94 protein-coding genes and 2 tRNA genes (1 of these 96 only partly in view) are annotated in these 91,124 nt (G+C 72.0%); 40 read left to right on the forward strand and 56 right to left on the reverse strand.

Annotated elements, in window-relative coordinates; translation table 11 throughout:
* The 3 genes from QEZ54_RS03270 to QEZ54_RS03280 all read left to right on the forward strand — a co-directional run.
* On the forward strand, nucleotides 1-363 hold the 3' portion of the coding sequence (locus QEZ54_RS03270) for a glycoside hydrolase family 13 protein (RefSeq protein ID WP_281302910.1). It extends 1,236 nt beyond the left edge of the window; only the last 363 of its 1,599 coding nucleotides appear in the window; its start codon lies beyond the left edge, outside the window; it ends in the stop codon at nucleotides 361-363.
* A 192-nt stretch (nucleotides 364-555) separates the two neighbouring features.
* Complete coding sequence (locus tag QEZ54_RS03275; protein WP_281302911.1) at nucleotides 556-1,530, forward strand: YhjD/YihY/BrkB family envelope integrity protein; 975 nt, start codon at nucleotides 556-558, stop codon at nucleotides 1,528-1,530.
* 7 nt (nucleotides 1,531-1,537) lie between these two features.
* On the forward strand, nucleotides 1,538-1,963 hold the full coding sequence (locus QEZ54_RS03280) for a hypothetical protein (protein ID WP_281302912.1): 426 nt from the start codon (nucleotides 1,538-1,540) through the stop codon (nucleotides 1,961-1,963).
* A 143-nt stretch (nucleotides 1,964-2,106) separates the two neighbouring features.
* On the opposite strand, the gene QEZ54_RS03285 is transcribed toward QEZ54_RS03280, so the two are convergent.
* Nucleotides 2,107-2,664 carry a 2'-5' RNA ligase family protein gene (locus tag QEZ54_RS03285; RefSeq protein ID WP_281302913.1) on the reverse strand — a complete coding sequence of 186 codons (558 nt, stop codon included), beginning with the start codon at nucleotides 2,662-2,664 and terminating at the stop codon, nucleotides 2,107-2,109.
* 52 nt (nucleotides 2,665-2,716) lie between these two features.
* Entirely contained in the window at nucleotides 2,717-3,745 is a 1,029-nt protein-coding gene (gene trpS, locus QEZ54_RS03290; RefSeq protein WP_281302914.1) for a tryptophan--tRNA ligase, read from the reverse strand.
* A 110-nt stretch (nucleotides 3,746-3,855) separates the two neighbouring features.
* Here trpS and QEZ54_RS03295 point away from each other — a divergent pair, with 110 nt between their 5' ends.
* A complete protein-coding gene (locus QEZ54_RS03295) occupies nucleotides 3,856-5,283 on the forward strand; it encodes an RNA polymerase sigma factor (RefSeq protein ID WP_281302915.1) in 1,428 nt (475 codons plus the stop codon).
* Nucleotides 5,284-5,302: 19 nt separating this feature from the next.
* Here QEZ54_RS03295 and QEZ54_RS03300 read toward each other — a convergent pair whose 3' ends face one another.
* Nucleotides 5,303-6,334 (reverse strand): transporter associated domain-containing protein, encoded by a 1,032-nt coding sequence (locus tag QEZ54_RS03300; RefSeq protein WP_281302916.1) that lies wholly within the window; start codon nucleotides 6,332-6,334, stop codon nucleotides 5,303-5,305.
* Between the two features lie 153 nt (nucleotides 6,335-6,487).
* Between QEZ54_RS03300 and galE (QEZ54_RS03305) the strand changes: the two genes are divergently transcribed.
* The 4 genes from galE (QEZ54_RS03305) to QEZ54_RS03320 all read left to right on the forward strand — a co-directional run bounded on the left by galE (QEZ54_RS03305) (nucleotide 6,488) and on the right by QEZ54_RS03320 (nucleotide 10,560).
* On the forward strand, nucleotides 6,488-7,462 hold the full coding sequence (gene galE, locus QEZ54_RS03305) for a UDP-glucose 4-epimerase GalE (protein ID WP_281302917.1): 975 nt from the start codon (nucleotides 6,488-6,490) through the stop codon (nucleotides 7,460-7,462).
* Nucleotides 7,459-8,544 carry a galactokinase gene (galK, locus tag QEZ54_RS03310; protein ID WP_281302918.1) on the forward strand — a complete coding sequence of 362 codons (1,086 nt, stop codon included), beginning with the start codon at nucleotides 7,459-7,461 and terminating at the stop codon, nucleotides 8,542-8,544. The genes galE (QEZ54_RS03305) and galK overlap by 4 nt, the downstream gene beginning before the upstream one ends.
* 205 nt (nucleotides 8,545-8,749) lie before the next feature.
* Nucleotides 8,750-10,123, forward strand: coding sequence for an SPFH domain-containing protein (locus tag QEZ54_RS03315; RefSeq protein ID WP_281302919.1), 1,374 nt, complete (start codon nucleotides 8,750-8,752; stop codon nucleotides 10,121-10,123).
* The gene (locus QEZ54_RS03320) at nucleotides 10,120-10,560 is read left to right on the forward strand and encodes a GNAT family N-acetyltransferase (RefSeq protein ID WP_281302920.1); all 441 of its coding nucleotides are present in this window, start codon (nucleotides 10,120-10,122) and stop codon (nucleotides 10,558-10,560) included. The genes QEZ54_RS03315 and QEZ54_RS03320 overlap by 4 nt, the downstream gene beginning before the upstream one ends.
* A 245-nt stretch (nucleotides 10,561-10,805) precedes the next feature.
* Here the strand turns inward: QEZ54_RS03320 and QEZ54_RS03325 are convergent, their stop codons facing one another.
* The 7 genes from QEZ54_RS03325 to QEZ54_RS03355 all read right to left on the reverse strand — a co-directional run bounded on the left by QEZ54_RS03325 (nucleotide 10,806) and on the right by QEZ54_RS03355 (nucleotide 18,350).
* Nucleotides 10,806-12,095, reverse strand: a complete 1,290-nt coding sequence (locus QEZ54_RS03325) for a GTP-binding protein (RefSeq protein ID WP_281302921.1) — start codon at nucleotides 12,093-12,095, stop codon at nucleotides 10,806-10,808.
* Complete coding sequence (cysD, locus tag QEZ54_RS03330) at nucleotides 12,095-13,051, reverse strand: sulfate adenylyltransferase subunit CysD (protein ID WP_281302922.1); 957 nt, start codon at nucleotides 13,049-13,051, stop codon at nucleotides 12,095-12,097. The genes QEZ54_RS03325 and cysD overlap by 1 nt, the downstream gene beginning before the upstream one ends.
* Nucleotides 13,052-13,114: 63 nt before the next feature.
* Nucleotides 13,115-13,900, reverse strand: coding sequence for a 3'(2'),5'-bisphosphate nucleotidase CysQ (locus QEZ54_RS03335; protein ID WP_281303044.1), 786 nt, complete (start codon nucleotides 13,898-13,900; stop codon nucleotides 13,115-13,117).
* Nucleotides 13,897-15,555 carry a sugar transferase gene (locus QEZ54_RS03340; protein ID WP_281302923.1) on the reverse strand — a complete coding sequence of 553 codons (1,659 nt, stop codon included), beginning with the start codon at nucleotides 15,553-15,555 and terminating at the stop codon, nucleotides 13,897-13,899. Before QEZ54_RS03340 ends, QEZ54_RS03335 begins: the two co-directional genes overlap by 4 nt.
* Nucleotides 15,556-15,708: 153 nt before the next feature.
* On the reverse strand, nucleotides 15,709-16,305 hold the full coding sequence (pth, locus tag QEZ54_RS03345; RefSeq protein WP_281302924.1) for an aminoacyl-tRNA hydrolase: 597 nt from the start codon (nucleotides 16,303-16,305) through the stop codon (nucleotides 15,709-15,711).
* Between the two features lie 77 nt (nucleotides 16,306-16,382).
* Entirely contained in the window at nucleotides 16,383-17,015 is a 633-nt protein-coding gene (locus tag QEZ54_RS03350; RefSeq protein WP_281302925.1) for a 50S ribosomal protein L25/general stress protein Ctc, read from the reverse strand.
* Between the two features lie 354 nt (nucleotides 17,016-17,369).
* Nucleotides 17,370-18,350 (reverse strand): ribose-phosphate diphosphokinase, encoded by a 981-nt coding sequence (locus QEZ54_RS03355; protein ID WP_281302926.1) that lies wholly within the window; start codon nucleotides 18,348-18,350, stop codon nucleotides 17,370-17,372.
* Nucleotides 18,351-18,574: 224 nt separating this feature from the next.
* Between QEZ54_RS03355 and QEZ54_RS03360 the strand changes: the two genes are divergently transcribed.
* A complete protein-coding gene (locus tag QEZ54_RS03360; protein WP_281302927.1) occupies nucleotides 18,575-18,808 on the forward strand; it encodes a hypothetical protein in 234 nt (77 codons plus the stop codon).
* 109 nt (nucleotides 18,809-18,917) lie between these two features.
* On the opposite strand, the gene glmU is transcribed toward QEZ54_RS03360, so the two are convergent.
* Together glmU and QEZ54_RS03370 are read right to left on the reverse strand one after the other, a co-directional pair.
* Nucleotides 18,918-20,357: a bifunctional UDP-N-acetylglucosamine diphosphorylase/glucosamine-1-phosphate N-acetyltransferase GlmU gene (glmU, locus tag QEZ54_RS03365; protein ID WP_348650503.1), complete on the reverse strand. Its 1,440-nt coding sequence runs from the start codon at nucleotides 20,355-20,357 to the stop codon at nucleotides 18,918-18,920.
* Between the two features lie 35 nt (nucleotides 20,358-20,392).
* Nucleotides 20,393-20,464, reverse strand: a tRNA-Gln gene (locus QEZ54_RS03370).
* Nucleotides 20,465-20,770: 306 nt separating this feature from the next.
* On the opposite strand from QEZ54_RS03370, the gene QEZ54_RS03375 reads away from it, so the two are divergent.
* Nucleotides 20,771-21,760, forward strand: a complete 990-nt coding sequence (locus tag QEZ54_RS03375) for an acyl-CoA desaturase (RefSeq protein WP_281302928.1) — start codon at nucleotides 20,771-20,773, stop codon at nucleotides 21,758-21,760.
* Between the two features lie 137 nt (nucleotides 21,761-21,897).
* Nucleotides 21,898-22,509: a TetR/AcrR family transcriptional regulator gene (locus QEZ54_RS03380; protein ID WP_281303046.1), complete on the forward strand. Its 612-nt coding sequence runs from the start codon at nucleotides 21,898-21,900 to the stop codon at nucleotides 22,507-22,509.
* Here the strand turns inward: QEZ54_RS03380 and QEZ54_RS03385 are convergent.
* The 6 genes from QEZ54_RS03385 to QEZ54_RS03410 form a co-directional block, all read right to left on the reverse strand.
* Complete coding sequence (locus QEZ54_RS03385) at nucleotides 22,506-23,006, reverse strand: DUF4383 domain-containing protein (RefSeq protein WP_281302929.1); 501 nt, start codon at nucleotides 23,004-23,006, stop codon at nucleotides 22,506-22,508. The genes QEZ54_RS03380 and QEZ54_RS03385 overlap by 4 nt on opposite strands.
* 161 nt (nucleotides 23,007-23,167) lie before the next feature.
* Complete coding sequence (locus QEZ54_RS03390) at nucleotides 23,168-23,590, reverse strand: DUF4383 domain-containing protein (protein ID WP_281302930.1); 423 nt, start codon at nucleotides 23,588-23,590, stop codon at nucleotides 23,168-23,170.
* Between the two features lie 62 nt (nucleotides 23,591-23,652).
* Nucleotides 23,653-25,455: an ABC-F family ATP-binding cassette domain-containing protein gene (locus tag QEZ54_RS03395; RefSeq protein WP_281302931.1), complete on the reverse strand. Its 1,803-nt coding sequence runs from the start codon at nucleotides 25,453-25,455 to the stop codon at nucleotides 23,653-23,655.
* An 8-nt stretch (nucleotides 25,456-25,463) separates the two neighbouring features.
* Entirely contained in the window at nucleotides 25,464-26,405 is a 942-nt protein-coding gene (locus QEZ54_RS03400) for a 4-(cytidine 5'-diphospho)-2-C-methyl-D-erythritol kinase (RefSeq protein WP_281303047.1), read from the reverse strand.
* 42 nt (nucleotides 26,406-26,447) lie between these two features.
* Complete coding sequence (gene rsmA, locus QEZ54_RS03405; RefSeq protein ID WP_281302932.1) at nucleotides 26,448-27,305, reverse strand: 16S rRNA (adenine(1518)-N(6)/adenine(1519)-N(6))-dimethyltransferase RsmA; 858 nt, start codon at nucleotides 27,303-27,305, stop codon at nucleotides 26,448-26,450.
* A 9-nt stretch (nucleotides 27,306-27,314) separates the two neighbouring features.
* Nucleotides 27,315-28,637, reverse strand: a complete 1,323-nt coding sequence (locus QEZ54_RS03410; RefSeq protein WP_281302933.1) for a cytochrome P450 — start codon at nucleotides 28,635-28,637, stop codon at nucleotides 27,315-27,317.
* Between the two features lie 184 nt (nucleotides 28,638-28,821).
* On the opposite strand from QEZ54_RS03410, the gene QEZ54_RS03415 reads away from it, so the two are divergent.
* Nucleotides 28,822-29,178, forward strand: a complete 357-nt coding sequence (locus tag QEZ54_RS03415) for a DUF805 domain-containing protein (protein ID WP_281302934.1) — start codon at nucleotides 28,822-28,824, stop codon at nucleotides 29,176-29,178.
* Nucleotides 29,179-29,220: 42 nt separating this feature from the next.
* On the opposite strand, the gene QEZ54_RS03420 is transcribed toward QEZ54_RS03415, so the two are convergent.
* Nucleotides 29,221-30,093, reverse strand: a complete 873-nt coding sequence (locus tag QEZ54_RS03420) for a TatD family hydrolase (protein WP_281302935.1) — start codon at nucleotides 30,091-30,093, stop codon at nucleotides 29,221-29,223.
* Between the two features lie 107 nt (nucleotides 30,094-30,200).
* On the opposite strand from QEZ54_RS03420, the gene QEZ54_RS03425 reads away from it, so the two are divergent.
* Nucleotides 30,201-31,403: a hypothetical protein gene (locus tag QEZ54_RS03425; RefSeq protein WP_281302936.1), complete on the forward strand. Its 1,203-nt coding sequence runs from the start codon at nucleotides 30,201-30,203 to the stop codon at nucleotides 31,401-31,403.
* Here the strand turns inward: QEZ54_RS03425 and metG are convergent.
* The gene (gene metG / locus QEZ54_RS03430) at nucleotides 31,400-33,175 is read right to left on the reverse strand and encodes a methionine--tRNA ligase (protein WP_281302937.1); all 1,776 of its coding nucleotides are present in this window, start codon (nucleotides 33,173-33,175) and stop codon (nucleotides 31,400-31,402) included. The two genes, QEZ54_RS03425 and metG, sit on opposite strands and share 4 nt — an antisense overlap.
* A gap of 112 nt (nucleotides 33,176-33,287) precedes the next feature.
* Here metG and QEZ54_RS03435 point away from each other — a divergent pair, with 112 nt between their 5' ends.
* On the forward strand, nucleotides 33,288-34,307 hold the full coding sequence (locus QEZ54_RS03435) for a hypothetical protein (protein ID WP_281302938.1): 1,020 nt from the start codon (nucleotides 33,288-33,290) through the stop codon (nucleotides 34,305-34,307).
* Between the two features lie 131 nt (nucleotides 34,308-34,438).
* On the opposite strand, the gene rsmI is transcribed toward QEZ54_RS03435, so the two are convergent.
* Nucleotides 34,439-35,263 carry a 16S rRNA (cytidine(1402)-2'-O)-methyltransferase gene (gene rsmI / locus QEZ54_RS03440; protein WP_281302939.1) on the reverse strand — a complete coding sequence of 275 codons (825 nt, stop codon included), beginning with the start codon at nucleotides 35,261-35,263 and terminating at the stop codon, nucleotides 34,439-34,441.
* 144 nt (nucleotides 35,264-35,407) lie between these two features.
* On the opposite strand from rsmI, the gene QEZ54_RS03445 reads away from it, so the two are divergent.
* Nucleotides 35,408-36,916 (forward strand): phospholipid carrier-dependent glycosyltransferase, encoded by a 1,509-nt coding sequence (locus QEZ54_RS03445; RefSeq protein WP_281303048.1) that lies wholly within the window; start codon nucleotides 35,408-35,410, stop codon nucleotides 36,914-36,916.
* Between the two features lie 166 nt (nucleotides 36,917-37,082).
* Nucleotides 37,083-37,544, forward strand: coding sequence for a hypothetical protein (locus tag QEZ54_RS03450; RefSeq protein WP_281302940.1), 462 nt, complete (start codon nucleotides 37,083-37,085; stop codon nucleotides 37,542-37,544).
* On the opposite strand, the gene QEZ54_RS03455 is transcribed toward QEZ54_RS03450, so the two are convergent.
* The 7 genes from QEZ54_RS03455 to QEZ54_RS03485 all read right to left on the reverse strand — a co-directional run bounded on the left by QEZ54_RS03455 (nucleotide 37,534) and on the right by QEZ54_RS03485 (nucleotide 45,171).
* Nucleotides 37,534-38,001: an Imm26 family immunity protein gene (locus QEZ54_RS03455; RefSeq protein ID WP_281302941.1), complete on the reverse strand. Its 468-nt coding sequence runs from the start codon at nucleotides 37,999-38,001 to the stop codon at nucleotides 37,534-37,536. The genes QEZ54_RS03450 and QEZ54_RS03455 overlap by 11 nt on opposite strands.
* A 378-nt stretch (nucleotides 38,002-38,379) precedes the next feature.
* Nucleotides 38,380-38,453: transfer RNA gene (locus tag QEZ54_RS03460), tRNA-Ala, on the reverse strand.
* 397 nt (nucleotides 38,454-38,850) lie between these two features.
* Nucleotides 38,851-39,639 (reverse strand): hypothetical protein, encoded by a 789-nt coding sequence (locus QEZ54_RS03465; protein WP_281302942.1) that lies wholly within the window; start codon nucleotides 39,637-39,639, stop codon nucleotides 38,851-38,853.
* Between the two features lie 120 nt (nucleotides 39,640-39,759).
* The gene (locus QEZ54_RS03470) at nucleotides 39,760-40,380 is read right to left on the reverse strand and encodes a GNAT family protein (protein WP_281302943.1); all 621 of its coding nucleotides are present in this window, start codon (nucleotides 40,378-40,380) and stop codon (nucleotides 39,760-39,762) included.
* Nucleotides 40,377-41,672, reverse strand: a complete 1,296-nt coding sequence (gene glp / locus QEZ54_RS03475; RefSeq protein WP_281302944.1) for a gephyrin-like molybdotransferase Glp — start codon at nucleotides 41,670-41,672, stop codon at nucleotides 40,377-40,379. Before glp ends, QEZ54_RS03470 begins: the two co-directional genes overlap by 4 nt.
* 1 nt (nucleotide 41,673) lies before the next feature.
* Nucleotides 41,674-42,627 (reverse strand): UTP--glucose-1-phosphate uridylyltransferase, encoded by a 954-nt coding sequence (locus QEZ54_RS03480; RefSeq protein WP_281302945.1) that lies wholly within the window; start codon nucleotides 42,625-42,627, stop codon nucleotides 41,674-41,676.
* Nucleotides 42,628-42,636: 9 nt separating this feature from the next.
* Nucleotides 42,637-45,171: a diguanylate cyclase gene (locus QEZ54_RS03485; protein WP_281302946.1), complete on the reverse strand. Its 2,535-nt coding sequence runs from the start codon at nucleotides 45,169-45,171 to the stop codon at nucleotides 42,637-42,639.
* 78 nt (nucleotides 45,172-45,249) lie between these two features.
* On the opposite strand from QEZ54_RS03485, the gene QEZ54_RS03490 reads away from it, so the two are divergent.
* Entirely contained in the window at nucleotides 45,250-45,900 is a 651-nt protein-coding gene (locus QEZ54_RS03490) for a 5-formyltetrahydrofolate cyclo-ligase (RefSeq protein ID WP_281302947.1), read from the forward strand.
* Nucleotides 45,901-45,990: 90 nt separating this feature from the next.
* Complete coding sequence (locus QEZ54_RS03495) at nucleotides 45,991-46,308, forward strand: FmdB family zinc ribbon protein (protein ID WP_348650508.1); 318 nt, start codon at nucleotides 45,991-45,993, stop codon at nucleotides 46,306-46,308.
* A 94-nt stretch (nucleotides 46,309-46,402) separates the two neighbouring features.
* Here the strand turns inward: QEZ54_RS03495 and QEZ54_RS03500 are convergent, their stop codons facing one another.
* Nucleotides 46,403-46,576 carry a hypothetical protein gene (locus tag QEZ54_RS03500; protein ID WP_281302949.1) on the reverse strand — a complete coding sequence of 58 codons (174 nt, stop codon included), beginning with the start codon at nucleotides 46,574-46,576 and terminating at the stop codon, nucleotides 46,403-46,405.
* A 59-nt stretch (nucleotides 46,577-46,635) separates the two neighbouring features.
* Here QEZ54_RS03500 and QEZ54_RS03505 point away from each other — a divergent pair, with 59 nt between their 5' ends.
* Nucleotides 46,636-46,917 (forward strand): translation initiation factor 2, encoded by a 282-nt coding sequence (locus tag QEZ54_RS03505; RefSeq protein WP_281302950.1) that lies wholly within the window; start codon nucleotides 46,636-46,638, stop codon nucleotides 46,915-46,917.
* Between the two features lie 4 nt (nucleotides 46,918-46,921).
* Here QEZ54_RS03505 and QEZ54_RS03510 read toward each other — a convergent pair whose 3' ends face one another.
* Nucleotides 46,922-47,407 carry a hypothetical protein gene (locus QEZ54_RS03510; RefSeq protein ID WP_281302951.1) on the reverse strand — a complete coding sequence of 162 codons (486 nt, stop codon included), beginning with the start codon at nucleotides 47,405-47,407 and terminating at the stop codon, nucleotides 46,922-46,924.
* 147 nt (nucleotides 47,408-47,554) lie between these two features.
* On the opposite strand from QEZ54_RS03510, the gene QEZ54_RS03515 reads away from it, so the two are divergent.
* The gene (locus QEZ54_RS03515) at nucleotides 47,555-47,998 is read left to right on the forward strand and encodes a Fur family transcriptional regulator (protein WP_281302952.1); all 444 of its coding nucleotides are present in this window, start codon (nucleotides 47,555-47,557) and stop codon (nucleotides 47,996-47,998) included.
* Between the two features lie 31 nt (nucleotides 47,999-48,029).
* Here the strand turns inward: QEZ54_RS03515 and QEZ54_RS03520 are convergent, their stop codons facing one another.
* Complete coding sequence (locus QEZ54_RS03520) at nucleotides 48,030-48,845, reverse strand: PD-(D/E)XK nuclease family protein (RefSeq protein ID WP_281303049.1); 816 nt, start codon at nucleotides 48,843-48,845, stop codon at nucleotides 48,030-48,032.
* Between the two features lie 153 nt (nucleotides 48,846-48,998).
* Between QEZ54_RS03520 and QEZ54_RS03525 the strand changes: the two genes are divergently transcribed.
* A complete protein-coding gene (locus QEZ54_RS03525; protein WP_281302953.1) occupies nucleotides 48,999-49,232 on the forward strand; it encodes a DUF6191 domain-containing protein in 234 nt (77 codons plus the stop codon).
* 117 nt (nucleotides 49,233-49,349) lie between these two features.
* Here QEZ54_RS03525 and QEZ54_RS03530 read toward each other — a convergent pair whose 3' ends face one another.
* The 11 genes from QEZ54_RS03530 to QEZ54_RS03580 all read right to left on the reverse strand — a co-directional run bounded on the left by QEZ54_RS03530 (nucleotide 49,350) and on the right by QEZ54_RS03580 (nucleotide 57,594).
* Nucleotides 49,350-49,964, reverse strand: a complete 615-nt coding sequence (locus QEZ54_RS03530) for a MarC family protein (RefSeq protein WP_281302954.1) — start codon at nucleotides 49,962-49,964, stop codon at nucleotides 49,350-49,352.
* Between the two features lie 31 nt (nucleotides 49,965-49,995).
* Complete coding sequence (locus tag QEZ54_RS03535) at nucleotides 49,996-50,850, reverse strand: PHP domain-containing protein (RefSeq protein WP_281302955.1); 855 nt, start codon at nucleotides 50,848-50,850, stop codon at nucleotides 49,996-49,998.
* Nucleotides 50,847-52,043, reverse strand: coding sequence for a hypothetical protein (locus tag QEZ54_RS03540; RefSeq protein ID WP_281302956.1), 1,197 nt, complete (start codon nucleotides 52,041-52,043; stop codon nucleotides 50,847-50,849). Before QEZ54_RS03540 ends, QEZ54_RS03535 begins: the two co-directional genes overlap by 4 nt.
* Nucleotides 52,044-52,048: 5 nt before the next feature.
* Nucleotides 52,049-52,747: a SigE family RNA polymerase sigma factor gene (locus QEZ54_RS03545; protein WP_281303050.1), complete on the reverse strand. Its 699-nt coding sequence runs from the start codon at nucleotides 52,745-52,747 to the stop codon at nucleotides 52,049-52,051.
* Between the two features lie 242 nt (nucleotides 52,748-52,989).
* Nucleotides 52,990-53,844 (reverse strand): PH domain-containing protein, encoded by an 855-nt coding sequence (locus QEZ54_RS03550; protein ID WP_281302957.1) that lies wholly within the window; start codon nucleotides 53,842-53,844, stop codon nucleotides 52,990-52,992.
* 4 nt (nucleotides 53,845-53,848) lie between these two features.
* Nucleotides 53,849-54,007: a hypothetical protein gene (locus tag QEZ54_RS03555; protein ID WP_170213147.1), complete on the reverse strand. Its 159-nt coding sequence runs from the start codon at nucleotides 54,005-54,007 to the stop codon at nucleotides 53,849-53,851.
* 163 nt (nucleotides 54,008-54,170) lie between these two features.
* Entirely contained in the window at nucleotides 54,171-54,830 is a 660-nt protein-coding gene (locus tag QEZ54_RS03560; protein WP_281302958.1) for a DUF6758 family protein, read from the reverse strand.
* A gap of 145 nt (nucleotides 54,831-54,975) precedes the next feature.
* Nucleotides 54,976-55,599, reverse strand: coding sequence for an RNA methyltransferase (locus tag QEZ54_RS03565; RefSeq protein ID WP_281302959.1), 624 nt, complete (start codon nucleotides 55,597-55,599; stop codon nucleotides 54,976-54,978).
* Nucleotides 55,600-55,719: 120 nt separating this feature from the next.
* Complete coding sequence (locus QEZ54_RS03570) at nucleotides 55,720-56,253, reverse strand: hypothetical protein (RefSeq protein WP_281302960.1); 534 nt, start codon at nucleotides 56,251-56,253, stop codon at nucleotides 55,720-55,722.
* 61 nt (nucleotides 56,254-56,314) lie between these two features.
* A complete protein-coding gene (locus QEZ54_RS03575) occupies nucleotides 56,315-57,160 on the reverse strand; it encodes an HTTM domain-containing protein (RefSeq protein WP_281303051.1) in 846 nt (281 codons plus the stop codon).
* Nucleotides 57,160-57,594, reverse strand: coding sequence for a hypothetical protein (locus QEZ54_RS03580; RefSeq protein WP_348650504.1), 435 nt, complete (start codon nucleotides 57,592-57,594; stop codon nucleotides 57,160-57,162). The genes QEZ54_RS03575 and QEZ54_RS03580 overlap by 1 nt, the downstream gene beginning before the upstream one ends.
* A gap of 225 nt (nucleotides 57,595-57,819) precedes the next feature.
* Between QEZ54_RS03580 and QEZ54_RS03585 the strand changes: the two genes are divergently transcribed.
* Nucleotides 57,820-58,272: a MaoC family dehydratase gene (locus QEZ54_RS03585; protein ID WP_217394588.1), complete on the forward strand. Its 453-nt coding sequence runs from the start codon at nucleotides 57,820-57,822 to the stop codon at nucleotides 58,270-58,272.
* Between the two features lie 149 nt (nucleotides 58,273-58,421).
* On the opposite strand, the gene QEZ54_RS03590 is transcribed toward QEZ54_RS03585, so the two are convergent.
* Complete coding sequence (locus QEZ54_RS03590; RefSeq protein ID WP_281302962.1) at nucleotides 58,422-58,808, reverse strand: DCC1-like thiol-disulfide oxidoreductase family protein; 387 nt, start codon at nucleotides 58,806-58,808, stop codon at nucleotides 58,422-58,424.
* 149 nt (nucleotides 58,809-58,957) lie between these two features.
* Between QEZ54_RS03590 and QEZ54_RS03595 the strand changes: the two genes are divergently transcribed.
* Nucleotides 58,958-59,338, forward strand: coding sequence for a thioredoxin domain-containing protein (locus QEZ54_RS03595; protein ID WP_281302963.1), 381 nt, complete (start codon nucleotides 58,958-58,960; stop codon nucleotides 59,336-59,338).
* 27 nt (nucleotides 59,339-59,365) lie between these two features.
* Complete coding sequence (locus QEZ54_RS03600) at nucleotides 59,366-61,471, forward strand: intein-containing Rv2578c family radical SAM protein (protein ID WP_281302964.1); 2,106 nt, start codon at nucleotides 59,366-59,368, stop codon at nucleotides 61,469-61,471.
* Here the strand turns inward: QEZ54_RS03600 and QEZ54_RS03605 are convergent.
* Together QEZ54_RS03605 and QEZ54_RS03610 are read right to left on the reverse strand one after the other, a co-directional pair.
* On the reverse strand, nucleotides 61,458-61,781 hold the full coding sequence (locus QEZ54_RS03605) for a DUF3817 domain-containing protein (RefSeq protein ID WP_281302965.1): 324 nt from the start codon (nucleotides 61,779-61,781) through the stop codon (nucleotides 61,458-61,460). The two genes, QEZ54_RS03600 and QEZ54_RS03605, sit on opposite strands and share 14 nt — an antisense overlap.
* Nucleotides 61,778-62,179, reverse strand: a complete 402-nt coding sequence (locus QEZ54_RS03610; RefSeq protein WP_281302966.1) for a hypothetical protein — start codon at nucleotides 62,177-62,179, stop codon at nucleotides 61,778-61,780. Before QEZ54_RS03610 ends, QEZ54_RS03605 begins: the two co-directional genes overlap by 4 nt.
* Before the next feature lie 80 nt (nucleotides 62,180-62,259).
* Here QEZ54_RS03610 and QEZ54_RS03615 point away from each other — a divergent pair, with 80 nt between their 5' ends.
* Nucleotides 62,260-62,952 carry a hypothetical protein gene (locus QEZ54_RS03615; protein ID WP_281302967.1) on the forward strand — a complete coding sequence of 231 codons (693 nt, stop codon included), beginning with the start codon at nucleotides 62,260-62,262 and terminating at the stop codon, nucleotides 62,950-62,952.
* Here the strand turns inward: QEZ54_RS03615 and QEZ54_RS03620 are convergent.
* Nucleotides 62,930-64,129 carry an acyl-CoA dehydrogenase family protein gene (locus QEZ54_RS03620; protein ID WP_281302968.1) on the reverse strand — a complete coding sequence of 400 codons (1,200 nt, stop codon included), beginning with the start codon at nucleotides 64,127-64,129 and terminating at the stop codon, nucleotides 62,930-62,932. The two genes, QEZ54_RS03615 and QEZ54_RS03620, sit on opposite strands and share 23 nt — an antisense overlap.
* A gap of 155 nt (nucleotides 64,130-64,284) precedes the next feature.
* Here QEZ54_RS03620 and QEZ54_RS03625 point away from each other — a divergent pair, with 155 nt between their 5' ends.
* Complete coding sequence (locus tag QEZ54_RS03625) at nucleotides 64,285-64,785, forward strand: DUF4190 domain-containing protein (RefSeq protein ID WP_281302969.1); 501 nt, start codon at nucleotides 64,285-64,287, stop codon at nucleotides 64,783-64,785.
* A 72-nt stretch (nucleotides 64,786-64,857) separates the two neighbouring features.
* Here QEZ54_RS03625 and QEZ54_RS03630 read toward each other — a convergent pair whose 3' ends face one another.
* Nucleotides 64,858-65,697 (reverse strand): SDR family NAD(P)-dependent oxidoreductase, encoded by an 840-nt coding sequence (locus QEZ54_RS03630; RefSeq protein WP_281302970.1) that lies wholly within the window; start codon nucleotides 65,695-65,697, stop codon nucleotides 64,858-64,860.
* Nucleotides 65,698-65,770: 73 nt separating this feature from the next.
* On the opposite strand from QEZ54_RS03630, the gene QEZ54_RS03635 reads away from it, so the two are divergent.
* Entirely contained in the window at nucleotides 65,771-66,724 is a 954-nt protein-coding gene (locus QEZ54_RS03635; protein ID WP_281302971.1) for a CoA ester lyase, read from the forward strand.
* 88 nt (nucleotides 66,725-66,812) lie between these two features.
* Here QEZ54_RS03635 and ddaH read toward each other — a convergent pair whose 3' ends face one another.
* From ddaH to QEZ54_RS03650, 3 genes are all read right to left on the reverse strand, one after another.
* The gene (ddaH, locus tag QEZ54_RS03640; RefSeq protein ID WP_348650505.1) at nucleotides 66,813-67,664 is read right to left on the reverse strand and encodes a dimethylargininase; all 852 of its coding nucleotides are present in this window, start codon (nucleotides 67,662-67,664) and stop codon (nucleotides 66,813-66,815) included.
* A 151-nt stretch (nucleotides 67,665-67,815) separates the two neighbouring features.
* A complete protein-coding gene (locus tag QEZ54_RS03645; protein ID WP_281302972.1) occupies nucleotides 67,816-68,796 on the reverse strand; it encodes a hypothetical protein in 981 nt (326 codons plus the stop codon).
* The gene (locus QEZ54_RS03650; RefSeq protein ID WP_281302973.1) at nucleotides 68,789-69,007 is read right to left on the reverse strand and encodes a heavy-metal-associated domain-containing protein; all 219 of its coding nucleotides are present in this window, start codon (nucleotides 69,005-69,007) and stop codon (nucleotides 68,789-68,791) included. The genes QEZ54_RS03645 and QEZ54_RS03650 overlap by 8 nt, the downstream gene beginning before the upstream one ends.
* 175 nt (nucleotides 69,008-69,182) lie before the next feature.
* On the opposite strand from QEZ54_RS03650, the gene QEZ54_RS03655 reads away from it, so the two are divergent.
* Nucleotides 69,183-70,151, forward strand: a complete 969-nt coding sequence (locus tag QEZ54_RS03655; protein ID WP_281302974.1) for an NlpC/P60 family protein — start codon at nucleotides 69,183-69,185, stop codon at nucleotides 70,149-70,151.
* 52 nt (nucleotides 70,152-70,203) lie between these two features.
* Here the strand turns inward: QEZ54_RS03655 and QEZ54_RS03660 are convergent, their stop codons facing one another.
* A complete protein-coding gene (locus QEZ54_RS03660) occupies nucleotides 70,204-71,244 on the reverse strand; it encodes a hypothetical protein (RefSeq protein ID WP_281302975.1) in 1,041 nt (346 codons plus the stop codon).
* Between the two features lie 140 nt (nucleotides 71,245-71,384).
* Nucleotides 71,385-72,179 (reverse strand): inositol monophosphatase family protein, encoded by a 795-nt coding sequence (locus tag QEZ54_RS03665; protein WP_281302976.1) that lies wholly within the window; start codon nucleotides 72,177-72,179, stop codon nucleotides 71,385-71,387.
* Nucleotides 72,180-72,216: 37 nt separating this feature from the next.
* Here QEZ54_RS03665 and QEZ54_RS03670 point away from each other — a divergent pair, with 37 nt between their 5' ends.
* Both QEZ54_RS03670 and QEZ54_RS03675 read left to right on the forward strand, forming a co-directional pair.
* The gene (locus QEZ54_RS03670) at nucleotides 72,217-72,564 is read left to right on the forward strand and encodes a hypothetical protein (RefSeq protein ID WP_281302977.1); all 348 of its coding nucleotides are present in this window, start codon (nucleotides 72,217-72,219) and stop codon (nucleotides 72,562-72,564) included.
* Nucleotides 72,564-73,091, forward strand: coding sequence for an acyltransferase (locus QEZ54_RS03675; protein WP_281302978.1), 528 nt, complete (start codon nucleotides 72,564-72,566; stop codon nucleotides 73,089-73,091). Before QEZ54_RS03670 ends, QEZ54_RS03675 begins: the two co-directional genes overlap by 1 nt.
* Here the strand turns inward: QEZ54_RS03675 and QEZ54_RS03680 are convergent.
* Entirely contained in the window at nucleotides 73,081-73,677 is a 597-nt protein-coding gene (locus tag QEZ54_RS03680; RefSeq protein WP_281302979.1) for a TetR/AcrR family transcriptional regulator, read from the reverse strand. The two genes, QEZ54_RS03675 and QEZ54_RS03680, sit on opposite strands and share 11 nt — an antisense overlap.
* Before the next feature lie 155 nt (nucleotides 73,678-73,832).
* Between QEZ54_RS03680 and QEZ54_RS03685 the strand changes: the two genes are divergently transcribed.
* Genes QEZ54_RS03685 through QEZ54_RS03720 form a run of 8 tightly spaced genes read left to right on the forward strand, consistent with a single transcriptional unit; the run spans nucleotide 73,833 to nucleotide 84,206 of the window.
* A complete protein-coding gene (locus tag QEZ54_RS03685; protein ID WP_281302980.1) occupies nucleotides 73,833-74,732 on the forward strand; it encodes an ABC transporter permease in 900 nt (299 codons plus the stop codon).
* Nucleotides 74,725-75,495, forward strand: a complete 771-nt coding sequence (locus QEZ54_RS03690) for an ABC transporter ATP-binding protein (RefSeq protein ID WP_281302981.1) — start codon at nucleotides 74,725-74,727, stop codon at nucleotides 75,493-75,495. The genes QEZ54_RS03685 and QEZ54_RS03690 overlap by 8 nt, the downstream gene beginning before the upstream one ends.
* 58 nt (nucleotides 75,496-75,553) lie before the next feature.
* Nucleotides 75,554-76,660 carry a DegT/DnrJ/EryC1/StrS family aminotransferase gene (locus tag QEZ54_RS03695; protein WP_281302982.1) on the forward strand — a complete coding sequence of 369 codons (1,107 nt, stop codon included), beginning with the start codon at nucleotides 75,554-75,556 and terminating at the stop codon, nucleotides 76,658-76,660.
* Nucleotides 76,657-77,667: a Gfo/Idh/MocA family oxidoreductase gene (locus QEZ54_RS03700; protein ID WP_281302983.1), complete on the forward strand. Its 1,011-nt coding sequence runs from the start codon at nucleotides 76,657-76,659 to the stop codon at nucleotides 77,665-77,667. The genes QEZ54_RS03695 and QEZ54_RS03700 overlap by 4 nt, the downstream gene beginning before the upstream one ends.
* On the forward strand, nucleotides 77,664-78,989 hold the full coding sequence (locus QEZ54_RS03705) for a glycosyltransferase (protein WP_281302984.1): 1,326 nt from the start codon (nucleotides 77,664-77,666) through the stop codon (nucleotides 78,987-78,989). Before QEZ54_RS03700 ends, QEZ54_RS03705 begins: the two co-directional genes overlap by 4 nt.
* Complete coding sequence (locus QEZ54_RS03710) at nucleotides 78,986-81,136, forward strand: glycosyltransferase (RefSeq protein WP_281302985.1); 2,151 nt, start codon at nucleotides 78,986-78,988, stop codon at nucleotides 81,134-81,136. Before QEZ54_RS03705 ends, QEZ54_RS03710 begins: the two co-directional genes overlap by 4 nt.
* Nucleotides 81,133-82,917, forward strand: coding sequence for a glycosyltransferase (locus QEZ54_RS03715; protein ID WP_281302986.1), 1,785 nt, complete (start codon nucleotides 81,133-81,135; stop codon nucleotides 82,915-82,917). The genes QEZ54_RS03710 and QEZ54_RS03715 overlap by 4 nt, the downstream gene beginning before the upstream one ends.
* Nucleotides 82,914-84,206, forward strand: coding sequence for a nucleotide sugar dehydrogenase (locus QEZ54_RS03720; protein WP_281302987.1), 1,293 nt, complete (start codon nucleotides 82,914-82,916; stop codon nucleotides 84,204-84,206). Before QEZ54_RS03715 ends, QEZ54_RS03720 begins: the two co-directional genes overlap by 4 nt.
* Before the next feature lie 80 nt (nucleotides 84,207-84,286).
* On the opposite strand, the gene galE (QEZ54_RS03725) is transcribed toward QEZ54_RS03720, so the two are convergent.
* Nucleotides 84,287-85,285, reverse strand: a complete 999-nt coding sequence (gene galE / locus QEZ54_RS03725) for a UDP-glucose 4-epimerase GalE (protein WP_281302988.1) — start codon at nucleotides 85,283-85,285, stop codon at nucleotides 84,287-84,289.
* Between the two features lie 91 nt (nucleotides 85,286-85,376).
* Nucleotides 85,377-86,474 (reverse strand): glycosyltransferase family 2 protein, encoded by a 1,098-nt coding sequence (locus tag QEZ54_RS03730; RefSeq protein ID WP_281302989.1) that lies wholly within the window; start codon nucleotides 86,472-86,474, stop codon nucleotides 85,377-85,379.
* 153 nt (nucleotides 86,475-86,627) lie between these two features.
* On the opposite strand from QEZ54_RS03730, the gene wecB reads away from it, so the two are divergent.
* A complete protein-coding gene (gene wecB / locus QEZ54_RS03735) occupies nucleotides 86,628-87,713 on the forward strand; it encodes a UDP-N-acetylglucosamine 2-epimerase (non-hydrolyzing) (protein WP_281302990.1) in 1,086 nt (361 codons plus the stop codon).
* A 51-nt stretch (nucleotides 87,714-87,764) separates the two neighbouring features.
* Here wecB and QEZ54_RS03740 read toward each other — a convergent pair whose 3' ends face one another.
* Nucleotides 87,765-90,005 carry a glycosyltransferase gene (locus QEZ54_RS03740; protein WP_281302991.1) on the reverse strand — a complete coding sequence of 747 codons (2,241 nt, stop codon included), beginning with the start codon at nucleotides 90,003-90,005 and terminating at the stop codon, nucleotides 87,765-87,767.
* A 222-nt stretch (nucleotides 90,006-90,227) separates the two neighbouring features.
* Between QEZ54_RS03740 and QEZ54_RS03745 the strand changes: the two genes are divergently transcribed.
* Entirely contained in the window at nucleotides 90,228-90,962 is a 735-nt protein-coding gene (locus QEZ54_RS03745; RefSeq protein WP_281302992.1) for a hypothetical protein, read from the forward strand.
* Nucleotides 90,963-91,124: the final 162 nt, after the last annotated feature.

Raw genomic sequence — 91,124 nt, forward strand, 5'->3', positions numbered from 1 at the left:
GGCTTCCGGTTCAACCCCGACGGTCAGGGCACCCCGTGGCTGCCCCAGCCCGCCAAGTGGGAGAGCCTGACCGCCGAGGCCCAGGAGAGCGACCCCGACTCGACGCTGAACTTCTACCGCGCCGCGCTGCGGCTGCGCCGCGAGCTGCCCGCGCTGGGCGGCGGCACGGTGCAGTGGCTCGACGCCCCAGAGGGCGTGCTGGCGTTCCGCCGCGACCCGGGCGTCGTCGTGATCACCAACATCGCGGACCGGCCGATCGCGCTGGCGGAGCTGGGGCTTTCGGGAACGCCGCTGCTGACGAGCTCGGCGGTGCCTACGCCGGGGACGCTGCCGGCGGACACCACGCTCTGGCTGCTCGCCTGACGGCTTCGCAGTAAGGAAGGGCCCCTTCTTATCGCAATGCGATGTAGAAGGGGCCCTTCCTATCTCCGCGCGAGGGCGGGGGTCTGCCGCACGCGGGTGGCGAAGATCCGGGAGGATGAGGGCGTGGTGGCGTTCTTCGATCGCGTACAGCGGATGGCCGATTCGGTCACGGCCCGGTATGAAGGTTGCGTGATGTGGGCCCGCAAGCGCTCCGCCGCGTTCGACCACCTGTGGCGGATGAAGGAACGCTACGCCGACGTGCTGGCCGGCCGCCTCGCCGCGGCCATCGCCTACTACGCCTTCTTCGCCACCTTCGCCCTGGCCATGGTGGCGTACGCGGTCCTGGTCAAGGTCTTCTCCGGCAACCCGGACCTGGTCGCCGACGTCGACCTCTTCCTGTCGCACTACTTCCCGGCGATGGACACCAGCCAGCTCAAGACCGCCGCCGTGTCCATCGGTTGGGTCGGCCTGGTCAGCCTGGTGCTGGCCGGGATCGGCTGGGTCGACGCCTGGCGCTCCTCGCAGCGCGCCATCTGGGGGCTGGACCAGCACCCGGGCAACTTCCTGGTGCTGCGCCTGACCGACCTGGGCATGCTGATCGTGCTGGGCCTGCTGATGGGCGTCTCCATCACCGCCGTCGACCTGCTCGGGCGGCTGGTGGACCGGCTCTCCGACTGGTGGGTACTGCTGACCGTCGGCTCCTACGTGCTGACCGTCCTGGTCAACTCCATGATCGGGTTCGCGCTGGTGACCACGCTGCCCCGGGTGCACATGACGCCCAAGCGGCTGCTGCCCGCCGTCGGCATCGTCGGCGTCGGCATCACGCTGCTCAACTCCGTCGGCCGCTACTTCGTCTCGCGCACCGAGAACAACGTCGCGTACGTCGCCGTCACCGCCGCCGTCGGCCTGCTGCTGTACCTGTACCTGTTCAACCAGATCGTGCTGTGGGCCGTCGCCTACGCCGCCACCTCCACCCACGGCAAGGTCTTCGACCTGGCCTGGGGCCGCCCCCGCAAGCACCACCTGGACTGGGTGCCGCCCGGCGACGCCGCGTCCGCGACCGCCGCCGAGGCGGCGGCGGACGGGTCCGAGGCGCTGGAGGGGGTGGACGACTCCGACGCGCCGGATCGCCCGAAAGCGCCCCAGAAGCAGGACAAGCCACGATGATGGTCGCGTGGGTGCACTCGTGACACTGGAGCTGCCTGCCGGTTCGCCGCAGCTCGACCTTCCCTGGATCATCACCTTCGGGCCGCTGGACGACGAGGAGGAGTGGGAGCCGGTCGTCTGCGGGCCGTACGAGCGCGCGCACGCCCTCGCCCTCGCCCAGCACGTCGTCGCCGACGAGGACCTGATGGCGGTCGTCGAACCGCTGCTGCCGGCCACCTCGATCGAGCAGATCCGCGGCGAGATCTCGGTCGCCCAGCGGCTGGCCGCCGAGGCGGCCGACGAGATCGACGACGTCCTCGACGACGACGCCGAGGACGAACACGACCACGATCATGACCACGAGGACGAGGACGGCCACGCCGCCCTGGAGCCGCCGACCGAGGCGGAGCTGAAGGCCGCCTTCGCCCGCATCTCCGCCCGCCTGACCGCCTGACCGCCTGACCGCCTGACCGCCTGACCGCCTGACCGCCTGACCCGCCCATCCTTTAATCGACGCTGGCCTATCCAGAGGACGACTTTCGGAGATTCGTCCTCTAGATAGGCCAGCGTCAATGCTAAGCGGGGCGCGGGGACCGGTCAGCGGGGGCGAAGCGGGTAGTCGCGCAGGGGTTCCCAGCGGCCGTTGCCGCTGTGCTCGTACCGGGTGAAGTGGTCGACGACGAAGCGGGCCGAGTAGTCCGCCATCCGCTCGAACACGTCGTCCAGCGCCGGGCCGGGCACGTCGTGCCCCACCGTCACGTGCGGGTGGTACGGATGGGTCAGCTCCCGCGACAGCGGCCCGGTGCGGATCGCGTCGGCCAGGCGCTCGCACTCGGCGATGCCCGCCGCCAGGGCGACGAACACGACCTGGCTGATCGGCCGGAACGTCCCGGTGCCGCGCAACTGGACGGCGAACGGCTCGCTGGCGGCGGCGACCTTGCGCAGCAGGCGGTCGATGCGCCGGTCGAGGTCGGCCGATACCGGCAGCACGGTCGGTCCGAGCAGCGTGACGTGCGCGGGGATCAGCGCCGCCTGCGGGTCGCCGGTCGTGGCACGGGCCGCGTCGAGTTCGGCGCCCCACGGCTGGGGTATGCCGATGGCGATACCGATGGTCCGCTCCACGGCGCACCTCCCTCCCACGTCAGGATCGGGCATGGCACCCGCCGCCGCACCCCGATCGGGGCGACGGCGGCGGTCAGGCGTTCGATCAGCGGGAGGGGGCCAGGAAGCCGATCCGGTCGTACACCGTGGCCAGGGTCTGGGTCGAGACGGCGCGCGCCTTCTCCGCCCCGATGACCAGCAGCTTGTCCAGCTGGGCCGGGTCGTCGAGGAACTCCTGGGTGCGCTGCTGGACCGGGGTGACGAACTCGACGACGACCTCGGCCAGGTCCTTCTTCAGATCGCCGTAGCCCTTGCCGTCGTACGCGGTGACCAGCTCGTCGATGCCGCGGCCGGACAGGGCCGAGTAGATGGTCAGCAGGTTGCTGACGCCCGGCTTGTTCTCGGCGTCGAAGACGATGTCGCGGCCGGTGTCGGTGACCGCCGACTTGATCTTCTTGGCGGACCGGTTCGCGGGCTCCAGCAGCTCGATCAGGCCGTTGGTGGTCGACGCCGACTTCGACATCTTCGCGGTCGGGTCCTGCAGGTCCAGGATCTTCGCCGTCTCCTTGACGATGTGCGGCGCGGGCATCGTGAACGTCTGCCCGAACAGGGTGTTGAACCGCTGTGCCAGGTCGCGGGTCAGCTCCAGGTGCTGGCGCTGGTCCTCGCCCACCGGCACCGCGTCGGCCTGGTAGAGCAGGATGTCCGCGGCCTGCAGGATCGGGTACGTGAACAGGCCGACGCTGGACCGGTCCGCCCCGGACTTGCTCGACTTGTCCTTGAACTGCGTCATCCGGCTGGCCTCGCCGAACCCGGTGATGCAGCCCATAACCCAGCCGAGCTGCGCGTGCTCGGGCACGTGCGACTGCACGAACAGCGTGCACCGGCTCGGGTCCAGGCCGAGCGCGAGCAGCTGCGCCACGCTCACGCGGGTACGCTCGCGCAGCAGCTTCGGGTCGTGCCCGGCCGTGATCGCGTGCAGGTCCACCACGCAGTAGAACGCGTCGTGCGTCTCCTGCAGCCCCACCCAGTTGCGGACCGCACCCAGGTAGTTGCCCAGGTGGTAGGAGTCGGCGGTCGGCTGGATCCCGGACAGCACCCGGGGCTTGCGGCTGGACGGCACATCGGCAGACATGCCGACGATTGTCCCACCCTGATGATCGCTCCGGAACATCGGGAACCGGCGTCCCGGCTGAGGACTCACTAGAGTCGCCGGACACCGACACGGACACCGCGGGGGAGCTGATGGGCGCGCACGAGGAGCTGGGCGAGCTGTACCACGCCGGCTACCGGCGGCTGGTCACGCAGGTGTTCGCCTTCACCACCGACCTGACCGAGGCGCAGGACGCGGTGCAGGAGGCGTTCGCGCGGGCGCTGGCCCGGCGGCGCGGCCTGAGCGACGTGGACGCGCCGGAGGCGTGGCTGCGTACCGTGGCGATCAACGTGGTGCGGCGGCGCTGGCGCCGCCGCCAGCTGCTGGACACCATCCTGCTGCGGGAGCGCCCGCTGGCCCGCCTGGCCGCGCCGCCGCCCGAACCGGACAACACCGATCTGCGCGAGGCGCTGGCGGTCATCCCGCGCCAGTACCGCGAGGTCATCGTCCTGCACTACCTGGCCGACCTGCCCCTGGACGAAGTGGCGCAACTGCTGGAGGTGCCGGTGGGCACGGTCAAGTCCCGGCTGTCGCGGGGGCGCGACGCCCTGCGCGGCCTGCTCGACGACGTCGAGGCGCCCCCGCTGGCCGAGGTGCGCGCGCGGGCCGGGCGGATCCGGCGCCGCCGGCAGGCCGCCCAGGTGGGCAGCCTCGCGGCGGCGGTGCTGACCATCGCGGTGGTGGTGCTGCCCTGGCAGCAGCGGTCGGCGCCCGAGCCGCTCGCCTCGGCGAGGCCGTCCGCCTCGGCCGGGCCGAGCACGTACACCGGCTCCGGGCTGTCGGTCATCGGCGTGGTGGACCCCGGCACCACCCCCGACCTGCCCGGCCAGATCAACGAGCTGGAGCTGGACGGGGCCGCCGGGTGGCTGCGCACCAGCTGCAAGGCCGCCGAGCGCGACTGCCGCCCGGCCTTCGCCCGCACCGACGACGGCGGCCTGACCTGGTACGCCATGGCCGACCCCGGCCTCGCCCCGCCCGCACCGGCGAGCCCGCCCCCGCTCACGGGCGCGTGGACGGCCCGCCGCCCCACCCCGGCGGGGGTGTGGTGGGCGGCGGGGCTGCACGGCTCGCTGCCCGCGCTCGCCGCCAGCACCGACGGCGGCAAGACCTGGCAGCGGTACGACCTGAGCGGCCCCGCCGACTCGGTCACCGCGACCGTACGCGGCGAGCAGGTGCTCGCCGTCGTCGGCCGACGCGGCGCCCTGACCGGCGTGTACACCGCGACCGGCCGCCCGGCGCCCGGCACCGCCATGGCCCGGGTGTCCGATGGCGACGGCCTGGCCGCCCGCGGCGAGCCGGTGCTGCTGCCCGACGGGCGGCTGCTGCTCGCCGGGGTCGACGGCAGGCTGTGGCTCAGCGACGACCTCGGGGCGGTGTTCCGCCGCGCCCAGGGCACGCTGCCGGGCGTGGACGAACTCCGCGCGACCTCATCGGGGTACGCGGCGCTCGGCCTGTTCAACAGCGGCTGGGTCGCCGTCTCCGACGACGGCGTGACCTGGCGCAAGCTGCCGATCCGCTGAACCCGCCGACCGGCCGGGGTCAGGCCGCTTCGGCGACCAGGCCGACCTCGGCCTCCTCGACCCGGCGGTGCGGGACGGGCTCGGCGTCGGCTTCGGCGTCAGCCTCGACCTCCAGCGCCGGCTCGACCACGGTGACGCGCACCCGCGCCACCCGGCGGCCCTCCAGCGCCAGCACGGTGAGTTGGTAGCCGTCCAGGTCGGCGGTGTCGCCGGGCTGCGGCATCCGGCCCAGGTTGCTCATCAGGAAGCCGCCGACCGTCTCGTACGGCCCGGCGGGCAGGCGCACCCCGGTGCGCTCCACGAAGTCGGCGAGGTTGAGCATGCCGTCCAGCTCGGCGGGCAGGCTCGGGCCGGTGGCGGTGGCGACCGGAGTCTCGTCGTACTCGTCGTGGATCTCCCCGACCAGCTCCTCGATCAGGTCCTCCAGGGTGACGATCCCGGCCGTGCCGCCGTACTCGTCGACGACGACCGCGATCGTGTTGCGCTCGCGGCGCATCTCAGACAGCGCCGCCAGCACCGGCTTGCTGCCCGGCAGCCGCTTGATCTCGCGGGACAGCTCCCGCACCGGCCGCTCCGGCCGCTCGTCCCACAGCAGGTCGCGCAGGTGCACGAAGCCGACGACGTCGTCGTGGCTGCCGTCGGTCACCGGAAACCGGGTGTGCCCGGCCTCACGCGCCTCCGCGACCGCCTCGGCCACCGTCATCGCCACGTCCAGGAACCACACCTCGGTGCGCGGCACCATCACCTCGCGCAGGCTGGCCGCCGAGCGGGCCAGCGCCTTGCCGATGATGTGCCGCTCCTCCGGGTCCAGCGCCGTGTTGACCGCGACGAGCTGGCGCAGCTCCGCCTCGGTGATCTGCTCCCGGCCGACGGTCGCCTCGGCTCCGAGCACCCGGTTGGTCCAACGGGTCAGCGCGTCTGCGGCGCGGACGATGGCCGGGGCGAGGGCGCGGGCGACGCGACCGGGCGGACGTAACCTGGGCTCCCGTCGTCGCGGTTCGCGACCAGCGCTTTCCCGCGTGACCGGGGTGTTCTGCCGAGGCACAGCCATTTGCGCATCTTAGCTCCCGCCGACTCGCGGTCCCCGGATCGCCGGTGTTTGTGCTTGTTGTGTTCTGTTGGAATGTGGTGAGATAGCTGGCGAATTAGCGGGTTCTCCGCCGGGCACTAGGCTTCGTCGAACGGCATCGGGAAGGGCGGGCGTATGAAATTACTGGTCACCGGGGGCGCGGGGTATGTCGGCAGCGTCGTGGCGCGGCTGCTGCTGGACGCGGGGCACGAGGTGGTGGTGCTGGACGACCTGTCCCGCAACGACGCCTCGCAGATCCCGGCCGAGGCGCGGTTCGTGCAGGCCCGGGTGCAGGAGGCGGCGACCGTGCTCACGCCGGGGTCCGGCTTCGACGCGGTGCTGCACTTCGCCGGCCTGATCGCCGCAGGCGAGTCGATGGCCCGGCCGGAGTGGCACTGGGAGGCCAACACCATCGGCTCGCTGGCGCTGCTGGAGGCGATGCGCGAGGCGGGCGTGCCCAGACTGGTCTTCTCCTCCACCGCCGCCACCTACGGCAACCCGTCCGAGCTGCCGCTGACCGAGAACGCGATCACCAAGCCGGTGAACACGTACGGCGCGACCAAGCTCGCCGTCGACATGGCCATCAGCTCGTACGCGCACGCCTACGACCTGGCCGCGGTCAGCCTGCGCTACTTCAACGTCGCCGGGGCCCTGGTCCGCCCGGACGGATCCATGCTGGGCGAGCGCCACGACCCGGAGACCCACCTCATCCCGATCGCGCTGGAGGTCGCCGCCGGCAGGCGCGAGAAGCTCCAGGTGTTCGGCGACGACTACCCCACCGCGGACGGCACCTGCGTGCGCGACTACATCCACGTCGCCGACCTGGCCGAGGCGCACCTGCTGGCGCTGGCCGCCGCCCGCCCCGGCGAGCACCGGGTGTACAACCTGGGCAACGGCACCGGCTTCTCCAACCGCCAGGTCGTCGACGCCGTACGCGCCGTGACCGGGCATCCGGTGCCGGTGGAGATGGCCGCCCGCCGCCCCGGCGACCCGGCCGAACTGGTCGCCTCGTCCGAGCTGGCCCGCACCGAGCTGGGCTGGGTGCCCGGCCGCCCCGACCTGCACGACATCGTCGCCGACGCCTGGACCTTCTTCCGGAGCCACGAATGAGCACTCTCGACAGCGGTGTGTGGGCCGCGCCCGGCCGGGTCAACCTGATCGGCGAGCACACCGACTACTGCGACGGCTTCGTGCTGCCGTTCGCGCTGCCGTACCGGACCGAGGTCACCGCGGCGCGGCTCGACCGTCCCGAGTGGACCGTGTCCAGCTCGCTGACCGGCGAGACGGTCACGTTCGACCTGAGCGAGCCGGTGACGGGCTGGGCCGCGTACGTGGCGGGGGTGGTGTGGGCGCTGCGCGAGGCCGGGTACGAGGTGCCCGGCGCGCGGCTGGACCTCACCTCCGACGTGCCGGGCGGGGCGGGACTGTCCTCTTCGGCCGCGCTGGAGTGCGCGGTGCTGTCGGCGCTGGTCGACCTCGGCGGCCTCGACCTGCCCGTGCCCCACCGCCCCAAGCTCGCCCAGCGCGCCGAGAACGCGTACGTCGGCGTGCCCTGCGGAGTCATGGACCAGTCCGCCTCGACGCTGTGCCGGGAAGGGCACGCGCTGTTCCTGGACTGCCGCACGATGGCGGTCGAGCACATCCCGCTCGACCTGGCCGGGCAGGGCCTGCAGATCCTGGTCGTCGACTCGCGCGCCCCGCACCAGCTCGTCGACGGCGAGTACGCCGCCCGCCGCGCCGCGTGCGAGAAGGCCGCCGAGATCCTCGGCCTGCCCGCGCTGCGCGACGCGACCCTGGCCGACCTGTCGCGCCTGGACGATCCGCTGCTGCTGCGCCGGGCCCGCCACGTCGTCACCGAGAACGACCGGGTGCTGGCCACCATCGAGCTGCTGCGCGACGGCCGGATCCGCGAGATCGGGCCGCTGCTCACCTCCTCGCACGCCTCGATGCGCGACGACTTCGAGATCACGGTGCCCGAAGTGGACACCGCCGTCGAGGCCGCCCTGGCCGCCGGCGCGTACGGTGCCCGGATGACCGGCGGCGGCTTCGGCGGCTGCGTCCTGGCCCTGGTCGACGCGGACCGCGCGGCAGCCGTCGCCGACGCGGTCGGCCAGGCGTTCGCCGCCAACGGCTTCCGCCCGCCGCACTGCTTCCCGGTCACCCCCGCCCCGGGCGCCACCCGCCTCTCCTGACCCGCCCCGCCCCGCCCCGCCCCGCGGGCGCGAGGCACGTGGATCGGGTGCAGTTTCGGGGAAAGTGCTGGAATCGGCGCCAAGATTCCTGCACTTTCCCCGAAACTGCTCGGCGCGGCGCGGCGCGGCGCGGCGCGGCGCGCGGCGCGTCGGGTTGGTGATACGGGGTGGTCGGGAGTGGACAGGGTGGGGCAGGATGCCCGGCATGACTTCCCCGGAGCGCAACGCCTACCTGGACCAGGTCATCTCCCAGCAGTCGCAGCTGGAGCAGGACCTGCGTGTGAAGAAGGCCGCCGCCCCGGCTCGCGGCGGCGGTGGCGGCGACGACACCAGCGGCCGGGCCAGGCGCGCGGCCGCGGACGCGGCGATGACGCCGCCCACCGCCGTCGACGTACGGGTGACCGGCGTCGGGCCGTGGAAGACGGTGCTGGTGCCGCCGAACGCGTTCGTGGTGCACACCCGGCGCGGCCACGCGCAACCGCTGCACCTGGGGCTGGGCGTCTCGTTCCGCTACCGTTCGCGCACCGACTCGTACCTGGTGGTGCCGGGCACGATGCAGACGATCCTGCTCAACGCGTTCTGCATCTGCCGTGAGCTGCAGGGCGTGCTGGTCCAGGCGTACGTGCAGTGGATCGTGCAGGACATCGCGACCGCGTACCGCAAACTCGACTTCGGTGACGCCTCCGACCCGATGCGGCTGGTGAACCTGCAGCTCAAGGAGCAGGCCGAGGCGGCGATCAAGGACAAGGTCGCCACCATGAGCGTGCACGAGGTGCTCAGCGACAAGCAGCCCATCATCGAGGAGCTGACCGCCCGCCTGCGCGGCGTCGCCGAAGGCGCCGACGACAGCGACCACGGTCTGGGGCTGCGCATCGTCACCGTTCAGATCAAGGAGGCCGTGGTCACCTCCGCGCGGCTGTGGGAGAACCTGCAGAAGCCGTTCCGGTCCGAGCAGAGCCAGCTCGCCCGGCTGGCCGAGCTGGGCGCCCAGGAGATCGTCACCGGCCGCGAGCTGGCTGCCGACCGCCTCGACCAGCTGCAGCGGCTGGAGAACGACCGGGAGCTGACCGACCTGCGGGCCCGCAACGCGGCCGCCGCGTTCGACCGGGACGCCGCCGAGAAGCTGCGGCGGGGCGAGCGCGAGCAGACCGATGCCCGCGCGCTGGCCACCCAGACCACCGAGACCACGCTGCACTCGCTGCGGCTGGAGCAGCAGCGGCACGAGCTGGAGGCGGAGGCGGGTCGGCTGCGGTTGGAGCTGGAGCACGCGCTGCAGCGGCTCAAGCTCGACCACGAGCTGACCGTGGCCCAGGCACGGGCCGACACCGCGCACGCCACCGCGCTGCTGGAGCTGGAGCGCGACCGGGTGTCCCGCGAGATCGCCAACGACCGCTCCCCGGCGGCGATCCAGGCGGAGCTGATCGCGAACCTGCCGCAGATCGTGTCGAAGCTGCCCAAGCCCGACGAGCTGCGTACGGTGAACCTCTCCGGCACCGACAGCACCAGCCTGGCCGGCATCGTCACCGAGCTGACCGCAGCGATCACCGCCATCCGCGCCGCCGTGGCGCCCCGCGAATGATCAGCCGGGTCACCCCGGCCGATCCCGGATTCGGCGCGGTGGCGGAGCTGTTCGACGCCTACCGCGCCCACTACGGTCTGCAGCGGGAGTTCGCGGCGACCCGCCGCTGGCTGCAGGACCGCGCCGAGACCGGCTTCCGGGTGTACGCGGCCCGCCCGCACCGGCTGCCCGTCGGATTCGCCACGGTGGCCGTCGTACCCGCGTCGCTGACCCTTGGCACGGTGTGGCTGCTGCGCGACCTGTGGGTGGACCCCGGGCACCGGGGCGCCGGGCACGGCCGTGCCCTGGTCGGCCACGTCCTGGCCGAGGCCCGCGCGGACGGCGCCCGCCGTGTCTCGCTGACCACCGAGCACGACAACGCCGCAGCCCAGGCCCTCTACCGCTCGCTGGGCTTCGAGCCCGTCGAGGGCTACCTCACCCTCAACGCACCCCTCTGACACACCCCACCCACGCCCCACCCCTCGCGCCACCCCGCCCCGCCCCGCCCCGCCCCGCTTGCCATCGACGCTGGCCTATCTAGAGGACGAATCTCGTCGAGTCGTCCTCTAGATAGGCCAGCGTCAACGTAAGCCGGGGCGGGGGCACTACAAGTTCGGGGAAACTGCTGGAATCCGGCTCCGGATTCCAGCAGTTTCCCCGAAAGTGTTGCAGCGGGCCGCCCGCGAGCGGACGGGCGCGGGCGTCAGGACGCTTCGATGATCATTCCCGCGCCGACCGTGCGGTTGGTCGACTCGTCGATGATGATGAAGCCGCCCGTGGTGCGGTTGCGCCGGTACTCGTCGGCCAGCAGCGGGATCGTGGTGCGCAGCTTCACCCGGCCGATGTCGTTGAGCCCGAGCCTGGGCGCCTCGTCATCGCGGTGCAGCGTGTTCACGTCGAGCCGGTAGTGCAGCTCGCGCACGATCGCCCGCGCCGTCCGGGTGGTGTGCTTGATCGAGTACTTCGCGCCGACGGTCAGCGGCTTGGACTCGTCCATCCAGCAGACCAGCGCCTCGATGTCCTGGGCGACGGCCGGGGTGTTGTTCGGGCGGCAGATCATGTCGCCGCGCGAGATGTCCAGCTCGTCTTCCAGCCGCACCGTGACCGACATGGGCGGGAACGCCTCGGACACCGGCCCGTCGGCGGTCTCCACCGAAGCGACCTTGGTGGTCATGCCGCTGGGCAGCACCATCACCTCGTCGCCTGGCTTGATCACGCCCGAGGCGACCTGTCCGGCGTAGCCGCGGTAGTCGGTGACGACCGTGGACTGCGGGCGGATCACGTACTGCACCGGGAAGCGGACGTCGACCAGGTTGCGGTCCGAGGCGATGTGCACGTGCTCCAGGTGGTGCAGCAGCGACGGGCCCTCGTACCACGGCATGTTGGGCGAGCGGGTGACGATGTTGTCGCCCTGCAGCGCCGAGATCGGGATGATCGCCAGGTCGGTGATGTCGAGCTTGGCCGCGAACGAGGTGAACTCGTCGACGATCTTGTCGTACACCTCCTGGTCCCAGTCCACGAGGTCCATCTTGTTGACGCACAGCACCAGGTGCGGCACCCGCAGCAGCGAGCACAGGAACGCGTGCCGTCGCGACTGCTCGACGATGCCCTTGCGCGCGTCGACCAGCACCAGCGCCAGGTCGGCGGTGGAGGCACCGGTGACCATGTTGCGCGTGTACTGGATGTGCCCCGGGGTGTCGGCGATGATGTACTTGCGCCGCGGGGTGTTGAAGTAGCGGTACGCCACGTCGATGGTGATGCCCTGCTCGCGCTCGGCGCGCAGGCCGTCGGTGAGCAACGCGAGGTTGGTGTACTCGTCACCGCGGGCCGCGGACGCCGCCTCGACGGCCTCCCACTGGTCGGTGAACAGCGACTTGGTGTCGTACAGCAGGCGCCCGATGAGGGTGGACTTGCCGTCGTCGACACTGCCCGCCGTCGCGAAGCGCAGCAGGTCGGCCCGCTGCGCGCTGGTCGGTTCCGCAACTGCGGTCATCAGAAGTACCCCTCACGCTTACGGTCTTCCATCGCGGCCTCGCTGACCTTGTCGTCGCCTCGGGTGGCGCCGCGCTCGGTCACCCGGGTCGCCCCCACCTCCGCGATGACCTTCTCCACCGTGTCGGCGTCGGAGGCCACCGCCGCCGTCAGGGTCGCGTCGCCGACGGTGCGGTAGCGCACCCGCTCGGTGAACACGCGCTCGCCGTCGCGGGCGGCCAGGAACTCGTTGACCGCGAACAGCATGCCGTCGCGCTCGACGACCTCGCGGTCGTGGGCGTAGTAGATCGAGGGCAGCGGGATGCCCTCGCGGCCGATGTAGTGCCAGATGTCCAGCTCGGTCCAGTTGGACAGCGGGAACACCCGGATCGACTCGCCGGGGTGGTGCCGCCCGTTGTACAGCGACCACAGCTCGGGGCGCTGGTTCTTCGGATCCCACTGGCCGAACTCGTCGCGGAACGAGAACACCCGCTCCTTGGCGCGGGCCTTCTCCTCGTCGCGGCGGGCGCCGCCGAACAGGGCGTCGAAGCGGTACTTGTCGACCGCGTCGAGCAGCACCGGCGTCTGGATCCGGTTGCGCGAGCCGTTGGCGGCCTCGGTGACCAGGCCCCGGGCCAGCGCCTCGGGCACGCTGGCGATGACCAGCTGCAGGCCCAGCTCGGCCACGCGGCGGTCGCGGTACTCGATGACCTCGTGGAAGTTGTGGCCGGTGTCGACGTGCATCACCGGGAACGGGATCCGCCCGGGCGCGAACGCCTTCTGCGCCAGCCGCAGCATCACGATCGAGTCCTTGCCGCCGGAGAACAGCAGCACGGGACGCTCGAACTCGGCGACGACCTCCCGCATCACGAAGATGCTCTCGGCTTCGAGAGCGTCCAGGTGCGAGAACCGGTACGCAGCCGGCGTCGGGTCACCGCTCGCGGATCGGATCTCGCCGCGGCTTTCCGCTGGCTGCATCATTTCCGACCTTTCCTAGTCCTTTACTCGGGAATCAACCCTACCGGTGTTAACAGGCGCCGATCAACGATGCTGTGAGATCGCCGACAGCAGCTCAGCGCCCAGGTCCCTACGGCATACCAGCAGATCCGGCAGGCTCGCGGTGCCCTGGTTGTAAACAAGAGGTGAACCATCCACCCGGGAGGTGTGCAGCCCAGCCGCCGCGGCGACCGCGACCGGCGCCGCCGAGTCCCACTCGTACTGGCCGCCGTCGTGGATGTAGGCGTCGACGTCCCCGGTCACCACGGCGGCGATCTTCGCGCCGGCGGAGCCCATCGGCACCAGCTGGGCGCCGGTCGACTCGGCCAGGGCGGTCAGGAACGCCGGCGGGCGGGTGCGGCTGGTCGCGATGCGGATCGGTCCGCCCGCGGCGGCCGAGGGCGACAGCGGGGGGTACGCCGGCGGCGGCTCGCTGCCGAGCACCCGCTGCTGCGCGGGCAGCGCCACGGCGCCGGTGGCCAGCACGCCCTCGTCGGCACCGGTGCGCCGCCACAGGGCCACGTGCACGGCCCAGTCGTCGCGCCCGGCCTCGCCGAACTCGCGGGTGCCGTCCAGCGGGTCGATGATCCACAGCCGGGAGGCGGCCAGGCGGGCGGGGTCGTCCACGCCCTCCTCGCTGAGCACCGCGTCGGCGGGCCGCCAGCGGGCCAGCTCCGTCATGATCATGTCGTGCGAGCGCTTGTCACCCGCCTTGCGCAGCGCGGCAGGGTCGTCGAACCCCAGTTCGTCGCGCAGGGACAGCAGGAGGTCGCCGGCCTGGCGGGCCAGCCATACGGCGAAAGCGCCGTCCTCGACGGGTGGCATCTTCAGTACGCTCCAGAGCTTCGGACAACGGCGGTCAGTGTACGCAGGAGAATGAGCAGGTCCATGGACATTGACCAGTTTTCGACGTAACGGAGGTCCAACCGAACCGCCTCTTCCCATGGCAGGTCCGCCCGACCGGACACCTGCCATAGGCCGGTCATCCCCGGCTTGACGGCCAATCGGCGCCGTACGTCGTCCGCATAGGCGGCCACCTCGACCGGCAGCGGCGGCCGCGGGCCCACCAGCGACATCTGCCCCAGCAGCACGTTGATCAGCTGCGGCAGCTCGTCCAGGGAGTAGCGGCGCATCCACTTGCCCATCGCGGTCACCCGCGGGTCGTCACGGATCTTGAAGAGCACTCCGTCGTGCTCGTTCAGATGCCGCAGCTCGGCAAGCCGCGCCTCGGCATCGGTGTACATGGTACGGAACTTGAAGATGACGAACTCACGGCCGTCGCGCCCCACCCGGACCTGCCGGAACAGCGCCGGGCCGGGCGAGTCCAGCCGCAGCGCCAGCGCGGTCACCAGCAGCAGCGGCGCGAACGCCACCAGCAGCAGCGCCGCCCCGATCCGGTCCATCAGCTCCTTGACCACCCGGCTGCCGCCCGACAGCCGCGGGTGCTCCACGTGCAGCATCGGCAGGCCGTCCACCGGGCGGATGGTGGTCCGGTCGCCGGCGACGTCCACCAGCGCGCTGGCCACGATCAGATCGATCTCGTCGCGCTCCAGCTGCCACGCCGTCCGGCGCAGCGCGTGCCCGTCCAGCTCCGGGCAGCTCAGCACGATCACCGTGTCGGCCCCGGCCGCGCGCACCGCCGCGGCGACGTCGTCGAACGTGCCGTACACGGGCAGGCCGATGCGGCCGTCGCTGCCCCGCGGCACGCACGCCCCGACCACCTCCAGGCCGTGGAACCGCTCGCGGCCCAGCTGCCGCGACAGCCCGATGATGGCCAGTTCGTGGCCGACCACCACCACCCGGCGCAGGCACTCCCCGCGCTCGCGGCGCCGGTGCAGCCGCTTGCGGATCAGGAACCGGGTCACCACCAGCGTCCCCGTCGCGGCGGGCAGCGCGATCAGCACGTATGAGCGGGCCGTGGGCAGCTCGAACGCGTACGACCCGACCGCCACCGTCGCGATCACCCACAGGCCGCCGCGCAGCACCCGGTCGTACTCCTGCGTGCCGACGTAGAGGAAGCGGCGGTCGTAGGCCCGGGTCAGCGCCAGCGACGCCATCAGCGCCAGCGGCAGCAGCGACGACAGCAGCACGTACGTGCGCGTGAACGGGGTGACCGTGGGGCCGAAGCGCAGGATGAACGCGAGCAGGCCCGCCGCCGCGCCGACCACGAGGTCCGTGGCGAGCAGCGTGTGCAGGTAGCGGTGCTCCCAGCCCTTGCGGCGGTCCAGCACGCGCACCGGCGTACCGATGTGGGTGCTGCCGCCCACGGGACGGCGGCCGGTGCCGGGGCGGTGCTGCGGCGGCTCCACCGCCGGCAGCGACGGCTGCTGCGGCCGGACCGCGACCAGCCCCACCGGAGCCGGGCTGAACGGGGCCGGACCGGCCGGGGTCGGCCCGGTGGCGTAGTCGAGCGGCGAATCGGCGGAGCGGTGCCGTTGGCGGTAGGGCCGCGGCCCGCGTCGGTCGTCGTCACGCCGCTGCACCATAGGAACGCCCCCCGTCAGCGACGGCGCACCACGAAACCACGGCACAGCCTGGCCGTTCCCGCGCACGACGCTCTCTCGGCGCCGCCGCGGGCCTTCCCGTATCGCCGCGGGCGCGCCTGCCCGTACAACGCGGCACCAGCGCAAATGTGACGGTCAGGCGGTGTGGTACGTCTGCTGCGCCGCGCCCAGCCCCTGCCGGATGACGGCCTCCACCGCGTCGGCGGCCCGGTCGACCAGGAACTCCAGCTCCTTGCGCTCGGCGCCGGAGAAGTCCGACAGCACGAAGTCGGCCGGATCCTGGCGGCCCGGCGGCCGTCCGATGCCGAACCGCACCCGCAGGTAGTCCTTTGTGGCCAGCGACTTCGTCATCGACCGCAGCCCGTTGTGGCCGCCCTCGCCGCCGCCGATCTTCAACCGCAGCTGCCCGAACGGGATGTCCAGCTCGTCGTGGACCGCGATGACCTGCGCCGCCGGGATCTTGTAGAACTGGCACAGCGCCGCCACCGGCGCCCCGGACAGGTTCATATATGTCAGCGGCTTGGCAAGCACCAGCCGCGGCGCGTCCACCCCGAAACCCAGGCGGCCCTCCGCCACGTCGGCCACCGCCTTGCGGTGCCGCCCGAACGAGCCGCCGGCCCGCTTGCCCAGCAGCTCGGCGACCATGAAGCCGACATTGTGCCGGTTGCCCGCGTACTGCGGCCCCGGGTTGCCCAACCCCACGATCAGCCAGGGTGCGGCGGCCTGCTCCATGACACTCCCTCAGATACGGACGTGGCGCCCTGCCAAGCTACTACGGCTCGGCGGGGCGCCACGGTCTGCTGCGAAACTCAGGCCTCGACAGCCACGGGCTCCTCGGCGGCGGCCTCCTCGGCCTCCTCCGCGGCCTCGGCGGTCTCGCCCTCGAGCTGCTCGGCGGTCGGGGCCAGGCTCACCACGGCGACGATGGTCTCGGCGTCGGCGACCAGCGAAGCACCGCGCGGCAGCTTGACGTCACCGGCGGTGACGTGCGAACCGGCCTCCAGGCCCTCGATCGAGACCTCGAGGAACTCCGGCAGGTGCAGCGCCTCGGCGGCGATGGCGATCTTGTCGTGCTCGGTCATCACCAGGGTGCCCTTGGCGGCCTCGCCGACCAGGTGCACCGGCACCTCGACGGTGACCTGCTCGCCGCGCTTCACGATCACCAGGTCGATGTGCTCGAAGGTGTCCTTCAGCGGGTCGCGCTGGATCGCCTTCGGCAGCGCCAGGGTCTTGGTGCCGTCCGGGCTGACCAGCTCGAAGACGGTGTTGATGCCGCCGTGGCGGATGGCCGCGGCGAACTCGCGGGCCGGGACGGCGATGTGGCGCGGGGCCTCGCCGTGGCCGTAGACGACGGCGGGCACGAGGCCGGCGCGACGGGTGCGGCGAGCGCCGCCCTTGCCGAACACGGTACGCGGCTCGGCGCTGATCTTTACCTCAGACACGTTTGATTCTCCTGCTCAACGGGTAGCTGCTTGTCGTCAGGCCGAGCGGACGAGGGCGCGCGGGGTGACGTAACCCGGAGCACCGCGTCGATCACGGCGCCGTCAACAGGCATCTCTACCCGCAGGGCACCCTCGCCGTGGCAACCCGACCAGCTTACCCGACCAATCCGGGCGCTTTCGCCGGGGTCCCCGTGTCGCCCCTCACGGCCCCACCACGCCCCGCACCTGTACCCCCACCCGCCTTGAAATTGACGCTGGCCTATCCAGAAGACGGAAATCCGAAATCCGTGCTCTAGATAGGCCAGCGTCGATAAAAGGCGGGTGGGTCGGCGGGTCGCGGTTCCGCCGCCAAGATCAGCTGAGGCCGCCGAACAGCGTCGTCACGGAGCCGTCGTCGAAGACCTCGCGGATGGCGCGGGCCACCAGCGGCGCGATCGACAGGACGGTCAGCTTGTCGAACTGCTTCTCCGGACCCAGCGGCAGCGTGTTGGTCACGATGACCTCGCTGATCCGGCTGTTCTTCAGCCGCTCCGTCGCCGGGTCCGAGTGCACCGGGTGCGTCGTCGCCACGATCACGTCCGCGGCGCCGTTGTCGAACAGGATGTCGGCGGCCTTGCAGATCGTCCCCGCCGTGTCGATCATGTCGTCGACCAGGATGCAGGTACGCCCGGCCACCTCGCCGATGACCCGGTTCGCCACCACCTGGTTCGGCTTGAGCGGGTCGCGCGTCTTGTGGATGAACGCCAGCGGGCAGCCGCCCAGGCGGTCGGTCCAGCGCTCGCCGACCCGGACCCGGCCCGAGTCCGGCGACACCACGGTCAGCTCGCGGTGGCCGTAGTTGGTCTGCACGTACTCGGCGAGGATGTCCATGGCGAACAGGTGGTCCACCGGGCCGTCGAAGAAGCCCTGGATCTGCGCGGTGTGCAGGTCGACGGTCAGGATGCGGTTCGCGCCGGCGGTCTTGAGCAGGTCCGCGATCAGGCGGGCCGAGATCGGCTCGCGGCCGCGGTGCTTCTTGTCCTGGCGGGCGTACGGGTAGAACGGCAGCACCACCGTGATCCGCTTGGCCGAGCCGCGCTTGGCGGCGTCCACCATCAGCAGCGTCTCCATGATCCACTTATTCACGGGTGCTGACATGGACTGCACGATGAAGGCGTCGGAACCACGTACCGACTCCTTGTAACGGACGAACGTCTCACCACTGGCGAAGTCGTACGCGGTAGTCGGCGTCACACCGACCCCGAGCACCTCCCCGATCTCCTCCGCCAGCTCGGGATAAGCCCGGCCGGAGAAGAGCATCAGATTCTTACGGTTCTCCGTGACGATGCTGCCCATCGGCTCCGCCCTTCACGATGGCCTACGGCCAGTATCCCCATTTTCGCCTCATCCTCTCCCGCCACCCGGCGAAGCGGCGAAGAAGGCCACCCGCTGGTGCGGCAGATCACCGCCGGAAAGACTTGCTCCGTTCATCCGCAGGTCAGCAAGGCCCGCCTTGCCCGTGTCGAACAGCGGGCGCTACCTTCGTATGGCACTAGCAGGTTTGTGGGGAGAGAGCCGGGATGGGGCGCGAACGGGCCGAGGAGCCGACTGTCATACAGCGGCGCATCCTGCTGCTGCTGGCAGCCGGGTTCACCGTGCAGACCATCACCAAACTGGTCTTCCTCAGCGAACGCGCCGTGCACGACCACATCGCCGTGCTCAAGCAGACCACCGGCGCGAAGAACCAGTTCTCCCTCGGCGCCGAGGCCGCCAAGCGCGGCTGGCTGGACGAGGAAGAAGAGAAGAAGCGCTGAGCCATCCGGCGTCCGCTCTGTGTCATACGCCGTCCGCTCTGCGGCCTTAATCGGTGTCATCCTCCGGCTTCGCTTCGGATGACACCGAGCGGCCGGCAACCGCGGCCGCCTAGCCTTCCGTCGTGGGCAGCTCTCGCTGCTGCGCGAGCGCCTGCTCGGCCGCCTCGGCGCCGGCGCTGCCCGGCCGGGCCCGCCTGACCCAGCCCTCGATGTTGCGCTGGTGCGCCCGCGCGACCGCCAGCGCGCCCGGGGGCACGTCCTTGTCGACCACCGAACCGGCCGCCGTGTACGCCCCGTCGCCGACGCGCACCGGCGCCACGAACGTCGTGTCGCAGGCCGTCTTCACGTGCGAGCCGATCACCGTGTGGCTCTTGGTGGTGCCGCTGTAGTTCGCGAACAGGTTCCCGGCGCCGATGTTGGTCTGCTCGCCGATCGTCGCGTCCCCCACGTACGACAGGTGCGGCACCTTGGTGCCCTCGCCCAGCGACGCGTTCTTGATCTCGACGAACGTGCCCACCTTGCCCTTGCGGCCGATCACCGCACCCGGCCGCAGGTACGCGTACGGACCGACGCTCACGTTCGGGCCGATCTGCGCCTGCACCGCGTGCGCGCGCACCACCTGGGCCTGCTCGCCGACCGAGGTGTCGATCAGCGTCACGTCCGGGCCGACCACCGCGCCGGTCGCGACCGAGGTCGCCCCGCGCAGCTGCGTGTTCGGCTCCAGCACCGCGTCGCGCTCCACCGTCACCGTGGCGTCGACCCAGGTCGTGGCCGGGTCCATGATCGTCACGCCGGACCTCATCAGCGCCGTGTTGATCCGGTCGCGCATCAGCGCCCGCAGCGCCGCCAGCTCCGCCCGGTCGTTGCAGCCCAGCGTCTCGGTGTGGTCGGCGGCCAGGTGCACCCGCACCGGCGCGCCCTCGGCGACCAGCAGCCCGAACACGTCGGTGAGGTACTCCTCGCCCTGGTCGTTCTGGGTGGTCAGCTTCGTCAGCGCCAGCCGCAGCGCGGCCGCGTCGAAGGCGTAGATGCCCGCGTTGATCTCGCGGACCGCGCGCTCGTCGGCGCTCGCGTCGCGCTCCTCGACGATGCGCACCAGCGCCCCGTCGGTGTCACGGATGAGGCGGCCCAGGCCGACCGGGTCCGGCACGGTCGCGCCCAGCACGGTCGCGGCGGCGCCCGCCGACTCGTGCGCCTCGACCAGGTCGGTGAGGGTCTGCTCGCGCAGCAGCGGCACGTCGCCGTTGAGCACGATCACCGTGCCGCTGACGTCGTCCAGCGCCTCCAGCGCGATGCGCACCGCGTGGCCGGTGCCGTTCTGCTGCGCCTGCAGCGCGGTCCGCGCCGCGGGCGCGGTCTCGGCCAGGTGCGCGGCGACCTGCTCGGCGCGGTGGCCGACGACGACCAGGGTCTGCGCGTCCAGCGGGGCGGCGGCGGCCAGCACGTGGCCGACCAGCGAGCGGCCCAGCAGCGGGTGGAGCACCTTCGGCAGGTCCGACTTCATCCGCTTGCCCTCGCCAGCCGCGAGAACGATCACCGTACGAGTCACGAGCCGCCCACCATCGATCCATGTCTGTGCAAAAGCTCGGCTGCCAGGGCTCGAACCTGGAAAGCGCGCTCCAAAGGCGCGAGTGTTGCCAATTACACCACAGCCGAACGGGGTCGGAGCCAGCTTAGCGTCTCACGGACGAGCCTGCTCGACCGCTTACGCCCGGTCCCGGCGAAGAGGCCTTCGATCGCCCGGCATACCTCGGTGCCCTCGGGACCGAGGTATGCCGGGCAGTCCCGGTGCCCGGCGCCGAGGCAGTGCCGGCCGGGCGGCGGCTGACGCCTCTCCAGGACCGCTGTACGGCACAGGTTCGTAGCAAATTCACAGTCCGCCCTCTGTCAAACTACGGACCCGTAGGTTACGGTAACGTAGGTATAGCTCGGCCCGTCCGCCCCCTGCTCCAGTGAGGTGCCATGACCACCGTGACCGTCGAGACGCCCACCGGAGCAGCGACCCCCGCCCGGGGCCAGAAGGCGCTGACCGAGGGCTCCCAGTCGAAGGGCACTCTGATCGGCCTGTGGGCCTTCGTGGTGCTGCCCTTCCTGGCCCTGTTCGCGGCGGTCCCGGTCGCCTGGGGCGGCTTCCTGGGCTGGACCGACGTCGCGATCTTCGCGGTGATGTACGTGGTCACCGGCCTCGGCATCACCGTCGGCTACCACCGCTACCTCACGCACAGCTCCTTCAAGGCGACCCGCTGGCTGCGGGTGACGCTGGCGGTCTCCGGCGCGATGGCGGTGCAGGGCTCGCCCACCCAGTGGGTCGCCGACCACCGCCGCCACCACCAGTACTCCGACCTGGAGGACGACCCGCACTCGCCGTGGCGCTTCGGCAACTCGGTGAAGGGCCTGGCCAAGGGCCTGTTCCACGCGCACGTCGGCTGGCTGTTCGCCCGCGAGCTGTCCAACCGCACCCGCTTCGCCCCGGACCTGCTCGCCGACAAGGACATCCAGAAGGTCGACAAGCTGTTCGGCCTGCTGTCGCTGACCACCGCGATCGCGCCCGGCATCGTCGGCGGCCTGGTCACCTGGTCGTGGCAGGGCGCGCTGACCGCGTTCTTCTGGGCCGGCCTGATCCGCATCGGCCTGCTGCACCACGTCACCTGGTCGATCAACTCGATCTGCCACGTGTACGGCGAGCGCCCGTTCGAGATGCGCGAGGGCGACAAGGCCTCGAACTTCTGGCCGCTGGCGATCCTGTCGTTCGGTGAGAGCTGGCACAACCTGCACCACTCGGACCCGACCAGTGCCCGGCACGGCGTGCTGCGCGGCCAGATCGACATCTCGGCCCGGGTGATCTGGTTCTTCGAGAAGTTCGGCTGGGCCACGAACGTGAAGTGGGCCAAGGAGGACCGGCTCCGGTCGAAGATGGTCGACCGCGACGCCCAGCCCAAGCTGGCCCGGTGACGGCGCAGCTCGACGGCCCCCCACTGCCGCCCCCGTCCTCCTGGCAGGATGGGGGCGTGGTCGACGACGCGCGTGAGGTCCGGCAGGCGGCTGGCCGCCAGCCCGCCGCGCCCCCGAAGAGCGGTTCCCGGGTGCGGATGAGCTTTTCCCAGCGCCGCGAGCAGCTGATCGCGGTGGGGCGGCAGTTGTTCGCCGAGCGCGGCTTCGACGCGACCTCGATCGAGGAGATCGCCTCGCGCGCGAAGGTGTCCAAGCCGGTGGTCTACGAGCACTTCGGCGGGAAAGAGGGCCTGTACGCGGTGGTCGTCGACCGCGAGGTGACGGCGCTGCTGACCCGGGTGACCGGGGCGCTGACCGCGGGGCACCCGCGCGAGCTGCTGGAGCAGGCGGCGCTGGCGCTGCTTGATTACATCGAGGAGGAGACGAACGGCTTCCGGGTGCTCGTGCGCGAGTCGCCGGTGATGTCGTCGTCGGGCAACTTCTCGTCGGTGCTGAACGATGTCGCGCACCAGGTGGAGCACATCCTGGGCGCGGAGTTCAAGGGCCGGGGCTACGACCCGAAGCTGGCCGAGCTGTACTCCCAGGCCCTGGTGGGCATGGTGGCGCTGACGGGCCGCTGGTGGCTGGAGGTGCGCAAGCCGCGCAAGGAGACGGTGGCCGCGCACCTGGTCAACCTGGCCTGGCACGGCCTGTCGCACCTGGAGTCCAAGCCGACCCTGCTGATGAGCCGCAAGGCCGCGAAGGGCTAGCCGCGGGTCGCCGAGTGCGGCCGGACGGCGAACTTGTCGCCGGGGCGGGTGCTGTGCCGCAGCACCTCTTCCGCTTCGGACTCCGACGGGGTGCCGGTCTTGCCGTACAGTCCGGCGATCATCAGCACGATGCCGATGATGAACGAGACTATGCAGGTGGCGACCTCGAAGTTCAGTTTGTTCTCCGGGGTCTGCATCACCAGCAGCATGATCAACCCGGACAGCATGAACACCACGCCGCCCCACAGGTTGATGAAGTGGTCGATGTTGCGGCCGATGATGGCGCCGCCGAGCACGATCGCGCCCACGATGATGGACAGCCAGGAGAACGCCGGGTTGGTCTTGAGCCCGAGCGCGTGGATGTCCGCGCGGCTGAAGAACGGCTCGCCCGCGGTCTGGATGGCACCGACGATCCCGAACGTCAGCAGGTAGGCGCCGCTCACCCCGGCGAGGAACCGGTACTGCGGCCGGAAACGGTGGTTGATCGGTAGGTGCATATCCGCATTGTGCCCCGATCCGACCCCGCTCGAACCTCAAAGCGGCAACTGACCGGCGATCGACCTTGGCGCCCGTTCACCTCGGCCACTTAGCATCGACGGTGGCCTATCCAGGAGACGGAATCCGCCGATTCGTCTTCCAGATAGGCCACCGTCAATGTTTAGCGCCGCTTGGCGACGCGGGCGTACATGCCCGCGGTGAGCAGGATCGAACCGATCGCGTACGACGCGATGCAGGTCGCCAGCGTGAAGTTGAGGACGTTGTGCTCGGTGCCCATCAGCGCCAGCATGGCGGTCCCGACGATCAGGAACGCGGCGCCGATCCAGGTGTTCACGAGCCGGTCCAGGTTGTGGCCGACCAGGGTGGCCAGCAGCACGAGCACTCCGGCGGCCAGCGAGGCGTACGCGAAGGCGGGGTTGGTGCGCAGGCCCAGCGCTCGCGCGTCGCCCGCCGCGAACAGCGGGTCGCCCTGGCTCTCCAGGTAGCCGAGCACGCCGAACGCGAGCACGAACAGCCCGGTGAGCAGTGCGAGTCCCCGGTACAGGGGGCGCAGGGAGTGGTTGACGGGCATGTGCGAAGCCATGTCACTGCTCCGAGTGGTGCGAGGGGGGATGACCGGGGCACCCTACCAACCCCCCTCGGCGCCTACTCCTGCCCGATCAGCTCCGCCAGCTCCAGCCACTCGTCCTCGAGCAGCCCGCGCTCGTCCTGCAGCGCCTTGAGGCTCGCGTCCAACTCCGCGATCTTGGCGAAGTCGGTGGCGTGCTCGGCCATCTGCGTGTGCAGCTTCTCCTCGCGCTGGTTGAGCTTCTCGATCTGCCGCTCGATGCGGCTGGTCTCCTTCTTCGCCGCCCGGACCTCGGCCGCGCTGGGACCGCCGCCGGCCGGCTTGACCGGTGCCGCGCCGGCCTGCGCGCGGGTGGTCGTGGCGGCCGAGGCCGGTTCGACCAGTCGCAGGTACTCGTCGACGCCGCCGGGCAGGTGGCGCACGGTGCCGTCGCCGGGCAGGGCGTAGACGGCGTCGCAGACCCGCTCGACCAGGTACCGGTCGTGCGAGGCGACGATCATCGTGCCGGGCCAGGTGTCGAGCAGGTCCTCCAGCGACGCCAGGGTGTCGGTGTCGAGGTCGTTGGTGGGCTCGTCGAGGATGAGCACGTTCGGCTCCCCCGCGAGCAGGCGCAGCAGCTGCAGGCGGCGGCGCTCACCACCGGACAGGTCGGCCACGGGCGTCCAGACGCGGCGGTCGGTGAAGCCGAACACCTCGGCCAGCTGCGCGGCCGACAGCTCGCGGTCGCCGAGCTTGACCCGCCGGGCGACCTGCTCGACGGCCTCCAGCAGGCGCAGCTCGCCGGGCAGTTCGGTCAGCTCCTGGGACAGGAACGCGGGGCGTACGGTCTTGCCCGCGCTGAACCCGTTCGCCTCGCTGACCCCGGCGAGCAGCCGCAGCAGCGTCGACTTGCCCGCGCCGTTGGCGCCGAGCAGGGCGATGCGGTCGCCGGGGCCGACGTGCCAGGTGACCTTGTTCAGGATCAGCTTCGGACCGGCGTGCAGGGTGACGTCCTCCAGGTCGTACACCTGGCGGCCGAGGCGGGCGGTGGCGAGCTTGGCCAGGGTGACCTCGTCGCGCGGGGCGGGCACGTCCGCGATCAGCGCGTTGGCGGCGTCGATGCGGAACTTGGGCTTGGAGGTGCGGGCCGGCGGGCCCCGGCGCAGCCAGGCGATCTCCTTGCGGAGCAGGTTCTGCCGCCGCGACTCGGTGACGGCGGCGACCCGCTCGCGCTCGGCGCGGGCCAGGATCCAGGCCGCGAAGCCGCCGTCGTACGCCCGGACCTGCTGGTCGGCGACCTCCCAGATGCGGTTGCAGACCGCGTCGAGGAACCACCGGTCGTGGGTGACCACGACCAGCGCGCCCTTGAGGCTCTTGTTCAGGTACGTGGCGAGCCAGTTGACGCCCGCGATGTCGAGGTGGTTGGTCGGCTCGTCGAGGATGACCAGGTCGGCGGGGCGCACCAGCAGCGCGGCCAGGGCGATGCGGCGGCGCTCGCCACCCGACATCGGGCCGACCGGGGTGTCCAGGCCCAGGCCGGGCATGCCGAGCCCGTCGAGGATGGCCCGCACCCCGGAGTCGCCGGCCCACTCGTGCTCGGCCTCGAACGCGGCGGGCAGCCAGGCGTCGCCGAGCACCACGTCGCGTACGGTCGCCTCGGCGGTCAGCGTCAGCGCCTGCGGCAGGGCCGACACGCGCAGGTCGCGCCGGTGGGTGACCCGGCCGCTGTCGGGGTCCTCGGCCTTGGTGAGCATTCGCAGCAGGGTGGACTTGCCGGAGCCGTTGAGGCCGACGACGCCGATGCGGTCGGCGTCGTCGAGGCCGAGGGAGACGTCGGTGAGCAGCGGGCCGGTCGGACCGTAGCCCTTGCTGACCCGGTCCAGATTGATGATGTTGGCCATGGTGCCGCCTAGCCTATCCGGGCGCCGTGGACGGGGCCGTGCGCGAGCTGCACCCCGCGGCACAGGCCCGACTCGGTCAGCGCGGCGGCCACGTCGGCGCCGTGCGCGTCGTCACGGGCCAGGAACACGCAGGTGGGGCCGCTGCCGGAGACCAGGCTGGCCAGGGCGCCGGCCTTGTCGCCGACCGCGAGGGTCTCGGCCAGCTGCGGGCGCAGCGAGATCGCGGCGGCCTGCAGGTCGTTGCCGAGCGCCTCGGCGAGCACCGCCGGGTCGCGCTGGCGCAGCGCGCTGAGCAGCTCGTCGCTGCTGCCCAGCGGGGCGGGGGCGCGGCCCTCGGCCCGGAGCCGGTCGAGTTCGCCGTACACCTTGGGGGTGGACAGGCCGCCGTCGGCGAAGGCGACGACCCAGCTCCAGCGGTTGGCGCGGGCCAGCACCGGGCTGACGGCCTCGCCGCGGCCGGTGCCCAGGGCGGTGCCGCCGTACAGCAGGAACGGGATGTCGGAGCCGAGCGTGGCGGCGATGCGGGCCAGCTCGTCGCGGCCCAGGTTGGTGCCCCAGAGCGTGTCGAGGGCGACGAGGGTGGCGGCCGCGTCGGCGGAGCCGCCCGCCAGACCGCCCGCGAGCGGGATCTGCTTGCGCAGGTGCAGCCGGGCCTGGGCGGGGACCTTGGCGGTGGCGGCCAGGGCGTTGGCGGCCCTGATGACGAGGTTGGAGTCGTCCAGGGCCAGCTCGCCGACGCCGAGGCCCTGCATGGTGAGGGTGAGGGTGTCGCCGGGGCGGGCGGTGATCTCGTCGTACAGGGAGATGGCGTGGTAGACGGTGTGCAGTTCGTGGTAGCCGTCGGGGCGGGCGGGGCCTACGCCGAGGTGGAGGTTGATCTTCGCCGGGACGCGTACGCGCACCGGACCTGACGGCACCGCGGCCAGGTCATCGTCGTCGCCGTCGCCCAGCGTCCACGCCTCAGTCACGCGCCCAGCCTACTGGCCCCCGGTTCAGCCCTTCGCGGCGGCGAGGGCGGCGAAGGCGTGTACGTCGAGCTGCTCGCCCCGGGTCTGCGGGTCGATCCCGGCCGCCCGCAGCAGCTCCTCGGCCGCCGGGGCGCTGCCGGCCCACCCGGCCAGCGCCGCCCGCAGCGTCTTGCGCCGCTGCGCGAACGCCGCGTCGACCACCGCGAACACCTTCTCCCGGGCCACATCGTCGCGCGGGGGTTCCCGCCGGGTGAACCCGACCAGCCCCGAGTCCACGTTCGGCACCGGCCAGAACACCGCCGGGGGCACCTTCCCCGCCTGCTTGGACGAGGCGTACCAGGCGAGTTTCACCGACGGTACGCCGTAGATCTTGCTGCCGGGGCCGGCGGTGAGCCGGTCGGCGACCTCCTTCTGCACCATCACCAGCCCGTGCCGGACCTCCGGCAGCTCGGCCAGCAGGTGCAGCACCACCGGCACGGCCACGTTGTACGGCAGGTTCGCCACCAGGGCCGTGGGCGCCGGGTCGAACTCGGCGGCGGTGACCCGCATCGCGTCGCCACTGTGGACGGTGAGCCGGCCGACCAGCCCGGGGGCGCGCTCGGCGGCGGTGACCGCCAGGGCGGCCGCCAGCGGCGGGTCGATCTCGACGGCGTGCACGTGCGCGGCGGCGGGCAGCAGGCCCAGCGTCAGCGAGCCGAGCCCCGGCCCGACCTCGACGACCACGTCGGCCGGGTCGAGGTCGGCGGCGGCGACGATGCGCCGGATCGTGTTCGGGTCGTGCAGGAAGTTCTGCCCGAACTTCTTGGTCGGCGCGACTCCGAGCCGCGCCGCCAGCTCCCGGATCTCCGCCGGGCCGAGCAGTCTTGCCTGTTCAACGGTCACGGGTAAAGGCTATCGGCGCACCGTCATGGGCAGTCCCCCGGCCGGGCGGATGGTGGCCTGGCCCTGCAGCCGCAGGGTGTGCCCGGCGGGCAGCTCCAGCCGGACCCGGGGCAGCAGCGTGGCCAGCACCAGCGCGATCTCGGCCTCGGCGAAGCGGTTGCCGACGCACAGGCGCGGCCCGTCCCCGAAGGGCAGGTACGCCTCGCGGCCCGGCTGGGCCCCGTCGGCGAACCGCTCGGGGCGGAACTCGTGCGGCTCGGGCCAGTAGTCGGGGTCCAGGTGCACCACGTACGGGCTGAAGAACAGGATGTCGCCGGGCTTGACCGGGTAGCCGCCGAGCTCGGTCGGCGCGACCGGGCTGCGGTCCAGCAGGAACACCGGCGCCCAGCGCCGCAGCACCTCCTTGACCACCTGGTCGAGGTACGGCAGCCGCCCCAGGTCGGCCATGGTCGGTTCGCGGCCGCCGAGCACCTCGGCCAGCTCGGCGCGCAGCCGGTCGGCGATCTCCGGGTGCCGGGCCAGCTCGTAGCAGGCCCAGGTGAGCGCGGTGGCGCTGGTCTCGTGCCCGGCGAAGAACATGGTCAGCAGCTCGTCGCGGATCTCGGCGTCGGTGAGCTGCGGGCCTCCTTCGGCGTCCTTGGCGTTGATCAGCATGGAGAGCAGGTCGGCGCCGTCGGCGCCGGACTCGCGGCGGCGCCGGATCAGGTCGTACGCGATGGCGTCCACACGGGCGACGCTGGCCCTGCGCCAGCGGTGGACCCTCGTCGGCAGCCAGGTCGGCAGGATGCCGAAGGACAGCAGGTACGCGTTGAGCGAGTCGACGAAGTCGTGCACGGCCGCGAAGACCTGGTCGCCGTCGTCGTCCACGGTGAACAGCGACGCCCCGACGATGCGCAGGGTCAGCTGCGTCATCTCCTCGACCACGTCGACGCGGGCACCCTCGCGCCAGCCGTCGACCAGCCGCCGGGTCTCGGCCGTCATGATCTCGCCGTAGCGGGCGATGCGCCGGGTGTGCAGGGTCGGCAGCATGATGCGGCGATGGCGGCGGTGCTCGGCGCCCTCGCGGGTGAGCAGCCCGTCGCCGACGTGCCCCTGCAGCAGCCGGGTGGTGCGCCACGACTTGGCGAAGTCCTGCGGGCGCTCGACCAGCATCTCGTGCACCAGCCGCGGATCGGCGACCAGGATCATCGACATCGGACCCATGCGCAGGCGGCTGAGGCCGCCGAGCTGGCGGGCGGTGCGGTCGAGGAAGCCGGGCATGTCCCGGTTCATCTCCAGCAGGTGGCCCAGCAGCGGCAGCCCCGGCGGCGACGGGATCGTGGCGGCGGTCACCTCCGCAGGTTAGACGACATCGATCTCCAGGCACCAGCACCGGGCACGATGATCGATACCACGATGCCCCGCCCGCCGTTCGGGCAGCGGGTGACCGCCTACCGGCCCGTTGACCAGCAGTGTCGGACTGCCTACGGTCAGCGCACTTGATTCACGTCTTCATTCATGTATGGAAAGGACAGCCGTGAGCTGGTACCTGAAGGTGCTGCAGAACTACGTGACGTTCTCCGGGCGGGCCCGCCGCAAGGAGTACTGGATGTTCTTCCTGATCAATGTGATCATCGTGGGCGTCCTGTTCGCCCTGGCCGGCTCCACCGAGGTCCAGGCCTTCTACTACCTGTACCTGCTGTACATCCTGGGCACCGCTCTGCCGTCCCTGGCGGTGGTGGTGCGGCGACTGCACGACATCGGCAAGTCGGGCTGGTGGGTCTTCATCACCCTCATCCCGATCATCGGCAGCTTCTGGCTGCTGATCCTCATGGTCACCGAGGGCCAGGGCGACAACCAGTACGGCCCGAGCCCGAAGGCGCTGACCGCCTGATCCGGACCGGCGGGTGCGGCGTCTGGCCGCACCCGCCGGGCTTCACCACGGGCCGAAGGCCCGCTCGCCGTTGGCGGAGATCGCCTCGCACATCTCGAGCAGCGGCACACCCCTGGCCTCGGCCAGCGCCCGCACGGTCAGCGGGATCAAATAGGACGCGTTGGGGCGGCCCCGGTGCGGCATCGGCGTCAGGTAGGGCGCGTCGGTCTCGACCAGGATCTGCCCGATCGGCGCGAGCGCGGCCGCTTCGCGCAGGTGCGGCGCGTTCTTGAAGGTGACCGTACCCGCGAAAGACAGCACATAGCCGCGGCGGCAGCACTCGGCGGCGAACGCGGCGTCGCCGGAGAAGCAGTGCAGCACCACGGTCTCGGGCGCCCCCTCGTCGTCGAGCACCCGCAGGATGTCGGCGTGGGCGTCGCGGTCGTGGATGACCAGCGCCTTGCCGACCCGCTTGGCCAGCGCGATGTGGGCGCGGAAGCTGCGCTCCTGCGCGGCCAGCCCGTTCTCGTCGGTACGGAAGAAGTCCAGCCCCGTCTCGCCGATGCCCCGCACCCGGGGATCCTCGGCCAGCTCCTCGATCGACTTGAGCGCACCGTCCAGATCGGATAGTCTCGGCGCCTCGTTGGGGTGCAGGGCGACCGTGGCCACTACTGCGCGCTGCGTGTTGGCCAGCTCCACGCCCCACCTCGACGAGGCCACATCCACGCCGACCTGCACCAGCCGGTCCACGCCCACGGCGTTGGCGGCGGCGATCTGCCCGACCGGGTCGTCCCCGTCGGCGGAGACGATGTCCAGGTGGGTGTGGCTGTCCAGCACCGGATACGGCAGCGGCTCCGGAGCGGGCGGGCGGGCCTCCTGAGGTGAGCCCTCCCTGGTCCGGGCTCTGGCTCGGGCGGTGCGGTCGGCGGTGGTCATGTTTCCATGATCTCACCGGCTGCGGCGGCGTTCTCCCGACACCTCAACAGCCCGCGTTCAGACCGCGTTCACCTCCCCCTCACCGGTCCGCACTAGCGTCGGGCTTCGTGACGATCCTCAATGACATGGGCCAGCCTGCCGTCATGGTGGACGGACGCGCTTACTCGGCCGAACCGGTCGCCGGAGGCGCCGCCTACGAGCTGTTCAGCGAGCACCCCGAGCCCGGTTTCCTGCGGATCGAGGCACCGGCCAGGTGGCCGTTCCACCGGTTCGTGCCGACCGCGGAGGTCGCCGGCGCCGGTCCCGCGGCGATGCCGGAGAGCCAGCTCTGCGCGCCCCTGTCGCGCAGCCTCAGCTGGGAGCGGGTGCACTGGCTGAGCCAGCGGCCGCCGCGCGACCGGCACTCCGCCGACGTGGTCGCCTCGGTGCGCGCCACCGCGGTCATCCGGCAGGGCACCCGCATGGTCATGCCGCTGACCGCGAGCAGTGTCACCGACCTGCTGCGGGGGCGGCTGCCGCACGGCTTCTGCTACCGCGAGTGGGACGTGGCGCACCTGCGTACGCCCGCCGAGCTGGCAGTGCTGGGCGGGGAGGCCTCCGAGGACGTCACCTACCTGCTGCGCTGGCGGGCGATCGACGCCGCCGACTTCCGGCCCGCCACCGGCGACGCCGTGTCGGGGCTGGTCGCGATGCCGCCGCACGACCGGGTCGGCGCGGCGGTGCTGGGCACCGGCTTCGCCCCGAGCAGCACCGAGCTGATCCCCGAGTGGGTCACCGCCGACTTCGCCGACCTGCCGCTGCCCGCGCACGCGGCGCTGGTCGCGTACGCGCCCGACGGCACCGAGGTGGTGCTCTACACGTTCCAGCCCGAGCAGCGGGGCTGGCTGCGCCTGGTCGGTCCGCAGTGGCGGCGGCTGCTCCAACCGCTGCGCGAGATCAGCGCCGATCAGGAGTACCTGCCGATCCCGCGCGACCAGGCCGTGTTCAGCCGCCTGGTGGGCACGTTCCGGGGGGACGAGTACGAGGCCGTCGCCGACCCGCCGGAGGAGTTCCGGGTGCTGGCGATGAGCCGGGCGGCCCGCTACCCGGTGGAGACGCTGCGCCGCCGTACCCGCTATGCCCGCTGGCGCGGCGCGGCCGTGACCGTGCTGTCGGCCGACGCCAACTGGGTGCGGGTGCGCCTGTGCCAGCCGGACCCGGCGAACGTGACCGTGCTCGGCGCCCAGTGCAACCGCCGGGGGATATACGAGGCGTGGGCGCCGGCGACCGAGGTCACCGACGCCCACGACGCGGAAGTGCGCTACTTCTAGCTCTCCAGCCGGGCCAGCTCCTCGTCCACGATGGACGGGTCCAGCTTGCGGAAGACCGGCGTCGGCGCGCTCAGCGGCGTGCCCGGCGTCAGCGTCCGCGGCTCCCATTTCGTGCCGACGGTGTAGTCGCCGGTCAGGATCGGGTAGTCCGGACCGCCGTCGAGATCGGACACCTCCTCGATGCGCGGCATGGGCGCGTGCACGCCCTCGCCGCCGAGCAGCTCGTGGATCTTCTGCGCCGAGTGCGGCAGGTACGGCGTGAGCAGCGTGTTGCAGTCGACCACGGCCTGCAGCGCGGTGTGCAGGATGGTGGCCAGGCGCGGCCGCTCGTCCTCGCCCTTGAGCTTCCACGGCGACTGGTCGGACAGGTACTTGTTGACCTCGCCGACGATCCGCATCGCCTCGTTGATGGCGGCCTTCTGCTTGTGCTGCTCGATCAGCCCGCCGACGGAGTCGAACCCGGCCCGCACGGCCGCTAGCAGCTCCCGGTCGGCGTCGGTCAGCTCGCCCGGGGTCGGCACGCCGCCGAAGTTCTTGGCCGCCATCGACACGGTGCGGTTGACCAGGTTGCCCCAGCCCGCGACCAGCTCGTCGTTGTTTCGGCGCAGGAACTCCGACCAGGTGAAGTCGGTGTCGGTGGTCTCCGGCCCGGCCACCGCGATGAAGTACCGCAGCGCGTCGGCGTCGTAGCGCGCCAGGAAGTCGCGCACGTAGATGACGATGCGGCGCGAGGAGGAGAACTTCCTGCCCTCCATGGTCAGGTACTCGCTGGAGACGACCTCGGTGGGCAGGTTCAGCTCGCCCAGCTCGCCGGGCTTGCCGCCCTTGTCGCCCCGGCCGCTGTAGCCCAGCAGCATCGACGGCCAGATCAGCGAGTGGAAGACGATGTTGTCCTTGCCCATGAAGTAGTACGCCCGGGACTCCGGCGTCTGCCACCACTGCCGCCACGCCTGCGGGTCGCCGGTCCGGCGGGCCCACTCGATCGAGGCGGACAGGTAGCCGATGACCGCGTCGAACCAGACGTAGAAGCGCTTGGTGTCCCAGCCCTCCTGCGGGATCGGCACACCCCACTCGAGGTCGCGGGTGATCGGCCGGGGCCGCAGGTCGTCGACCAGGTTGCGGGAGAACTTGAGCACGTTCGGCCGCCAGCCCTCGCGGCTGTCGAGCCAGGTGCCCAGCGCCTCGGCGAACGCCGACAGGTCCAGGAAGTAGTGCTCGGTGTCGATGAACTGCGGCGTCTCGCCGTTGATCTTCGACTTGGGGTTGATCAGGTCGATCGGGTCCAGCTGGTGGCCGCAGTTGTCGCACTGGTCGCCGCGGGCGCTGGTGTAGCCGCAGTGCGGGCAGGTGCCCTCGATGTACCGGTCGGGCAGGCCCCGGCCGGTCGACGGCGACACGGCCGCCTGGGTGGTCTTGGCGATGACGTAGCCGTTGGCGTGGAGCGCGGTGAACAGCTCCTGCACCACCGCGTAGTGGTTGCCGGTGGTGGTACGCGTGAACAGGTCGTAGGCCAGGCCCAGCCCGTGCAGATCCTCGACGATCATGCGGTTGTACTTGTCCACCGCCTCGCGCGGCGTGATGCCCTCGGCGTCGGCCTGCACCTGGATCGGCGTGCCGTGCTCGTCGGTGCCGGACACCATGAGCACGTCGTGGCCGGCCATCCGCATGTACCGACTGAAGACGTCGGAGGGCACCCCGAATCCGGAGACATGACCGATGTGGCGCGGGCCGTTGGCATAGGGCCAGGCGACCGCGGCGAGAACGTGACTCATGGGAAAACAGCGTAGTGAAGCCCGTGCCCGGTCTGCGAACCGGTTACGACCTCCGGCGACACGCGCCGCAAATCCCCTCGTCAGCGGGCCGATTAGGGTGAAATCACCATCTATGAGGGATAACGTCGAGAAAGTCGACATCGGCCTTGCCGAACCGGTCCCGTGGGTCGCGCCCGACCCCGACCCGTCCCCGTTCGAGCTGACCCCCTCGTGGCTGGGCGAGCCGTCCCAGCCGCTGCGCCTGACCCCGCAGCCGGCCACCCCGGTCCCGGACCCCGAGCAGGCGTACTGGCAGCGCCCGACCCGGGCCGTCCCGCCCGCCCACGGCGCGCCTGACACCGAACCGCTCCAGGGCCCGGTCGAGCTCGACGGCACCGGCCCGCGGACCCCGGCCGGTCCGCCCATCGGGCCCATCAGGCCCGTCGGGCCGAGCATCGCCGTCGAGCACGTCGGACGCCGCCGCGCGCCCGAAGCAGTCGCCGCGCCGGAGCCGCCGCCACCGCCGCCGGAGGCGCTCGCGCCGACCGAGGCGTTCACCATGCCGATGCAGGAGGTGCCGCGCGACGGGTGGCTCGACCCGCGGCTGCACGGTGCCCGCCCGGGCTGGACCGAGCCGCCGCCCCGGCGCGAGGTGCGGGCGCCGAAGCCGCCGCGCCGGCTGGGGGTGGCCCTGCCGCTGCTGATCCTGCTCGCGCTGCTCGGCGGCTTCTTCAGCTGGGTCAGCGCCGAGCCGATGTGGCTGTCGCTGGGCCACGGCCGGACCGGCACGCTGACCATCACCGCCTGCTCCGGCCAGGGGATGCGGGAGAGCTGCGTGGGCGAGTTCAGCTCGGCCGCCTTCACCGCCGCCGACGTCGACGTGTACGGCCCGCCCGGTCAGGCCGAGGGCCTGAGCGCACCGGCGCGCATGGTCGGACCGCACAGCACCCGCGCGTACGTCGCCAACGGCACCGGCGGCCTGTACCTGCGCTGGGTGGTCGGGCTGGTGGCGGTGCTGCTCTGCTCGGTGGGGATCGTGTTCGCGACCGGGGCGCTGCGCCTGCCCGAGCGCCGGGAGCGACTGGCCGCCGTCGGGCTCAGCTTCGCCGGCCCGCTCCTGGTGACCATCGGCTTCCTCGCCGCCGCCTTCTGACCAACCCCACCCGGCCCCGGCGGCACCACCCGCCGCGCTTGGCATCGACGCTGGCCTATCCAGTGGACACGGATCGGAAATCCGTGCTCTGGATAGGCCAGCGTCAATGCCAGGTGGAGTCGCCCGCCGGTTCAGCGCAGGTTGTAGACCTCGCGCTTGGGCAGGCCGTGGGCGGCGGCCACGGCCGCGGCGGCGTCGCGCCGGGACAGGCCCTCGCCGACCCTGATCGCCACCTCGGCGAGCAGCTCCTCGTCGCTGGGCCGCCGCGCCGGGGCCGGATCCGCCCCGGCCACCACCAGCGTGATCTCGCCGCGCAGCTCGTCGACCTCGGCCAGCTCGGCCAGGGTGGCCCGGCGGACCTCCTCGTACGTCTTGGTCAGCTCCCGGCACAGCGCCGCCCGCCGCCCGCCGCCGAACGCGGCCACCAGATCGGCCAGCGTCTCCGCGATCCGGTGCGTGGACTCGAAGAAGACGAGCGTGCGCGGCTCGGTGGCCAGCTCGGCCAGCCGGGCGCGGCGGTCGCCGCCCTTGCGCGGCAGGAACCCCTCGAAGCAGAACCGGTCGCACGGCAGCCCCGACAGCGCCAGCGCGGTGGTGACCGCGCTCGGCCCCGGCGCGCACGTCACCGGCAGCCCGGCCGCCAGCGCCGCGGCGACCAGGCGGTAGCCCGGGTCGCTGACGCTGGGCATGCCGCCGTCGGTCACCAGCGCCACCCGCTGCCCGTCGACCATCGCCGCGACCAGGTCGGGCGTGCGCCGCTCCTCGTTGCCCTCGAAATACGAGACGATCTTCCCGGGTACGGTCACCTCCAGGTCCCGGGCCAGTCGCAGCAGCCGCCGGGTGTCCTCGGCGGCGACGATGTCGGCCTCAGCCAGCGCCTGGCGCAGCCGCTGCGAGGCGTCGCCCGGGTTGCCCAACGGGGCGCCGCACAGCACCAGACCCGTGACCTGCGTCATCTGTCCCACCTTCGCGAATTCCGCCGATATCAACCCGTGAACGGGGTGAGCCGTTTCCGAGCTTTTCAGCCTACGATCCATGGCGTGACCCAGACGGCGACGGCGCCCCAGCAGGCGTCCACACCATCGGCGCAGCCCCAGCACGTGGTGGCGGCGATCCGGCGTCGGCTCGTGCCCATCGACCAGCGCCTGGATCCATACGCGTGGCTCGCCGCGATCGCGATCACCGTCATCGCGTTCGCCTTGCGGCTGTACCACCTGGCCTCTCCGCCGGGGAAGATCTTCGACGAGACCTACTACGCCACCGACGGCCACTGGCTGTGGGAGAAGGGCTTCGAGTGGGACGCGAACAACAACTCCGCCGGTTACGTGGTGCACCCCCCGCTGGGCAAGTGGATCATCGGGCTGGGTGAGCACCTGCCCGGCTTCGGCTACGACGAGGCGGGCTGGCGCATCAGCGCGGCGATCTTCGGCACCGTCTCGGTGCTCATGGTCATCCGGATCGCGCAGCGGCTGTTCGCCTCGACGGTGCTCGCCTGCGCCGCCGGCATCCTGATGACCTTCGACGGCATGCACTTCGTGCTCTCGCGCACCGCCCTGCTGGACATCTTCCTGATGTTCTTCATCCTGGCCGCGTTCGGCGCGATCGTGCTCGACCGCGACGCCCGGCGCAGGCGCTGGCTGCGGTTCATCGAGGACGGCGGCGACCCGGCCGGGCGCGGCCGCGACAGCCGCCCCGCGTTCACCGTGCCGTGGTGGCGCCTGATCGCCGCGGTGCTGCTGGGCTGCGCGCTGGCGGTCAAGTGGAGCGCGCTCGCGTTCATCCCGGTGTTCGTGCTGCTCATCATGTGGTGGGAGGTCGGCGTACGCCGCACCGCCGGCGTGCGGCACCCGATCCGCGACGCCTTCCTCGACGAGATCCTGTGGATCCCCGCGTGCGCGGCGATCGCGTTCGCCGTATACCTGTCGACGTGGAGCGGCTGGCTGCTCACCGACGGCGGCTACTACCGCCACTGGCTGCGCGACACGGGCCAGAGCGAGCCGGCGTTCATCGGGGCGCTGCAGAACCTGTGGCACTACCACCAGGAGGCGTACGGCTTCCACAAGACCCTCACCGCCGAGCACACGTACCAGTCGGCCAGCCACTGGGCGCCGATCCAGTGGCTGCTGCTGGGCCGCCCGGTCGCGTTCTACTGGTCCGGCGACCCGCTCTGCGGCGCCAGCCAGTGCGCCCGCGAGGTCCTGCTGCTCGGTACGCCGCTGCTGTGGTGGGCGTTCCTGCCCGCCCTGATCGCCGCGGTCTGGTTCGGCTTCGCCCGCCGCGACTGGCGGGCCGGGGCGATCCTGGCCATGTGCGCGGCCGCCCTGGTGCCGTGGTTCTTCTTCCCCGGCCGGACGATGTTCTTCTTCTACGCCGCCCCGGCCGAGCCGTTCCTCATCCTCGCGCTGGTGTTCGTGCTCGGGTGCGCGATCAACTCGCCGCCGGGCGTGCCGCAGAACGAGAACCGGCAGCTGGTCGGGTCGATCTTCGCGGGCATGTTCGTGCTGCTGGTGGTGCTGAACTTCGCGTACTTCTACCCGATCTTCGCGGGCGACTCGATCCCGTACGCCGACTGGAGCAGGCGCATGTTCCTCGGCAACCTCTGGATCTGACCGCAACGGTCGACGGGGCCGGGCGAGCAGGGGCGACCCGCTCGCCCGGCCCCGTCCGCATCCCGGTCCGCCGACGAGTCAGGGTTCGCACCTGGGCAGACGCTCGCGAGGAGGCATCTTCTCGTGCGATCCTGCCGACGTGCACGAACCTGCCACACTCTCCGCCATGACCGAGGAACGACGCCGACCCCCGGCCCTTCGCAGACTCGCCCAGCAGGTGGGGTCGGTCGCGGCCGACCAGCCGGTCGCCTGGCTCCGGGCCTGGCAGGCCGTCGTCTTCGTCACCGCCCTCATGCTGCTGTGGTGGCTGCTGCTGCGCCTGATCGGACTGGGTTCGACCGGCTCCGACTTCTGGCGCGACCTCGGCACCGCCCCGCTGGTCTCCGGCACGATAGTGATGATCATGTGGGCCCGGGGACGGGCCCGCCACCGCGTTCCCGCCGCGATAGCCGGCCTGGGCACCCTGTTCAGTGCGGATATCGTCGCCCATGCGATCGTCGGTCGGGATCACTTCGGCCCCGAATGGCTGGCCATCACCCTCGGCATCGCCCTGGCCGGCTGCTACCTGTTCGCCGCGATCACCCACCTGCCCCCGCGCTCGACACCGGGTGCTCCCGTCACGGACTGACGCCGGACCGCAGCCTCGGACGCAGCGACTCCACCCACCTGCTCGGTCGGCCGTCGAAGTGGTCGCGCAGGCGGTCCTCCACGTGTTCCGGACTCCAGACGGCTGCCCGCTCGAGGTCCCAGCATTCCTCGGCTGTGGCCGACCGCTTGCTGAAGACCGACGGCGCGCAGGACCTGGCGACCACGGTCAGGGGGCCGCCGGTGACGTCCTGCTGAAACTTCACGTCGAACCGCAGCTGCTCGCGCTCCAGCAAGGGCACCGTGTCGAGCAGCGTCCAGCGGCCGTTGCGCTGGAAGCAGCGGTTCGAGACCCACACGGTGAAGGCGACCGGCTTGTCCACCAGCTCCAGGAGGCCGATGGGCTGCTGCGTGGTCTCGACGTGGTCATAGAACTCGGCGTCCACTGACCAGAGCTGCCGACCGTACGCGAAGCGGCCATCGCCCAGCGGAACGCGCACCACCCGTCCAGGCGCCCGATTCGGTCGAGCCTTGCGGATCACTCGCTGATCAGGCGGCGGCTGCTGCACGGCATCGATCGTCCCAGACCTGCTGCCGCGACGGAACCGCGGCCGAGCCCGGACGTGCGCATCCGCCCCGACGAACCGATCAAGCAGGTGCCAGGACTGATGATCGCTGGCTGCTGTCATCACGTCGGCTTGTGTCCAGCCTTCCGACCGGACACCGCGATCTTCGCGGATACGCCAGCCAAGGTCGCTACTTGTGGTCGAAGCGGCGTGTACAGCGTGGAACTCTCGGAGGCACACGTCCAGCGGCGGGCGGAAGGCGGCGAAACGACAACGGCCGCCTTCCGGTGGGAAGGCGGCCGTGCTTTCGGGTGGAGACGAGGGGATTCGAACCCCTGACCCCCTCGATGCGAACGAGGTGCGCTACCGGGCTGCGCCACGTCCCCGAAGGTCGTCCGGTTGAACGGACCGGCCAAGGTTAGCAGGTCTGACGGACGCGCGCTAATCGCACCCCGCCGTGTCGGGCGTCACGCACCGACCCTTCAGCCACCCGAGTGATCACCACCTGCGGTCACAACCCGGTTCGCACCCGGCACCTTCGGACCGAAGACGACGATCTCCCTCGCAGAGATCGCCGTCTTCGGTCGAATACTGCCCCGCGAGGCCACACTTCGACCTCAAGTAGCGATCATGACCGCGCGAGCGCCGCGAGCGCCCCGCAGCGGACGCGGCGCCGCAGAGCGCGTCCGGGCACGAGCGGGTCGGACACAGAGCCGCCCGGGAACGCGGCAGGGCCGAGACGCCGGAGGGTCGAGGCGCGGGAGGGTCGAGGGCGCGGGAGGGTCAGGCGGCGGGGCCGGCGTGGTACGGGCGGCCGCGGACACCCGCGCGGCGGCCGTACGAGATGGTGGCGACCCGGGGTGCCGGGATCGCCGCCGCCTCCTCCGCGGCCAGCGAGTCGGCCCGCGCCTGGAGTTCGGCCAGCGCCTCCTGGGCCCGCAGCAGCTCCTCCTGGAGCAGCCGGGCGGCTTCGCGGCGGGCTTCGGCGCGGCGGTGCTGGGCCAGGCGCACCTGGGCCTGCTGCTCGGCCAGCCAGGCGGCCTGGCGCTCCTCGGCGCGGCGGCGCCGGGCCGAGCGCAGCGCCTGTCCGCGCAGGTGGGCGACGTAGAGCAGCAGCAGCGAACCGGTGACCGCGAGGCTGATCAGGAACCCGGGCCCGACCAGGGCCACCCCGGCGAGCTGCACGAGGTTGAGCAGGACCAGCCCGGCCAGCAGGCGGCGGCGCCGGTACACGGCGGGCCGGTGGCGGCGCCTTGGGGCCCGGCGCTTGGCCCGCTCGCCCGCGCTGACCAGGCGCAGCGGATTGCGCCGCTTACCGGGGGCGGAGGCGGGCGGCGCGGAGGCGGGCGGGGCCGAGACGGGCATGGCGGTCAGCGCGCGCGGCGGGTTGACCGGGCGTCGGCCCGGGACAGTACGACGGCGGCGCCGGCGCGACAGCACCCGCGCGGTCGAGATCGCCCGCTCCGCCACCAGCCGCTCGGTGGCGTCGTACCGGCGCACCAGCGCCGGGGCGAGGGCGAGCAGGCCCGCAGCGGCGAGGACGGCGAGGAGCACCGAGGTCGGCACCCTCACCCCTCCCGTCACCTGGTTACGGCGTCCTCATATCGGCCGCCGTAAGACTTCTAGTGAGGCGAGCGTACGGGTGTGATCACATGATTGCGCAACGCCACACCGGTCGAAGGTGAGGGCAGATCAGCCGTGGCGCCGCCGCCAGCGGGCCAGCAGCCCTCCTTCGGCGACGACGTCCTCCCAGGTCAGCGCGTATCCGATGTGATCGCGCCAGGCGCCGTCGATGTACATGTAGTGCGGGTGGTAGCCCTCTTCGCGGAAGCCGAGCTTCTCGACCACCCGGCGGCTGGGCTTGTTCTCGGGGCGGATGTTGACCTCCACCCGGTGCAGCCGCCCGGGGCCGAACGCGTGGTCGACGACGAGCGCGACGGCGGTCGGCATGATGCCGCGCCCGGCCACCCGCGAGTCGATCCAGTAGCCGCAGTACGCCGAGGAGAAGGCGCGGCGCACGATGCTGCCGAGGTTGATGTGCCCGACCAGGCGCTCGCGGCCCCGGTCGCGCAGGCAGATCGCGAACGGCATCGACTCGCCCTCCTTGGCGGCGCGCCGCATGGCCCGGCGGATCAGCCGGAAGGCCGTCGGGGAGTTCAGCTCGGCCCAGCTCGCCGGCGGGGTCGCCTCCCACTGCCGCAGCCAGGTCTCGTTGTAGGACCGCACCTCGACCCAGTCGCGCAGGTCCGACCGCTTGTACGGGCGCAGCACCACATCGCCCTCCACCAGGACGGCCGGAAAACCGATGTTCATCGGCGTCGGTCCAGCAGCAGCACGTCCACCGTGGACCCCGCCGCCGCTGTCGTCACCCGTTCGCCGAGAACCAGCAGTCCGTTCGCCTCCGCCATACCCGCCAGCGTACGGGGGCCGCCCGGCAGCGGCTGCACCGTGTAGCCGCCGCCGCGGCGCTCGGCCACCAGCGCGGGGCGGAACTCGCGCAGCCCGCCCGGGGAGGAGACGGTCTCCAGCAGGTGGCCGCGCACCGACGGGCGGAAGACGGGTTCGGCCCCGGCGAGCACCTGGATCACGGGCCGGGCCAGCACCTCGAAGCCGATCAGCGCCGCGCCCGGCTCGCCGGGCAGGCACACGATCGGGACCTCCTCGGCGGTGCCGACGGTGCCGAAGCCCAGGGTGCCGCAGGGGTACAGCGAGACGTCGGTGAAGGTGACCATCCCGGCGCGGCTGCCGTCGCGGCGGGACAGGATGCGCCGCACCATGTCGCCGGGGCCGGTGCCCGAGCCGCCGGTGGTGATGATCAGGTCGGCGCGCAGGGTCTGGTCCTCCAGCAGCGCGCGCAGCGCCTCCGGGTCGTCGTCGCAGATCCCGACGCGGTACGCGTGGGCGCCCGCCTCGGCGGTGGCCGCGGTGAGCGCGTGCGAGTTGACGTCGACGACCTGGCCGGGCTGCGACAGCCGCCCCGCCTCGACCAGCTCGTCGCCGGTGGACACGATCACGACCCGCGGGCTGGGCCGCACCACGACGTGGCCGATGCCGCTGGCGGCCAGCGCCCCGACCAGGGCCGGGGTGACGATGGTGCCCGCGCGGGCCAGCACCGCCCCCTCGGCCACGATCTCACCGACCCGCCGTACGCCGAAGCCGCGCTTGACCGCCCGGTGCACCTCGACGGCGGCCATACCCTCGTCGGTCCAGCGCACCGGCACGACCACGTCGGCGGCCTGCGGCAGCGCGGCGCCGGCGGCGACGGAGAAGCACGCCCCCGGCGTGAGCCGGGCCGGGCGCCAGCTGGAGGCGGCCAGGTCGCCGACGACGTTGAGCCGGGCCGGACGGCCGGGCCCGGCCGCCGCGACGTCCTCGGACCGGGCCGCGTAGCCGTCGATCGCGGCGTGGTCGAAGGCCGGGTACGGGTGCGTGGCCACCACGTTGTCGGCCAGCACGTTGCCGTGCGCCTGGGTCAGGTCCAGATCCAGCGCCGGCAACGCCCGCAACCTGCGCAGCACGCTGCCCAGGTAGTCGGCGAGAGGCGTCAGCTCGCCCTCAGGAACCGGGTCGAGGTGGTCCGGACTGGACCTGACCGTGGCGGTCATGTCAGGCAGCCCCCGCGGGACCGTCCAGCTCGGCGACGAAGGCCTTCAGCCACTCCTTGAAGGCCGGGCCGAGGTCGGTCCGCTGGCTGGCCAGCTGTACGACAGCCTGCAGGTACCCCAGCGGCATGCCGGTGTCGTAGCGCACGCCCCGGTAGACGATGCCGTGCACCGGAGTGCCCTCGGTCAGCAGCAGCGCCATCGCGTCGGTCAGCTGGATCTCGCCGCCGCTGCCGGGCTTGGTGCGCTTGATCGCCTCGAAGATGGTGCCGGGCAGCACGTACCGGCCGACCACGGCGAGATTGCTCGGGGCCTGGTCCCGGGCGGGCTTCTCGACCAGCCCGGTCACCCGGACCACGTTGTCGACGTCGGCCAGGTCCGGCTCCGCCGACTCGACCGAGGCGATGCCGTACCGGTTGACCTCGTCGTCGGGCACCTCGATGAAGGCGAGCACGATGCCGCCGGTGCGCGCCTGCAGGTCGAGCATCTGCGGCAGCAGCGGGTCGTCCTCGGCGGTGAACTCGTCGCCGAGCAGCACCGCGAACGGCGCGTCGCCGACGTGAGACTCGGCATAGGACACGGCGTGCCCCAGGCCCAGCGGCTCGCCCTGGCGGCAGGTGTAGATCTCGGCCAGCTCGGAGGTGCCGCGTACGGCGGCCAGGCGCTCCATGTCGCCCTTGGCCTCCAGCCGCGCCTCCAGGTAGGGCTGGCGGTCGAAGTGGTCGACCATGCTCGTCTTGCCCCGGCCGGTGATCAGCAGTACGTCGTTGATCCCCGACCGTGACGCCTCTTCCACGATGTACTGCAGCACGGGCCGGTCCACGACCGGCAGCAGCTCCTTGGGCACCGCCTTGGTGGCGGGCAGGAACCGCGTGGCCAGGCCCGCGGCGGGAATGACCGCCTTGGTGGCCCGCGGTCCGCGGACGTTGGCTTGCGCCTTGGGGGTGTGCTCAGACATGTCGCGAGACTAACGGCCCCGAGCCTGCCTGGGGGCTTGTGGGCTGCTCGACGCGCCGCCGGATGGGCAGAGCACGCTGCCGACCACGGCGACCTGGAACGTGTCGCGCCCGGCCGCCTTGGCCGCGTACAGGGCGTCGTCGGCGGACTGGAGCACCGTGGCGCCGTTCTGGCCGTGGTCGGGCAGCACCGCCAGACCGATGGAGACGGTCACGTTGACGAACAGGTCCTCCACCCCGTCGCGGGAGGGCACCACGATCGGTTCCCGGCGGACGGCCTCGCACAGCCGCTCGGCCACGGCGATGCCGCCGACCTCGTCGGTCTCCGGCAGCAGGATCACGAACTCCTCGCCGCCGTGCCGGAACGCCACGTCGACCTCGCGGATCTCGTACCGGATGCGCTGGGCGAACTCGGCGAGCACCGCGTCCCCGGCGGCGTGGCCGTAGCTGTCGTTGATCTCCTTGAACCGGTCGAGGTCCAGCGCCAGCACGCACAGGCGGCGGCCGAAGCGGGCGGCCCGCTCGGACTCGCGGCGCAGCGAGTCGCGCAGCGAGCGGTAGTTGAACAGGCCGGTCAGCGGGTCGGTGACGGACAGGCGCTGGGCCTCCTCGTGCACCCGTACGTTGTCGACCGCCACCGCGGCCTGCCCGGCGAAGGTGCGCAGGGTGACCAGGTCGGCGTCGTCGAACTCGTCGCGCCCCACCCGGTCGTAGAGCGCCAGCACCCCGCGCGCCCCGGGCATCGTCCCCGGCGGCAGGTAGTTGTCCACCAGGCTCGGCGCCGAGAACGGCACCACCATGTACGTACGGCAGTCCGGCTCGCCGGTGTCCAGGCGCGGGCCGTCGCGCTCCACCCGGCCGATGCGCGGCACCCCCGTGGCGGCCACGGAGCCGGTCAGGCCGGTGCCGTACGGCACCCGCAGCGTCCCGCGCTCGCCGCTGGTCCAGGACTCGTCCAGCCCTTCGCAGCACTGCCCCACCAGCGCCCCGGTGGCCGGGTCGGCCAGCAGCACCACGCCCGCCGAGGCACCGGTGGCGTGCCGGGCCGTCTGCAGGATCACCCGCAGGATCCGGTCGAGGTCGTGCGTGCCGGCCAGCGTGTCGCCGAGCACGCCCAGGTGCCCGCGCAGCTGGTCCCGGCTGGCCGTCAGCGCCGCCACGTAGGTCTGCAGCTCGCGGGTCATGTGGTTGAACGCGATGGCCAGGCGGCCCAGTTCGTCGTCGCCGCGTACCGGCACCCGCGCTTCGAGGTCGCCCCCCGCGACCCGGTCCGCGGCCGCCGCCAGCTCGACCACCGGGCTGGTCGCCGTACGGGCCAGCCACCAGGCGACGGTCACGGCCATCACGGTGGTCAGCAGCACCACGCCGACGAGCAGCACGTACATGCCGGTCGGCGGGCGGGCGGGCAGCGAGACCGCCAGCGGCAGCGGCTCCCCCGCCACCGGCCCGAGCCGGGTCACCAGGTGGCCGTTGGGGGCGGTGCCGACGGCCCCGTCGCCCAGCGCCCGCGCCAGCTCCGTCACGGCGGCCACGTCGGCCCCGCCGACGGTCGTGTGCACGGCGGCGGCGGTGCCGCCGTCGGTCTGCTGCGGCGCCGGGTCCAGCGCGACGTCCAGCCCCTCGTCGGCGGCGTCCGCGTCGTCGGCGGTGGCGGCGTCCGGCGCGTCCGCGGTGCCACCGGCCTGCCCGGCTGTCGCGTCCGCCGCCCCGTCCGGCTGCGGCGTGGTTCCGTCGGGCCCGGTCAGCGGACCGGCGCCGGCCGGCAGCCCGTCGAACGTCTCGCCGCCCGGCTGCGCGGCCACGCCCTGATCGCCTTCGCCCTGTGTCCTGTCGCCCGGGGTCCCGTCGCTCTGGGCGCCGTCAGCCTGGAGAGCGCCGTCGGGGGTGGCATCCTGCGGGTCGGCGCCGGTGGGCGCGTCCGGGGCGGTCTGGGCCTCGGCCTCGGCGGCGACGTCCTCGGCCGCGGGAACGGTGGGGGCGTCGACCGGGACCGTCGTCTCCGTCCGGGTGGCGGCGGGCTGGCCGCCGGTCCCGGGCAGCAGGGTCAGCTGCGCGCCGCTGGCCTGGGCCAGGCGCTGGATCAGGTCGGCGTCGACGGTGACCGCGGCGGCGACGGTGCCGCCGTTCTTGCCGGGCAGCGGCACTCGCGCCGACAGGGCCTCGTAGCCGGCGACGAGGTCGGGGTGGACCTGCGGGTCGGGTCCGGCGCAGTCGGCCCACGGCGGCGGCGGGGCCTGCCGGGTGGTGTCGCCGCTGGTCCCGCCGTCGAGGTGGACGCCCGCGGCCAGCCCGGTGCCGACCAGGTGCTCGGCGACGGCCATGCGCCGGTCGGCCGGGGCGGCGGCGACGGCCTCGGCGACGGCGCGGAGCTGGCCGCACAGGGAGCCCACGGCGGTGCGCACGGCGCCCGAGGCGACCGACAGCCGCTCGTCGGCCCGCTCGTGCGAGACGGTGCTGACGGTCGTGCCGACGAAGAAGGCGCCGAGCAGGACGGGGCTGAGGACCACGGCCAGGAAGGCGGTGGTGAGCCGTGCGCGCAGTGTCACACTTCCCCCTTGAAGTCATCCCAGTCAACGCCGGACGCCGCCAGCGGGATGCGACGCTTGCGGGTATATGAGGGTTTTATGGACATAACAGACGCTGCCCTGACGCCCGAGCCGGACGAGCAGACCACCGCCAAGCAGGCGGTACGCCGCAGCGTCCTGGCGGCCCGGCGGGCGCTGTCACCCGCCGCGGTGGAGACCGCCGCAGCGGGGGTACGGGCACGGCTGGGCGACCTGCTCGCCGGACGCCGAGGGCTCACCGTGTGCGCGTACGTGCCCATCGGTCGCGAACCCGGCGGCCCGGACCTGCCGGAGCGGCTGGCCGCGCCGCCCGGCGTGGCCCGGCTGCTGCTGCCGGTGCTCCTGCCCGACCTGGATCTGGACTGGACGGCGTACACCGGCCCCGCCTCGCTGACGGCGACGCCCCGGGGCCTGCGCGAGCCCACCGGGCCCCTGCTGGGGTGCGCCGCGATCGCGGCGGCGGACCTGGTACTGGTGCCAGCGGTGGCGGTGGACCGCGACGGGGTGCGGCTGGGGCGGGGCGGCGGCAGCTACGACCGGGCGCTGGTCCGAGTGACCCTCGACACACCCGTCGTGGCCCTGCTGTACGACGCCGAACTGCTCGACCGCCTGCCCGCGCAGGAGCACGACCAGCGCGTGCACGCGGCGCTCACGCCGACGCGGACCGCCTGGCTGCGCCCGGTGCCGGGCTGGTCCGGCCGGGACGTGTGATCGGCGACAGATACTTTGCGGCACACGACCGCGTCAGGCACTATTGGCACTCGGTACACCAGAGTGCCAGCAATGATCATGGAGGGGACCGTGCCCACCTACCAGTACGCCTGCACCGCGTGCGGCCACCAGCTGGAGGCCGTGCAGTCGTTCGCGGACGAGCCGCTGACGCAGTGCCCGACCTGCGAGGGCACCCTGCGCAAGCTGTTCTCCTCGGTCGGCGTGGTCTTCAAGGGCTCCGGCTTCTACCGGACCGACTCCCGCGGCGGATCGAGCGGCAGCCCGGCCTCCAGCAGCGGCAGCTCGTCCTCGGCCGGCTCCGCGTCCGGCTCGTCGAGCAGCGGTTCGTCGACCCCGGCCGCCGCGACGTCCTCGTCGAGCAGCGGCTCCACCAGCTCCGCCGCCTGACCGGCCCGCCGGCGGCCCGAGGCGCGAACGCACTTTATGTCCGATTTCGGGCTATAGTACGGCCGTGCCTGAACACCCGTGCCCGGCCCGCTGATCAGTCCCAATGCGGCGGACGATCCTCCCGCAGCCGGTCGTCGTTGCTCCACGACCGCTCACCCCAGCCCCGGTCGGTGTCGTCGCGCGTCTGCTCCGGCAGCACCGCGACCTCGTCGTCGAGCTCCACGATGCGGTCGTCGTCACGGCTGCCGTTGAAGGCGTCAGTGCTCACCTGAGCAGCGTAGAGGCGCCGCGGCGCAGCCGCCTGCCGGGGCACCTCGGCGAGGTGCCGTGAGCGGCGACGACTACTGGCGGCGCCCCGAGCCCGGGGACGCGGCCGCGGGGGCCGAGTCCACGCCGAGCGGCTACCCGGGGCCGCCCCGGACCGGACCGGCCGCGCCGGATCGGCAGCCCGCCTGGACGGCGCCGCACCAGCCGCCGCGCCGCCTGCCCGAACTGGACCACGACGAGCTCGACCGCGCGGAGCAGCGCGCCGACCGCTTCACGTACGCGGTGGCGCTGGCGGCGGGGGTGGTGCTGCTGATCGTGGCGTGCGCGCAGTGGCGCACCTAGCGGGTCAGATGTTCGCCCACACGATGCGGGCGCCGGTGTCGCCGGTCTTGAACACGTAGTAGCCGGTCGCACCCGCCACCAGCAGCGAGATCACGATGATGCCGTAGGTCAGGCTGCGCGAGCCCGGCGTGGCCGGCTTCTTGCCCGCGGCGGTGCAGATCAGCACCAGGAACAGCGACAGCACGCCGAGCGCGGTGCCGGTCCAGGCCGCCACGTCGCCGAACTTCGCGTGCGTGTCCACCTGGGAGATGATCTCCGGCGGGTAGTGCTTCGCGATCAGGGTGCTGAGCAGTTCCTCACCGCTCAGCTTGGCGAACCACAGCGCGACCGGCGCGGCGACCGCCAGCGCCACCACGCTCCAACCCAGGAACCGCCGCACCGACGGCACGAGCGAATAGACCACGACCGACAGCACCAGCAGCGGTCCGAAGACCACCGCCGCGTGCACGAGCAGCGGATGGGCCGGCAGGCCGAGCAGCTCCTTGAACACCGTGCCTCCTGGGTCGTGAAAGCCCTTCGGAATGGTTCCACGGTGAGCGTAGACCGGGTGTTGCCACTGAGGTAGGGGAGAAAATGGAAGTGTCCCCGGCCACCTAATTCCCGCCTTTTCTTGAGCTGGTCCAGGTTGACTGCTGAAATGGTTCTCATGTATGGCGAAAGAGAGCACCAGGCTCTGCTGCGCGCCCGGGGACTGCGGGTCACCCGGCCGCGCCTCGCCGTGCTCGACATCCTCAGCCAGGGCGGCCACCTCGAGGTCGACGAGATCACCCGCCAGGCGCGCGAGCGCCTCGACTCCGTCTCCACCCAGGCCGTGTACGACGTCCTCGGCGCGCTGGCCCGTGCCGGACTGGCCCGCCGGATCGAACCGGCCGGCTCCCCGGCCCGCTACGAGGCGCGCAGCGGGGACAACCACCACCACATCGTCTGCCGCGGCTGCGGGCTGATCGCCGACGTGGACTGCGCCACCGGGGCGGCCCCGTGCCTCGACCCGTCCAGCACACACGGCTTCGCCGTCGACGAGGCCGAGGTCACCTACTGGGGGCTGTGCCCGTCCTGCGCCCGGCTCGCCGCCGACGACTGAGCGGGCCGCGCCGGGTCCGGTCCGACCGCGCTCAGGCCTGCACCACGGGCTCGACCGCCGTCCACGGCTCCCGGGCGGGCACCTCCGCGCCCGCCGGGCACACCCGCCGGAAGTCGCACCAGCCGCACAGCCTGCTCGGCTGCGTCGGGAACGCCTCGTCCGGCGCCGTGCCGCCCGCCATCGCCCGCTCGGCCGCCACGATGTCGCGCGCGGTCGCCTCGGCCCGCGCCACGTGCCGCCCCAGCGACTCATCGGTGTGCTCGTGCGCCACCACCGTGCCGGTCGGCAGATGGTGCAGCTCAACGGTGCGGCACGGCTTGCGGAACACCCGCGCGGCTGCGTACGCGTACAGCGCGAGCGCCAGCGACCCGCGGGCGTCGTCGGCGTCCAGGCCCGTCCGCCCGGTCTTGTAGTCGACGATCACCAGCTCGCCGCCGCGCTGGTCGATGCGGTCGGTGCGCCCGCTCAGCGCCAGCACCGACGTCTTCGCGGCCACGGTGCGCTCCACCGCCAGCGGCTCGAAGTCGGCGGGCAGCTCCGCCACGTACGACTCCAGCCAGCTCAGCGCCCGCTGGAACACCGCCCGCTCCTGCTCCTCATCGCGGTAGCCCTCCCGGACCCAGGTCGCGCGCAGCAACGTCGGCAGGGCGCCCGGCTGGCGGCGCTCCGGCGGCAGGTCCCACCAGTTCTTCAGCGCTGTGTGGACGCTGGCGCCCAGCGAGTTGTGCGCCCAGGCCGGACCCTTCTGCGGCGCGGGCCGGTCCAGGTAGGTGTAGCGGTAGCGGCGCGGGCAGTCCTCGTATGACGCCAGCTTGCTCGGGGTGCACACGAACAGGCGCTCAGGCATCAGGTCGAAGCCGAGCTGTTCGGGGATGTCCTGACCGCGGCGAGGGCTGGGCGTTCGGCTCACCTGGCAGATGTTGCCAAATCAGTGCGACACTGGCCAGGCGACCCGGCGGTCGCCCGTGCGACACCCGCCCGACCTGCAGAGAGGCTCAGCGTGGGATTGATCAAGTGGCTGCGCGGCGGTAGTGACACCGCCTCGACGGCGATGGTGTCGGCCGGCCTGGCCGAGATCGACGGACTGTTCCGCCCCACCAAGCACAAGCAGACTGAGCACGTCGAGGAGATGAAGCAGAAGCGCGTGGACGTCGCCAACGGCGCCGGCATCGACCTCGACCGCGGCATCGCCGTCATCCGCGCCACCACCCCGACCCCCAAACCCGCCACCTGACCCGCCCCCACCGCGCCTTGAATCGACACTGGCCTATCCAGAAGACACTTTTCCAAGATTCGTCCTCTAGATAGGCCACCGTCAATAAAAGGCGGCGGCGTGGAAGCGATCACCGGGTCAGTGGGCGGTGGTGTACATCTCCACGAACGCGCCGATCGAATCCGCCATCAGCTGCACCGCGATCGCCGCCAGCAGCAGACCCGCGATCCGCGTCAGCACCTCGATCCCGCCCGGCCGCAGCACCTTCACGATGAACCCCGAGTACCGCAGCACCAGCCACACCGCCACCATCACCGCCAGGATGCCCAGCGCGATCGCCACATAGTCCCCCGGCGCGTCGGCCCGCCGCACGAACAGCATCGTCGCCACGATCGCACCCGGCCCGGCCAGCAGCGGCGTACCCAGCGGCACCAGCGCGATGTTCGAGGTGGCCTGGTGGTCGGGGTCGTCGGCCTTGCCGGTCAGCAGTTCGAGGGCGACCAGCACCAGCAGCAGACCGCCCGCGCCCTGCAGCGCGGGCAGCTCGATGTGCAGGTAGTCCAGGATGGTCTGCCCCGCGACGGCGAACACCGCGATCACCCCGAGCGCCAGCGCGACGGCCTGCCATGCGGCCCGGTGGCGCTCGCGGGCGGGCAGCGCCCCGGTCAGCGCCAGGAAGATCGGCACCATGCCCGGAGGGTCGGTGATGACGAGCAGGGTCACGAACACTTCGCCGAAGAACTTCCAATCCACACCGGATGCATAGCACGGCGCGGACCCCCGGTCAGGCGACTCCCGTGATCGGGGTGACGCCGGTCGCCGCGGCGAGGAGCCGTTCGAGCGATTCAGGGGCGGTGGTGTACTCGCCGATGCGGACCTTCTTGTGCGTGCCGTGGTAGTCGGAGCTGCCCGTGGTGAACAGGCCCAGCTCGGCGGCGTGGCGGCGCACCTCGTCCCGTTCGGCGGGGCTGTGGTCGTGGTGGTCGGCCTCCAGCCCGTTCAGCCCGGCGGCGGCGAGTTCGGCGAAGAGGCTGCCGGGCACGACCCGACCGCGTACGGAGGCGCGCGGGTGGGCGAAGACGGTGACGCCGCCGGCCGCCCGGACCAGGGCGAGTGCTTCGAACACGTCGAGGTCCGCCTTGGGCAGGCGGTAGCGGCGGCCGAGCCACTGCGGCCCGAACGCCTCCTGGGTGTCGGTGACCAGCCCGGCTCGGATCAGCGCCGCGGCCAGGTGCGGCCGTCCGACGGTGCCCCCGGCGGCGTGGGTGAGCACGTCGGCCCAGTCCACCGCGATGCCGTCGGCGCGCATCAGCTCGACCATGCGCTCGGCCCGGCCCAGCCGCGACTCGCGGACCCGGGCCAGCGCCGCGGCGAGCTCCGGATGCCCGGGATCGAACAGGTACGCCAGCAGGTGCAGCGCGATCGACTCGTCCGGCCCGTGCCACCGGCAGCTCAGCTCCGCGCCCCGGAGAAGGGTGAGCCCGGCCGGCAGCGCGGCCGCGGCGGCCGCCCAGCCGCCGGTGGTGTCGTGGTCGGTCAGCGCGGCGACGGTCAGTCCCGCCGCCGCCGCCTGCCGCATCAGCTCATCCGGCGGGGTGGTGCCGTCGCTGGCGGTGGAGTGCAGATGCAGATCGATCATGAGCCGCTGGGGCCGTACTCGGGCACCAGGCTCCAGTCCGGGGTGACGCCCTCGGGCATCTTCACGCCCAGCTGCGAGCCGTCGTGGCGGCAGGCGATGAGACCGCCCTGCGGCGTCTCGGCGACCGCCTGGACGCTGTCGGAGGTCCACACCGCGGGCGTCTTCTCCCTGGCCGCGCAGACCGCCGTGACGACCAGCGAGTTCGGCTCGCCGAGCCGCACCGCCGCGGCGGCCCGGGTACGTTGCAGGTCGATGATGCGGACCTTCTCGTCGGCGGTGATCGCCAGCCACTGCCCGTCCGGCGACATCGCGGCCGACTGGTCCAGCCCGGTCGCGAGCCAGTCCTCGCAGCCCAGGATCTGGCCGACCTTGAGCCCGGTCTTGGTCGCGGTGACGTCGGTCAGGCAGTACGTCTCGCGGTCGCGCACGACGCCGACCGCGGCGCCGTCGGCGGCGCTGGCGTACACCGCGACGAGCGAGCTCTGCCAGGTCTCGGAGTACTTCTCCGGGCCCGCGCTCCAGTAGTCGAAGCTGCCGTCCTTGCCGACCACGACCCCGTCCCCGACGAACGACACCGGCCGCAGCCCGTCCGGCACGGCGGTCGAGGCGAGCGGCACGCCCTGGCCCGGCTCGTCGACCTTCGTGACGGTGAGCCGGTCCTGGGTGACGGCGGCGAGGCGGGAGCCGTCCGAACTGACCGCCCAGCTGCCCGCGACCGGCAGGGCGACGCTGTTGTAGCCGTTGTCGGTCTGCACCCGCACGGTGCTTCCCTCGGAGTAGACCCAGCCGTCGGGCACCCGCGCGATCTGGCCGATCCGCCCGTCGCCCTCCAGGGTCACCTTGCGGCCGTCCTTGGTCCACACCTGCTCGCCGACGAGGAGGTCCAGCAGCTGCGGGCTCTGCGCTCCGGCCGCGGGGGTCTCGGCGGCGGTGGCGGCGGGGCCGGTGCCGTACAGGTTCTGGAAGGTGAGCCGGTTGGGGTCGGCGGGCTGCGCCGTACCCCCCATGCCCTGCAGGTAGAGCGCGCCGCCGACGACCGCGACGAACGCGCCCAGCGTCGCGCCGGCGGCCGCGCCGCGCCGCCGCCGGCCGCTGCGGCGGGCACGCCGGATGGCGCCTCCCGCCACGTCGACGGAGGCAGGCGGAGTCTGTACGCGAGCCGCGAACATCTCGCGCAGCTCGTCCTCAAGCATGGTGCTCACCGCCCGGATCGGCCGACCGGCACCCGTGCCGGTCCTGCAGCTTCCCTCCGAGGCGCCGGTACGACCGGAACCGGCTGCGCCGGCACCGGCACGGTCGCCGCGTCGGTGGTGCCGCCTGCCAGCAGGCCCGGCACCAGCTCCGGAACGACCATGTCGGGCACCGGACGGGCCGCCACCCGCGGCGCCGCCTCCGCGATCGCAGGCAGCCTGCCGGTGACACCCTCCGCAGCCAGCTTCTGCCGCAGCGTCCCCAGGGCCCGTGATGTCTGACTCTTCACGGTTCCCGGCGAGATCTGCAGCATCGCGGCCGTCTGCGCCTCGGACATGTCCTCGTAGAAACGCAGGACGAGCACGGCGCGTTGTCGTGTGGGCAGAGCTTTGACATGTTTCCACAACACGTCGCGGTCGAGCTGCTCTTCGAGGTTGTCCGGGGCGGCCCGCTCGGGCAGGAACTCGGTGGGGCGCTCGCCGTGCCAGCGCCGTCGCCACCAGCTCGTCGCGGTGTTGACCAGCACGCGCCGGGCGTACGGCTCCACCGCCTCGATCTGCCCCAGCCGCTTCCAGGCGAGGTAGGTCTTGGTCAGCGCGGTCTGCAGCAGGTCCTCCGCCGTGGACCAGTCGCCGGCCAGCAGGTAGGCGGTGCGCAGCAGCGCGGCCGACCGTGCGGTGACGAAGTCGCGGAACTCCTCCTCCATCGCGGAGTGGTGACCCACCGACGCACCTCCCATCGCGGACGTGCACCACAGCACGCCCGACCGGGCGCGTCCAGCGCGCCCTCACCCCGTGGAGAGGTCCGCTGCCGAAACCCGCGGCGATGGATACCACGTATGCGCGTACCTCACCGCACACACTTGCATATGAGCGCTACCGGATCTAGATCTGGCAGGACATTTTCCCAGTCGCCAAACAGGCGGAACCTAGGAAGCTTGTCGCGCGTCTATTCCTCTTCGGTCTCGCGCCCAAGGCGCGCCTCGACCGCCGCCGGCTCGTACATCTCCTCGACGATGCGCAGGTAGAGCTCGTTCGGGTTCGGCATGTGGTCGACCTTGCTCAGCGCCTGGTCCTGACCGGCCGACTCGAGCACGAAGGTGCCGTAGTTGAGCATGCGACCCAGCGGGGTCTGCTCGTACTTCATGTCGGTGACCTTGACCAGCGGCATCATCGCGACCTTGCGCGTGATCAGCCCCTGCACCAGCATCAGCCGCTTGTTGGTGAGGATGAACCGGTCGAAGTACCAGTCCAGCACCGTGAAGCCGACCCAGCCCATCACCAGCGCCCACACCACGACCGCCATCACCCACACCCCGGCGCCGGTCTGCTTGGCCAGGAAGCCGGACAGGTAGCCGAGCGCGAACGTGGCCAGCACGCCGATCATGATCGGGTTGGTGAGGTGCACCCAGTGCCGCTTCCACTCGCCGCGGTAGCGCTCCGTCGGGAACAGATACCGGGCGACGACGGTGCTCGGCTCGTCTTCGAGCGGGAGGACCCGACGCGGTCCGATCGGCACGCCGGAGGCGTCGAACCGCAGCCCGGCCAGCTCCTCCTCGGTGAAGTGAGGAATCTGCTCGGCGGGTGGCGACGGCACGTCGCCCGGCGGGGCACCGGCCCCGCCGTGGGCGCCCGCCCCCACCGCGGCCTTGCCGACGAAATGTGGATATTCCTCGGCGTGAGCCTCGGCGCGGGTACGCGGAATCGACTCCGTGTCACGCTCGCGCCGTCCAGGCCAATCCGGACCGTCGTGGCCCGCCCCCGGCTCGTCGCTCGGCTCGTCCGGCCCCAGCCCGCCGATCATCGGGTCAGGCGACCAGGCTGCCGAAGAAGTCGCCGAAGCCCTGGGCGATGTCCATGACGGTGCCGCCCAGTGTCTTCACGACGTTAGCCGCAGAATCAGGCCGGAACGCCACGAAGAAGATCAGGAAGGCGATGCCGCCCCAGGTAAGGATCTTCTTGAGCATGTCGCTCTCTCCCCCTCCGCCTCGTCCACTGTCCGTGTCCACACGACGTTTCCGTGGCCGCGGCGAGACTCAGCGTATCAGTAACGATGCCTGCCGAGAATCATTAAGGCACATCCTGGGCGGCCATGTAGCAGCGTCCGAACAGGAAAGTTAGAAAGCTGACTCAGTGAGCGCCGACCAGGCGCGGGGAGAGCGCGCCGTAGACGAGCTCCGCCGGGAGCCAGTCGGCCAGATCGTGCAGGACGACGTCCTCGGAGAGCAGGTAGCCGGCCTGTGCGGGCCAGGTGACGGCGTACAGCCAGCGGCCGCGGGCCTCGCCCACGTACACGCTGCGGTCGTCCGGGGCGGTTACCGCCCACAGTGGAGTGGGGTGCCCGGCGACCTTGAGCTTCGCGTTCGAGCCGTGCTCGGCGGCGAGGCAGTGGGCCAGGCTCGGGCCGGGATCGGGGCCGGGGATGCCGGCGTACCGGGCGCCCAGGCCCACGCCGGGGTCCTCCGCCACCAGCACCACGTCGGCCGGGCCGTCGCTGAACGGGGTCGGCCCGCTGCACGCCAGCACCGTGGCGACCACGCCCTCGCGGTCGTCGCCCACCCAGCCCACACCGGTCACGGTCCAGCCGGTCGGCAGTGGCCACAGGCACCACAGCGGCATCCCGGAGTCGACCGCGCGCCCGGTCGCGGCGGCGAACACCTCGTGGTTGACGCGCGCCGCGGTATGCAGCGGCGGCACCTGCCCATCCCGGTCGCACAGCCACCCGGAGTGAGCCAGACCCGGCGGCCGCAACGCGCCGCCACACCGCGGACAGGACACCGCGAGACCCATGAGCCCACTGTCCGCCCGAGGATCAGCGCACGTCAAGCAACTACCCAAGATCGACTGCCGTTTCGCCCCGGCCGCGCTCGACTTCCTCCCCGGGATCTCCGTCAGGGGACGGAAAGCCGGTTTCGGCGGACCACCGGTGCCGGGCTCAGGCAGGCGGGGCGGCGTACGCGCGGATCCAGGCGTGCATGGCCACCGCCGAGGCGACTCCGGCGTTGATGGAGCGGGTGGAGCCGTACTGCGCGATGCTGAACATGCGGTCGCAGGCGGCGCGGGCGGCCTCGGACAGCCCCGGCCCCTCCTGGCCGAAGAGCAGCGCGCAGTGGCGCGGCAGGGTCGCCGACTCCAGCGGCAGGCTGCCCGGCAGGTTGTCGATGCCGATCACCTCCAGCCCGGCGCCGCGGGCGAAGGCGACGAACTCCGCCACCGTCTCGTGATGCCGTACATGCTGGTAGCGGTCGGTGACCATGGCACCGCGCCGGTTCCAGCGGCGGCGGCCGACGATGTGCACCTGGGCGGCCAGGAACGCGTTGGCGGTCCGCACCACCGTGCCGATGTTGAAGTCGTGCTGCCAGTTCTCGATGGCCACGTGGAAGTCGTGCCGCCGGGCGTCGAGGTCGGCGACGACCGCCTCCAGCCGCCAGTAGCGGTACTTGTCGACCACGTTGCGGCGGTCGCCCTCGGCCAGCAGCCGCGGGTCGTAATGGGCGTCGGTCGGCCACGGGCCGGGCCAGGGGCCGACCCCGACCTCCAGCTCGTCGTCGGTGCTCACAAGCCCAGCAGCTTATCTCGGTCCCCAGCCACCCCGCCCCCGGCGGAAAGGAAGGGCCCCTTCTTATCGCATTGCGAGGTAGAAGGGCCCCTTCTTAACCGACTGCTCCGGCGGTGGCGGTCAGATGTTGCGGAGCGCCTGCTGGAGCTCGTCGAGGAAGATCTGCTCGGCGGGGCTTCGCACGACCCCGCCGAAGCCCAGCAGGCCGCCGGTGCGGGCCGCGCCGCAGACGCGGTCGGCGATGGCCTCGAGCCAGGCGCGGTACGCGACCGCGTCGGCCGGCGTGGCCCGGGCGTCGAGCACCAGTGCGGCGGCCCGGCAGCTCACCAGCACCTCGGCGATGGCGTGCGACGGGTCGCGGAACTGCTCGGCGGTCGGCGGATTGGGGTCGGCCTCGGCGTAGATGGCGCCCACGATGGCCTTCACCAGGTCGGAATCGGAGTCGGCTCCGGCGGCGATGGCGTTGATACCCGCGATGCCCTCGTCGACGGTACGGCGGTCGCTGTCCGGCTCGGCGGAGGTCGCGGCGATCATGATGCGAGCGGGGAGCCGGGTCAGCAGCTCCCACTCGTGCGACTCGAAGGTCAGCGGGGCGATCTCCCGCCGGTACATCTGGCGGGCGACGAGGTGATCTGCGGCGAATTGGCTCGGCATGGCGGACCTCCTGCCGTCAGCATATGCCGAGGCTGAGCGGGCGCGACCCGAAGCGAGCCAATCACCCGGCCGGTACGGCCCGCCGTTGCCGCACCCTGCGCACCCGCTCCGACACCCGGTCCGCGGCCCGCTCCAGCGGCAGGAACGCCAGCAGCGCCACCAGGTGCGGCAGGAACGAGATCGTGATCATCGAGAAGGTGACCAGGTGGAAGGAGTAGAAGAAGGCCACCACGCGCGTACGCCACTTCTCCGGCAGTACGAACACCAGCGGGCTGGTCAGCTCGAACGCCATGATCCCGATCTGCGCGAGGATCAGCAGGTACGGCACCGGCGCGATCAGATGCGCCAGCTCGGTGCCCCGGCGCAGGATGGCGCGGGCCAGCACCGACCCGGTCATCCACTCCGGGCCGCCGTAGCGCAGCTTCGCCCACGCGGCCAGGAAGTACGTCGCCACCACCGCGAGCTGGACCATCCGCAGCGCCCAGCCGGCCCGCTCGCTCGGCTCGCGGTCGCGCCAGCGGGCCGCGCCGCAGGTCGGCAGGACGGCCAGCGCGACCAGGAAGGCGAACCGGTCGTGGTCCACCTTCCCGTAGCTCATCGCGATGATCATCCACTCGAAGTAGAGCAGGAAGACGGTCCAGCCGAGCAGGCGCGGCGCGCGCCCGGTCGCCGCGGCCAGCGCGGCGGCGAGCAGCACCCAGAAGATCGACTGGACCAGCAGCGAGTCCGGCACCGGCAGGTGCAGCACCCGGGCGATCCACAGCGGCTGGTACAGCTCGCCGTCGACCGAGCCGTGCGCGCGCACCCACGGGGTGAACACGACCAGGTCCAGCGCGGTGAACAGGTAGACGGCGGTGCGCAGCAGCGCCACCCGCCCGCGCGGAACCGGCGCGAACAGCCACTTCATCACGGCTGCACCACCTGCCACCGGGCCAGCACCTCGTCGCGCCACTGGCCCGTGGGGCGGCTGGTGCGGATCTCGTGCCAGCGCATCACGTAGCGCACCTCCACCAGTGCGGCCGCGTCCGGGTTGCGGCGGCGGTACGCCTCGACGACCTCGCGCAGGCGGGCCGGGTCGGCGACGAACAGGTCCTGCTGCCCCTCGATCTCGGCCCGGCGCATCCCGGTCTCCCGCTCGCCGAGGACCACCGTCGCGCCGTGCGCGTCGGTGCCCTCCAGGCGCGGGTCGGGGGCGGGCTCGTTCGGCGGGTTCACGCCCGCGTACATGCGGAACGGGCCGAAGGGGAAGTGGTCGTCGGAGCCCCAGAGCGTGCCCCCGAGCAGCGCGAACGCGGCGAGCAGGGTGGCCAGCACCCGGGTCGCGCGCTGCGCGTTGGTCATCGTCTCCATCGTCGCCAGAGGCTACTTGCAAGGCGTGCCCCATAGCAGCCCCGGGCCCCTAAGTTACCGAATGGTAACTATGAGATAAGTCTCGGAGCGCCCTATGTACACACCTTTTGACCTGCGGCAGAATCCTTCAACACAAGCGTGGGCGGCGGGTGCCGGGGAGGGCCCCGCCGTTCACTGCGTTCCGGGGCGACGACGCCGAGACGGGAGTGACGGACGATGCAGTTCGGGCGCTACTACGAGGAATTCGAGGTCGGGGCGGTCTACAAGCACTGGCCCGGAAAAACCGTCACCGAGTACGACGACCACCTGTTCTGCCTGCTCACGATGAACCACCACCCGCTGCACCTGGACGCGCACTACGCCGCGACGCAGACGGACTTCAAGCGCAACGTGGTGGTCGGCAACTACATCTACTCGCTGCTGCTGGGCATGTCCGTGCCCGACGTCAGCGGCAAGGCCATCGCAAACCTGGAGGTCGAGTCGCTGCGCCACGTCGCGCCCACCTTCCACGGCGACACGATCTACGGTGAGACGACCGTCCTCGACAAGCGCGAATCCTCCTCGAAGCCCGACCGCGGCGTCGTGTCGGTCGAGACCCGCGGCTACAACCAGGACGGCACCCTGGTCTGCGTCTTCAAACGCAAGGTGATGGTCCCCAAGCAGCCGTGACCGGCCCGCCCGCCGGACCGCCGGCGCCCAGCATAGACAGTGGCCTATCCAGAGGACGATTTTCCAAGATTCGTCTTCCAGATAGGCCACTGTCTATTAAAAGGTGGAGCGGCGCGACCCGCCCGCCCGACGGGGGCGGGGGTCGGCGGTCAGGCTTTGGAGGGTGCCGACGGCAGCGGGATGGCGCAGGCCGCCGTGCCGCCGGGCATCTGGTGGCGGTGGCGGGCGACCCAGCGGTATAGCGGCCACAGCGCGGCCGTCACGGCGCGCGGCTTGAGCGCATAGCCCACCGGCTTCCACGCCGCGTTACTGGAGCGCAGCAGGGCGCCGATCGCCTCGGGACCGGCCAGCGTCGGGCGTCCCTCCTCGACCCACTGCACGGCCTCCAGGCACTGCGCCCGGGTCAGGCCCAGTGCGGCGAGGTCGGCACGCTGCCAGGCGGACACCTTCGCCCCGGTCGGGATCCACCGGTTCACGAAGTTGGCGCACGTGGTGCAGAAGGCGCAGTCACCGTCGAAGATGAAGGTCGGACTCACACCCTCATCATGCCCCGCCACGCCGCCCCGTGCGATCCTGGATGGCCTGTGCGCCGTGTCACGCCGGATACGGTGGTGGCCGCGGGAATGATGTGCCGCCGACAGCGGTTTACATGGACGCTGATCGTTTGAAGGATGGGAGCACGACCATGGGCACCGTGGAGTTCACGGCCGACAACTTCGTGGAGAAGACCAGCGGGGAAGGCATCACCTTCATCGACTTCTGGGCAGACTGGTGCGGGCCGTGCAAGCGCTTCGCGCCGACGTACGAGCGCGCCGCCGAGGCCAACCCGGACATCACCTTCGGCAAGGTCGACACGGAGGCGCAGCAGGAGCTGGCCGCGATGTTCCAGATCCAGTCGATCCCGACGATCATGGCGATCCGGGACGACGTGGTGGTCTACTCCGAGCCGGGTGCCATGCCCGACGCCGCCTTCACCGAGCTCATCAAGAAGGTCCGCGAGATCGACCCGGAGCGGCTGAAGGCGGCCAAGTCCGAGCACGAGGAGCACGCGCACAAGGCCCCCTAATCTTCGAACATATGTTTGAATAGCGGGGTGCGCTGGAGCAACCTGACCGCGAGCACCCCGACCGACGGAACCGCGCCGGCGCAGCTGGAGCTGCCCGGCGCGGTCGTCCGCACCTTCGACACGCCCGGCTTCGCCGGAATGACGTTCTACGAGGTCAGAGCCAAGTCCCTGATCAACCGGGTGACGGGCGACCGGGACCGGCGCGGCGTGCCGTTCGAATACACGATCAACCCCTACCGGGGCTGCACCCACGCCTGCACCTACTGCCTGGCGGCCGAGACCCCGGTGCTGCTGGCCGACGGGCGCACCCGCCCGATCGCGCAGCTGCGCGCCGGGGACGCGATCATCGGCACGGTCCGCGAGGGCGCCTACCGGCGCTACACCGTCACCCACGTGCGTGACGTGTGGTCGACCGTCAAGCCGGCCTACCGGGTGACCCTGGCCGACGGCACCGAGCTGGTCGCCAGCGGCGACCACCGCTTCCTCACCGACCGGGGCTGGAAGCACGTCACCGGCGCCCGCACCGGGCCGGGCCAGCGCCCGCACCTGACCACCGGCAACAAGCTGATGGGCACCGGCGCGTTCGCCGAGCCGCCGAAGGAGTCGCCGGACTACCGCCGGGGCTACCTGGCGGGCATGCTGCGCCCGGAGCCGGACACCGGCGCCTACCGCGACCCCTACGGCACCGTCCCGCGCTTCCGGCTGGGCGGCGAGGAGCCGCAGGCGCTCAGCCGGACCATCGGCTACCTGCGCGAGCTGGGCGCGCACACGGCGGAGTTCTGCCGCTCGGGCCCGCGCACCGGGCTGAGCACGCACGCCCGGCGCGACCTGGAGCTGATCACGTCACTGATCCGGCTGCCCGGCGACCCGGCCGAGGACGCCGGCGACCTCGGCGACGGCGCTGACGGCGCGGCCGCCGACTGGGCCAAGGGCTTCCTCGCCGCGGTCTACGACGCCGAGGGCAGCCATACCCAGGGCCTGTTCCGGATCGTGCACGGCAGTCCCGAGCTGGTCGAGCCGGTCCGGGCCGCGCTGCGCCGGTTCGGCTTCGAGTTCGCGGTGGAGGACCGGCGCGGCCCGATCGGGCTGCTCAGCCTGCGGCTGCTCGGCGGCCTGACCGAGAAGCTGCGCTTCTTCCACCTGGTCGACCCCGCAGTGACCCGCAAGCGCACCGTCGACGGCATCGCGATCAAGGGCAGCGCGCCGCTGCACGTCACCTCGATCGAGCCGCTGGGCCTGGAGCTGCCGCTGTGGGACATCAGCACCGGCACCGGCGACTTCATCGCCAACGGGGTGGTGAGCCACAACTGCTTCGCCCGCAATACGCACACCTACCTCGACCTCGACGCGGGGCACGACTTCGACTCCAAGATCGTGGTGAAGGTGAACGCGCCCGAGGTGCTGCGCCGGGAGCTGAGCGCGCGCACGTGGCGCGGACAGCCGATCGCGATGGGCACCAACGTGGACTGCTACCAGCGGGCCGAGGGGCGATACGAGCTGATGCCCGGCATCATCGCCGCGCTGCGCGACGCCGCGAACCCGTTCTCGATCCTGACCAAGGGCACGCTGATCCTGCGCGACCTGCCGCTGCTGCGGCAGGCGGCCGAGCGCACCCGGGTGTCGGTGGCGATGTCGATCGGGTTCCTCGACGAGCGGCTGTGGCGCGAGGTCGAGTCGGGCACGCCCAGCCCGTCGCGGCGGCTGGACGCGGTGCGCCGGATGACCGAGGCGGGGCTGCGGGTCGGGGTGCTGATGGCGCCGATCCTGCCCGGGTTGACCGACTCCGACGAGCAGCTGGACGCGTGCGTGGCGGCGCTGGTCGAGGCGGGCGCGGCGAGCATCACGCCGCTGGTGCTGCACCTGCGCCCCGGCGCACGGGAGTGGTATCTGGCCTGGCTGGCCGAGCACCACCCGGAGCTGGTCGGGCTGTATGAGCGGCTCTACCCCGGGCAGCGGGCCTACGCCGCCGACGACTACCAGCGGCTGGTGTCGGCGCGGGTGCGCCGGGCGACCCGGCGGCACGGGCTGGCCGCGCGGGAGGAGGTGGCCCGGGAGCTGTCCATCAACGGATCACTGCCGGCGGAGCCGGAGCGGGCCGAGCCCGCTCCGGACGTCCAGCTCACGCTTTGTTGAGCTCCGGCTGCGCGTCGGTGCCCTTGACCCAGCCGACGACCAGGCGCTCGGCCACGAACGAGAAGAACGGGATGGTCCCGGCCAGCGCCACGACCAGCATCCGCTTCACGCCCCACTGGGCGCGGCGGGCCAGGTCGGCGGCGAACCCCAGGTAGACGACGTACAGCCAGCCGTGGATGGGGGCGATGACGGTGACACCGGTGTTGTCGTCGGCGAAGTACTTCATGGGCATCGCGACCAGCGTGAGCAGCAGCAGCATCACGCCGACGATCCAGGCGATCACGCGGTAGCGGGTCAGTGCGCCGTTCATCGGAGCTCCTTAGCGGGATAGTCGCCGGGTCGTGCCTCGGGGTGCTCGTTCAGCCACGCCAGATACTCGTTGTACGCGGCCAGCTGCGGATCATCCGCATCGTCGGTCGCCGCTGTGGCCGGACTCACCCGACGGGTGATCACCGGCCGTTCCCGAGGCTCAACGGCCGGGGCGGGCTCGTCGGCACGGGCGCCACGCAGGGTCAGCCGCATCTCCCGCACCCACATCACGATCACGAACACCGCGAACAGCGGCCACTCGAAGGTGTACGCCCAGCTCAGTGTGTTTCCCTCGGCCGCGCGACCCGCCTGCCACCAACCGAGAGCCAGGAAAGCGGCGACGGATGCCAGCACCAGGGCATGCCCGGCCAGCCAGCCGGGGGTGAGCAGTCGTCGCACGGCAGCCAGAGTAACCGACCTGGACGCGGTGACCAGCCGCACCGTGGGGCCACGTGAGCCGATCTCGTACCCTTTCAGCCGTGGTGGGGATTCGGGGCGCGGACCGGCGCCGGTGGGCGCTCGCGCTGGGCGGGCTGGTCCTGGTCGGGGCGGCGTGGTGGTGGGGCCTCACGTGGCCGATCGCGCCGTTCTCCCCCGAGGAGCCCTGGACGATCTGGCCCCTGGTGCTGCTGGCGCTGGTCGCGATCGGCCGGGCCGTGCTGCTGCGGCGGCGCCGCTCCGGCGCCTGGCGCCAGGGCGCGGCCGACGGCGAGCCGGGCCTGGCCGTGTCGCTGGCGGCCGACCTCTGGATCGCGCTGGCCGTCTACGGGATGCAGCTGCCGATCATCGCCCGGTACGCCAAGACCGAGAGCGCGCTGGAGTGGGTGGTCGCGGTGCTGGACTCGCTGCTGGCGCTCGGGATCATCGCGGCGCTGGTCGTGCCGGTGCGGCAGCGGCGCAACCAGATCGTGCTCAACGCCGACGGGGTACGCGTGCACCGCCATCACTTCCCCTGGTCGGAGGTGATCGGGGTGACCCAGGACCCGCGCAGCGGGTGGCGGCTGGCGACCGTCGGCCGGGTGCTGTTCCTGCGCGGCACCGACTACGGCATGTGGGACCGGGACATGGTCAACGTGATCCGGTTCTACCTGGAGCACCCGCAGCGGCGCGGCGAGCTGGCGCACCTGCCCACCGCGCCGGCGGAGCTGGTCAGCGGGCCCGGTACTCCTTGAGCAGGCCGCGCGAGATGATCGTCTTCTGGATCTCGCTGGTGCCCTCGCCGATGAGCAGGAACGGCGCCTCGCGCATCAGCCGCTCGATCTCGTACTCCTTGGAGTAGCCGTAGCCGCCGTGGATGCGGAACGAGTCGGTGACGATCTCGTGGCAGTACTCGCTGGCCAGCAGCTTGGCCATGCCCGCCTCGACGTCGTTGCGCTGGCCGGAGTCCTTCAGCCGGGCGGCGTTGACCATGAGCGCGTGCGCGGCCTCGATCTTGGTGCCCATCTCGGCGAGCTTGAACGCGATGGCCTGGTGCTCGGCGATGGCCTTGCCGAAGGTGCGGCGCTGCTGGGCGTACGCCATGGCCAGCTCGAACGCGCGGATGGAGATGCCGCAGGCGCGCGCCGCCACGTTGACCCGGCCGACCTCGATGCCGTCCATCATCTGGTAGAAGCCGCGACCGGCCTGGTCGGCGCCGCCGAGCACCGCCGATTCGGGCACGCGGTGCCCATCGAGGATCATCTCGGTGGTCTCGACGCCCTTGTACCCCATCTTCTCGATCTTGCCGGGGATGGTGAGGCCGGGCGCGGTCTGCCCGAACCCGGGCTCCTTCTCCAGCAGGAACGTCGTCATGTTGCCGTAGACGGTGTCCGCGCCCTGGTCGGTCTTGACCAGCGTGGCCACCACCGAGGAGTACGCCCCGTTGGTCAGCCACATCTTCTGCCCGTTGAGCACGTACGAGTCGCCGTCGCGCAGCGCCTTCGAGGTGATCGCCGAGACGTCGGAGCCGCAGTTCGGTTCGGACATGCTGAACGCGCCGCGCACCTCGCCGGTGGCCATCCTCGGCAGCAGCCGCTGCTTCTGCTCCGCCGAGCCGTGCTGGCTGATCAGGTACGCCACGATGAAGTGGGTGTTGACGATGCCGGAGACCGACATCCAGCCGCGCGACAGCTCCTCGACGACCAGGGCGTAGGTCAGCAGCGACTCGCCGAGGCCGCCGTACTCCTCCGAGATGGTCAGTCCGAACAGGCCCATCTCCCGCATCCCGGCCAGGATCTCCTCGGGGTAGCGGTCCTCGTGTTCGAGGCGCTGCGCCCGGGGGATGATCTCCTTGTCGGCGAACTCGCGTACCGTCTCGAGGATCGCGGTCTGCACGTCGGTCAATCCGGGAGTACGGGCGAGACGGGCCATAGTCAGCCTCCAGAGCAGGAACTGAACGTACCTTCAGGTGAGGTGAGTATGAGCCGCCTCCCCCGTCCATCCAAGCTGCTTGACAGGGACGTCACTGTGAAAAGGTTCACCGGGTAGTAACTTCCCGCCCACCCCCCGAAGAGGAGTCAGCTCCGATGACCTACCCCCCGCCCTCAGGTCAGGACCCGTACGGCAACCCCCCTCCGGTCAACCCGTACGCGCCGCAGCCCCCGGCCGCGCCTGACCCGTACAGCGCCCCGCCCGCCCCGTCGTCGGGCAGCCCGTACGCGGCGCCGTCCTCGGGCAGCCCGTACCAGCAGCCGCCGGTCTCCGGCCAGCCGTACGGGCAGCCGTACGGGCAGCAGCCCTACCAGCAGCCCGTCGGCGCGCAGCCGGGCTACCCGGTCGCGCGCCCGCAGAACACGATGGCCCTCGTCGCCATGATCCTGGCGATCGCGGGCCTGCTCATCCCCATCACCGCCCCGATCGGCGCGATCCTGGGCCACATGGCCATCAAGCAGGTGCGCCAGACCGGCGAGGAGGGTGAGGGCATGGCCAAGGCCGGCATCATCGTCGGCTGGATCATCACCGGCCTCTGGACGCTCGGCTGCCTCTGCGGCATCGGATTGCCCCTGCTGGCGGCCGCCGGCAGGTGACCAGCAGCGCGGAAGGGCCCCTCGGCGCGGATGGCCGCGGCGCGAGGGGCCCTTCCCGGTCAGGGCGAGGCGTCAGAGCCCGACCGCCTTGGCGCTGGCCTCCCACAGCCGCGCGGCGAGCTTCGGGTCCCGGATCGCCGGGTTCGGCTCGGTGAGCTTGCGCGAGACGTAGTAGCCGCCGTTGGCCAGCTCCGCAGGGTCCGCCGTGGACAGCCAGACGAGCTGGTCGGCGCCCTGCTCCGGGGTGGCCAGCCCGGGGGCCAGCCGGTAGAACAGCTTGGCCAGCGGGGTGCCGAAGCGCGTGCGCACCACCCCCGGGTGGAACGAGTAGCTGAGCAGGTCCGGCCAGCGCCGCGCCGCCTCGGCCGCGAACAGGATGTTCGCCCGCTTCGAACCGCCGTACGCCAGCCAGGCGCTGTACACGCCGCCGGTCCGGTCCAGGTTGTCCGGGTCGAGGCTGCCCGCGTTGTGCGCCATCGACGCCGTGTTCACGATCCGGGCGCCGGGTGCCAGCCGCTCGCGCAGCAGATTGGTCAGCAGGAACGGCGCCAGGTGGTTGGTCTGGATGGTCAGCTCGTGACCGTCCACGGTGGTCGCGCGGGCACGGGCCACCACGCCCGCATTGTTGGCCAGCACGTCGACGCGCTCGCCCGACAGGCGCTCGGCCAGCTCCCGTACGTCGGCCAGCCGCGCGAAGTCGGCCAGTTCCCCGCGCGGCGCCGGGCCGGTCGCCGCAGCTCGGACCAGGCCCAGCGTCGCGTCGACGCGCGCCTGGTCGCGGCCGACCACGGTCACCCGCCAGCCCCCGCGGGCCAGCGCGACGGCACCGGCCTGACCGATGCCCGAGGTGGCACCCGTGATCACGACATGCCGGGGCTCGTTCACCTTCTGGGACGCCGTGAGATCTTCCACAGTCCCGTTCTCCTCTCGACGGGGGGAAGGTTACCGTGGCGTCAACTAACTGAACGGTCCTTAAGGAGATTCGATGGCCGCGTTGGGTCGTTCCCGCAGATCGTGCCTCGCTGTGCCGGGATCCAGCGTCAAGATGCTCGGCAAGGCCCAGGGCCTGCCCGCCGACCAGGTGTTCCTCGATCTGGAGGACGCCGTGGCCCCGCTGGCCAAGCCCGAGGCGCGCAAGAACATCGTGGCCGCGCTGAACGAGGGCGACTGGGCGGGCAAGACCCGCGTGGTCCGGGTCAACGACCTCACCACTCCGTGGACCTACCGGGACGTCATCGAGCTCGTCGAGGGCGCCGGGGCCAACCTGGACTGCATCATGCTGCCCAAGGTGCAGAGCGCCGCCCACGTCGAGTGGCTCGACCTGACCCTGACGCAGCTGGAGAAGACGCTCGGCCTGCCGGTCGGCGGCATCGGCATCGAGGCCCAGATCGAGAACGCGGCGGGCCTGGTCAACGTGGACGCCATCGCGGCCGCCTCGCCCCGGGTGGAGACCATCATTTTCGGCCCGGCCGACTTCATGGCCTCGATCAACATGAAGTCGCTGGTCGTGGGCGCGCTGATCCCGAGCTACCCGGGCGACCCGTACCACTACATCCTGATGCGCATCCTCATGGCCGCGCGCATGCATGGCAAGCAGGCCATCGACGGGCCGTACCTGCAGATCAAGGATGTGGACGGGTTCACCGAGGTGGCGCGGCGCTCGGCGGCGCTGGGCTTCGACGGCAAGTGGGTGCTGCACCCGGGCCAGATCGACGCGGCCAACGAGGTCTACTCGCCCGCGCAGTCCGACTACGACCACGCCGAGCTGATCCTCGACGCGTACGACTACTACACCTCCGAGCAGGGCGGCCGGCTCGGCGCGGTGATGCTCGGCGACGAGATGATCGACGAGGCCTCCCGCAAGATGGCCCTGGTCGTCTCGGCCAAGGGCCGCGCCGCCGGCATGACCCGCACCACCACCTTCACCCCACCCGCCTAGCTCACGAAAGTTGCCTGGCAATCGGGCATTCGGGAACTCCGAACACGCCCGGTTGCCAGGCAACTTCGACGATCTTGGGGGTACGGACTCAGTCGCGGAGCTCGGCGATGCAGCACTTGATGCTGCCGCCGCCCTTCTTCAGCTCACCCAGCTCGACCATCACCGGGTGGTAGCCCGCGGCGGCGACCTTCTCGCCGAACGCGGCCGACTCGGTGTTGATCACGACGTTGCGGCCGTCGCTGACCAGGTTGAGCGCGAACGCCAGCGCGTCCGCCTCGTCGGCGATCACGGCGTTCGGGAACAGCTGCGCCAGCACCCGCTGCGAGGCCTCCGAGAAGGCGCCCGGGAAGTACGTGACGTTCTCGTCGTCGAGCGCGGCCAGGGCCACGTCCAGGTGGTAGAAGCGCGGGTCGACCAGCTTCAGCGAGATCACCGGGCGGCCCAGGGCCTCGGCGGCCTCGGCGTGCGCGGCGGGCTCGGTGCGGAAGCCGTACCCGGCCAGGGCGATGCCGCCGTGCGCGTCCGGCAGGTAGGCGAAGTCGCCCTCGCCCTCGTTGATCTGCGTGGGGGCGACGAACCGGTAGTCCTCGCGGGCCTCGTAGAAGGCGCGGTGCCCGGCGGCCTCGTCGGCGCGCTGCGGGTAGCGGAACTTGGCCCCGTACGCCACGCCGTCGACGACGAAGGCGCCGTTGGCGGCGAACACCATGTCGGGCAGGCCCGCCTCGGGGTTCAGCACGTGCACGGTGTGGCCCAGGTCGACCATGGTCTGGCGCAGCCCGTCCCACTGCTTCACGGCGAGCGCGGTGTCGACCGGCGTGGTGGTGTCCATCCACGGGTTGATCGCGTACTCGACGACGTAGTGCTCCGGCGGGCACATCAGGTACGTGCGGGGCCGGGGCTGGCGGGTGGGGAGAAGGTCACGCTCTGTCACGATCAGCAAATTTACCCAGCTCTACGCCCTTTTCGTAGCACGATGGATTGCGTCTCACGGCGTTCTGTTGCAAACCGCGCGCCGCCCACCGGCGGTTTGTTGCGTCCGAGCGCGGGCAGCGCTCTCACCTGAACCGGAGCAGTCGCCGGCGGGCGCGCGTTTACGTGCCCGGAGTGGGCACGACCAGGGTGAACTCGGCGGTGTGCACCTTGCCGCCGGTCTGGAAGTCGAAGAACATCCGGTAGGTGCCGGCGCTGGGCGCCGACAGCCAGAGCTTGACCCCGCCGTTGACCAGCGCGGGCTCGGGGTGCACGTGCACGTAGCCCAGGTCGAGGTCGCGCAGGACCACCAGGTGGCCGAACGACCCGAGGTAGGGCTCCAGGGTGACCGGCTTGCCGTCCCGGGTGACCGTGAACAGCATCGGCTGGCTCGCCCCGATCATGGTCGCGCCCTGGTACTCGACCTGGTAGCCGCCGGTCTCGGCGCGCTGGGCCGGCTCGGGCAGCGACCTGGGCGCGTAGTCGCCGGCCACGGTCAGGTCGGTGCCCAGCGCCACGGCGGTCTGGATCCCGGCCTGGTCGACGGCGGTGAAGTCGGCGTACGCCCGCCACAGGCCGGGCTTACCCAGGTCGGCGGTGACCGACCAGGTCCCGTCGGCGGCCATGGTCGGGTGCAGGTGCTGGTAGCCGGTGAGGTCGCGGCGCACCACGACCAGGTGCAGCGGCTTGTCGTGCACCACCGCGAAGCTGGTGACGGCGCGGCCGTCGTTGGCGCGGATCACGAACGACAGCTGCTCGGGGCCGGGCTTGGCGAACGAGGTGGTCGCGGGCACCAGCGTGTACCCGCCGGAGCTGATGGACAGGCCGCCCACCTCGGAGCCCGCGCTGGCCAGCGGCGAGTGGACGTGCACGCCGGGCGCGGTCGAGGGATCCGTCGCGGCGGGCGCGCCGGTGGTGGCCCCCTGGGTGGGGCTGCTGGGCGGGCCGAGCAGCTTGCCGAGGGTGAAGCCGACCACCAGCGCCACGACCAGGCCGCCGACGAACAGGCCGATCCGGGACCCGGCCGGGTCGAGCAGCGGCTTGCCCGCCTGCGCCCGGACGACCGGCTCGGCGGACTGCTCGGTGGCGGGCGCCTCAGGCATCGATGCCCGCCAGCTCGTATCCGGCCTCGTCGACGGCGTTGCGCACCTCGTCGATGGGCAGCACCGAATCGCTGGTGACCGCCGCGGTGCCCGCGGCGAGATCCACCTGGACGTCGCGCACGCCGGGGAGCGCGGTCAGCTCGGTGGTCACCGCGTTGACGCAGTGACCGCAGGTCATCCCCGAGATCTGGTATGTCGTCCGAACCGACATGGCTGGCTCCCTATCACCGCACCAGGCGAGCGATCGCCTCGGTGGCTTCCTTGAGCGAAACGTACCCCCAGGGGTACGGGGCCGTCATCTTCCCGCCCTGGTGGCTGCCGAAGTGCACCGATCATGCAGTTTTGTCGTTGTTCACCACGTGTCGAATTCCGCCACGCGGCGCAGGATGCTATGGATCGGTGCGACGGTGCTCGCCTCCGCGCTGCTGCTGTCGGGCCTGGCCCACGCCGAGCCCAGCCGAGCCGACCTCGACCGCGAGATCCGCAAGAAGTCGGACCAGCTCGAGGTGGTCGTCGAGAAGTACCACGCGCTGCACGACGACCTGAAGACCACCGAGGCGCAGACCGACGTGCTCCAGCGCCAGATCGATCCGCTGCAGCGGCAGATCGCGCAGCGGCGTACGGCGGTCGGCCGGCTCGCCGACGCGGGCTACCGGTCCACCCGCTCCATGGCGCTGACCCTGCTGCTGGACGCGGGCAGCACCCGCCGGATCCTCGACCGCCTGCTGCTGATGAACGAGTACACGCTGCACCAGCAGCGCGAGATCGAGGCGCTGGCGCAGACCTCCCAGCGCTGGGACACCGCCCGGCGCACCCTGGACGCGCTGCTGGCCCAGCAGCGTGACCAGCGCCGGGACCTGGCCGCCCAGCGGTCCGAGATCGAGAACTCCATCGCCGCCCTGCGCACCCTGCGCCAGCGCGCGTACGGCTACGGCGGCGAGCGCATGGACCTGCGGCCCGACCGCGCCCGGGTGGCGCTGCCCCGGGTCGCCAAGGGCGCGAACGAGAAGGTGGTGCGGTTCGCGCTGGACCAGATCGGCACCGCCTACCGGTGGGGCGGTGAGGGGCCGGGCGGCTACGACTGCTCCGGCCTGGTCGCGGCGGCCTTCCACCGGATCGGGATCAACCTGCCGCACCACGCCGGGCGCCAGGAGCAGCGCAGCCGCGAGATCAGCCGGGCCCAACTGCGGGCCGGCGACCTGGTCTTCTTCTACGCCGACCTGCACCACGTGGGCATCTACCTGGGCGGCGGCCGGATGGTGCACGCCCCGAGCTTCGGCGAGCGGGTACGCGTCGACCCGATCGACTCGCTGCCCATCCACAGCTTCGGGCGGGTCGTCGCCCCGACCGGCTGACCTCGGCCCGAAACGGGGCGCGGCCCGGAGGATGTCCTCCGGGCCGCGCTCGCTAGTACACCGAGACGTGTACGTGGTTGGTATGGTCGCCCGCCGGCGAGTCACCGCAGTTGGATCCGGTGGCCGAGTATCTGTGCCAGCCGGAGCCGACCGTCCACACCTGGCAGTAGAAGATCACGTACATGATGCCCAGGCGGCTGGCGTTCTTGACGTAGAACGCGGCCAGCTTCGAGCCGTAGAGCTTGCTGTCGCCGGTGGCCCCGTAGTCGTGGAAGCCGTCGACCTCGGTGGAGAAGTCGCAGGCCCGGCCCTTCGGATGCTCGTACATGTCACCGGGGCGGTAGCACGAGACGTAGCGCTTGAACCCGGCCTTCTTCGCCTCCTGCATCGCGTGCAGGGTGCGCGGGGTGATGCAGCCGTTGGTGGTCGGGTCGTTGATGCTGCAGGTCTCCTTCGGCCAGCTGCCGTCGGAGTTGCGCTTGGCCGGGATCGCCAGCGGCGAGGTCGGGTCGACCCAGCCGTTGGTGGCGTACCCGCCCAGCGCCGACAGCTCCCGCTCGGCGGCCTTGCGCAGCGCCGCCAGGTCCTTGAACAGCTTCGCCTGCTTCTTCACCTCGGCGTCGATGATCGCCTTGGCCTCGTCGGCCTCCTTGCGGGTGGCCACCAGCTCGCCGAGGATCGCCTCGTCGCGCGCGGCCATCCGCTCCAGGGCCGCCATCCGCTGCAGGAAGGCATCGGAGGTGGTGGCGTTGAGCATCGTCTCGAAGACGCCCAGCCGACCGGTCTTGTAGGCCTCGGCGGCGTACTTCACCACGCTGATGCGGGCGCGCTCGTACCTGTTCTCCGCGACGACCAGTTTGAGGTTCGTCGCCTGCTGGTCCTTCTTGGACTTCTCCAGGGCCGCCTCGGCCTCGATGTACTGCCCGGCGACGGTCTCGAGGTTCTGCCGGACCTTGGCGACCTTGGCGTTCGGGATCTCGTTCGGCTCTGCCGCGGCCGCGGTCGGGAATCCGCCCACCAGCACGGCGAAGGCCGTGATCGCGGTGAGAACGGAGGCGAACCGTCGCCGGCGGGGGCGCACCGTGAGGGGCACGGACGTGAATCCTTCCGTCGAACGCCGCGCAGTGGTGCAGAACAGAGCACGCGGCGGCGGCCGCAGCAGGATTCGGGGGTGCCTGCAGACGCGCGGCCGCGCGACAGATTAACCCGGCGCGGCGGCCCCGGAAAAGTTGTTCACTCCAGCAATACGCTGCGTACCAGCTCAAACACCGCATCGTCACGACAGACGAGCAGCCCGAGCTTCGGCTGGGCCGGGTCGTAGTCGCTGCCGTCGAAGTGGCGCACCACGCCCCCGGCCTCCCGGATCAGCAGCGCACCGGCGGTGTGGTCCCAGGGCAGGCTGCGCCAGAACATGGCGAAGTGGCGGCCGGACCGGATCAGGTGCGGGTACTCGTGCGCGGCGCAGCGGAAGCCGGGGACCGCCTCGGTCAGCAGCGGCAGCCGGGCGGTCACCTGCTCGCGCAGCTCCTGCGGCAGGTACTTGGTCATCACGGCGCCGCGCAGCTGCTCGGCCCCGATCGGGGTGTGGTCGAAGGCGACCCGCTCCCCGTCGATGTACGCCCCGCTGCCCGCCTCGGCGACCGACAGCGTCTTGGCCACCGGCTCGTAGATGGCGCCCAGCACCGGCACGCCACCGCGGATCAGGGCCACCATCAGGCCGAACGGCTCACGGCCGGCCGCGTAGTTGGCGGTGCCGTCGATGGGGTCGATGACCCAGACCGGCCCGGGCTCGTGCATCCGGGCCAGCACGGTCGGATCGGCGGCGACGGCCTCCTCGCCGACGACCAGCGAGCCGGGCAGCAGCTCCGACAGGCGCCGGGTGAGCGCCGCCTCGGCCTCGCGGTCGGCGACGGTGACGAGGTCGCCGGGGCCCTTCTCGATGACCTCCCCGGCGGCGAGGTTGCGGAAGCGCGGCAGCACGATCTCCTCGGCGACGTCCCGCAACACGCCCACCACCTGGTCGATCATCGGTGTCGCCCTCCGTCGCCGGTCTATGATCACGTACATGGTCGCACGGAGAACGGGCCGTCAACTCGCCGCCGTCGCGCTGGCGGCGGTGCTCGCGGGCGGTGCGCTGGCCGGCTGCAGCGGCGAGGGCGCAACGGCCACCTGCAGCACCAGCACCTGCACGATCACCTTCGACCGCACCGTGAACAACGCCAAGATCTCGATTCTCGGCGTCGAGGTGCAGCTCGTCAGCGCCGACGCGGACACGGTCACCCTGAAGGTCGCGGGCAACCAGGTGACCATCAACCGAGGTGACGGCGTCAAGGTCGGCGATCTGAGCGTGAAGGTAACCTCGGTCACCGATTCCCAGATCGTGGTCGAGGCCAGCCGCAACGCCGGCAACTGATGGAGCCGGACTTCTTCGCCCACCCCAGCGCCGACGTCGAGCCCGGGGCGCGGATCGGCGCCGGCACGAGGATCTGGCACCTGGCCCACGTACGGGCCGGGGCGGTGGTCGGCGCGGGCTGCGTGCTCGGGCGCAACGTTTACGTCGACACCGGCGCGACCGTCGGCGACCTCGTGAAGATCCAGAACAACGTCTCGGTGTACCAGGGGGTCACCCTGGAGGACGAGGTGTTCGTCGGCCCGTGCGCGGTGTTCACCAACGACCTGCGGCCCCGGGCGCAGAGTCCGGACTGGCAGGTCAGCCCGACCGTGGTGCGGCGCGGGGCGTCGATCGGGGCCAACGCCACCGTGGTGTGCGGGACGGAGATCGGCGCGTACGCGATGGTCGCCGCCGGTGCCGTGGTGACCCGCGACGTGGCCCCGTACCAGCTGGTCGCGGGCAATCCGGCCCGCCATCTCGGCTGGGTGGACGAGCGGGGCGACGTGGTCTCCCGCGACGAGCAGCGCCCGGCCCCGGTCAGCCCCTGAGCCCGGCCGCGATCGCCTTGGCCAGCCGGGGCACGTAGTCGTTGGGCAGCGGGTGGCGCGCCACGGCCAGGTGCCAGTAGACCGGCCCGACCAGCAGGTCCAGCGCGAGCACCGGGTCCGTGCCCGCGGGCAGCTCGCCTCGGGCCACCGCGCGCTGGATCACCAGCACGCCCATCTCGTGCTGGGTGTTGCGCAGCGCCTGCTGCAGCGTCTCGGCGATCTGCGGGTTGCGGGCCGCCTCGGCGAGCAGGTCCGGGATGATCTGCGAGGCCAGCGGGTGGCGCAGCGCCTTGGTCAGGATGGTCAGGAACAGCGTCAGGTCGCCGGGCAGGCTGCCCATGTCTGGCAGGGACAGCTTCTGGCTGGCGACCCCGGAGACGATCTCCAGCACGAGTTCGAGCTTGGAGCTCCAGCGGCGGTAGACGGCGGTCTTGGCGACCCCCGCCCGCCGGGCGACCGCCTCGATCGACAGCCGGCCATAGCCGACGGCGGCCAGCTCCTCCACCACCGCGTTCTGGATCGCCTCGGTGATGTCGCCGCGGAGCACGGCAGCCCCGGCCGGGGTTCGTCGAGTCTGTGGCAGCACATCGATACAATAGCGCAGCGACGCAACGGTTGCGTTGCGACGTGAGCGCCACTAACATCATCTTCGGTACGTCGCTACGGTGGCGTTCCATCCTCGACGTCGGCTACCGTGTGTCACCGCTAGACGTCCCCCACCAGGAGATCGGAGCCCGTACCATGGCAGACGCTGTGGTGACTGAGCCTTATCCCGCCCTCGCGCCGGCTCAACTCGCCGCCCGGCACGGTCTCCGCGTCGCCGGTGCCCGACCGGGTCTCGTGGAATACGTCCGCCGGCTCTGGGACTACCGCCACTTCATCGTCGCGTTCGCCAACGCCCGGAACATCGCCACGTTCAGCAGCGCGAAGCTCGGTCAGCTCTGGCATGTGCTCACCCCGCTCACCAACGCCGGCGTGTACTTCCTGATCTTCGGCGTCATCCTCGGCACCAACAAGGGCATCGAGAACTTCGTCGGCTTCCTGTGCGCGGGCATCTTCATCTTCGGCTACACGCAGCAGGTCGTGATGGCCGGCACCAAGGCGATCACCGACAACATGAACCTGATCCGGGCGCTGCAGTTCCCCCGGGCCAGCCTGCCGATCGCGGCCACGATCACCCAGTTGCAGCAGATGCTGTTCGCCATCGCGGTGCTGCTGGGCATCGTCCTGGTCACCGGCGAGCCGATCACCCTCAAGTGGCTGACGCTGATCCCGCTCCTGCTGCTGCAGACCCTGTTCAACGTGGGCATGGCGATGCTGTTCGCCCGGCTCGGCTCGAAGATCATGGACCTCAAGCAGATCGTGCCGTTCCTGCTGCGTACCTGGCTCTACGCCTCCGGCGTGTTCTTCAGCCTCGGCAAGGCCATCGCGGACGCGCCGCACACGGTCAAGGTGCTGCTCCAGCTCAACCCCATGGTGCCGTTCATCGAGCTGACCCGCGAGGCGCTGCTGCAGGACAGCGGCGTCCCGCCGGAGTCGGTCACCGAGATGTGGCTGGTGGCCGCCGGATGGGCAGTGGTGCTCGGCGTCGGCGGGTTCATCTACTTCTGGCGCGGTGAGAAGGAGTACGGCCGTGGCTGACAAGCGCATCCCCACCGTCATCGCGGAAGACGTGCACATCACCTACCGGGTGCACGGCGCGCAGAACAAGGACACCTCCCCGCTCGGCGCGCTCAAGCGCATCGTCCGGCGCCAGCCCTCCGGGGTGGTGCGCGAGGTGCACGCCGTCAAGGGCGTCAGCTTCACCGCGTACGAGGGTGAGGCCATCGGCCTGATCGGCTCCAACGGCTCGGGCAAGTCCACGCTGCTGCGCGCGGTGGCGGGGGTGCTCCCCTCCAACCAGGGCTCGATCTACACCAAGGGCCAGCCGTCGCTGCTCGGGGTGAACGCCGCACTGATCAACGACCTCTCCGGTGAGCGCAACGCGCAGCTCGGCTGCCTGGCCATGGGTATGACCATCGAGCAGTCCCGGCAGGCCACGCCGCAGATCATCGACTTCTCGGGCATCAACGAGCGGGGCGACTTCGGCTCGCTGCCGATGCGGACGTACTCGTCGGGCATGGCGGCCCGGCTGAAGTTCGCCATCGCGGTGGCCAAGCGGCACGAGGTGCTGCTCATCGACGAGGCGCTGGCCACCGGTGACGCGCTGTTCCGGCGCAAGAGCGAGGAGCGGGTGCGCGAGCTGCGCGCCGAGGCGGGCACCGTGTTCCTGGTCAGCCACTCGCTCAGCTCGATCCGCGACACCTGCGAACGGGTCATCTGGCTGGAGTCCGGTGTGATCAAGGCCGACGGTCCCACTGAGGATGTCGTGCCCGAGTATGAGGCGTTTGCCAATAAAAAGTAACCCTCTGCCGCGAGGATAGAGACTGACCAGCCCGCCCGGCAGGTCAGTCTCTGCGGCTTTGGAGGGCGTTTTGGATGGTGCGCTGATTCCGACCGCCCGGCCCGTCATCGGCCAGGCCGAGATCGACGCGGCGGTCCGGGTCCTGCGCAGCGGCCTGGTCGTGCAGGGGCCCGAGGTCGCCGCTTTCGAGGACGAGTTCTCCGCCCTGGTCGACGGCCGCCACTGCGTCGCGGTCAACTCCGGCACCTCCGCGCTGCACCTGGCCGTGCTGGCGCTGGGCGTCGGGCCCGGGGACGAGGTCATCGTCCCGTCGTTCTCCTTCGCCGCCACCGCCAACGCGGTGCGCCTGGCCGGCGCCGAGCCGGTCTTCGCCGACATCGAGCGCGGCAGCTTCTGCCTCGACCCGGCCGCGGTCGCGGCCGCCATCACCCCGCGCACCGCCGCGATCATGCCGGTCCACCTGTACGGCCACCCGGCGCCCATGGCCGACCTGGTGCCGCTGGCCGCCCGGCACGGCCTGGCCGTGATCGAGGACGCGGCCCAGGCCCACGGCGCGGCGCTGGGCGACCGTCCGGTCGGCACGTTCGGCGCGGCGGCCTGCTTCAGCTTCTACCCCACCAAGAACATGCACTCGCTCGAAGGCGGCATGATCACCACCGCCGACGCCGGGCTGGCCCGGACCCTGCGGCTGCTGCGCAACCAGGGCATGGAGCAGCGGTACGCCAACGAGCTGGTCGGCTTCAACCTGCGGCTCACCGACGTCGCCGCCGCGATCGGCCGGGTGCAGCTGCGGCAGCTGCCCGGCTGGAACGCCCAGCGCCAGGACAACGCGAAGTACCTCGACGCGCGGATCACCGCGGCGGTGGTGCCGCCCGTGGCCGACGCGGCCCGGCACGTGTACCACCAGTACACCGTCCGGATCCTGGGCGACCGCGACGCCGCGCAGGCGGCGCTGGCGCGGCGGGGCGTGGGTGCGGCCGTCTACTATCCGACCCCGATCCACCGGCTGCGGCCGTACCTGGTCGGCGGGGAGCCGGGGTGGGCGCTGCCGGAGACCGACCGGGCCGCGGCGCAGGTGCTGTCGCTGCCGGTGCACCCCAGCCTCACCGCAGACGAGCTGGAACGGGTCGCCGACGCGGTGAACTCGCTGGCCGGTGCCCCGTGAGCGCCCGGGAGCGGCCGCTGCGGGCCGGGCTGGTCGGGCTCGGCGCCATGGGCCGCAACCACGCCCGGGTGCTGTCCGGACTGGCCGGAGTCGAGCTGGTCGCCATCGCCGACCCGGCTGGGGACACCGCCGGCACCGCGCGGGCGCCGGTGGTGGGCAGCGTCGCCGAGCTGGTCGCGCGCCGGATCGACTACGCGGTGGTGGCCACGCCGACGGCGTACCACGAGCAGATCGGGCTGGAGCTGGCCGCGGGCGGGGTGCACGCGCTGATCGAGAAGCCGCTGGCGCCGAGCCTGGCGGCGGGGCGGCGGCTGGTCGACGCGTTCGCGGCGGCCGGGCTGATCGCCGGAGTGGGCCACATCGAGCGGTACAACCCGTCGCTGCAGAGCCTGCAGGCCCGGCTGGAGGCCGGGGAGCTGGGCGAGGTGTTCCAGGTGGTGACCCGGCGCCAGGGGCCGTTCCCGAACCGGATCGCCGACGTGGGCGTGGTGATGGACCTGGCCACCCACGACATCGACCTGACCAGCTGGGTGACCGGGCGGGCGTACACGGCCGTGGCGGCCTGGTCGATGTGCCGCAGCGGCCGCCGGTACGAGGACATGGTCTCGATCATCGGGCGGCTGGGGCCCAACGTCAGCACTAACCACCTGGTCAACTGGCTCAGCCCGCTCAAGGAGCGCTCGACGGTGGTGACCGGCGAGCGCGGCTGCTTCGTCGCCGACACGCTCACCGCCGACCTGACCTTCTACGCCAACGGCGCGATCAGCACCGAGTGGGAGGCGCTGCGGGCGTTCCGGGGCGTCGCCGAGGGCGACATGATCCGGTACGCGATCCCCAAGCGCGAGCCGCTGCTGGTGGAGCACGAGCGCTTCCGCGACGCGGTCGAGGGCAAGCCCAGCGACATCGTGACCCTGGAGCAGGGGCTGCGCAACGTGGTCGTCGCGGCCGCGGTGATCGATGCGGCCAGGACCGCGCGGGTCGTCTCGATCGACGGGAGCCCGCGATGAGCCGCCGCCGCGCCCCGCGCGTGCTCTACCTGTCGTTCTACTTCCCGCCCAGCCGCGCCAGCGGCGTGTTCCGGGCCCTGGCCACCGCCAACCACCTGGTCCGGGCTGGCTGGGACGTGACCGTGTGCACGGCGCCGCGCGAGTTCTTCGGCGAGCACCTGGCCGGAGCGGTGGACGAGTCCCTGGACGCCGAGGTGGACCCGCGTATCCGGGTGGAGCGCGTGCCGGCGGGCGACTACCACTGGGAGACCGACGTACGCCGGTTCGGCCCGGTCCGCCGCCGCTTCCCCACCGTCGTGGACAAGCTGCACCGGGGCGCGCAGAAGTACGTCTTCGCCGAGCGCTACCTCGGCTGGGCGCCCGGCGTGCTGCGCCGGGCCGTCGCCATGCACCTGAAGGACCCGTTCGACCTGGTCCTGGCTACGGGCAACCCGTTCGTGTCGTTCGCGCTGGCGTGGGCGCTGGGCCGGACCCTGCGGGTGCCGTACGCGGTGGACTTCCGGGACGCGTGGACGTTCGACCAGTTCACCGAGAAGGTGCGCTTCCCGGAGGGCGGGTCGATGATGCGCTGGGAGGCACGGGTGCTGCGCGACGCCGCCGAGGTCTCGTTCGTCAACAGCGGCATGCTGCGCTGGTACGCCGAGCGCTACCCGTACGCCGCCGACCGGATGACGGTGGTGCCCAACGGCTGGGAGCCGGAGATCCTGGGCACGCCCGCGTTCGCGCCCACCCCGGCGGGGCGGCCGCTGTCGTTCGGCTACCTCGGCACGGTCACCCCGTACCTGCCGCTGGACGTGCTGTTCGACGGGTGGCGGCGGGCCCGCGAGCACGCGCTGCTGGCCGACGCGACCCTCGACATCCACGGCCACCTCGGCTTCTTCCCCGACCAGCGGGACGAGCTGCTGGCCCGGCTGCCGCTGGGCGACGGCCTGGGCGTGCGCTACCGGGGCGCCTTCGGCAAGACCGACGCCCCCGCCGTGTACGCCGGCACCGACGTCCTGGTCTTCTGCGTGCCCGGCGCCCGCTACGTCACCACCGGCAAGGTCTTCGAGTACATGGCGGCGGCCAAGCCGATCGTCTCGGTGCACCAGCCGGAGATCGCCGCCGCCGACGTGCTGCGCGACTATCCGCTGTGGTTCCCCGGCGACCGGCTCGACGCCGACAGCGTCGCCGAGTCCATGGTCGCCGCGGGCAAAGCCGCCCTCGACCTCGACGAGCCCCAGCACACGGCGGCGCTGGCACACGCCCGCCGGTTCACCCGCGACGCCACCCTCGCCCCGTGGGAGCAGCGCCTGCGCGGGATCGCCGGGGGTGCGCGATGAGCACCGGGCCGGGCGGTCGCGTGGTGTACCTGGCGCTGGGTGTCTTCCGGGTGCGGGCGGCGCTGGCGTACTGCGCCGAGCTGGTGGCGCGCGGCTGCCGGGTGCACCTGGTGGTGGCCGACGCGCCCGAGTGGAGCGAGGCCGGGCGCACCGGCGCCACCGTGCACCGGCTCGGCCCGCACCGGCTGCGGCAGGCCGCGCGCCTGCTGCTGGCCGGGCCGGGCGGGCTGCTGCGCCGGGCCGACCTGCTGATCGCCGGGGACCTGCCGGCGCTGCCGGTGGCATGGGCGGCCGCGCGGCGGCACCCGCGGGTGACCGTACGCTTCGAGCCCGCCGACGAGCCCCGCCGCCGCACCGCACCGGCCGACCTGGCCGTGATCACGCCCTGGTACCCGTCGCCGAACAACGCGATGGCCGGGGCGTTCGTGCAGGCCACCACGGCGGCGGTGCGCGAGCGGTTCGACCGGGTGGCGCTGCTGCACACCGAGGACTGGTCGTACCCGCCGGACTGGCGCTCGGGCGCCCTGGTCCGGGTGGCCCGGCGGCGGATGGCGCGCCGGTCGACCCCGGTCGTGGTCACCGACACCGCCGAGGGCGAGCTGACCCGGGTGGCGGTGCCGCTGCTGTCCGGCAACGACTACGCCGGCTGGGCGGGCGAGCACGTGGAGACGCTGCGGGCCAGCCTGCCGACGGGCCGGATCGAGGCGCCGCTGATCCACGCCCATACCGGCATCTACGGCGGCCTGGCCGCGCTGCGCCTGGCCCGGCCCGACGCCCGCGTCATCGTCACCGAGCACGCCACCTTCCTGCCCAAGGTCCTCGGCCAGCCCGAGGCCCGCCGCCTGTACGACGAGATGCTCGGCCGCGCCGACGCGCTGGTCTGCGTCAGCCGCCACCTCTACGACCAGGTCCGCGAGCGCTTCCCGCACCACGTCGGCAAGCTGCACGTGATCCCGAACGTGATCGACTTCGACCGGTTCACCGCCCGCCCCGAGCCGCCCGCCGACCTGCTGCGCTGGCTCTACGTCGGACGACTGATCAAGCACAAGGGCGTCAGCGTGGTGCTCGACGCCTTCGCCGAGATCGCCGCCGAGGAGCCGCGGGCCACGTTCACCCTGGTCGGCGACGGCCCACTCACCGACCACCTGCGCGGACGCGCCCGGGAGCTGGGCCTGGCCGACCGGGTGCGCATCCGCCCGGCGGTCGCGCCCGAGCAGGTCGTCGCCCTGATGCACGCGCACGACCTGCTGGTGCACGGCAGCCGCCTGGAGACGTTCGGCATGACGCTGGTGGAGGCCGTCGCCACCGGCATGCCGGTGCTGGCGATGCGCAGCGCCGGACCGGCCGAGTCGCTGGCCGGGCTGGAGGGCATGGCCGGGCGCCTGGTCGACGTCAGCGCGGGGGCGGCCGCGTTCGCCGCCGGATACCGCAGCCTGCGCGCCGCCCGGGACCAGCTCGACCTGGTCCGGGCCCGCCGGATCCTGCAGGAGCGCTACGGCCGCGACACCATCGCCGCGAAGCTGACCCTGCTCTACGGCGGGCAGCTGCCCCCGCCGCCGCTGCCCGCCGAGCCGGCGCCCGCCGAGGGGTCGGCCGGGCACGTGCTGCTGATCGCGGTGGACCCGCCGCACTACCGCAACGTGGGCCGCTACGCGGCCGCACTGGTCGCGCAGGGCTACCGGGTGGACCTGGTCACCCCGCACGCGCAGGCCTGGCTCAACATCGGCGTCGATCCGCGGGTACGGCTGCGCGAACTGCACCAGGCCGAGGCGAGGCTGCTGGTCAACCGCGTCGAGCACGCGGTACGGCACGCGGCCGGGCGGGTGCTGGACCACCTGTCCGGACCGGCCCGGCAGTTCGACGCGGTGTGGCCCGAGGTCGCCGTCAACGTGCTCCAGCGCGGCACCGGCAAGGTCACCGACGCGCTGCACCGACGCGTCTACAACCGGCTCTACTCGGTGGTACGCCCGCAGCTGCTGTGGCGCATCGTCCGGCGCGACCTGCTCCCCGGCCTGGACCTGTCCCGGGTGGACCGGATCGTGGTGGCGGGCCGCTCCGGCATCACCGCGGGCTGGCAGCTCGCCCGCCGCCGCCCCGGCCTGACCGTCACCACCGCGCTGACCGCCCCGCAGGAGGCCGCGGCGTGACGGCCATACCCGACGTCACCGTCATCACCGCGGTGTACGACACCATGCCGTACCTGACCCGCTGCCTGTCCTCGCTGGCGCAGCAGACGATCGGGCCGGACCGGATGGAGGTCGTCGCCGTCGACGACGGCTCCACCGACGGCAGCGGCCGCGAACTCGACCGCTGGGCACGGCGGCACCCCGGCGTCTTCCACGTGGTGCACCAGCCCAACTCCGGCGGCCCGGCAATGCCCAGCAACCGGGCCCTGGAGCTGGCCACCGGCCGGTACGTCTTCTTCCTCGGCGCCGACGACCACCTCGGCCGCGAGGCGCTGGCCCGGCTGGTGGCCGCCGCCGACACGTACGGGTCCGACATCGTGCTGGGCCGCCTCACCGGCGTCAACGGCCGCTACGTGCACCAGGCCGTGTTCGCCCGCAACGCCGTCGAGATCGGCATGTTCGACTCGGCGCTGCCGTGGGCGCTGTCCAACACCAAGCTGTTCCGGCGCGACCTGATCACCAAGCACGGGCTGCGCTACCCCGAGGACATGCCGGTCTTCAGCGACCAGCCGTTCACGCTGGAGGCGTGCCTGCTGGCGCGGCGCATCTCGGTGGTGGCCGACTACCCGTGCTACCACGCGGTGCGGCGGGCCGACGCGGGCAACATCACGTACCGCTCCCGGCACGACGAGCGGGCCCGGTGCACCGAGCGGATCATGGAGCTTACCGAGCGGCTGGTCCCGGCCGGACCCGACCGCGACGCGATCAACGTACGCCACTTCGCCTGGGAGCTGTCCAAGCTGCTCGAACCCGACTTCCTGCGCCAGGAGCCGACGGTCCGGACCCGGGTCGCCGCCACGGTCGGGCGGCTGGCCCGCGCCCACCTCACCGACGGCGTCGAGGCACGGCTGCCCGCCGGAGCGGTGCTGCGCTTCCGCCTCGCCGCCGCCGACCGCCACGACGAACTCGAAGCGGTGATCGCCCACGACGCCACCGGCGCCGCCCCGGACGTGCACATCAGCGCGGGCCGGGTCTACGCCGGTCACGCTACCCTCGCGGCCGGCCGGCCCGATCCGCTCTACGACCTCACCTCGCACGCGGCCGAACTCGTCGCCGAACGCATCACCGTCCGCGCGGCGACCCTGCGCCACGGCCCGTCGGGCCCGGAACTCCACCTCACCGCCGAGTGCCCCGCACCCGGCCCCGACCCCGACACCCCCGTCCACCTCTGCGTGGACACCACCCACGCCCGCGCCACGATCACCTCCACCCGCACCCGCACCCCACCCAGCCCTGCGCCCGGGGCCGGGGCCGGGGCCGGGGCGGATCATGCAGTTTCGGGGAAAGTGCGGGAATCTTGGGCCGCTGACGTGCAGTTTCCCCGAAACTGCATGATCCAGTCGGCGGAACGCCCGGCCGAACGCCCCACGGAACGTCCGGCCGAACGCCAGGCGGAGTGCGCGGTCGACGCGGCGGGTGTGGTGTTGCGGGTGCGGGTGCCGCTGGCCGGCGTCCTCGGCGGGTTCGGGCCGGACGGAGGGCAGCTGCCGGTGCGGGTGATGCTGGCGGCGCTGGGCGGCCACTGCGACGTGCCCCTGCGGGCCGGTCGGGGGCTGCGGTTGCCGCAGCTGGTGCATCGGCGCGGTATCCGGCCGGTGCGGGTGGCGCTGGCGGTGAGCCATACCGGACGGCTGCTGCTGACGGCGGCTCCGGTCACCGTCGGGCGCATCCTCGATCGCCTGCGGCGCCGGCTGCGGGTGCCCGGACCGGCGGAGGCGAGACAACGAAAGGATCATCCATGAGGATCTGCGTGGTGGCGCTCGGCAAGATCGGGCTGCCGCTGGCGGTGCAGTTCGCCGGGCGCGGGCACCGGGTGGTCGGTGCGGACGTGTCGCACCGGGTCGTCGACTTCGTCAACGCCGGGCTGGCTCCGTTCCCGGGCGAGTCCGACCTCGACGACCGGCTCAAGGACGCGGTCGCCGCCGGACGGCTCGCGGCCACCACCGACACCGCCGCCGCCGTCGCCGACGCGGAGGCCGTCGTGGTGGTGGTGCCGCTGTTCGTGGACCACGCCGGGGTGCCGGACTTCACCGCGATGGACGCCGCCACCCGCGCCGTCGCCGCCGGACTGCGCCCCGGGACCCTGGTCAGCTACGAGACGACGCTGCCCGTGGGCACCACCCGACAGCGCTGGGCGCCGCTGCTCGCCGAGGGCAGCGGACTGGCCCCAGGCCGCGACTTCCACGTGGTCTTCAGCCCGGAGCGGGTGCTGACCGGACGGGTCTTCGCCGATCTGCGGCGGTACCCGAAGCTGGTCGGCGGCGTCGACGAGGCATCGGCGCGGGCCGGGGTGGAGTTCTACGAGTCGGTGCTGGAGTTCGACCCGCGGCCGGACCTGGACCGGTCCAACGGGGTGTGGGACCTGGGCAGCGCCGAGGCGGCCGAGTTCGCCAAGCTCGCCGAGACGACGTACCGGGACGTCAACATCGCCCTGGCCAACCAGTTCGCGCGCTACGCCGACCGGGCCGGGGTGGACCTCGCGGCGGTGATCGAGGCGTGCAACACGCAGCCGTACTCGCACCTGCACCGCCCCGGCATCGCCGTCGGCGGGCACTGCATCCCGGTGTACCCGCGCATGTACCTCTGGAACGACCCGGACGCGACGGTCGTGTCCGCCGCCCGAGCCGCCAACGAGGCCATGCCCGAGTACGCGGTGTCGCGTCTGGCGGCCGCGTACGGCGACCTCTCCGGCGCGCACGTGCTGGTGCTCGGGGCGGCGTACCGGGGCGGGGTGAAGGAGACGGCGTTCTCCGGGGTGTTCCCGACGGTCGAGGCGCTACGGGCCCGGGGTGCGGTGCCGTACGTCGCCGATCCGCTCTACGACTCCGCCGAACTGGAGGCACTGGGCCTGCCCGCCCACCGGGGCGAGCCGGTCACCGCCGCGGTCGTCCAGGCCGACCACGCCGACTACCGCGCCCTCGGCGGGGCCGACCTGCCCGGAGTCCGGGTCCTGGTCGACGGCCGTCGCATCACCGACCCGGCCCGCTGGCCGGACACCACCCGTCTCGTCCTGGGCGCCCCGCCCCTGTAGATCACTCAAGTTGCCGGGCAATCGGGCGTATCTTGACCTCTCGTACGCCCGTCTGCCCGGCAACTCGGCACAAAGTTGATCTAGGCGGCGTGGGCGGCGTTGTCGAGGGTGCGCCACTGGAGGGCGTGGCGGACGCCGTCCTCGACGGTGAACCGGGGAGCCCAGCCGAGCAGGGCGCGGGCGTGCCGGCTGCGGGCGAAGGCGCCGACCACGTCGCCGGGGCGCGGGGCGGTCTCGACCGCGGGCAGCTTCTCACCGGTCACCGCCGCGAACGCGTCCAGCAGCTCGCGGACCGTGGTGCCCTCGCCGCTGCCGAGGTTCATCACCCGGTAGCGGTCGGGGGTGGCGGCCATGACCTCGTCGAACTTCTCCAGCGCCGCGACGTGCGCGGCGGCCAGGTCCCAGACGTGGATGTAGTCGCGGATGCCGGAGCCGTCGCGGGTCGGCCAGTCCACCCCGGTGATCTGGAACGCCTCGCCGTTCTCCCAGCACTGGATCATCCGGCCCAGGGCGTGGCTGGGGTAGCGCAGCTGCAGGCCGGTGCGCATCTTCGGGTCGGCGCCGATGGGGTTGAAGTAGCGCAGCGAGATCACGTCGAGCTCGCCGGTGGCGACGCAGTCGGCGAGGATCTGCTCCATCATCACCTTGGTCCGCGAGTACGGGCTGGACGGCTCGAGGGCGGAGTCCTCGTCGACGGAGAAGTCCTCGCTGGCGCCGTAGAGGGCGGCGGTGGAGCTGAACACCATCCGGCGGCAGCCGTTGCGGCCCAGGTGGCTGAGGAAGTCGATGGTCTTGGCGACGTTCTCGCGGTAGTAGCGCAGCGGCTGGGCCACCGACTCGGGCACCACGATGAGCGCGGCGCAGTTGACCGTCGCCGTGATGTCCGGGTGCTCGGCGAAGATCCGGTCGAGCAGGGCGCCGTCGGCGATGTCGCCGCGGTAGAAGATCCGCCCCTCGGTGAAGGCCTCCCGGCCGGTGACCAGGTTGTCGAGGATCACCGGGGTGTGCCCTGCGTCGAGCAGGGCCGAGCACACCGTACTGCCGATGAAGCCCGCCCCACCTGTGACCAGTACCTTCACGCTTTCCTCCTCAACGCACGCTCCCGACCAGCACATTATCTCGGCGTGGCTGGTCGGTTCCGGTGCGCGGGCTGTGAAGGTCCGGTGAAGCTCAGCCGACCCGGTCGGCGGGCGCGTCCTGCGGCACCGGGAGGCGCTGCGCCGGGATGCGGGCGGGCGCGGTGACCGGGCTGCCGGTGAGCCGCTGGCGGGTCCGGTGCACCTGCCGCAGCGCCGCGTACGCGGAGTAGGCGTTGCGGCGTACCAGCGAGTGCTTGAGCCCGTCGCCGCCGCCCGGCACCGCGTAGCCCGCGGCGGGCAGGCGGCGGCGGTAGTCCTCCACCATCCGGCGGAAGAACGCCCGGCGCAGCGGCCCAGGCACCCGGGCACCGTGGCCGAGGATCACCAGGTAGTGATTGATCATGATGCGGAACAGCTCGGGCCGGAACACGTCGTAGCGGCCGCCGGCCGAGTCGACGATGTCGAACAGGCGCTGGTACTGCTCGAACACGTCGAAGTGGCGCTTGGAGACCGAGCTGGTGATCGCACCCGGCGTCTGCTGCCGGTACAGGTAGCAGACGCGGGGCAGCACGTCGATGCTGGCCGCCGCCATCAGCAGGGGGTGGCTGTAGGCGCTGTCCTCGTAGAGGCCGCTGCGGAAGCGCAGCCTCGCCTCGTCGAGCAGGCCCCGCCGGGCGATCTTCGTGCAGGCGGACTGGGCCAGCCGGAGCAGCTGCGGCGCCTGGCTCAGGTGCAGCGGCACGGGTGTGTCGCCGAGCACCGGGGCGGTCGGCTTGGTGTCGAACCGGCCGTCGGGGAAGAACACCGCGTGGTCGATGATCAGCACATCGGGCTCGTGCAGCGCCAGCCGGTCCAGCACCGCGCGCACCGAGCCCTCGGGGATGACGTCGTCGGAGTCGACGAACCAGACGTACCGGCCGGTCGCGTGCTCCAGGCCCGCGTTGCGCGCGCCGCCGAGCCCCACGTTCTGCCGCAGGTGGACCGCCTTCACCCGGCTGTCCTGGACGGCGTAGCCCTCCAGGATCGCGCCGCTGCCGTCGGGCGAGCAGTCGTCGACCGCCACGACCTCGAGGTCCGCCCCGTCGTAGGACAGGATCGAGTCCAGGCACTCGCCGAGGAACGCCTCGACGCCGTATACCGGGACGATCACGGACAGGCGCGGAGAGGTGGAGGGGTTTTCACGTCTCACGTCCGAAAGACTGCCAGAAGGCAGGCGTCCAGTGCCACTCCCGTGATCTATCCGGGAGCCCGCGCGATCGCACCGGCCCGCCGACCGGGTCGGTTATGATTCGGGCCCGTCGGGCCCGGCGGTTCCCGGCATTCCGTTCTTCTGGAGGCTGCCATGCCCGATCTCGTCCTGCACGTCACCGGTGCCCGTCCCAACTTCCCGAAGGCCGCGCCCGTGCTGCGCGCCCTGGACGCGCTGGGCGTGCCGCAGCGGCTGGTGCACACCGGCCAGCACTACGACGAGAAGATGTCCGACGTCTTCTTCCGGCAGCTCGGGCTGCCGAAACCCGACATGGACCTGGGTGTGGGCTCGGGCACACACGCCAAGCAGACCGCCGCGATCATGGTCGGCCTGGAGGAGCTGATGGAGCGCGAGCGCCCGGCCATGGTCGTCGTGTACGGCGACGTCAACTCCACCGTCGCCGCCGCCCTGGTCGCCTCGAAGCTCGGCATCGCGATCGCGCACGTCGAGGCGGGCCTGCGCAGCTTCGACATGACCATGCCCGAGGAGATCAACCGGCTGGTCACCGACCGCCTGTCCGACCTGCTGCTCTGCACCAGCCCCGACGCCATCGCGCACCTGGGCAACGAGGGCGTCCACCCGGACAGGATCCACCTGGTCGGCAACCCGATGATCGACACCCTGCTGGCCAACATCCACCAGTTCGACGCCGACGCCGCCCGCGCCGAGTACGACCTGGCCGGCCGCTACGTGGTGGCCACCCTGCACCGCCCCGGCAACGTCGACGACCCGGCCGACGCCGCCGCCCTGGTCAAGGCGATGCACGGCGTCGCCGACCAGGCGACCGTGGTGCTGCCGCTGCATCCGCGCGGCCGGGGGCGCCTCCAAGCGGCGGGGCTGTTCGACCACCCGAACCTGAAGATCATCGACCCGCTCGGGTACGTCGAGTTCATGGGCCTGGTCCGCGGCGCCGACGCGGTCGTCACCGACTCCGGCGGCGTGCAGGAGGAGACCACCATCCTGGGCGTGCCGTGCCTCACCCTGCGCCCCAACACCGAGCGCCCGGTCACCATCACCCACGGCACCAACCAGCTGGTCACCCGCGAGAACCTGGTGCAGGTGCTGGCCGGCGTGCTGGCCGCGGGCCGGGCCGAGACCTGGCCGGTCCCGCCGCTGTGGGACGGCCGGGCCGGTGAGCGCATCGCCGCCGTGATCACGAAGTATCTCGCCGCCAACTGACCCGCGGACACAGCGAAGGCGCCCGGCCCGGCCGGGCGCCTTCGGCGCTTCCTAGAGCCGGCCCGCCTTCTTCTGCACCAGCTGGGCCAGCACCTCGCCGGCCGAGGCCACGTCGCCGACGGGCGAGACGAAGCCCAGCACCTCGTGGCTGAGCGGGCTGCCCTCCTCGATCAGGCCCCACACCGGCGTGCCCGACCCCTTGTAGTCCGACCACTTCGACGGCAGGTACGGGTTGAGCGCGTGGCTGCCCTCGGTGACCGCGTCGTTGACGATGAGGCAGTCGAACTTCGTGGTCATGTTGAGGAACTCCAGGAACCGCACGTACGGCCCGGCCACGATGTTGTCGGCGATGCCGAGTTCCTCGGCCCGCCCGGCCAGGACCTCGGGCTTGCTGGTGAAGACGTGCACGCGCAGCCGGGAGCGGATCTCCTCCGGCGCCAGCTGGACCGCCACGAGCACGTCGTCGAGCCCGCGGGTGGCGTAGAAGTTGCCGAAGTAGGCCAGGTGCACCAGCTCCGGATCGAGCGGGTACGAGCGCTGCCCCATCTGGTAGAACTCCGGCCCCAGCGTGGGCTGCGGCGAGATCACGGCCTTGCTGCGCACCAGCTCGACCAGCTTGGGGTCGGAGCAGTAGCTCATCATGTACTCGAACTGGTTGACGTTGGTGAAGACCAGCTGATCCGCCAGCGCGTACGCGATCTCCTCGCACCACCGGAAGCAGTTGTCGCCCGGCGGCACCGGCAGGCCCCGCTCGCGCAGGCCCGCCCTGAGCCGGTTGACGAACCGGCTGGGCAGCACCTTGCTGCCCCGCTCCTGGTCCTGCACGTCGCGCAGCAGCGGGTCGGAGAACTCGGCGATCCAGGTCACCTTGGGGTTGTGCAGCTTGTGCGCCGCTGCCAGGAAGTGCGACGCGGCGAACTGCGCCCGGCTGTAGACCCAGCTGTAGCGGCCGTGGGTGCGCTCGCGCCGGCGGATGTGCTTCATCCCCTCCACCGCGAACTTCTCCATCGACGTCCAGGCCGCGAAGTGGGTCGGGGTCTGCAGCGCCGTGCTGCGCGAGACGAACGGGCCGGCGAGCACGCGCAGGCTCTCGTCGACCTCCCGGACCCGGCCCATGTCGTTCTGGATGACGTCGACGATCTCGCCCCGCGCGCGCACCCGCTTGGCCATCACCACGGCGCTCGTGTCCGCGTACGGCGCGAACGCGAACGCGACAACCAGGCCGCGCGCGGTCACCCGGGTCATGTACCAGTACGGCATGTTGAGGATCGCCCGCCGGTCGACCTCCTCGACCACCCGCCCGTGGTCCTCGGGGTGCTCGGCCAGGTACGCCTCGATGAAGTACGCCTGCGACCGCATCCGGCCCTGGACCAGCTCGCGGCTCTCCCCGAAAGCCTGCGGCAGCAGCCGGTCCAGCTCGGCGATGACGTCGAGGCGCTGGCGCACGCTGAAGTCGAAGGTCAGCGCCTGGCGCGACACCGACTCGTCGCGCAGCGACCGGTAGTAGGCGGCGCCGGCCTCGGGCGGGCACGCGTAGAACTCGACGTTGCTCCGGACCACGAGCGTCGCCCAGAAGACGACGTCCATCCCGCTGGCCATCCCGACCGGGAAGGTCAAGTCCTTGATCAGGTTGGTGGCGACCGCCTTGGGCGCGTTGCTGGACGCGCCGATCCGCAGCTCCAGCGGCCGGACTCGCTTGCCCGCGTGCGGCGCGACCACGTTGTTGATGTAGTTGTCGGTGCTGCGGGTGCCGTCGGGGGCGACGTCGATCATGGTGCCCATCGAGATCAGCCGCGGCCCGGCGCTGTCGAGCAGCACCTTGAGGTAGGCCGGCGACACCCAGTCGTCGTCATCGATGATCGCGGTGTACTCGCGCGACGCGGCCGCGATGCCCGCGTTGTACGCCAGGGACGCCCCGGCCTCGGCCAGCTGGACCACGCGCAGCGTCACCCGGGGGTGCTCGGCCCGGAACCGGTCGAGCACGGCGCGCGTGCCGTCCGGCGGCCCGTTGAGCACCACGATGACCTCGAACAGCGCCGGGTCCAGCGTCTGCGCGGCCAGCGAGGCCAGCGCCCGGCCGATGTGCGCCTCGCCCCGGTATGACGGCATGACCACGCTGATGCCCGGCCGCAGGCCCTCGCCCGACGGCGAACCCGTCTCCGGCTCCGCCAGCACAGCCTGCTGCCACTGGTCCAGCAGCGCCGGGTGGATCTCCACGGCGGGGTCCATCCAGGGGCGGTCGGGCTCGGTCGGACGCTGCGCCGCCACGCTCGGCAGGGGGCCGTCAGTCACCTGATCTTCTCCGCTTCCGTGATCACCCACCCGCGGAACCCGCTTCATCGCCGCCGGCCAGGCCGTGCGCCCACGTCAGCGCTGTGAGCGCCACCACCGCGCGAGCACTCCCAGCTGCCGGAAGGCCACGTGCGATGATCATCCGTTCAGCTTGAGGGGTAGGTTTGCGCTAAGGTTCGCGTGCATCATAGCCACTCGTTCGCGAGCCGGAGGAATCGTCATATGGCGATACAAAAGTCAGCTTCAGACTTCGTCGACCTGGATTCGTCCTGCTCGCCGGAGCAGGCTCTGCTGATCGTCACCGAGTCAGCCGGCCAGGAGCGCCGGGGCCTGAGCATCCCGTTCGGCGACGCCGCCGTGCTGCACGTCGACCAGAACGGCGTCGTCGACATCCCCGGCCGCCACGACACCATCGTGCTGGAGCTCGACCACTACCGCGCGGCGCTGATCGACACCGTGGTGCGCGCCCTACGGCCCGGCGGGCGCGTGATCGCGACGCTGTCGAGCGAGTCCGCTCCCGTCCTCGCCGAACTGCTCAGCCCTCGGGTGCTGACCTGGGCCGGGATGACGATGATCGGCGACCGGTTCTGCGCCGTCCTCGCCGCGGCCCCCGCGAGCGCGGGCGCCCCCGCCGTCGCCACGCAGCTGCGGACGGCCTGGACGGCATACGAGCTGGGCTCGCAGCGGACGGACCGGCTGGCCCAGAGCGAGGCCCTGACCACCCAGATCGAGCAGCGCCGCCTGTCCGAGCAGGCGCTGCTGCGCCACATCGACAATCTGACCCGCGACCTGGCCCAGGAGCGTGCCCGCACGCAGGGGCTGCGCCTGGTGCAGACGGTGCTTCAGCGCAACCGCCCCGGCCGCGCCCTGCTCTCGGCGCTGCGGCCGGTGCGCAACGCGACCCGCAACGGGAAGTCTCTCGCCGGCCGGATGCGCCGGAGCATCAAACGCGGCTGAGCGCGCCGATCAGGTCCGCTGCCACCTGCGCGAACGACCGCCGCCGGCGGCCGCCCCGGTCGCCACCTGCACAGCTGTCCGGTAGCATCGCGGTCTGCGCAAGCAGCCAGGTCCTGGCACCTGCCCCCCAGAAGGAGAACCAGGTTGAGCAACGATGTCGTG

Source organism: Catellatospora sp. KI3 (genome assembly GCF_029948125.1).
Lineage (GTDB): Bacteria > Actinomycetota > Actinomycetes > Mycobacteriales > Micromonosporaceae > Catellatospora.

What these genes read in the sequence shown, in the direction of transcription:
- QEZ54_RS03275 (WP_281302911.1), top strand. Translation starts at nt 556, where the DNA reads ATGTGGGCCCGCAAGCGCTCCGCCGCGTTCGACCACCTGTGGCGGATG.
- QEZ54_RS03285 (WP_281302913.1), bottom strand. Translation starts at nt 2,664, where the DNA reads ATGCCCGATCCTGACGTGGGAGGGAGGTGCGCCGTGGAGCGGACCATC.
- trpS (WP_281302914.1), bottom strand. Translation starts at nt 3,745, where the DNA reads ATGTCTGCCGATGTGCCGTCCAGCCGCAAGCCCCGGGTGCTGTCCGGG.
- QEZ54_RS03295 (WP_281302915.1), top strand. Translation starts at nt 3,856, where the DNA reads ATGGGCGCGCACGAGGAGCTGGGCGAGCTGTACCACGCCGGCTACCGG.
- QEZ54_RS03300 (WP_281302916.1), bottom strand. Translation starts at nt 6,334, where the DNA reads ATGGCTGTGCCTCGGCAGAACACCCCGGTCACGCGGGAAAGCGCTGGT.
- galE (WP_281302917.1), top strand. Translation starts at nt 6,488, where the DNA reads ATGAAATTACTGGTCACCGGGGGCGCGGGGTATGTCGGCAGCGTCGTG.
- galK (WP_281302918.1), top strand. Translation starts at nt 7,459, where the DNA reads ATGAGCACTCTCGACAGCGGTGTGTGGGCCGCGCCCGGCCGGGTCAAC.
- QEZ54_RS03315 (WP_281302919.1), top strand. Translation starts at nt 8,750, where the DNA reads ATGACTTCCCCGGAGCGCAACGCCTACCTGGACCAGGTCATCTCCCAG.
- QEZ54_RS03320 (WP_281302920.1), top strand. Translation starts at nt 10,120, where the DNA reads ATGATCAGCCGGGTCACCCCGGCCGATCCCGGATTCGGCGCGGTGGCG.
- QEZ54_RS03325 (WP_281302921.1), bottom strand. Translation starts at nt 12,095, where the DNA reads ATGACCGCAGTTGCGGAACCGACCAGCGCGCAGCGGGCCGACCTGCTG.
- cysD (WP_281302922.1), bottom strand. Translation starts at nt 13,051, where the DNA reads ATGCAGCCAGCGGAAAGCCGCGGCGAGATCCGATCCGCGAGCGGTGAC.
- QEZ54_RS03340 (WP_281302923.1), bottom strand. Translation starts at nt 15,555, where the DNA reads ATGGTGCAGCGGCGTGACGACGACCGACGCGGGCCGCGGCCCTACCGC.
- pth (WP_281302924.1), bottom strand. Translation starts at nt 16,305, where the DNA reads ATGGAGCAGGCCGCCGCACCCTGGCTGATCGTGGGGTTGGGCAACCCG.
- QEZ54_RS03355 (WP_281302926.1), bottom strand. Translation starts at nt 18,350, where the DNA reads ATGGGCAGCATCGTCACGGAGAACCGTAAGAATCTGATGCTCTTCTCC.
- QEZ54_RS03360 (WP_281302927.1), top strand. Translation starts at nt 18,575, where the DNA reads ATGGGGCGCGAACGGGCCGAGGAGCCGACTGTCATACAGCGGCGCATC.
- QEZ54_RS03375 (WP_281302928.1), top strand. Translation starts at nt 20,771, where the DNA reads ATGACCACCGTGACCGTCGAGACGCCCACCGGAGCAGCGACCCCCGCC.
- QEZ54_RS03380 (WP_281303046.1), top strand. Translation starts at nt 21,898, where the DNA reads ATGAGCTTTTCCCAGCGCCGCGAGCAGCTGATCGCGGTGGGGCGGCAG.
- QEZ54_RS03385 (WP_281302929.1), bottom strand. Translation starts at nt 23,006, where the DNA reads ATGCACCTACCGATCAACCACCGTTTCCGGCCGCAGTACCGGTTCCTC.
- QEZ54_RS03390 (WP_281302930.1), bottom strand. Translation starts at nt 23,590, where the DNA reads ATGGCTTCGCACATGCCCGTCAACCACTCCCTGCGCCCCCTGTACCGG.
- QEZ54_RS03395 (WP_281302931.1), bottom strand. Translation starts at nt 25,455, where the DNA reads ATGGCCAACATCATCAATCTGGACCGGGTCAGCAAGGGCTACGGTCCG.
- QEZ54_RS03420 (WP_281302935.1), bottom strand. Translation starts at nt 30,093, where the DNA reads ATGACCACCGCCGACCGCACCGCCCGAGCCAGAGCCCGGACCAGGGAG.
- metG (WP_281302937.1), bottom strand. Translation starts at nt 33,175, where the DNA reads ATGAGTCACGTTCTCGCCGCGGTCGCCTGGCCCTATGCCAACGGCCCG.
- QEZ54_RS03435 (WP_281302938.1), top strand. Translation starts at nt 33,288, where the DNA reads ATGAGGGATAACGTCGAGAAAGTCGACATCGGCCTTGCCGAACCGGTC.
- rsmI (WP_281302939.1), bottom strand. Translation starts at nt 35,263, where the DNA reads ATGACGCAGGTCACGGGTCTGGTGCTGTGCGGCGCCCCGTTGGGCAAC.
- QEZ54_RS03450 (WP_281302940.1), top strand. Translation starts at nt 37,083, where the DNA reads ATGACCGAGGAACGACGCCGACCCCCGGCCCTTCGCAGACTCGCCCAG.
- QEZ54_RS03470 (WP_281302943.1), bottom strand. Translation starts at nt 40,380, where the DNA reads ATGAACATCGGTTTTCCGGCCGTCCTGGTGGAGGGCGATGTGGTGCTG.
- glp (WP_281302944.1), bottom strand. Translation starts at nt 41,672, where the DNA reads ATGACCGCCACGGTCAGGTCCAGTCCGGACCACCTCGACCCGGTTCCT.
- QEZ54_RS03480 (WP_281302945.1), bottom strand. Translation starts at nt 42,627, where the DNA reads ATGTCTGAGCACACCCCCAAGGCGCAAGCCAACGTCCGCGGACCGCGG.
- QEZ54_RS03490 (WP_281302947.1), top strand. Translation starts at nt 45,250, where the DNA reads ATGGACATAACAGACGCTGCCCTGACGCCCGAGCCGGACGAGCAGACC.
- QEZ54_RS03515 (WP_281302952.1), top strand. Translation starts at nt 47,555, where the DNA reads ATGGTTCTCATGTATGGCGAAAGAGAGCACCAGGCTCTGCTGCGCGCC.
- QEZ54_RS03520 (WP_281303049.1), bottom strand. Translation starts at nt 48,845, where the DNA reads ATGCCTGAGCGCCTGTTCGTGTGCACCCCGAGCAAGCTGGCGTCATAC.
- QEZ54_RS03535 (WP_281302955.1), bottom strand. Translation starts at nt 50,850, where the DNA reads ATGATCGATCTGCATCTGCACTCCACCGCCAGCGACGGCACCACCCCG.
- QEZ54_RS03540 (WP_281302956.1), bottom strand. Translation starts at nt 52,043, where the DNA reads ATGCTTGAGGACGAGCTGCGCGAGATGTTCGCGGCTCGCGTACAGACT.
- QEZ54_RS03545 (WP_281303050.1), bottom strand. Translation starts at nt 52,747, where the DNA reads ATGGAGGAGGAGTTCCGCGACTTCGTCACCGCACGGTCGGCCGCGCTG.
- QEZ54_RS03550 (WP_281302957.1), bottom strand. Translation starts at nt 53,844, where the DNA reads ATGATCGGCGGGCTGGGGCCGGACGAGCCGAGCGACGAGCCGGGGGCG.
- QEZ54_RS03555 (WP_170213147.1), bottom strand. Translation starts at nt 54,007, where the DNA reads ATGCTCAAGAAGATCCTTACCTGGGGCGGCATCGCCTTCCTGATCTTC.
- QEZ54_RS03560 (WP_281302958.1), bottom strand. Translation starts at nt 54,830, where the DNA reads ATGGGTCTCGCGGTGTCCTGTCCGCGGTGTGGCGGCGCGTTGCGGCCG.
- QEZ54_RS03570 (WP_281302960.1), bottom strand. Translation starts at nt 56,253, where the DNA reads ATGCCGAGCCAATTCGCCGCAGATCACCTCGTCGCCCGCCAGATGTAC.
- QEZ54_RS03575 (WP_281303051.1), bottom strand. Translation starts at nt 57,160, where the DNA reads ATGAAGTGGCTGTTCGCGCCGGTTCCGCGCGGGCGGGTGGCGCTGCTG.
- QEZ54_RS03580 (WP_348650504.1), bottom strand. Translation starts at nt 57,594, where the DNA reads ATGACCAACGCGCAGCGCGCGACCCGGGTGCTGGCCACCCTGCTCGCC.
- QEZ54_RS03585 (WP_217394588.1), top strand. Translation starts at nt 57,820, where the DNA reads ATGCAGTTCGGGCGCTACTACGAGGAATTCGAGGTCGGGGCGGTCTAC.
- QEZ54_RS03595 (WP_281302963.1), top strand. Translation starts at nt 58,958, where the DNA reads ATGGGCACCGTGGAGTTCACGGCCGACAACTTCGTGGAGAAGACCAGC.
- QEZ54_RS03605 (WP_281302965.1), bottom strand. Translation starts at nt 61,781, where the DNA reads ATGAACGGCGCACTGACCCGCTACCGCGTGATCGCCTGGATCGTCGGC.
- QEZ54_RS03620 (WP_281302968.1), bottom strand. Translation starts at nt 64,129, where the DNA reads ATGGCCCGTCTCGCCCGTACTCCCGGATTGACCGACGTGCAGACCGCG.
- QEZ54_RS03625 (WP_281302969.1), top strand. Translation starts at nt 64,285, where the DNA reads ATGACCTACCCCCCGCCCTCAGGTCAGGACCCGTACGGCAACCCCCCT.
- QEZ54_RS03635 (WP_281302971.1), top strand. Translation starts at nt 65,771, where the DNA reads ATGGCCGCGTTGGGTCGTTCCCGCAGATCGTGCCTCGCTGTGCCGGGA.
- QEZ54_RS03645 (WP_281302972.1), bottom strand. Translation starts at nt 68,796, where the DNA reads ATGCCTGAGGCGCCCGCCACCGAGCAGTCCGCCGAGCCGGTCGTCCGG.
- QEZ54_RS03650 (WP_281302973.1), bottom strand. Translation starts at nt 69,007, where the DNA reads ATGTCGGTTCGGACGACATACCAGATCTCGGGGATGACCTGCGGTCAC.
- QEZ54_RS03655 (WP_281302974.1), top strand. Translation starts at nt 69,183, where the DNA reads ATGCTATGGATCGGTGCGACGGTGCTCGCCTCCGCGCTGCTGCTGTCG.
- QEZ54_RS03665 (WP_281302976.1), bottom strand. Translation starts at nt 72,179, where the DNA reads ATGATCGACCAGGTGGTGGGCGTGTTGCGGGACGTCGCCGAGGAGATC.
- QEZ54_RS03670 (WP_281302977.1), top strand. Translation starts at nt 72,217, where the DNA reads ATGGTCGCACGGAGAACGGGCCGTCAACTCGCCGCCGTCGCGCTGGCG.
- QEZ54_RS03675 (WP_281302978.1), top strand. Translation starts at nt 72,564, where the DNA reads ATGGAGCCGGACTTCTTCGCCCACCCCAGCGCCGACGTCGAGCCCGGG.
- QEZ54_RS03685 (WP_281302980.1), top strand. Translation starts at nt 73,833, where the DNA reads ATGGCAGACGCTGTGGTGACTGAGCCTTATCCCGCCCTCGCGCCGGCT.
- QEZ54_RS03705 (WP_281302984.1), top strand. Translation starts at nt 77,664, where the DNA reads ATGAGCCGCCGCCGCGCCCCGCGCGTGCTCTACCTGTCGTTCTACTTC.
- QEZ54_RS03710 (WP_281302985.1), top strand. Translation starts at nt 78,986, where the DNA reads ATGAGCACCGGGCCGGGCGGTCGCGTGGTGTACCTGGCGCTGGGTGTC.
- QEZ54_RS03720 (WP_281302987.1), top strand. Translation starts at nt 82,914, where the DNA reads ATGAGGATCTGCGTGGTGGCGCTCGGCAAGATCGGGCTGCCGCTGGCG.
- wecB (WP_281302990.1), top strand. Translation starts at nt 86,628, where the DNA reads ATGCCCGATCTCGTCCTGCACGTCACCGGTGCCCGTCCCAACTTCCCG.
- QEZ54_RS03745 (WP_281302992.1), top strand. Translation starts at nt 90,228, where the DNA reads ATGGCGATACAAAAGTCAGCTTCAGACTTCGTCGACCTGGATTCGTCC.